Below are 113685 nucleotides of genomic sequence, written 5' to 3'. Positions count from 1 at the left end.
GCGTGCACGACCCCGGCCGCGTGGGCACGTGCGGCGTAGGCGTGGGCAAGCCGTGCGAAATCCCGGCGGCCACGGAGCACGACGAGGTTCTCGTAATAGATGTCGAGAAACGACTGTAGGTCGTCGAACGCGTATCGGGCCCGCAGCGCGTCCGCGTCGCGGTAGGGCAAGCCGATGCCGTTCTCGCGTGCCAGTTCGAGGACGAGCTCGGGTTCGAGGGTTCCCTCGATGTGCAGGTGGAGTTCGACCTTGGGGAGCGAGGTGATTCGGGACATGGTCACAGCAATGTATATGCCTCGCTGAGCACCGAGCGGAGGATCTGTTCGATCTCGTCGAACTCGGTCTGGGCGGCGATCAGCGGCGGTGCGAGCTGCACCACCGGGTCGCCGCGATCGTCGGCGCGGCAGTACAGCCCAGCATCGAACAGGGCGGACGAGAGGAAGCCGCGCAGGATACGTTCGGATTCGTCGCGGGTGAACGTCTCCTTGGTGGCCTTGTCCTTCACCAGCTCGATCCCGTAGAAGAATCCCGCACCCCGGACGTCGCCGACGATCGGCAGGTCGTTGAGGCGCTCCAGTGTGGCGCGGAACGCCGGGGCGTTCTGCTTGACGTGCGCGTTGAGGCTCTCGCGTTCGAAGATCTCGAGATTGGCCAACGCCACTGCGGCCGAGACCGGGTGTCCACCAAAGGTATAGCCGTGCGGGAAGCTCGTCGTGCCGTCGCGGAAGGGTTCGAAGATGCGGTCACTGGCGATCATCGCGCCGATGGGGGAGTACCCCGACGTCATGCCCTTCGCGCAGGTGATGATGTCCGGCACATAGCCGAAGTCGTCGCACGCGAACATCGACCCGATCCGACCGAACGCGCAGATGACCTCATCGGAGACGAGCAGGACGTCATATTCGTCGCAGATATCCCGGACGCGTTCGAAATATTCGGGCGGCGGCGGGAAGCATCCGCCCGCGTTCTGGACCGGCTCGAGGAAGACCGCGGCCACGGTCTCGGGTCCCTCGAACTCGATGGCCTCGGCGATGCGGTCGGCGGCCCAGCGGCCGAACTTCTTCGGATCGGCGGCGAGTTCGTCGTTCGGGGCGCGATAGATGTTGGTGTTGGGCACGCGGAAGCCACCCGGGGTGAGCGGCTCGAACATCTGCTTGAGGGCCGGCACGCCGGTGATGGCGAGCGCGCCCTGTGGGGTCCCGTGGTAGGCGACCGCGCGCGAGATCACCTTGTGCTTCATGGGTTTACCGATGAGCTTGAAGTACTGTTTGGCCAGCTTCCAGGCGCTTTCCACCGCCTCGCCGCCGCCAGTGGTGAAGAAGACCCGGTTGAGGTCGCCGGGGGCATAGGCGGCCAGGCGCTCCGCGAGTTCGATGGCGGGGGGCGTCGCATACGACCAGATGGGAAAGAACGCGAGTTCCTTGGCCTGCTTGGCCGCCGCTTCGGCGAGTTCGACGCGGCCGTGCCCGGCCTGCACCACGAACAGACCGGCGAGACCGTCGAGGTAACTGCGTCCGCGGTCGTCGTAAATCCGCATGCCTTCGCCGCGGGTGATGACCGGCGGCGTGATGTCGTCGCCGTGGCGCGCGAAGTGTCCCCAGAGATGAGCGGCGCTGCGTTCGCCGAGCGAGAGATCGGTGGCGGACTCGTTGACAAGGCTCATCGGGTACCCCAATTGTATTGTTGCTTGGCCAATTTCAGACGGACGAGGGTCTCCGTGCCGGTGACCTCGGGATGCGTCAGAACCTGCTGGTTCAGGATGCGCCAAAGCGATGTCTCCATGTCATCTGGGTCGTGAGTTCGACGTCCGGTCAGGTTCGGCGGCGGACGTGCCAGTGGCGGTCACCCGGCGGGCCGGTGGGTCGCCACCTGGGTCAGCCAACGTCGCATGACGGTGGCGGACAGCGGCGCGGTCACCGCCTCGGCGGCCGCCGCGTCGTCGCCGAAATGATCGACGCCGGCGGTTCCGATCGCAGCTTCCACCTCGTCGCGCGATTCACCCTGCAGCCAGCGCCGGATGAGGGTTCCGCCTGCCTCCAGATGGAACTGGATGCCATAGCTGTCGCCGTACCGAAACAGCTGATTCGGATAGGCCGCCGAGCCGGCCAGCAGTGTGGCCCCATCAGGGAGTGCGAAGGTGTCGAAATGCCATTGGACGGTCTCGAACGAGGCCGACGGGACAGCCTTCCATACCTGGTCCGCCATGCCGTCGGTGTTCAGTCGGACCTCCCGCACGCCGATCTCGGGCTCCTCGCCTCGGAAGACTTCGGCACCCAGCGCCGCGGCCAGGAGCTGCGAACCGAGACAGACGGCCCACACCGGGACATCGTCGGCGACCGCGTGGCGCAGCAGTGCGATCTCCGATGCGATCCACGGGATCGAATCAATGTCTCCGACGCCCATCGGTCCGCCCATCACGATGATGGCGTCATACCCCGCCGTCTTGTCCGGTACGCATTCTCGCCAGACGCGGACGGTCGTGACATCGGCGAGTTCGTCGAGTGCGGTCGAGTACGCACCGGAGGTCTCGACTTCGGCGTGCCGCAGTTCCAGCACGCGGATTCGCGAGACGGCCACCACGGTCACCCCGCTCTGGGTGCCACGATGGCCGGCACGGTGGTCCGGCGCAGTGTCGGGGCGGTGGTGCTCGCATGGAACCCGGCGTGCCCGGTCTGTGTCATGGTGTCTCCCGCTCAGGTGGCGAATGGTGGGACAAGACTACGGTTTCCGCAGAGATTGCGCGGCCCGAGGAGAGTTTTCTCAGCGACAGTAAGTGGTGGCATACCGGGACGACCGGGCGGACTTCTCGCGCACCTTCGTCGTGTTCACCCAGACGGCACACCGGGCGAGACGGCCGTTCGACTGGAAGAGCGTGTCGATCTTCTGGTGGCGCACGCGACTGGTGAACACGAGCGATCCGGTCCACAGGCCGGTGTGCTTGTCGAATCGACGGAGTGGGAGGTCGCTCTGCCGGCGCATCCGGTTGCGCGAGTCATACCAGACCACGGCGCTGTTGAGCTGCCGGTCCGAGGTGAGGACGATCGTGATCCGGTCGCCGTTCCCCGGATACCTCGGGCTCGCGTCGGCGAGTGGCGCTCCGAGGACCGGAGCCAGGACCGGGCCGATGCCGATGGCCAGGATGAGGCCGGCGATGACGAGGTGGGTGCGAGTCATGGTGATTGGACGCATGTCGGCATCGCGCGGTTCCACCATCGCGTCCACACCGACGAAACCGCCCCTCCCGGGCTGTGGGAGGGGCGGTTTCGGGGCTGCAGAGAAGAATATCTGCGGGATCGGCGGGTTCGGACGCTCAGCGCGAGAACATCAGGGCGCGCTTGACCTCTTGGATCGCCTGGGTCACCTGGATGCCACGCGGGCACGCGTCGGTGCAGTTGAACGTGGTCCGGCAGCGCCACACGCCGTCGACATCGTTGAGGATGTCGAGACGTTCGATGGCGGCTTCGTCACGGCTGTCGAAGATGAACCGGTGCGCGTTGACGATCGCGGCGGGCCCGAAGTAGCTGCCCTCGTTCCAGAACACCGGGCAACTCGTGGTGCAGCATGCGCACAGGATGCATTTGGTGGTGTCGTCGAAGCGGGCACGGTCGTGCTGGCTCTGGATGCGCTCACGCGTCGGCTCGTTGCCCGAGGTGATCAGGAACGGCTTGATCGCGCGGTACGCGTCGAAGAACGGTTCCATGTCGACCACGAGATCCTTCTCCACCGGAAGGCCCTTGATGGGCTCGATGGTGATGGTGACCTCTTTGGAGCCGTCTTTCGGCAGCATGTCCTTCATCAGCAGCTTGCAGGCGAGGCGGTTGACCCCGTTGATGCGCATCGCGTCGGACCCACAGACGCCGTGCGCGCAGCTGCGTCGGAACGTGAGGGTGCCGTCGAGGTAGCCCTTCACGTAGAGCAGGAGGTTGAGCAGCCGGTCGGTGGGCAGGGCCGGCACCCGGAAACTCTCGAAGCCCTGTGCGTCGGGGTTCTCCGGGTTGAACCGGAAGATCTTCAACGTCACCATCGTGGCCTCGTCGGGAACCGGGGGCAGTGGTGGCTCGTCGGACGAGGGCGTGGGGTTTTCCATGATTGCTGTCATCAGTACTTACGCTCCATCGGCTCGTAGCGGGTCTGCACCACGGGCTTGTAGTCCAACTCGATGTCCGAGAGAAGGTCGGTGCCCTTCTTGTAGGCCATCGTGTGGCGCATGTAGTTGACGTCGTCCCGGTCGGGGTAATCCTCACGGGCGTGACCGCCGCGCGACTCCTTGCGGTTCAGCGCGCCGACCACCGTCACCTCCGCCATCTCCAGCAGGAAGCCCAGCTCGATCGCTTCGAGGAGATCACTGTTGAAGCGCTTGCCCTTGTCGTGGACGCGGACGTGTGAGTAGCGCTCCTTGAGTGCATGGACGTCGGTGAGTGCCTGCTTCAGGGTCTCTTCGGTGCGGAACACCGAGGCGTTGTTGTCCATCGTCACCTGTAGCTCGGTGCGGATGTCCGCGACGCGCTCGTGGCCGTGGTCCGACAGCATCAGCTCCAGCCAGTTGTCGACCATCTGTGTCGGGCTCTCCGGCAGTTCGACGAAGTCGGCGGACGTCGCGTATTCGGCGGCGGCGATGCCGGCGCGACGCCCGAAGACGTTGATGTCCAGCAGTGAGTTGGTACCCAGGCGGTTGGCGCCGTGCACCGAGACGCACGCGCATTCACCCGCCGCGTACAGGCCGTGCACGACCTCGTCGTTGTTGCGCAGGACCTGGCCCTCGATGTTGGTCGGGATACCGCCCATCACGTAGTGGCAGGTCGGGTACACCGGGACGTACTCGGTGACCGGGTCGACGCCGAGGTAGGTGCGCGCGAACTCGGTGATGTCGGGGAGCTTCTCGTTGAGCACGTCCTCACCGAGGTGGGTCACGTCGATGTAGACGTAGTCCTTGTTCGGTCCGGCGCCACGTCCTTCGAGAACCTCGAGCACCATCGAGCGCGCCACGATGTCTCGTGGGGCGAGGTCCTTGATGGTCGGCGCGTACCGCTCCATGAAGCGCTCGCCGTCGGCGTTGCGCAGGATGCCGCCCTCACCACGGACTGCTTCGGAGATGAGGATGCCGAGGCCGGCCAGGCCGGTCGGATGGAACTGGTGGAACTCCATGTCCTCCAGGGGAAGTCCCTTGCGGAAGACGATGCCCATGCCGTCGCCGGTGAGAGTGTGGGCGTTGGACGTCGTCTTGTACATGCGTCCCGAACCGCCGGTCGCGAACACGATCGACTTGGCGTGGAACACGTGGATCTCGCCGGTCGACAGCTCATAGGCGACGACGCCGGTCGCCACCGATTCGCCGTTCTCGTTCTCGCCGAGGCAGATGTCGAGGGCGTAGAACTCGTTGAAGAACTCGACGTTGTGCTTGACGCAGTTCTGGTACAGGGTCTGCAGGATCATGTGGCCGGTGCGGTCGGCGGCATAGCACGCGCGGCGGACCGGGGACTTGCCGTGGTCGCGGGTGTGGCCGCCGAATCGGCGCTGATCGATCTTGCCCTCGGGGGTCCGGTTGAAGGGGAGCCCCATCTTCTCGAGGTCGAGGACCGCGTCGATGGCCTCCTTGGCCATGATCTCGACCGCGTCCTGGTCGGCGAGGTAGTCGCCGCCCTTGACGGTGTCGAAGGTGTGCCACTCCCAGTTGTCCTCTTCCACGTTCGCCAGTGCGGCGCACATACCGCCCTGGGCGGCGCCGGTGTGGCTGCGGGTGGGGTAGAGCTTGGTCAGAACGGCGGTTCGGGCGCGGGGCGCGGACTCGATGGCGGCGCGCATCCCGGCGCCGCCGGCCCCCACGATGAGCACGTCGTAGCGATGTTCCTGCATAAGTTCGTCAATCTCCTCTAGCCGACGCTGTTCACGTCGAAGGTCAGCAGGGCGTACGTGCCGAGCACGAGCACCAGGATCATCGAGATGCCGAGTAGCACGTTCAGCCAGAATCGGGTGGAGTCCTTGCGCGAGTAGTCCGCGATCACCGTCCGGACGCCGTTGCCGCCGTGCAGCTGGGCGAGCCAGAGCATGGTGAGGTCCCAGACCTGCCAGAACGGCTCACGCCACCGCGCCGCGACGAATGAAGCGTCGATGCGGTGCACGCCGTCGTCCCAGGCGAGCATGATGAACATGTGACCGATGGTCAGGATGATCAGGGCCAGACCCGAGAAGCGCATGAACAGCCACGCGTACTTCTCGAAGTTGCCGCCCTTGCGCATGCGCGGCGACCGCGGGTTGTCCAGACTCGCGGGCCGGTCGTATTCGGTGCCCAGCGTCTTGGCGGCACCCGGAGTGGCTTGCGATGCAGTCATCAGGTGCCTCCTAGAACGAGTGGGTGATCAGGATCTGCAGCAGGCGGATGGCTGCCGCACCGAACACGATGACGAAGATGGTCACAATCGCCCACAGCATCTGACGCTGGAACTTGGGGCCCTTCGACCAGAAGTCGATCAGGATGATGCGGATGCCGTTGAACGCGTGGTACAGCACGCAGGCGACGAGCGCGATCTCCATCAGGCCGATGATCGGCGTCTTGTAGGTCTCGATGACCTCGGAGTACTTGTTCGGATCGATCCGGATGACCGCGGTGTCCAGTACATGGACGAACAAGAAGAAGAAGATGGTGACACCGGTGATCCGGTGCAGCACCCACGACCACATTCCTGGGTCGCCGCGATACAGGGAGCGTTTGCGCACCGGGTCCGGTGCTACCTCGGTCGGGGTGCTCATCGGGAAATTGGCCTCCAACAGCGTCGATGGATGTGCCGAGTCGGCATTATGAGGCTCGGCCGTGGACCCATGCATGAGACTTTAAACCTATGCTGACCCCGCGCATAAATTGCCCGAACCGATTTGGGCGACAACTGATCTCGACTTAGGTTTGCCTTACCAAGCTTCGCGCTGGTAGGTGATGTCACATCCTGATCGTCCGTGCCGATAGTGAGGAGTTCGGTTTGGTTTCCGAAAATGACTGGAATCTGTTGCGGGACAAAGCATCAGTGATGGTCGATCGAGCCTATGCTCCCTACTCCGGGTTTCCGGTCGGCGCGTCGGGCCTCACCGACGATGGACGTCTGGTCTTGGGCTGCAATGTGGAAAATGTCTCATACGGGCTCGGCATCTGCGCCGAGGTCGCACTCTGCGCGCATCTGGTCGCCACCGGCGGGGGGCGGCTGATCGCGGTGTCGGTCTGCGACCCCCGGGGCGAGAGACTCATGCCCTGTGGGCGGTGTCGGCAAGTGCTGCTGGAGCACGGTGGCCCCGAGCTTGCGGTGGACCATTCTCGCGGGTCGACGACTCTGGCCGATCTGCTGCCGGACGCGTTCGGCCCCGATGATCTGGCGGCGGGCAGATGAACGATCAGGAGTCGACCGTGGCGAATCGAAGAGGTGAAGCGGCGGCGGAGATCATCGACGCGATCTCGGTGATCACCACGAAACGTGATGGCGGAGAGCTGACCGACGCTCAGATCGACTGGGTGATCGACCGGTACACGCACGGCGCCGGGAGCGGAGCGGGCGGGCCGGATGTGGGTGGCGCCGGGAGCGGAGCGGGTGGGCGTGTGGTCGACGAGCAGATGTCCGCTCTGTTGATGGCGATCTTCCTCCGCGGGATGAATCGTCGCGAGATCTCGCGGTGGACGCAGGCGATGATCGATTCCGGGCGGCGGATGGATTTTTCCGGCCTACGGCGTGGTGGCCGTGCGATGGTGACCGTCGACAAGCATTCGACGGGCGGTGTCGGGGACAAGATCACCCTGCCGCTGGCCCCGCTGGTGGCCTCGTTCGGGGTGGCCGTTCCCCAGCTGTCCGGTCGCGGGCTGGGTCACACGGGTGGAACTCTGGACAAGCTCGAATCGATCTCCGGCTGGCGCGCCGACATTTCTACTGCCGACATGGGCGAGCAGCTCGAACGGGTCGGTGCGGTGGTGTGCGCCGCCGGAGGCGACCTCGCGCCGGCGGATCGGCGACTCTATGCGCTGCGAGATGTGACCGGGACCGTGGAATCCATACCACTGGTGGCCAGCTCGATCATGAGCAAGAAGATCGCCGAGGGCACGGGGGCCCTGGTCCTCGACGTGAAGTTCGGTAGCGGGGCGTTTCTCAAGTCGGAAGCACAGAGCCGGGAACTCGCCGAGACGATGGTGTGGCTCGGGCATGCGGCGGGCGTGGCGACCACCGCCCTGTTGACGGACATGAACACCCCTCTCGGCCGCACTGCAGGCAATGCGCTGGAGGTGGCCGAGTCGGTGGAGGTGCTCGCCGGCGGGGGCCCCGATGACGTCGTCGAGCTCACGCTTGCGCTGGCACGCGAGATGCTCGACGCAGCGGGCCTCACCGACGCCGATCCTGCGAAACATCTGGCGGACGGGACCGCGATGGACACCTGGCGCGCGATGATCGCCGCGCAGGGCGGTGACCCCGATGCGCCGCTGCCCCGGGCCCGGCATACCGAGACGGTGCGGGCCACCGAGTCGGGCATCGTCACGCGGCTCGATGCGATGGCGGTCGGGGTCGGGGCGTGGCGGCTCGGCGCGGGACGTGCCGTTCCGGGCGAGGCGGTGCAGGCCGAGGCGGGAATCACGTTGCATGCCAAGCCGGGCGATCGGGTGATGGCAGGTGATCGGTTGTTCACGTTGCACACCCGGACCCCGGAGCGCCTCGGCGCGGCGCGGGCCGCGCTGACGACCGCGGTCGGAATCGGAGATTCTGCGGCACAACGCAGGCCGCTGGTCGTCGACCGCGTTACCGTCGATTCATGACGCCTGTCGACCCGACCACGCCGCCGGGGCGGCCGCTGGATCTCCCCAATATCTCCCTGGCCCCCAAGGTGGTGCTCCACGATCACCTCGACGGTGGCCTGCGACCGGCGACGGTCCTCGAACTCGCACGCGAGGTGGACTATCCGGATCTCCCGGCCGACGATGCGCGGTCACTGGCCCGATGGTTTCGCGATGCGGCGGACAGCGGTTCACTCGAGCGCTATCTCGAAACGTTCGCGCATACCGTCGCGGTGATGCAGACCCCGTCTGCGCTGAGACGTGTGGCGCTCGAATGCGTCCGGGATCTGGCTGCCGACGGGGTGGTCTACGCCGAGGTGCGATACGCACCCGAGCAACATCTCGCGCGCGGGATGACGCTCGACGAGGTGGTCGAGGCGGTACTGGCGGGTTTCCGCGAGGGGGAGGCCGAAGCCGAGGCGCAGGGGCATCCGATCGTGGTGCGCTGTCTGGTGACCGCCATGCGTCATGCCGCCCGTTCGCAAGAGATCGCCGAACTGGCGGTGCGATATCGGGACGACGGCGTGGTGGGCTTCGACATCGCGGGTGCCGAGGCGGGGAATCCACCGACCCGCCATCTCGACGCGTTCGAGTTCATGCGGGCAAACAACGCACACTTCACCATTCATGCCGGTGAGGCGTTCGGGTTGCCGTCGATCCATGAGGCGATCGCCTTCTGCGGCACCGACCGCCTCGGGCACGGGGTCCGGGTCATCGACGACATCACGCTGCCGCCGGGAGCGGACCTGGCCGCCGAGTCGTTCGACGGAGCGGAGCTGGGTCAGATCGCGAACATGGTGCGGGACAAGCGCATCCCGCTGGAGCTGTGCCCGAGTTCCAACGTCCAGACGGGTGCGGTCGCCTCCATCGCGGACCATCCGTTCAACGTTCTCGCACGGCTGCGGTTCCGGGTGACGGTCAATACCGACAATCGACTCATGAGCGACACCACCATGAGCAAGGAGTTCTACCGACTGGCCCAGCAGTTCGGCTACGGCTGGGCTGATTTCGAGCGGTTCACGGTCAACGCGATGAAGTCGGCGTTCATTCATTTCGACGAGCGGCTCGCGCTCATCGACGAGGTCATCAAACCCGGGTACGCGGTGCTGATGGGCTGACGTCGGTCGGTTGGTTGGTTGATCGGTCGGTTGGGGTGACCCTTCGTGACGCGTCCTCCGCAGGCTCCGGACGCTCCTCAGGGATCAGGGATCAGGGATCAGGGAGTCGGTCGCGGTGATCTCGATATGGTGCCTCGCTGCGGTTGGTGCGTATTCGATCGGCGGTGGAGAGGGGCGCCTGCGGTCGGGGGGTCAGGACTTCTTGACGAGGCGGTCTTCGAAGTCGTGTACCAGCGCGCGCCAGGCCTCGGACTCGTTGTCGAAGGGCGGACTCGGCGCCATGCGCTTGGGGTCGGGGTTGACCGCGTAATCGACAAACCAGCCCAGCGGCGTGGTCGAGCCGAGGGCTTCGTTGACCGAGTCGTCGTCTGCGTAGTCAGCTGCATCGGTGAGGAGTTCGACCGCGAGGTCGAGCTGATTGCGGTCGATCCGGCGCGGACCGTCGGCGATGTCGTCCACCAGACCCGGCAACACGTACACGTTGTCGTCGATGACGTCGAATTCGAGTGAACCGTCGGTGGCGGAGGTTCGTACCTCGTCGAACGTCGACAATTCGGTGAGGTCGTGGTCGCGCGCGTCGGCGAGGTATCGGCTCAGCGCTCGCGCGGAGGTGAACACGAAGATCTTGCCGTCGGCACCGAGGAATACCGGGTCGTCACCGAGATAGCAACGAAGGGAGAGGTATTCGCCGTCGCCGGTCACGATCCGGATGGGATCGATGCCGACGTTGGCCCAGAAGTCGTCGTCGTCGATCTCGTCGTCTTCGTCGTCCTCATCATCGACGTTGTCGTCCGCTTCGTCGGCCGAATCGTCGGTGTCGCCGTCGACCAGCTCGAGATCGTCGTCATCGGGCTCGTCCTCGTCTTCGGCCGACGCGGCGGCCTCGAGTTCGGCCTCGGCGGTCGAGACGGCTGCTGCGTCCACATCCGGGGTGCTGATCACATCGTCGATCGCATCGATGACGTCGTCCCAGTGCTTCGCGATGAGACGACCGATCCGCACCCACAGGTCGACGCCCTCGCGTCCGACGAAGTTACGGGTCCCGGTGGTGACGGCTCCCAGGATCGGATTGCCGTTGAAGAACTTGGTGATGACGGTCAGTTCGCAGACCTCGCCGAGAATCCGGACGATCTCGAGTGCGTCCTCGAGTTCTGCGATGACCTCTGGACTGGGATCCTCGGCCGCGAGTTCCGGCACCCCGACCAGGTCGTAGCTGTGCTTGTCGTCGGGAACCAGTTCGTCGGCCTGCAATCCGACGACCGTTGACCACGCCGGATGATCGGCGAGATCGTTGTCGTCGCCGGCGCGGATGAACGCGGCCAGCTCCGCGACGCCCGGGAAGCCGTATAGATTCTCGTCGAGTCCGAGGAAGGCCTCCCACTCGTCGTCACCCTCTCGCCACCGGGGTGCCCAGAGGGTGAAGGTGTTTCCGTCGGTGAGTCCGAGCTCGATGGGGACGATGTCTCCGGCCATGAGGACACAGCGTAGCGATCCGACCTGTGAACTCGGGTGGCGCCCCCGCGACCGGTCGGTGAACGCCGGTCGTTTCGCGTGCATCGTCATCGCGGACGGAAGAAGCCTTGGAAGCCCTGACCGGCATTGGTGGTGCGCAACGGCGACACCTGAACCGGATCGCCGGCCTCCACGAGTTGATCGTTGCCCACATACATCGCCACGTGTCCGTCCCAGACTGCGAGATCGCCGGGCTGCAGTTGCGACTGGCTGACTGGTACCCCGGCGGTGTCCTGATCCTGGGCGAGGCGGGGGAGGTCGAGCCCGGCCTGACGGTATGACCACTGGGTCAGCCCGCTGCAGTCGAAACCGTCCGGTGTCGTGCCGCCCCAGACGTAGGGGACGCCGCGTTGGCTCAGGGCCGCGCGGACGGCCTTCGCGGCGCGTTCGTCGGGTGCGTATGCGGTCGAACCGTCGGGCAGCCTGAGCGGGACACCGCCCGCGGTGTGCGTGGTGGACGGATCGCCGACCTCCGCCGGTGCGGTATGGCGCGCGAGAGTCATCATCCGGTTGGTGTCCTGCGCCAGTTCGGACTGTGCGCGTGCCACGATCTGCATGCCACGGCCCACGTGATCGAGGGCGACCGGCAGGATCATCGCCAGCCCCTGCGGGCTGAACAGGGTCGGCCCGAGCGCCGACGCGGCGCGCTGGAAGGAATCGATCAGGGCGTTGAGCTGATCGGCTGCGACCTTGACCTTGAGTCCGGCGTCGTCGATCAGCGCCGCGATCTCGGTGCTGTCGGTGGCGACGTCCGCCATCGTGCGGTGGGTTCGGTCGGCGGCGACGACAGCGCTGTCTGCGCCCGCGCCCTGCCACGATCGCGACGCCTGCTCGGTCGAGGCGGTCGATGCCTGCCGGACCTGCTCGAGTAGCGGGGTGGCGGTCCGGAGTCGCTGGGCGGGATTGTCGGGCGGCAGAATCCCGGTGCCGAGCGCGGTGATCATGATCCGCAGTGGCGCGATGAGGATGTCGATGGTGAGCATCAGAGTCGCAGCTCCCGGTCGGGTCGGGTGGCCGGCGGTGTCATCGCCGCCGTCACGGTCGCCGCATTGCGATCGTCGGTGTCGACGTAGCGGGCCCTGGCCGCCCGGCTGCGCTCGCCCTGGCCCTGATGTCGCGCGGCGACCCCGTCGAGGCTGCGCGCGCGGGAATCCAGGACGTATGCGGTCGCGGCGAGGAACTCGGCACCGATGACGCCGAAGGTCATGGTGAGCTCGCCCACCTCACCGCGTTGGCGGGCCGTGTGCGATCGGATCTCAGCGGCGGCGGACTGTTGCCGGCGCGCATACGCGGTCAGCGAGTCGGGTTGGACGGTTACCTCGGTCATGTTTGATCTGACGTCACGCCGGCCGGTCCGGTTCCACTTAGGGTGTGAGCCATGCAGGTACAGATCGTCGATCACCCGCTGGCGGCAGCACGGCTGACAACCATGCGGGACAAGACCACGGACAATGCCCGGTTCCGTGCCGCGCTGTCGGATCTGACGCAGATGCTGATCTACGAGGCGCTCGCGGGGGCGCCGACCGAGGCGGTGCCGATCGAGACACCGTTGATCGCGTTCACGGGTACGCGGTTGGCCACGCCACCACTTCTCGTGCCGGTGCTGCGGGCGGGGCTCGGGATGGTCGAGCAGGCCCACGCCATGGTGCCGGAATCGCACGTCGGGTTCGTCGGGGTCGCGCGCGACGAGACCACCGCACAACCTGTGCCGTACCTGGAGTCGCTGCCGGACGATCTCGCCGGACTGCCCGTGTTCGTGTTGGATCCGATGCTGGCCACCGGTGGTTCCATGCTGCACACCATCGATCTGCTGGTGGCCCGCCATGCCACCGACATCACCGCTGTCTGTGTCGTCGCGGCACCGGAGGGGGTGGCCGCGTTGGAGAGCTCTGGGCACCCCGTGCGGCTCGTGGTCGCCGCCGTCGACGACGGGCTCGACGACGTGTCGTACATCGTGCCGGGTCTCGGCGACGCGGGGGACCGTCAGTTCGGTCCGCGCTGACCGCTGGGCCCGCGTCAGGCGGCGACGGCCGCCCAGCGGCCGCTCTCGCGGCGGACCACCACATCATGGTCGAAGCATGCGCTGATCGTGGTCGACGTGAGCGCATCGTCGACCGCGCCGGACGCGACCACCTCGCCGTCGCGCAGCAACATCGCGTGACTCGTGCTCGTGGGCAGGTCCTCGAGGTGGTGCGTCACCAGTACGCTCGCCAGATTCGGTACCTCCGAACGTAATTGGTCGATTCCGGTGAGCAGCTTCTCCCGGGCGGCGAGGTCGAGTCCGGTCGCCGGTTCATCGAGGAGCAGCAACGCGGGCCGCGGCATGAGGGCGCGCGCGATCAATGTCCGGCCGCGCTCGCCCTGACTCATCACGGGCCACAACGAGTCGCGACGTGGGGTCATGCCGAGGAGTTCGAGCAGTTCGTCGGCGTGGCGGTGTTCGTCGTCGCTGTAGTCGTGTCGGCGATCGAGTTCCGGCGTATTGGTCAGTCCGGTCAGCACCACTTCGTGGGCGGTGAGCGGGATGTCGATCCGCCAGCGCGGATCGACATGGCCGATATGTGTGCGCAATTCGCGCATGTCCACGCGTCCGAGCCGTTTGCCCAGCACATCCACCGAACCCCTCGTCGGGTGGCCGCGAGCGCCGAGGATCGCCATCAACGTGGACTTGCCGGCGCCGTTGGGGCCGAGCAGGGCCCAGTGTTCCCCGGGTCCCACCCGCAGGCTCACGTCATGGAGCAGCGAACGGCCGCTGCGGATCACGTCGATGTCGGAGGCGTCGAGGACTGGTTCGGTAGCCGTGTGCACGACCATCACCGTAGCCAGTGGGCAAGCATCGGCTCGTCGGCCACCGTCTCCCCGCCCTGGCTGATGACCAGCGACTCGGGTGAGATGACATATGTCACACCGTTGTTGGTGACCGCGAAGGTGTCGCCGGACCGCTGCGGATAGTCCACCTCGACGCTCTGACCGTCGGCGGAACCCTTGTAATACAACCGCCCCGCCTGCGTGCCGACCTGGCAGATGACGATTCGGGAGCGTGTCGTCTCACCTATCATCACGGCCGGGTCGTCGGCTCCGTTGCAGCGCGGGCTGTCCGGGAATCCCTGCCAATCGGTGCCGGGAACGGTGGGGCGGGGACGTTCGGTGGTGATGGTTGCCGTCGAGGTGTCGATGTCGGTGACGGTGCTGGTGACGATCGACGGCGCAGCAGGCGGTGCCGACGAGGCCGACGCGGGCGATTCCTGGGTGCCGTCGTCGAACAGGAGCAGGGCGGCGAGTGCACCCGCGACGACGATCAGCACGCCTGCGGCGATGGCGACGATCACGATCGGTGACGACCAGGGGGAGCGGTCGTGCGGCTGGGGCGTCGGACGGCTCACGGCTCTCCTCCGGGTAGCTCCGCCGCCACCCGGGCGGCGATTTCGTGCAGGTGGCTGGACGTCTGCGCGACGTCTGGTCGACCGGGGGGCGCCACGACCTCGAGGTAGTACTTGAGCTTCGGCTCGGTACCCGACGGCCGGGCGATCACCCGCAGGGAGATGCCGTCGGCGGTGCGCCCGGTCAGTTGCACTGCGTCGGTGCGCAGTTCGTCGTCGCGGGTGGCGTAGTCCTCGACGTCGACCGGAATCCCGGCCGGCGCGCGGGGCGGCGATCGGCGCAGCGTCGACATCAGGTCGGTGATGCGGTCGACGTCGGTGACGCGGATCGATCGTTGGGTGGTGACGTGGACGCCGTGGGCGAGAGCGAGTTCATCGGCGGCGGCGGACAGATCCGACTTCATCGCGAGCCGCTGGTCGGTGAGCAGGGCGGCCACCACGGCGGTGGCGATCCCGTCCTTGTCGCGGACCGCGTCGGGGTCCACGCAGTGTCCGATGGCCTCCTCGTAGGCATAGAGGAGTGGTTCTCCGGCCCGGACAAGCCATTTGAACCCGGTGAGCGTGCGTACGTGGCGGGCGCCGGCGGCCGACGTGACGGCCTGCAGCATGGAACCGGACACGATGGTGCTGGCCACGACGGGTGCCACGAGATCTGTGGTGGCGAGCAGATACGCGCCCAGCAGGGCACCCGTCTCGTCGCCGGTCAGCATGCGCCAGTTGCCGTGGACCCGGGCGCCGACCGCGCAGCGGTCGGCATCGGGATCGAGGGCGATCGCGAGGTCGGCGTCGATGCGTTCGGCCAGGGCGAGTACCCGATCGGACGAACCGGGCTCCTCGGGGTTGGGGAACCGTACGGTGGGAAAGTCGGGATCCGGGGCGAACTGCTCAGCGACGACGTGTACATCGGGAAATCCGGCGCGCCGCAATGCGGCGAGCGCGACGGCGCCGCCGACGCCGTGCATCGCGGTGAGCGCGATCCGTACCGGTGAACGGTGCGCCTGTCCGAAGCGCGCCACGAGTCTGTCGAGGTATCGAGCGGTGTTCGCTCCGGCGCGGTGATCGAGTGAGACCCGTTGTCTGCCTATCTTGTTCGCGTCCGGCGCGGTCGCGATCAGTTGTTCGATTCGGCGGTCGGCCGGGGGTACGAGTTGTGCTCCGCCGGCGAGATAGACCTTGTAGCCGTTGTCGGTCGGCGGGTTGTGAGACGCCGTGACAGCCACCGCCGCAGCGGCATCGAGATCGCGGCACGCGAATGCGACCAGCGGCGTGGGGGTCGGTCCGGGCAGGGCGACGACATCGAATCCCTGCGCGGCAAGGACTTCGGCCGTTGCGGTGGCGAACGCGGGCGAGCCGTGACGAGCATCCCGGCCCACCACGACCGTCGTCCCCGCCTGCCCGTCGTCGAGAAGGGAGCATCCCAGGGCGTGGGTGGCACGGGTGACCACCGCCACGTTCATGCCGGCAGGCCCGGCACGCACCGGACCCCGGAGTCCGGCGGTGCCGAAACGAAGTGTGTCGGCAAAACGTTCGTCGAGTTGATCGGGGCCGAGCGCGGACAACTCGGCCCGGGTCAGGGGATCGGGGTCGGAGGCGATCCAGTCGTGCGGATCGATGGTCGGCATCGTCGCGTCACAATTCGGCGATGATCGAGGCGAGGAGTTCACCCATGCGGGTGGCCGAGGCCTGCCCGACCTCGAGAACCTCCGTGTGACTGAGCGGTTCGCCGGTCATCCCGGCGGCGAGGTTGGTGACCAGCGACATCCCGAGGACCTTCAGGCCCGCGGCGCGGGCCGCGATGGTCTCGTGGACCGTCGACATCCCCACCAGATCGGCGCCGAGTGTGCGCAGCATGCGGATCTCGGCCGGCGTTTCGTAATGCGGGCCGGGCAGCCCGGCGTACACGCCCTCGGCGAGCGACGGGTCGGTGCGGCGGGCGATCTCGCGCAGCTCCGGGGAGTACGCGTCGACGAGGTCGACGAACTGCGCCCCGACCAATGGGGATCGCCCGGTGAGGTTGAGGTGATCGGCAATGAGGACGGGCTGGCCGACCGCCATGTCGTCGCGGAGGCCGCCGGCCGCATTGGTCAGCACGATGGTGTGGGCACCCGTCGCGGCCGCGGTCCGGACCGGGTGGACGACGCGGGCGAGGTGATGTCCCTCATAGGCGTGAATCCGACCAAGCAGGATCAGGACCCGGCGATCGGCGACCTGCACCGAGTGCACGATTCCGCCATGACCTGCGGCCTTCGGTGGGGTGAAACCGGGCAGTGCGGCCATCGGGACGCTGGCGACCGGTGCACCGAATGCCTTTGCCGCCGGCGCCCAGCCTGATCCGAGGACGACGGCGACGTCGTGGGCGGCGCAGTCGGTCTCGGTGGCGATCGTCGCGGCGGCCGCGGCGGCTGCGGCGTCGGCATCGGCAGTGGGGTCCATGGCCCTAACCATAATGCGCGGCGATAAGGTCGCTACATGCCGTTTCTCAGTTCTGCAGGCGATGTCACCGAGCTCTACCTCGGCTCCGAGGGCGTCGAGCTCGACGAGTCGAATCCGGACAATCGGTTCCGGCTCGACTGGCTCGCCTCGGTCGGTGATCTCCTCGACCAGGTCGCCGCGGAGCCGACGAAACCACTCGTGATCACCGCCACCGGCAAGTTCTTCAGCAACGGACTCGACACCGACTACGTCGCGGCCAACGCGAGCGGATTGCCGCGCTACCTCGATCGTGTCCACGAGCTGTACGTCAAGCTCCTCACCCTGCCCGTTCCGACGGTCGCCGCCGTGAACGGGCACGCCTTCGGCGCCGGAGCCATGCTGGCCCTGTGCGCCGACGTCCGGGTGATGCGCACGGAGCGGGGATTCTGGTCGCTGCCCGAGGCGGCGCTCGGGATGCCGTTCACCCGCGGCATGAGTTCGCTGATCCGCACCCGCCTGACCGATGCCGCTGCGACGGAGGCGATGTTGACCTCCAAGCGATATGGCGCCGACGACGCCGTGGCTGCCGGCATCGTCGAGGAGTCGGTCGAGGTCGACAGGCTGGTCGGGAGGGCCGGGGAGCTGGGCGTCGAACGGGCTCCGCTGGCGGGTCCCAATCTCGGATTGATCAAGCGCGGGCTGCGGCAGCCGCTGATCGCCGACCTCGAGACCCCGACACCGTCGACGCTGTTGTGAGGGGCGGGCATGGCCGTGAGTGAGACCGAGGCCCAACCGGTGGCGCCGCGTGACCTGATCGGTGCGTGGTGGGCGGCGCACGGTGAGGATGTGGTGGCGTGGCGCCGGCACATCCATGCGCAGCCCGAGCTCTCGCGGCAGGAGATCAACACCACCGAGCTCGTGATGGCCGAGCTGACCGCGGCAGGTCTGCAGCCGCGTCGGTTGCCGTTGGGAACGGGCGTGGTGTGCGACCTCGGACGTGCCGACCAGCCGCGGGTCGCTTTGCGCGCGGACATGGATGCCCTGCCGATCACCGAACACACGGGACTCGCGTTCAGTTCCACGGTCGAGGGGGTCTCGCACGCGTGCGGCCACGACGCGCACACCGCAATCCTCATGGGGGTGGCCAAATTGCTGGCCTCCGTGGATGCGCTGCCGGTGGGTGTCCGTCTGATCTTCCAGCCGGCCGAGGAGGTCATGCCCGGTGGGGCGCTCGATGCCGTCGCCGCGGGCGTGATGAACGGTGTCAGCCGGATTTTCGCGTTGCACTGTGATCCGAAACTCCCGGTGGGGTCGGTCGGACTGCGGTCGGGCGCACTGACGTCGGCGGCCGACCACATCGATCTACAGCTGCATTCCGCGGGCGGTCACACCTCGCGTCCGCATCTCACCGGTGATCTGGTGTACGCGATGGGCACGGTGATCACCGGTCTGCCGGGCATCCTGTCCCGCCGTATCGATCCGCGGTCCGGAACCGTGATGGTGTGGGGCGCCGCACATGCCGGCAACGCTCCGAATGCGATCCCGCAGGAGGGCCGCCTGCGTGGCACCGTACGTACCGGCGATCACACGACCTGGGCGGAACTCGAGCCCCTGGTCCGCAGTGTGATCGGTGAACTGCTCGCGCCGCTCGGTGTGCGCTATGACCTGTCGTACTTCCGCGGGGTGCCACCGGTGGTGAACGACGAGGTCGCGGTCGAGATGATGCGGACAGCCGTTGCCGCAATCGGGCCCAACGCGGTCGCGGACACTCCGCAGTCGCCGGGCGGTGAAGACTTCTCGTGGTACCTCGAACGCGTGCCGGGCGCGATGGGCCGCCTCGGCGTATGGGACGGGATCGGTCCCCACGGCGACCTTCATCAGCCGGGGTTCGACCTCGATGAGCGCGCCCTGGAGATCGGGGTGCGGACCCTCGCCGGCATCGCGCTGGGCGTCGCCTGACCGGTCGATCCCGCTGCTAGGGCTCGTCGGGTCCCGGCCCGGGCCCGACGTTTCGTGATTCGCGCAATCGAAGATCCTGTACGTACTCGGCGGGTGCGCCGGCGATCTCCGCAGCCTCGGCCATCACGCCGAGGTAACGCGCCGACGGCAGGCCGCCCTCATAGGCGTCGAGCACGTAGAGCCAGGCGAGCACCGGGCCGTCGGCCGTGTGGATGCGTGCGCGGATCTTGACGTGGATACCGAGTTCGGAACCCTCCCAGCGGTCGAGGTTGTCCTCGTCCTCGGAGGTCACGTCGTAGAGGACCACGAAGACCTTGGCGCCGGAATCGTCCCGGTCCTCGGTGACGGTCGCGAGCGAACCCTCCCAGCCGATGTCCTCGCCGCCGAAGGTCAACCGCCAGCCGTGCAGCCACCCGGTTCCCGACATCGGCGAGTGCGGTGCACGCTCGGCCATCTGCTCGGGATGCATGTTGGACCCGTAGGCGGCGTAAATCGGCACGGGCGAAAGCCTAGATGGTCGGCGCGCGCCGCGAAAGCCGACCGGCCCCGATCGCGCGCCGCGAAGTGGGGCGGGGACTAGGTTGGTAGACGACGAACCGGGCGCCGGAACGAGATGTGTGGGCCGAATCACCACCGTCGGCCGAGGATGAGGAGAGGACTCACAGTGACCAAGATCGTGATCATCGGCGGCGGACCCGCGGGTTACGAGGCCGCGCTCGCCGCGGCCGCCTACGGCGCCGACATCACCGTGATCGACTCCGACGGCATCGGCGGGGCATGTGTCCTCTGGGACTGTGTGCCGTCGAAGACCTTCATCGCGTCCACTGGCATCCGGACCGAGGTGCGCCGTGCCGTCGATCTGGGCATCAATATCCGCACCGATGACGCACTGGTGACCGTGACACAGATCCATCAGCGCGTCCGGGATCTGGCGTTCGCCCAGTCCGCCGACATCAGGTCCCGGCTGATCAGCGAGGGCGTCACCCTGGTGTCCGGCCGCGCGCAGCTCGACGAACGGCAGGTGGGCGTGTCCGCGCACGGCGTGATCGCCACTCTCGCCGACGGATCGACGCAGCGGTACGAGGGCGACGTGGTCCTGATCGCGACCGGCGCCTCGCCACGTGTCCTGGCCGACGCCCGGCCCGACGGCGAACGCATCCTCAACTGGCGTCAGCTCTACGACCTGGAAGAACTGCCAGAGCACCTGGTGGTGATCGGTTCGGGTGTGACCGGCGCCGAGTTCGTGCACGCCTATACCGAATTGGGCGTCAAGGTGACCCTCGTGTCCAGTCGCGATCGGGTGTTGCCGGGGGAGGACGAGGATGCTGCCCTGGTCCTGGAGGATGCGCTGGCCGAGCGCGGCGTCGAGCTGATCAAGCACGCTCGTGCGGACAAGGTTGAGCGGCACGGGGATTCGGTGACCGCGCACCTGACCGACGGACGTACGGTGACCGGGTCGCACGTGTTGATGACGGTGGGTTCGGTACCCAACACGAACGATCTCGGGCTCGACCGGGCAGGCGTGGAGATCGACCGGAACGGCTATATCACCGTCGATCGGGTGTCGCGGACATCGGTTCCGGGCGTGTACGCGGCGGGGGACTGCACCGGCCTGCTGCCGCTCGCTTCGGTGGCGGCGATGCAGGGGCGGATCGCCATGTACCACTCACTCGGTGAGGGCGTCAGCCCCATCAAATTGAAAACCGTTGCGTCCGCGATCTTCACGCGTCCCGAGATCGCGGCCGTCGGGGTGTCGCAGACGGCGATCGACGCCGGTGAGTATCCGGCACGGACCGTGATGCTCCCGCTCGCGACCAACCCGCGCGCCAAGATGAGTGGCCTCCGCCGTGGCTTCGTGAAAATCTTCTGCCGCCCCGCCACCGGAGTGGTGATAGGCGGCGTGGTGGTGGCGCCCAACGCATCGGAGCTGATCCTCCCGATCGCGCTCGCGGTGCAGAACAAACTCATGGTCTCCGACCTCGCGCAGACGTTCTCGGTGTACCCGTCGTTGACCGGGTCGGTGACCGAGGCCGCGCGTCAGCTCGTCCGCCACGACGACCTGGACTAGCTTCCGCAGGCCCCGACGAGGATCAGCGGGGAGTGCGGAGCCCGGCGACCAGGAGCGCGACCATGCGCCGCGCGTCGTAGTCCTCGTCCCCGCCGATGCACAGATTGCCGATGCCACGCAGGAATTCGAGCGCGGTGACATCGGAGCGGATCTCCCCGGCGGCCGCGGCCCCGTCGAGCAGCGCGCCGCAAACGGGCACCAGCCGATCCAGGAAGTACGCGTGCAGCGTCTGGAAACGCGCGGTGTCGGAGCGCAGCGCGGCAGCGAGGCCGTGCTTGGTGGTCAGGAAGTCGACGAAGAGCTCGACCCACTCGGCGAGTGCGAGGTACGCAGTGGTGGCGGTGGCCATGAGTTCCGGCCCGGCCTCGGCGCACGCCTCGACCTGGTGCTGATAGACGGCGATGACGAGGTCGGCGCGGGTGGGGAAGTGGCGATAGATGGTGCCCATCCCGACACCGGCGCGATCGGCGATGTCACGTACCGGTGCCTCCACACCGGAGACGACGAAGACTGCCGCGGCCGCGTCGAGCAGGGCCTGCTCGTTGCGCCGCGCATCCGCACGTTTGCGCGGTGATGTCCGCGGTCGTGTACCCGCTGGTCGGTCGCTGCCCTTCGGCACTCGGCCACATCCGTTCCGATCGAGGTCTTGAAAAACGGAACAACGCTCCGTATCGTAATCGGAGCAGGGTTCCGCTTACATGCACATCTTGCCAGAGAGCCCGGCCGAACACCGACGTTCCGATACGCCGACCCGCATCCGACTATCCGCACCCCTTCGAGGAGGCGCCACGATGACTCCCGCCGCACACCCGAGTTTCGGGATCATGACCGCACCCATGCAGGTCAGCTATGAGGACGTCCTGCGCGTATGGCGAGAGGCCGACGAGGTCCACGCCATCGAGCACGCGTGGCTGTTCGACCACCTGATGCCGATCGGTGGTGATCCCGACGGGCCGATTTTCGAGGGGTGGACGCTGCTCTCCGCGCTGGCCGCGCAGACCGAGCGCCTGCGCCTCGGACTCCTGGTGACCAGCAACAGGTTTCGGCCGCCGGCAGTGCTCGCCAAGATCGCGACGACCGTCGACATCGTCTCCGGTGGCCGCCTCGATTTCGGCATCGGCGCCGGATCGCGGCCGAGTCATCCGCTCGCCCGGCGGGAGTACGACGCGCATGGTCTGCCGTATCGCGATGCGGCGCAGGCCGTCGCGGACCTGGCCGAGGCGTGCACGGTGATCCGCCGACTGTGGAGCGAGACCGCGCCGTTCGATTTCGACGGTGAGAACGTGCAGGTGACCGGCGCATTCGGCAACCCCAAACCGATGCAGTCCCCGCACCCGCCGATCGTCATCGGAGGACGGTCCACGCCGACGCTGCGGGTGGTCGCCGAACATGCCGACATCTGGAACATCCCGGGCGGTGACATCGACGATGCCATCCGGCGCAACGCGGTGGTCGATCGATTCTGCGCCGAGATCGGGCGCGATCCGGCGACGATCACCCGATCGATCGCTCTGCCGGTCTCCTACGACCGCCCCGACGGCACCCGTCGCGAGATCGCCGAGGCGCTCGACGCCGGGTTCTCGCACGTCGTCCTGATGTTGCCGTCGCCCTACCCGGATCGGGTGGCGCACTGGGTCGCCGAGGAACTCATCGACACGCCGGCGTGAACTCCGCCCAAGCAGTCAGGCGAGATCGAAGCTGTGGCCGACCGCGCGGTTCCAGCCCTCGTAGAGACGGTTGCGTTCGTCGGCCGCCATCCGGGGTTCCCAGCGCTTGTCCTCGGCCCAGTTCGCGCGGATCTCGTCCTCGGATTCCCAGTAGCCGACGGCGAGACCTGCCGCGTAGGCGGCGCCGAGTGCCGTGGTCTCGTTGACCACCGGTCGCACCACCGGGACGTCGAGGATGTCGGCCTGGAACTGCATGAGCAGATCGTTGACGACCATTCCGCCGTCCACCTTGAGTGTGGACAGCTCGACGCCGGAGTCGGCCTGCATCGCCTCGATCACCTCACGGGTCTGAAAGGCGCTGGCCTCCAGGGCGGCTCGCGCGAGGTGCCCTTTGTTGACGAAGCGCGTCAGGCCGACGATGACCCCGCGGGCATCGGGTCGCCAGCGCGGCGCGAACAGTCCGGAGAACGCCGGGACGAAGTAGGCGCCACCGTTGTCCTCCACCGACGCGGCCAACGATTCGATCTCGCGGGCGTGATCGAAGAGACCGAGGTTGTCGCGCAACCACTGCACCAGCGATCCCGTGACGGCGATCGACCCCTCGAGTGCATAGCGTGCGTCCTGTTCGCCGATCCGGTAGCAGACCGTGGTGAGCAGGCCGTGGTCACTGAACACCGGCTCGGTCCCGGTGTTGAGGAGGAGGAAATTGCCGGTGCCGTAGGTGTTCTTGGCCTCACCCGGATTCAGGCACGCCTGCCCGAAGGTGGCGGCCTGTTGATCGCCCAGGATGCCGGCCAACGGTACGCCGGGGAGTGAGCCGTGCTCGCGCAGCGGCCCGTAGACCTCGGATGAGCTGCGGATCTCGGGAAGCAAGGACATCGGCACGCCCATCTCGGCGCAGATGTCCTCATCCCAGGCCAGGGTGCGTAGGTCCATCAGCATCGTCCGCGACGCGTTGGTGACGTCGGTGATGTGCAACCCGCCGTCGCGTCCACCGGTCATGTTCCAGGTGATCCACGAATCCATTGTGCCGAAACACAGTTCGCCTGCCTCGGCACGTCGGCGAGCACCGTCGACGTGGTCGAGTAGCCACCGGATCTTGGGTCCGGCGAAATACGTCGACAGCGGCAGGCCCGTGCGTTCCCGGTAGCGATCCACCCCGACGTCGCCGGCGAGCGTGCCGCAGAGTTCGTTGGTGCGGGTGTCCTGCCAGACGATGGCGTGGTGGATCGGGTCGCCGGTCTCGCGGTCCCAGATGAGAGTTGTCTCACGTTGGTTGGTGAGTCCGCAGGCGGCGATGTCGCCATGTTTCAGATCGGCGGACGCCAGTGCGGCGGCGGCCACGCGACGGGTGTTGCGCCAGATCTCCGATGCGTCGTGCTCCACCCAGCCTGCCTGCGGGAACACCTGCTCGTGTTCGATCTGCTCGGAACTGACCACGCGGCCGTGCCGGTCGAAGATCATCGCCCGTGTGGACGTGGTGCCCTGGTCGATGGCGGCGACGTATGTGCTTGCACTACCCACGACGGACAGTGTCGCACGCGGTGGCATCGGAGGAGATCAATTAGGCTCGGCAAGCATGAACACCGAGTTCAACCCAGACCGACCAGCGGATATGGGTCCGCTCTACCGAGCCGAGGCGTGGCGCCGGCTGGTCAGTGAGCAGTTCGACCTCGTCGTCATCGGGGGCGGGGTCGTCGGTGTGGGAACTGCGCTCGACGCCGCCACCCGTGGTCTGCGAGTTGCCCTGGTCGAGGCTCGCGACATCGCCTCGGGTACATCGAGCCGGTCGTCGAAGATGTTCCACGGCGGCCTCCGGTATCTCGAGCAACTCGAGTTCGGCCTTGTGCGTGAAGCACTTCGGGAACGGGAACTCTCACTGCGTATCCTCGCGCCACATCTGGTCAAACCGTTGCCGTTCCTCTACCCACTGACCCGCCGGGTGTGGGAGCGACCCTACGTGGGCGCCGGGCTGTTCCTGTATGACCAGATGGGTGGATCGAAATCTGTTCCCGGACAAAGTCATGTCACTCGGTCCGGGGCGCTGCGCGTGGCACCGGCGCTGAAGAGAAATTCGTTGATCGGTGGGATCCGCTACTACGACACCGTGGTCGACGACGCCCGGCACAGCCTCACGGTCGCGCGTACCGCGGCGAACTACGGCGCCGTGATCCGGACGTCCACCCAGGTGGTCGGATTCCTGCGGGAGGCGGATCGGGTCCTCGGCGTTCGGGTACGTGATTCGGAGAGCGGCGAGATCGGGGAGGTGCGCGCCCATTGCGTGATCAACGCCGCCGGCGTATGGACCGACGAGGTCCAGGCGCTCTCGAAACAGCGGGGCCACTTCAAGGTTCGTGCCTCCAAGGGTGTGCACATCGTGGTTCCCCGGGATCGCATCGTGAGTGAGACCGCGATCATCCTCCGTACCGCCAATTCGGTGCTGTTCGTGATCCCGTGGGAGACGCACTGGATCATCGGAACCACCGACACCGACTGGAATCTCGATCTCGCTCATCCGGCCGCCACCCGTGCCGACATCGACTACATCCTCGAGCGCGTCAACGAGGTATTGGTCACCAAGCTCACCCACGGTGACATCGAGGGCGTGTACGCCGGGCTGCGGCCGTTGCTCGCCGGTGAGGACGACGAGACCTCCAAGCTCTCGCGCGAACATGCCGTGGCGACGGTCGCGCCCGGGCTGGTGTCGATCGCGGGCGGGAAGTACACCACGTACCGGGTGATGGCCGCCGATGCCGTGGACGCGTGTACCGACTTCATCCCCACGCGGGTCGCGCCGTCCATCACCGAGCGGGTTCCGCTTCTCGGCGCCGACGGCTACTTCGCGCTCATCAATCAATGCGAGCATCTCGGTCGTCGATTCGGGTTGCATCCCTATCGGATTCGGCGTCTCCTCAACCGCTATGGGTCGTTGATCGACGACGTCCTCTACTACGCCGACGCCGAGCCGTCTTTGCTGCAGCCGCTCGCCGCGGCACCGCAATACCTGCGCGTGGAGGTCGTCTATGCGGCGATCGACGAGGCGGCACTGCATCTGGAGGACGTGCTGGCGCGGCGCACGCGGATCGCGATCGAATATCCGCACCGCGGAGTCGATTGCGCGCAGGAGGTCGCCGACCTGCTCGCACCGATCCTCGGATGGTCGGCGGAGGAGACGGCCTTCGAGGTCGCCACCTACATCGCCCGGGTGGAGGCCGAGGTCGCATCACAGCGCCAGCCTGACGACGATTCCGCCGATGCCCTGCGGGCTGCCGCCCCGGAAGCGCGACCGGAAATCCTGGAGCCGGTACCGGTACCAGACTGAATCGGTGATGTGTGATCGTCGAAAGTCGGGACCTTTGGCACTGTCGGCCCACCTCCTCCGCAGGAAGAATGGGTTATGACAGAAGGACGGATCATGGTCGACAACGTCGTGCAGGTACTCACCGACGACGAGGCCTGGGAACTTCTCGCAACCGTCGCACTCGGACGAATCGCGTTGAGTGTCAACGGTCAGCCGGACATCTTCCCGGTCAATTTCCACGCCGGTGAGGGACGGATCGTCTTCCGCACAGGTGAGGGCACCAAGCTCTCCGAGATCGCGGTCAACGAGAACGTCGCCTTCGAAGCCGACGACCACACCGCACTGAGGGGTTGGAGCATCGTCGCAAAAGGTGCTGCACGCGTGTTGGTTTCGACTCATGACATCGCCGCTGCCGACGAAATGCCCTTGCAACCGTGGACTCCCACGATCAAGTACAACTACGTCGAGATCTCGGTCGACGAGATCAGCGGGCGGCGCTTTCTGTTCGGTCCCGAGCCGGAACGGTATCCGGTCTGAATCGGGGGCGGGTACCGCACGTCACGGGACCACCGTCGCGATCTCGTCAGGTCTGACAGCCTGGGCAGAAGTAGATCACGCGATCATCGCCGATCGAGCCGAGTTGACCTCGCTCGATCGGCGTTCTGCATCGGCGGCACAGTTGCCCTTGTCGGCCGTAGACCCAGAGTCGTGCATTCGCCGCGGTCTGTCCGGTGGTGGTCCGGGCAGTGCGTGATCGGTTGGCCCACAACAGGCGTCTGCTCAAATCGACTGCCGCCGGCACATCCACATCTTGCACCGCCCGCGCGGGCAGCGTCCCGCGCAGAAAGCAGATCTCGCTGCGGTAGACGTTGCCGATGCCGGCCAGGAGATGTTGGTCCAAGAGGGCCGTGCCGATCGGATCGTCAGGACATCCCCTGATGCGGCGGATGGCTTCATCTCGATCCCAGTCGTCGGCGAGCAGGTCGGGTCCCAGGTGGCCGAGCGCCGATTCCGGATCGGCGGACAGCTCGAGGATGCCGAGATCGAATCCCACGGCCTCGGCCTCGTCGGTGCGGAGTACGACCCGCGCCTGGAACCCCGGTCGCCGCCATCTGCGGCCGACCGGGTGCACGTGCCAGGCGCCTTCCATCTTCAGGTGCGAATGGATGCTCACCGCACCGACATCCGGTCGGGTATCGTCCGGGCCCGCGACATCGATCAGCAGATGTTTTCCCCTCGACCGCACCGCGACGACGAGGCGGCCGGACAGATCGGTCGTGGCCAGCCGAGGAACACGGAACTGCGTGTACGACAACTGCCTGCCCGCCAGGGCTGTTCGAAGCCGAGCGGCGGTCGCGAAGACGGCGTCACCCTCAGGCATGCTGCCCGTAGCGCATCCGGAGACCGCGTGGCGTCGTCGCGAAACCTGCGGCCACCAGGATGCGCGCGAAATCGGACCGTAACGCCGGCTGCGAGTCGACCTGGTCGATCATCAAGCGGGACAAGCGCCCTGATCGTACGAGGGCGGCCAGGGCGCCCGCGGCCGACTCCAGCGCGGACGTCGATTCGCTGAAGGTCAGGACGGTCTTGCCGCCGCGCTCGACAAACACGACGAGCGCGCCGTCGACCAGCACCACCAGGGCGCCGGGCTTGCGCCCCGGCCGGTGACCGACGTCCTCGGACGTCGACGGCGGCCATTCCAGCGCGGCACCGAACGGGTTCGCCGGGTCGTTCGATGCCAGTACGACGGCGGAATTCTCGTGGCCGCGATCGATGAGTGCGTGCCGTCGCAGGTCGTCGACCGTGGCCGGAGATGCGAACTGCGCCCCACCGAGTCCGTCGACGTAGTAGCCCCGCCGAACCTGACCGTTGTCCTCGAACACGGTGAGAGCCTTGTAGATGCGGGCGAATCCGCCGGTGACACTCTCACTCACGACACTGCCGCGGGTGATGACTCCGTAACGGGCGAGGAGCTGTTCGCAGACGACCTGAGTGGCCACGGTGGGGTCGGGCTCCTGCCGTTCGAGCGCGAACCACCGGCCACTCGCCGTCGGGGCGACCGCCCGTCCGGTCGGATGCTCCGCGAGATAGCGCGTCGACAGGCGTTGCGCCCGTAGCCGGGGTGCGCGACCGCGTGAGCGGTGTGCGGGTGCCGATCTCGATGCCGACCCGCTGCGCCTCGATTGGGTCATCGCACGGACCGGCGCGAACGAATCGTTGCTGATCCGGCCCGACCAGACGAGGTCCCACAGCACGGTCTCCACCTCGGAAGCCGGTACAGGTGAGTCGGTTTCGGTGCTCACGGCGTCGGCCACCTGAGTGAACCGGAGGGCACCGCCGGGCTCGAGAACCTGCACGACCCGGTCCATCAGTGCGGTGGTGTCGATCTCGTCGGGCGGCGGCAACGTCAGTGGCGCGACGTCGGCGGGGTGCAGGGCGACCCATCCGTCCGAATTGCCGATGCGGCCGTGTCCGGACCAGATCACCTCACCCGAGCTCAGCAGTTCGTCGAGCATGGCGGGCTGGTACCCCCGGATACGCGCCGGCAGGATCAGGGATTCCCAGGCGGACGCCGGAAGTGGATATCCGGCCAACTGGTCGACAACCGTCGCCACGCCGTCGACACCGTCGAGCTGATCGTCGGCGGTGACGTGCTGCCATGAGGCCAGGAACCGTGCCAGCACGTCGGTCTCGACCGGGGCCACCTCGGCTCGGCTCGCTGCCAGGGAGCCACGCCGAATCTGGCCGAGTACGTCGGCGTGACACCACTGCGTGGCCCGCTGTCCCCCCGACGGTTCGGCGTCGGGGAGGAAGTCGCCCTCGACGACCCGCCGGTCGGCGGCGAGCCGGATCAGCGTGTCCCGGACCACTCCCACGGCCATCCCCAAGGTCTGCGCGGCCTCGGCGACGGTGAACGGTCCGTGCGTGCGTGCGTATCTACCGACCAGGTCGCCGACCGGGTCGGGCACGGGCTCGAGGTAGGCGGCCGGGATGCCCATCGGTGCGGGTACCCCGAGGGCGTCGCGAAGCCGTGCGGTGTCGTCGATCGCCGCCCACCGTGGCCGTCCGCCGTGATTGACGGAGATGATCTGCCCGGTCCGATGCAGGGCGGTGAGATGGTCGAGGGCCGGCTCCGCGCCGCGGTAGCGATCAGTGACGTCCTCGGTGCTCAGCGGGCCCAGCCAGCGCAGCAGGTCGATGATGTCTTCGGCGTCGCGGGCCTGCCGGTCGGGGGACAGACGCTGCAGGCGTGCGGTGACCTCCGCGATGACCGCGGGGTCGAGGAGTTCACGGAGATCGACCCGCCCGAGCAGTTGCGCCAGCAGGCTGGTGTCCAGTGAGAGGGCGGCGGCGCGTCGCTCGGCGAGCGGGGCGTCGTCGGCGTACATGAACGCACCCACGTAGCCGAACAACATGGACGCGGCGAAGGGCGACGGACTGGCGGTCTCGGTCTCGACGATCCGGATGCGGCGTTGCCGGATTCGGGTGAGCAGATCGACGAGGGCGGGTAGATCGTAGACGTCCTGCAGGCATTCGCGCACCGCTTCCAGCACGATCGGGAAGTCGGGGAACTTCGATGCGACGGAGAGCAATTGGGCGCTGCGCTGACGTTGCTGCCACAGCGGGGCGCGACGTCCCGGGTCTCGCCGGGGGAGTAGCAGCGCCCGCGCCGCACATTCGCGGAATCGGGAGGCGAACATCGACGAGTCGGCAAGGGCATCGGTGACGAGCTGTTCGATGTCGTCCGGATCGACGACGAAGACACCGGTCCCGGGCGGGTCGTCGTCGGTGTCGGGCAGGCGCACGATGATGCCGTCGTCGGATGCGGTGGTCGCACCCTCGATGCCGAGAGTGTTCTGCAGGCGTGCGGAAATCGCGCTCGCCCACGGGGCGTGGACGCGTAATCCGTAGGGGGAGTGCAGGATGAGACGCCAGTCGCCGAGCTCGTCGCGGAAGCGTTCGACGACGAGCGTGCGGTCGGTGGGGAGGTGACCGGTGGCCTCTTTCTGTTCGCCGATCAGGGCGGCCAGGTTGTCGCGGGCGAAGTCGGTGAGGCCGAGGCGTGCGGCATGCTCGGCGAGGGTGTCGGGATCGGCGACGGCTCCGGTGAACTTGCCGATGGCGGCGCCGAGTTCGGCGGGGCGGCCGACGGTGTCGCCGATCCAGAAGGGGAGGCGACCGGGCTGCCCGTAGGCGGGGGAGACCAGGACCCGGTCGTGCGTGATGTCCTCGATGCGCCAGCTCGTCGCACCGAGGGCGAACACGTCGCCCACCCGTGACTCGTAGACCATCTCCTCGTCTAGTTCACCGACCCTGGTGGACTTCTCGCCGACCATGAAGACGCCGAACAGGCCACGGTCGGGGATTGAGCCGCCCGAGGTGACGGCGAGCCGTTGCGCGCCCCGGCGGCCCGAGAGAGTCCCGGCGTCGCGGTCCCAGATGGCCCGTGGACGCAACTCGGCGAACTCGTCGGAGGGAAATCGTCCGGAGATCAGGTCGAGTGTGGCGTCGAACACCTGCCGACCCAGTTCGCGATACGGCCCTGCACGCCGTACGACGTCGAACCAGTGGTCGACGTCGAGGTCGTCGATCGCGACCGCCGCGATCGTCTGCTGGGCGAGGATGTCGAGCGGGTTCTGTGGGACCCGGAGTTCCTCGATCGCGCCGTCGAGCATCCGCTCGACGGTCACCGTGCAGTGGATGAGGTCGGTGCGGTGCTTCGGGAACAGCACGCCCTGCGAGATCTCGCCGACCTGGTGACCGGCCCGTCCGATCCGCTGCAGACCGTTCGCGACCGACGGTGGGGCCTCCACCTGGATGACGAGGTCGACTGCGCCCATGTCGATGCCGAGCTCCAGCGAACTCGTCGCCACCACACAGGCGAGGCGGCCCGACTTCAGATCGTCCTCGATCTGTGCGCGCTGTTCCTTGCTGACCGAACCGTGGTGGGCACGGGCCAGGACGGGTTCGGCGCCGGAGCTCGCGCCGCTGGCCATGACGAAGGCCGGTGCCCCGCCGGCGACGGTCGGATTGTGGGTGACCGGTGCGGCCGTACCCGTGGTTCGTTCGGCATGGATCTCGTTGAGCCGCGCGGTCAGCCGCTCGGCGAGCCGCCGCGAGTTGGCGAACACGATCGTGGCCCGGTTCTTCTCGATCAGGTCGACGATCGACGATTCGACATACGGCCACAACGAACCGGCGGTCGGCGAGAACGCGTCGTCGAGGTCGTCGCCGGCAGTCGACTCGGGCGGCGGGATGTTGGCCATGTCCTCGACGGGGACGTCGACGCGGAGGTCGAAGGTTTTGGTGGCCGGTGGTCTGACCACCCGGCACGGCGCTGCGCCACCGAGGAAGCGGGCGACCACCTCCGGCGGGCGGACCGTCGCGGACAGTCCGATGCGTTGCGCGGGTCGGTCGAGCAGTTCGTCGAGTCGTTCGAGGGTCAGCGCCAGGTGCGTGCCGCGTTTGGTGGCCGCGACGGCATGCACCTCGTCGACGATCACGGTGTCGACGTCGGTGAGGGTCTCGCGGGCGGCCGACGTCAACATCAGGTAGAGCGATTCGGGCGTGGTGATCAGGATGTCCGGCGGCGTCTTGACCAGCGACCGCCGCTGTGCCGGCGACGTGTCACCGGAGCGCACGCCGACGGTGATGTTCGGTTCGGCCAGGCCCAGTTCCTGGGCTGCCCGCGTGATGCCGGTGAGCGGTGCCCGCAGATTGCGTTCCACGTCGACGGCGAGGGCCTTGAGGGGGGAGATGTACACGACCCGGGTGGCGTGCTTCCGGTCGGGCTCCGCGGCCAGGCGGTCGAGTGCCCACAGGAACGCCGACAGTGTCTTGCCCGAGCCGGTCGGCGCGATGACCAGGGTGTTGTCGCCGTCGGCGATGGATTTCCAGGCCCCGGTCTGCGCCGGGGTCGGCTTGTCGAAGGCGCCGGTGAACCACCGCCCCGTCGGGGCGGTGAATCGATCGAGGACAGAGGCCTTGCGGGGCACATGGCCATCATCCCTCACGTCACCGACAGGCCCGGGTATACAGTCAACCCACACCAGTGCGCGGGAATCCGGTGGGACTCCGGAGCGGTCGCGCCGCTGTGATCCCGTTTGTCGTCGTCAGGATGCCTTTCGGGAGAGTCAGAATACCGCTCTGGTGACCATGTTCGACAACTCGATGGGACGCGAAATCCCAGGGAAAGGAACATCATGGCTTCGACCTCGTCGGCCGTCGCGGGTAAGGCTCGCGCACTCGCGGTGCCGGATCTGTCTGTCGTCAGTGCGGCCCTCTGGCTGACCCTCACCGTCCTCGTGGCGGCGTTGGCCTATTACTTCATCGGCTACGACCAGGGCGCCTGGTCGGTCTTCGGCACCGACACGCACATCCACGAGTTCGTCCACGACTCGCGTCACTTCCTCGGCTTCCCCTGCCACTGAGTCGCCAGGACAGGGAGACAACAGCACATGGAGAAGAAGTTCATCGGCGCGGGCCTGCTGTCGGGCCTGATCGCCGGAATCGTCGCGTATGTATTCGCCCGGCTGTTCATCGAGCCGCAGGTCGCCAAGGCGATCGACTACGAAGAAGGGCGCTCGCACGCCGAAGAGATGCTCGCGGGTGATCACGGTGCACACGAGCACGGAGAGGTCTTCACCCGTTCGATCCAGGAAAACATCGGCGCCGGCGTCGGCACGGTCGTGTTCGCAATCTGCATGGGCGCGTTCTTCGCGGTCGCGTTCACGATCTTGTGGGCCTACCTGGGCCGGCACTACCCGGCGACCGACCCTCGCATGGTGGCGGGCGCACTCGGCGTGATCGGATTTGTGGCCGTCTTCGGGGTGCCGTTCTTCGCCTATCCGGCCAATCCACCGGCCGTCGGCGACGCCGACACGATCGGCGCGCGCAGCGGCGCGTTCCTGACGATCACCCTGCTGTCGCTGGCGTTCGCGATCGCCGCGGTGGTGCTCGCCTTGTGGCTACGACCGAGACTGGGCGGGCTGCTGTCGGGTGTCGCCGCCACCATCGGGTATCTCGTGGCGGTGACGATCACCATCGCGTTGCTGCCCGCGTTCGACGAGGTCCCGGGCCCGGTCGCCAACGATTCGGGACAGATCACGTTCCCTGGCTTCCCGGGCGACGTGATCAGCGATTTCCGGGTCTACACGATCGCCAACCAGGTCATCCTGTGGACCGTGCTGACCGTCGTGTTCGCGGCGATCCTTGGACGTCTCGCCAGACCCGTGGTGACCGCGGATGCGACAACCGGCGACAAAATCGTCGCCGAGCAGGGCTGACAGCGGACATTGCTCATCGTCACCGCCGGCCGCACCGGTCCCAACCGATCGGTGCGGTTCGGCGGTGATCTGTCCCTGGACGAGCGGGGTCGCCGCGACATGGCATCGCTGGCCGCCTCGGCTCGAGACGTCGGTGTGGTGATCGGCGGTCCAGAACGGGCGACTCGTGAGTCGAGTGAGCTGCTGGGTGCCGTCCACTCCGTCGACGACAGGCTGGCGACGTTGGATGTCGGTGACTGGTCGGGGCGGATACCCGAGGAGATCGATCCCGACGACCTGCGGGCGTGGTTCACCGACCCGTCCGCACGACCCCACGGCGGCGAGGCGATCGTCGAGTTCGTCGAACGCATCCACCGGTGGCGCTCCGCCGTCGATCCGACGCCGGGTGCGTGCGTGGTCGCGATGCCGGTGGCCCAGGCGTTGCTGACCGCCGATGCGACCCAATACTTCTCAGTCGAGGTCCGCCCCGCGACGGTCTACGAGGTCGGCCCCGATCGATGAAACAGGATCGCCAGAGTGTCCCTTTACTTCCGCAATGACTCCTGACACAGTGTTCAGCAAGTAACTGAAACATGTTCTGATCTTGGGGAGTGTGCGGCGATGTTCGAGTGGTCCGAAGAAGACCTGATGGTCCGAGATGCGTTGCGAGCGTTCATCGACAAGGAGATCAAGCCGCACATCGACGAGCTCGAGACCGGCCAGCTGCCGCCGTATGACATCACTCGAAAGTTGCTGTCGGCCTTCGGGGTGGACGCGATGGCGAAAGACGGGCTGGAGAAGGAACTGGCCGCCGAGGCCGCCGGCGAGAAGGGCTCCGGTGGCGGTGGCGGCGGCATGGCCAATTCCATGTTCCTCATCCTGAACATGGAGCTCGCGGGCGTCAGCCTGGGTCTGGTGGCGTCCATGGGCGTCAGCATGGGACTCACCGTCTCGACCATCCGGGGCAAGGGCACGCTGGCGCAGAAGAAGCGCTGGCTCCCCGAACTCGTCACCATGGAGAAAGTCGGGGCCTGGGCGATCACCGAGCCCGATTCCGGCTCGGATGCCCTCGGCGGCATGAAGACAAGCGTCAAGCGCGACGGGGACGACTACATCCTCAAAGGGCAGAAGACCTTCATCACCAACGGTCCCTACGCCGACACGATCGTCGTCTTCGCCAAACTCGACGAAGGCAATGACACCCCGATCCGGGATCGTAAGGTTCTCTCGTTCGTCCTGGACAAGGGCATGCCGGGTCTGACCCAGGGCAAGTCGTTCAAGAAGATGGGCATGATGAGCTCGCCGACGGGCGAATTGTTCTTCGACGACGTCCGCGTGGGCAAGGATCGTCTGCTCGGCGAGACCGAGGACACCGGTGCCGACACCCGTGGTTCGGAAGGCGCCAAGGCCGGTTTCACCGCCGAGCGCGTCGGCATCGCGGCCCTGTCGCTGGGCATCATCAACGAGGCCGAGAGGCTGTCCATCGAGTACGCCAAGTCGCGCACGCTATGGGGACAGGACATCGGGCAGTTCCAGCTCATCCAGCTCAAGCTCGCCGAGATGGAGATCGCCCGAATCAATGTGCAGAACATGCTTTTCAGTGCCATCGAACGTGCCAAGGCCGGGAAGCCGCTGAGCCTGGCGGAGGCGTCGGCGATGAAGCTGTATTCATCGCGGGCGGCCACCGAGGTGGCCATGGAGGCCGTCCAGCTGTTCGGCGGCAACGGCTACATGTCCGAATATCGGGTGGAACAGCTTGCCCGCGATGCGAAGTCACTGATGATCTATGCGGGAAGCAACGAGATCCAGGTGACGCATGTGGCCAAGGGGTTGCTGCGTCAGGGTCGTTGAGCGCGCAACGCCCGATCATGTGCCCATGAGGGTGAGCACGATCAGCGCGACGTTGAGAATGACGATCAGGATCGCGGTCACACCCGCTCCGAGGCGCAACGCGCGCGAATCGGCGAACTCGCCCATGATCTCGCGATCGGCGGTGAGGCGGCCGAGTGGGATCACGGCGAACGGGATACCGAAGCTCAGAACCACCTGACTGATGACGAGCGTCCACGTCGGGTCGACCCCGGTGGCGAGAACGAGCAGTGCCGGGACGAGGACGAGGACGCGGCGTAAGAAGATCGGGATGTGGACGCGGAGCAGGCCGGCCATGATCGATGCGCCCGCATAGGACCCGACAGACGTCGACGCCAGGCCTGAGGCCAGCAAGCCCACGGCGAAGACCGTCGCCACCGTCGGACTGATCGAGTCGCTGACTGCTGCGTAGGCGCCCTCGATACTGTCGGTTCCGGGGATGCCGCGCAGGTTCTGGGCCGCCAGCAACAGCAGGCCGATGTTGACCACTCCCGCGATGGACAAGGCCACGATGACGTCCCACCGGGTTATCCGGATCAGCTGACGTCGCCGTTCGGGCGTCGTATCCGTCCCATAACGGTCGATCACGAGCGACGAATGCAGGTAGATGGCGTGGGGCATCACCGTGGCGCCGAGCATGCTTGCCGCGAGCAGCACCGTGTCCGGACCGTCGAGGCGGGGGAGCAGGCCGCCGAGTACATCGGACGCGGGTGGCGGGTCGATGATCAGGCCGACCAGGAACCCGACGACGATGATCGCGAGAAGCGTGACGATCACTGATTCGAAGATCCGCTGTCGTCGGCGGTTCTGTAGCAGCAACATGAGCATCGACACGGTCCCGACGATCAGCCCACCGATCGCCAGTGGCAGGTCGAAGAGCAGCTGCAATGCGATCGCTCCGCCCACCACCTCGGCGAGGTCGGTGGCTGCCGCGACGATCTCGGCCTGCACCCAGAATGCGAGGCGATAGCGCCGGGAAAGGCGGGAGCCGAGCAGCGCGGGCAGGCTCCGCCCGGTCGCGATGCCGAGCTTGGCGGACTGATACTGGATCATCATCGCCATGAGGTTGGCCATCACCAGGACCCAGACCAGCAGGAAGCCATAACGAGCTCCGGCCGTGACATTGGCGGCCACGTTGCCCGGGTCCACGTACGCGATCGCGGCGACGAAGGCAGGCCCGAGCAATGCGACGTTGCGCAGGTGTCGGCGCGATGCCGACGAGGCATCGGAAGCCGAGCGCACGAGCGTCATGATCGAAGCCTGACACAGCCGGGCGCCAGGTTCAAACGGTACGAACAAATAATTTCGGGTACCCGAAAACTAGTCGTGGGAGTAGCGGTTGCACCAGGTGGATGGGTTCCCGTGATTCAGTCGGTGGAACAGACTTGCTGCACCATGCGCCAGACCCGATCACGCGACATCGGTAACTCGTGCGGGCGGACGCCGATCGCGCGCCGGATCGCGTTCGCCAGTGCCGGGGCCACCGGGTTGTAGGGCGATTCGCTCATCGACTTCGCGCCGAACGGCCCGAGGTCGTCGGAGGTCTCGGCGAAGTAGACCTCGGTGGTCGGGATGTCGGCCATCTGTGGCACCCGATAGGTGCGGAAGACCGGGGTGATGACGCGCCCGGCGCCGTCGAGCATGATCTCCTCATAGAGCGACGAACCGATCGCCTGTGCGACACCACCTTCCACCTGACCGAGGCACTGCTGGGGATTCATGACGGTACCCGCGTCGGCGGACTGCACCGACTGCAGGATCACGACGGCACCGGTCTCGGTGTTCACCGCGACCCGAAAGGCGTGCACGTTGAACGCGATCGACCGGAGGTCGCCGTTCTCCACACCGGTCGCGACGATCCGGTCGGCGACGCGTGACTCGCCGTCGACGGCGTCGAACATCTCGCGGAACGAGATCAGGCGTTCGCCGATCATTGCCCCGTCGGGGGTCAGGAGCACGCGATCCGGTTCACTGGCGGCGACCTCGGCGGCTGTCCCGATCAGCTTCTCGCGCAGTGAGATACATGCTGCATGGAGTGCCTTTCCCGCGACGGTGATGCCGGCCGAGGCGAACGCGCCCGTGTCGTAATCGGCGGCGTCGGTGTCACCGTGGCTCAGCCGGATCCGGTCGGGCGTCGTGTCCAGTGCGGTCGCCGCGATCTGGGTGTGCACCGTGGTGGTGCCGTTGCCGAACTCGGATGTGCCGATCCCCACGTAATACTCGCCGTCGGCGTCCACGCCGACCCGGACCCGGGAGATGTGACCGCGTGGGGCCATGGTGGCGATGGCCGCCAACGCCATCCCTTCACCGACACGCCATTGCGGTCCTGCCGGCGCCTCGACGCCGTTGCCGCGGACCAACGCCGACTGGGCGAGGTCGAGACACTGGTCGAGACCGTAACTGCCGTAGAGCAGATCGGGTTCGGGCTCGGGATGGGTGATGAGGAGCGGATCGCCGTCGGCGACGGCGTTGCGGCGGCGCAGCTCGAAGGGATCCACATCGAGGGACACCGCGAGTTCGTCGAGCGCGCTCTCCACCGCGAAGATCACCTGCCCCAGCCCGTAGCCACGGAAGGCGCCCGACGGCGGGTTGTTGGTGTACACGACCTCCGCGTCGACCCGCTTGATCGGGCAGTTGTAGACCGAGATCGACTCGGCGCACGCGTGGAACATGACCCCGACCGCATGGTTTCCGTAGGCGCCCGTGTCGGAGAGGACGTCAATCTTCAGCGCGGTCAGTCGGCCGTCGGTGTCGGCCCCCAGGTCGACGGCCACGCGGAACGGGTGACGGTAGGTGGTGCGGGTCATCTCGTCGGTGCGGCTCATCTCGTAGCCGCAGGGTCGGCCGGTGCGCAGCACGGCGAGCGCGACCAGATCTTCGGTGAGCAGTTCCTGTTTGCCGCCGAACCCCCCGCCGACACGGGCCGTGAAGACACGGATCCGGTCGACGTCGAGATCGAGGAGGTGGGCCAGTTCGGCGCGTACGAGGAACGGGACCTGGCTACTGGTTCGGATCACCAGACGTCCGTCGTCGTCGAGCAGGCCGATACTGCCGTGCGTCTCCAGCTGTGCGTGGGAGACCCGGGCCGTCGACCAGCTGCCGGAGACGGTCACCGTCGACCGGGCCAGGGCAGCATCCACATCGCCCCCGAAACCATGGTGGAAGTCGGCGATGGTGTTCCGGTCCGCGTGGTTGACGCGATCGAGTGCGGTGCGATCCGGATGGATGCGCGGCGCGCCCGGTCGCCTGGCCTCCTCGGGATCGAAGACGGCGGGCAACTCCTCGTAGGTCACATCGATCAACCGGCAGGCCTGCTCTGCGGCGGCCGCGGTGTCGGCGACGACAGCGGCGACCCGCTGTCCCACGAACCGGACCACCGGATCGAGGATCAGTGTGTCGTCGGGGTCGTCCTCGCGGTGTTCGTGTCTCGCCGAGGAGAACCGACGGCCGGGGACGTTCTCGTGGGTGAGGATGAGTGTGACACCGTCGACCCGCTCGGCGGCCGAGGTGTCGATCGACACGATGCGCGCATGGGGGAGAGGCGATCCGAGCACGTGCAGGTAGGTCATCCCGGGAACCGCGACGTCGAAGGTGTATGGCTCGGTACCGGTGACCACGCGTCGGGCCGCCGGCGGGTTGACCGATCGGCCGACGCTCCCGGTCGCGGACACCGGGGTGCTGTGGGCGAGGATCGTGTTGCTGTCGGCGAGATTCAGGTTGCTGTCGGCGGGGGTTTGGTTGCCGTCGCCGAGGACTTCGGTGATGGCGTCGCGGATGGCCCGATAGCCCGTACATCGGCACAGGTTGCCCTTCATCTTCCGGGGCAGGTCGGTGAGGTCGTCGGGGTGCAGTGTGGACGCTGTGACGATCATCCCCGCCGTGCAGAATCCGCACTGGAAGCCGAAGTTGTCGATGAAGGACTGCTGCATCGGATGCAGATCGTCGGGCGTCCCGACTCCGGAAGCCGTGGTGACCGAACGGTTCTCCACCCGCTGGGCCGGATAGATGCAGGAATGGACAGGGGTGTCGTCGACCAGTACCGAGCAGGCTCCGCAGTCACCGGCATCGCAGCCTTTCTTCACCTCGAAATGCGCGGTGTCCCGCAGCAGGGTGCGCAGACACTGGCCCGGACGTGGCTCCGCCTCGTGCCCGGCCCCGTTCACCGAGAACCTCATCGGGTGACCCCGTCCACGAGTTCGATCCGGATCTCTTCTGCCAGAACAGCAGACACCGCTCGTCGCCAGTCGGCCGCGCCGAGTGGATCGGTGTAGTAGCCGTCGACGGCCGAGACGTCCCGGCGCAGTCGGGCCGTCGACGGCGGCGACGGATAACGCAGGACGACCGGTCGAGCCGTGGCCGCGGTGATCCCGACGACCACCGAGTCGTCCTCGTCGAGACGACCGGTGATCACGGCGCCGGACCGTCCGAGTTCGGCCAGGGCGATCTTGCGGAATGCGGTGGCCGCACGCATCGAGCTTCCGGGGATGTCGACGGCGCGGAGTACCTCGCCGTCGGCGAGCAGGGTGGTGCCATTTCCGATGACGAACTCCGCCACCGGGATTCGTCGATCGGTCCCGTCCGGGCGCCAGACCTCGGCGACCCCGTCGAGTCCGGCCGTGAGCGAGACCATCGCAGCCGCCGCGTATGCGCGGCAGATGTTGCCGCCGACGGTGGCCACGTTCCAGATCTTGAACGACGCCAGCAGTGCGTTCGCGCATGCACCGAACAGCGGTTGCGCCCGCCATCCAGGACGCGCGGGCAGCGCAGCGAGTTCGGCGATCGTGCAGGTGGCTCCGATTCGGAGTCCGCCGTCGGTGAGGTATTCCAGTGCAGGCCATTCCATCTCGGACAGGTCCACGATGCCGGAGGCATCCATCTGGGGCTCGGAGAAGAACCACGTGCCCCCGGCCACCAGTCGCTCGCCGGGGGCGAGGTGCAGATCGTCGCGGGTGTGGGCGAGGCGATAGCCGGCGATGGTATTGAGGTCCATCAGGACGCCCTGTCGATCAGACGGCGATGCTCTCGGGCCACCTCGGCGGCGACCGCGTCGGTGTCGGCGGTGAGCATGGTGCCGTCGCCGACGATCCGTCGTCCGTTCACCCAGGTCCCGACGATCGGCGGGATGGCGCCGAGCACCAGCGCAGCCACCGGATCGTCGATACCGCTGTGCGCGACCGACGACAGATCCCACAGCACGAGATCTGCCAGTTTGCCGACCTCGATCGACCCGGTATCGGCGGCCCGGCCGAGCACCCGGGCCCCACCGATCGTCGCGAGTTCGATGGCGGTGCGGGTGGTGAGGGCGGTGGGCCCGCCCCGGGCCCGTGCCATCAGCACGGCCTGATGGGCCTCCTCGAGAAGACGGCACGACTCGTTGGACGCCGCCCCGTCGACGCCGAGGCCGACCGGGACGCCGGCGTCGACGAGGTCGCGGGTGCGGCAGATGCGGTTGCCGAGACGGGCATTGGAGGTGGGGCAGTGCGCAACACCGGTCGCGGTGGCAGCGAGCCGGGCGATCTCGTCGTCGTCGAACTCGACGCCGTGTGCGAACCACACATCGTCGCCCACCCAGCCCACCGACTCCATGTATTGCAGTGGAGTGCAACCGAAGTGCTCGTCGCAGTAAATGTTCTCGTCGAGCGACTCGGCGAGATGGGTGTGCATCCGGACTCCGAGTTCGCGTGCCAGTACCGCAGATTCGCGCAGCAGGTCCGTGGTCACCGAAAATGGTGAGCACGGCGCGAGCGCGATACGCAGCATGGAATCGGCCGACGGGTCACGCCACCGGGACACCGCATCGGCGCTGGCCGCCAGGATGTCGTCGAGGCCCTGCACCACCGAGTCCGGCGGCAGTCCGCCGTCCTTCTCGGATAGGTCCATCGATCCCCGGGTGGGATGGAATCGGAGCCCGATGGTCTGCGCCGCGTCGATCTCGGCGCCGAGCAGGTCTCCGCCCTCGGCTGGGAACACATAGTGATGGTCGGTGGTGGTGGTGCAGCCGGACAGAGCCAGCGAGGTGAGGCCGCCGAGGGCCGCCGTGCGCACCGCGTTCTCATCGATTCCGGCCCAGATCGGGTACAGGGTGGTGAGCCACTGGAACAAGGTGTGGTCAGCGGCGAGACCGCGGGTGATCCACTGATAGAGGTGGTGATGCGTGTTGACCAGCCCCGGCGTGAGAACGTGCCCGCGCCCGTCGATCCGGACGGTGTTGTCGGGCAGCGAGGGTGGAGGTTCGCCGACCGAGACGATGCGCTCGCCGTCGATCAGCACCGACGCCTGCGGGAGTTCGCGACGTGCACCGTCGACGGTGATGACATGCGTGTTCTCGATCAGGGTCATGCGGCGCTCAGAACGAGGAGAGCGAGCCGAGTCGCTGCTGGGGGACACTCGCGACACGCTACGACGCTTGTGTCACAGGCGCATGTCGAGTGAGCCCCATGGTCAGACCTCCTCGACGAACAGCGGGCGGCTGGGCGGGATGGCCAGCGCCAGTGCGGTGGCCAGCCCGCAGGCGCCGAGCGAGATCGCCGACGCCCAGAGATAGCCGCCCTCCGCGGGCACCGTGACGGCGCCGCCGTCCGGACCGGCCACGGTGACCATCGACCACGTCAGGATCATGCCGACCACGGCTGCCGAGGTCGAGGTTCCGACCACGCGCATGAGCGCGTTGACCCCGTTCGCCTCGCCGGTCTGCTCGACGCGGACGGCGCGCATGATCAGGGCGGGCATCGCCGAGTACGCGATCCCGAGACCCGCTCCGATCAGGCAGGCGACAATCAGCATGACCCACCACGCCAGCGCCCACGAACCGGCGATGGCGACGATGAACACGACGTAGCCGACCCCGATGACCGCTCCACCGGTGGCCAGCGAGACCCGCGGGCCGAACGCGCGGGTGAGGTGGGCGCTGACGTGTGAGAACACGAACATCAGCAGGCCGCTGGGCGCCAGCACCAAACTCGCCGTGAGCATGTCGAGCCCGAGGCCATTCGGGCTCGAGGAGGGCGCCATCAACAGCTGGATGGGGATCAGCTGCATCGAATAGAACGCGAACCCCGTCGCCACCGATGCGATGTTCGTCAGCAGCACAGGTCGTTCGATGGCGAGGGACAGGTCGATGAGCGGATTCGCTCGGCGGCGTTCGACGAACCACCAGCCGATGGCCACCAGGACGAATGCGGCGAAGAGCCCGAGGGTGAGCGGATCGGCCCATCCCCATACCGAACCCTTCGACAGCGGGAGGAGGAGACAGCTGAGGATCGTGGCGAGGCCGAGGGCACCGAAGAGATCGAAGCGTCCGCCGGTGCGTGAGCGGGATTGCGGAACGGTCAACGCGATGCCCACACCGCCGGCGACAGCGGCAGCGGCGCACGCCCAGAACAGGGCGTGCCAGCTGACGTGCTGCGCGATGGCCGCGGCGAACGGCAGGCCCAGGGCGCCCCCGATGCCGAGCGAGGCGCTCATGGTGCCTACCGACGATCCGAGATGCCGTGCCGGCACGATGTCGCGCATGACGCTGATGCCCAGGGCGATGGTGCCGAAACCCAGGCCCTGCAGCGCGCGCCCGAGGAGAAAGGGAACCAAGGAGGCAGACAGCGCGCACACGACCGAACCGGCTGCCACGCAGCCCATGCTCACCAGGAGCATGAGGCGTTTCCCGTACATGTCGCCGAGCCGGCCGCCGATCGGCGTGATCACGGCGCCGACGAGCAGCGTGATGGTCAGTGCCCACGAGGTGTCGGATGGGGCGGCGTCCAGCAGGAGCGGCAGCTGGGGGATCAACGGCACGATGATCGTCTGCATCAGGGCGACGACGATCCCGGCCGCACACAGGACGGTCACGGCGAGCCGCGGATGCCCCTCCGGGACGGCGGAAGGCGAGCCGGTCTGCTCATCCAGCGGCCTGCTCATCGCACTCACGCTTCACGCACCTCCGATGGTTACGCTATCGATCCGGGTCCAATCGGAGAAATCGGATATGTCACCCAGTGACAGGGTGGCCGACGTGGCCGAGGTCGGCGCATGAGGTCGCGTGCGAGGCGGGTGTCGTGAGGACGCGTACCTGCGCGTCCGCTCATCGGGCGAAGACCGAGCGATAGTTCGGTGATGTTTCCGAGAACGCACAGGTCAACGCCACTATTGTGAGCAGGCCTCGCTGCGTGGGATTGGCCGCTGTTTCTGTCTCCCGATGCTTCGGGGCCGACGTCGGCCCAGTATTCTTGGGCCACCCAGCTTGTAATGGATGCGGTCAGCGGGTGCGTTCGACAGCAACAATCAACGGGCGTGCTCCGGCGCACTGACGAGAGAGAGCCAAGTGTTCGACAAAGTCCTGGTGGCCAACCGCGGCGAGATCGCGATCCGCGCCTTCCGAGCAACCTATGAACTCGGGGCCAGAACGGTCGCGATCTTCCCCTACGAGGACCGGAATTCGGTTCACCGTCTCAAGGCCGACGAGTCCTACCAGATCGGGGTCCCCGGCCATCCTGTTCGGGCCTACCTGTCGGTCGACGAGATCGTCGGTGCGGCCGTTCGGTGTGGCGCGGATGCCATCTACCCGGGTTATGGATTTCTCTCGGAGAACCAGGGGCTCGCGGCGGCGTGTGCCGAGGCGGGGATCACCTTCGTCGGGCCCTCGGCCGATGTGTTGGAGCTGACGGGCAACAAGGCGACCGCGGTGGCCGCGGCCAAGGCCGCCGGCCTGCCGGTGCTGGCGTCGTCGGAGCCGTCGGCCGATGTCGACGAGTTGTTGCGTGCTGCGGCGGACATGCACTTCCCCGTGTTCGTCAAGGCGGTGGCCGGTGGTGGTGGCCGGGGGATGCGTCGGGTCGCGGAGCCCGACGACCTCGCCGAAGCGATTGCGGCGGCCTCGCGCGAGGCGGATGCGGCGTTCGGGGATCCGACAGTGTTCCTGGAGCAGGCGGTGGTCAATCCTCGCCACATCGAGGTGCAGATCCTGGCCGACACCCATGGCAACGTGATCCATCTGTTCGAACGGGACTGCAGTGTGCAGCGCCGCCACCAGAAGGTGGTGGAGCTGGCTCCGGCGCCGAACCTCGATCCGGCGTTGCGCGAGAAGATCTGCGCGGATGCGGTCGCGTTCGCCACCCACATCGGCTACACCTGTGCCGGCACCGTCGAGTTCCTGCTCGACGAACAGGGCCGGCATGTGTTCATCGAGATGAATCCGCGGATTCAGGTCGAGCACACGGTCACCGAGGAGATCACCGACGTCGATCTGGTCGGTTCGCAGTTGCGGATCGCGGCGGGGGAGTCGTTGCCCGATCTGGGACTGACCCAGGATCAGATCAGCATCCGCGGCGCGGCGATGCAGTGTCGTATCACCACCGAGGACCCGGCCAACGGGTTCCGGCCCGACGTCGGCCGCATCACCGCCTACCGCAGTCCCGGCGGTGCCGGGGTGCGATTGGACGGCGGCGCGGTCCTGGGCGCCGAGGTGAGTGGCCATTTCGATTCAATGCTGGTGAAACTGACTTGTCGCGGAAGGGATTTCGCGACGGCCGCACGCCGGGCGCGACGGGCGGTCGCGGAGTTCCGTATCCGCGGTGTCGCGACCAATATCCCGTTCCTGCAGGCCGTGCTCGACGATCCGGACTTCCGGGAAGGCCGGGTCACGACGTCGTTCATCGAGGAGCGGCCGGCGCTGTTGACATCGCGATCCTCGGCCGACCGTGGCACCAAGATCCTGTCCTATCTGGCCGACGTGACCGTCAACAAGCCGCATGGTGAGCGGCCGACGAAGGCCTACCCGCGCGACAAGCTGCCCACCTTGGATCGGTCCACCCTGGCCTCACCGCCGGACGGGTCCCGTCAGCGTCTGCTGGCACTCGGTCCCGACGGGTTCGCCGCGGATCTGCGTGACTCGAAGCGGCTGGGCGTCACCGACACCACCTTCCGCGACGCCCACCAGTCGTTGTTGGCCACCCGGGTGCGCACCAGCGGACTGATGATGGTGGCGCCGTATGTGGCGGCGTTGACGCCGCAGCTGTTGTCGGTCGAATGCTGGGGCGGCGCGACCTACGACGTCGCGTTGCGGTTCCTCAAGGAAGATCCCTGGGATCGGCTGGCGCAGCTGCGTGAGGCCATCCCCAACATCTGTCTGCAGATGCTGCTGCGCGGGGCGAACACGGTGGGTTACACGCCGTATCCGACCAAGGTGACGACGGCGTTCGTCGCGGAGGCGACCGAGGTCGGGATCGACATCTTCCGGATCTTCGACGCGCTCAACAATGTTGATCAGATGCGTCCGGCGATCGACGCGGTGCGTGAGACCGGCACCGCGGTTGCCGAGGTGGCGATGAGCTACACCGGCGATCTCGCCAACCCCGACGAGAATCTCTACACCCTCGACTATTATCTGCGGTTGGCCGAGCGGATCGTGGAGGCCGGTGCTCATGTGATCGCGATCAAGGACATGGCGGGTCTGCTCCGGGCGCCGGCCGCGGCCACGCTCGTATCGGCGCTGCGCAGCAATTTCGATCTCCCCGTGCACGTGCACACCCACGACACCCCGGGCGGTCAGCTCGCGACCTACCTCGCGGCGTGGCAGGCGGGTGCGAGCGCGGTCGACGGTGCGAGCGCGGCGCTGGCCGGCACGACCAGCCAGCCGGCGTTGTCGGCGATCGTCGCGGCGGCCGCCCACACCGACCGTGACACCGGCATCGACCTCAAGGCGGTGTGCGATCTGGAACCGTATTGGGAGGCGTTGCGAAAGGTGTACGCGCCCTTCGAGTCCGGGATTCCGGCCCCGACCGGCCGGGTGTACACCCACGAGATTCCGGGCGGGCAGCTGTCGAATCTTCGCCAGCAGGCGATCGCGCTCGGGCTGGGCAATCGATTCGAGGCTGTCGAGGAGGCCTATGCGGCTGCCGATCGGATGCTCGGCAGGCTGATCAAGGTGACACCGTCGTCGAAGGTGGTCGGCGACCTCGCCTTGGCGCTGGTCGGACGCGGCATCACCGCCACCGAGTTCGCCTCCGACCCGTCGGCCTATGACATCCCGGATTCGGTGATCGGCTTCCTGCGCGGCGAGCTCGGTGACCCCGCAGGCGGATGGCCGGAGCCGCTGCGCAGTATCGCGCTGCAGGGGCGTGGTGAGGCCCCGCCGCCGGAGACGCTCACCGACGACGATTCCGCGGCGCTCGACGCGCCCGGGCGTAAGCGGCAGGAAACGTTGAACCGCTTGCTGTTCCCGGGACCCACCAAGGAGTTCGAGAAGCACTACGAGGAGTACGGCGACACGTCGCGGCTCTCGGCGAATCAGTTCTTCTACGGTCTGCGCTATGGCGAGGAGCATCGTGTCGAACTCGAACCCGGCGTGGACCTGCTGATCGGGCTCGAAGCGATCAGCGAGCCCGACGAGCGGGGGATGCGCACGGTGATGTGTGTGCTCAACGGCCAGTTGCGTCCGGTGTCGGTGCGCGACGGTTCGGTGGACTCCGCGGTCGAGGCGGCCGAACGGGCCGACCGCTCCAACCCGCACCACATCGGCGCCCCGTTCGCCGGGGTCGTGTCGTTGAGCGTGGACGTCGGCGACGAGATCGCCGCGGGTGCCGCGATCGGCACCATCGAGGCGATGAAGATGGAGGCCACCATCACCGCACCGCTCGGCGGCAAGGTGGCCCGCGTCGCCGTCGGCGCCGTCACCCAGGTCGCGCCGGGGGATCTGCTGATCGAGATCGGCTGATAGAGATCGGCTGGGCGCACCGCGCACCAACACCCGGAACTCCCGGATACACGCAATGTTCCGTGTGTATCCGGGAGCTCTACGCGTGCCGTCGGTCAGACGAAAGGGACGGTGCCGTCGATGACGAGATCCGCGCGATCCCGGGTGCCGGCGACGAGTGCGGCGTTCGGCCCGTCCACGTTCGCGACCCAGTCACGCGCGGCTTCCGGTGATTTGCCCGCGGCGACATGGCGGGGGAGCAACCGTTCGCGGCGTAGGTTCGCGGGCGTATCCACGTAGTACAGCCGGGTGAGCAATCCGGCGACCGGTGACCAGCCTCCGTCGTCGAGGGCGAGGTAGTTCCCCTCGGTGACGAGGAGGGTTGCTGTCGCCGGGAGTACGAGCGCCGCGGCGATCGGCTCGCCCGCGGTGTGGTCGAAGCCCGGGGCGTAGATGTTGCGGTCGGCGCCGATCGCTCGACTCAGCAACGCGACGTAGCCGTCGGCGTCGAAGGTGTCGGGTGCGCCCTTGCGGTCCGACCTGTTCAATTGCGTCAGAACGGTGTTCGACAGATGGAATCCGTCCATGGGCAGGTACCCGACGAAGCCGTCGCCGTGCAGCCGGCGGTAATACTCGGTGAGTGCGCGTGCGAGCGTGGTTTTTCCCGAACCGGGCGGTCCGGTCACGCCGACCACGATGCGCTCGCCGGTACGGGCGGCGAGCGCATCGTCGAGGTCGGCCAGGACGGACACAGGGGAACGATAGCCCGGCAACTCGCGTGGCTCGCGCCCCAGGACACTTCTGGCCGCACCTTCGTGTTCCGGCCAGGAGTCGAAAGTGCGGCCACAATCCGAAGGTGCGGCCAGAACCGGATGGATCCGATCAGGTGAGTGATGCCCGAACGACCTTGGCCGCCGCGACCATGTTCGTCAGTGACGCGACCACCTCGTCGGTACCGCGCGTCTTGAGCCCGCAGTCGGGATTCACCCAGAGGCGTCTGACTTCGACGGCATCCAGCGCCGAGGACAGCGACTTCTCGATCTCACCGGCGTCGGGAACCCGTGGCGAGTGGATGTCGTACACGCCTGGCCCGACACCGTTGGAGAATCCCACGGCGTTGAGGTCGTCGAGGACCTCCATGTGGGAGCGCGCCGCCTCGATCGATGTGACGTCGGCATCGAGCGCGGCGATGGCCCCGATCACCTCACCGAACTCCGAGTAGCAGAGGTGGGTGTGGACCTGGGTGGAGTCGTCGACACCCGCGGTGGCGAGCCGGAAGGCCGTGACCGCCCACTCGAGGTACGCCGGCTTGTCCGCGTTCCGCAGGGGTAGCAGCTCGCGCAGTGCGGGTTCGTCGACCTGGATGATGCCCGCTCCCGCGCGTTCGAGGTCGACGGTCTCGTCGCGGATCGCCAACGCTATCTGGGATGCCGACTCCGAGACTGGCTGATCGTTGCGGACGAACGACCACGCCAGAATCGTGACCGGACCGGTGAGCATGCCCTTGACCGGCTTTTCGGTCAACGACTGTGCGTAGGTGATCCAGTCGACGGTCATCGGCGCGGGCCGGGACACATCGCCGAACAGGATCGGCGGGCGGACGCAACGGGTTCCGTACGACTGCACCCACCCGTTGGCGGTGGCGAAGAACCCGTTGAGCTGCTCGGCGAAATACTGCACCATGTCATTGCGTTCGGGCTCACCGTGCACCAGCACGTCGAGGCCGATCTTCTCCTGCAGGGCAACGACATCCGCGATCTCGGCGCGCATCCGGCGCAGGTACTCGTCCCGGTCGATCGCGCGGGACCGCAGCGCGGCGCGGGCCTTGCGGATCGCCACGGTCTGCGGGTAGGAGCCGATCGTCGTGGTGGGCAGCACGGGCAGACCTAGTCGCAGGTTCTGCTCGGCGATACGGCCCGCCGCGTCGCCGCGGGTCACGTCTGCGTCGGTGACGGCGGCGAGCCGATCACGAACTGCATTGTCTCGTAGCCGGGTGTCGGTGTCCCGCGTCGCAAGTGCTGCCCGACACGCGTCGAAAGCCTCGGTCTCGGCCTCACGGCCACTGCGAAGCGCGCGCGACAACGTCGCGACCTCGCCGAACTTCTCGGAGGCGAAGGCGAGCCAGCCGCGCAGATTCGGATCGAGCGAGTCCTCCTCGGCCAGGCTGTACGGCACATGAAGCGTGGAGCACGAGGTGGAGACCGCGAGATCACCCGCCGAACCCAGCAGCGTGCCGAGAGTCGCCAGCGCACGATCGAGGTCGGTGCGCCAGATGTTGCGTCCGTCGACGACACCGGCGACGAGCAGCTTCTCCGACAACTCGGGGACCGCGGCCACCGTTGCCACGCTGCCCTCGACCAGGTCGACGGCGATGCCCTCGACTTCGGTTCGGGCGAGCGCTGCCAGCGAATGGCCGGGATCGCCGAAGTAGGTGGCGACGAGGATGGCGGGACGCCGGGTCACGCGGCTCAGTCGTGCGTAGACGGAGCCGGCCAGGTCGGGTAGCCCGTCGACGACGTCGGTCACCAGGGCGGGCTCGTCGAACTGCACCCACTCGACCCCGGCGTCGGTGAGGCGGTCCAGTAGTTCGGCATACAGCGGCACGAGATCGTCGATACGGGTGATCGGCACCGGTCCGTCACCCACTGCTTTCGCCAACGCCAGGAACGTGATCGGTCCCACGACAACCGGCCGGGCCACGATGCCGGCACCGTGCGCCTGCGCCACCTCGGCGAGCACCTTGTCCGGGCGAAGGGCGAAGGTGGTCTCGCTCGAGATCTCCGGTACGAGGTAGTGGTAATTGGTGTCGAACCACTTGGTCATCTCCAGCGGCACGATGTCGGCAGTTCCGCGCGCTGCCGCGAAATAGCGGTCCAGCGGGTTGTCGATGAGGGCGACTCGCGGTGGCAGTGCGTCGAGCATCACCGCGGTGTCGAGTATCTGGTCGTAGTAGGAGAACGTGTTGACCGGGATGGAGTCGATTCCGGTGGCGGCGAGCTCTTCCCACGAGCGGCGGCGCAGATCTGCGGCCGCTGTCTCGAGATCGGTGGCGGTGACCCGGTTTGCCCAATAGCCTTCGATGGCGCGCTTGAGTTCGCGATGCGGGCCGATGCGGGCCGTGCCCAGTGTGGTCGCGGTGAACCGCCGAGCGGATTGGTTCGGTGAAGACATGAGAGTTGTACTCCTGCAAACGATACGGAAGGTCCGCCGCCCTGCAGGGGCAGTCGAGCGAGCAAGCGTCGAGGATGCCGGAATCCCGGACATCGCAACCTCACCAGTTCGACCTGCGCCCAGTCCACGAGACGGCGAGCCACCGGACGCGGCGCGTCCGGTACACCTGGCAGGTCTTCGGGCTCATCGGCGGGCCTTGCCCAGCAACTGCTGAGCGGAGGCATTCCTACTGACCGTCGCTTCCCGGACCAGGGTCCAGTGCATCTGACGGCGGTCGTTCCGACTTACCGCTGCGGGACAGCTCCGGATTCTCACCGGATTCCCTCTTCGTCGGTATCCGTCCAGGACGCCGACGTCGACGCCACCCAGTGGTAGGGCTCAACATGTCCCTCGAGTGGCGAACCAACTGCGTCTTCCACCGTAGCGATGACGGTCGTCGGGCCAACACACGGGACGCCGTCAGACGGTTCACCTTCGTCACGGTTATCTCAAACGTCACAAAGTGTGCGATGATGGTCTCGCGAGTGCCACATGGCTCTCGTGTGCAAAATAGAGAGAAGTACCAGCATCATGGCTCAAGGAACCGTCAAGTGGTTCAACAGCGAAAAAGGCTTCGGCTTCATCGCTCCCGACGACAGCACCGATGGTGACGTTTTCGTTCACTACTCGGCCATTCAGGGCGGCGGATACCGCAGCCTCGAAGAGCAGCAGCGCGTCCAGTTCGAGGTCGAGCAGGGCCCCAAGGGCCCGCAGGCGACCACTGTGACCGCCATCTGACCACAGTCTTCAACAACGAACGCCGCTCGGGTTTCCCGGGCGGCGTTCGTTGTTGTGTCACAAAGCATGTGGCACTACTCCGGCGGCACTGACCGGGTCAGCCGACGGGGTTCGAGTCGGTGGCGCCGCACTGCAGCGCGGCGCGTCGGAGGATTCGCTGGGCGTCCCGGTACAGGTGGCTGTGCTCGGAGCCCGGTGAGCTCGTGCACTGACCGGCCTGCCGCAACAACGTGGCGGCCAGCGCTGACTGGGTCCTGGGCGGAATGACGAGCAGGGTCACCTCGGCGTGATCCGCGGTGATCGACATCAGCGGCAACATGTCAGGCGAATTCTCGGAGTCGAATCCGGGATAGCGCGCGAAATTGCGCCAATTCACGTCGATGCGGGTGATGGTCCCGAGCCTGCTGCGGCCGGCCGCCTGCAGGGCGGGAAGCTCCTGCGAGATCTGCGATGTGTAGGGCAGCCATGCCCCGGCGATCGGGAGTGTGAGGTCGGGTGCGAGTTGGAGACGGGTCGGACCGAGTGCGAGTGGCACGGTCTCGCCGCCGCTCAGTCTCGCCCGGCGGAGTAGGGGTTGTCCTGTGCGTCGGAGAACTGGAGCTCAGAGGTGGCCGTGGTCGCCTGCACGGCCGCATGAGTGGTGTCGGTGCAGTGCGAAAAAAGGTTGGAATCGTTGGACATCGGATATCCGTTCGGAGAGGTGATCGGTGGAGTCCGGCTCGAGAGCGTCGATCCACCGCCGACTCGGTCCGCGCGATTGCGTGGACGCGACATGACGTCGGCTTCATTTCGACTCTACCCCCTGCCCTGTGGCGTCCGTCGCATTCGGGGCACCGGTGGCCGGGCCCGCAGGGAGCGGACGCGCCGCCGATGTGCTCGGTCAGCTGCCCCGGTAGGTCGTGTAGGAATACGGACTGAGCAGCACCGGGACGTGGTAATGGCGGGTGGGGTCGTCGACTGCGAAACAGATGTCGATCTCCGGATAGAAGCCATCGATCCCGTGCGTGTCGAACCACTCTCCGGTGTCGAACACGAGGTGATACGTGCCCGGGGTGAGCGGTGCGGTGCTGATCTGACCGATCCGGCCGTCATCATCGGTGAGCCCTGCGGCCAGTTCGGTTCCGGTCGCGTCCCTCAATGAGATCGAGACGCCGCGGGCCGGGGAGCCGGACACCGCGTCGAGTACATGGGTGGACAGGCCCGTCATGTCGTCGCTCCGTCCTCGAGGTAGATGCTCGCGGGGGTCAGCATCCTCGTCACCCTACTGCGGTTGATCTTCGCCAATTCCATTCGCGTCACACGTCGTTCGGTCTCGGCGTCGTTGTGCATCCGTTGCTTGAGGATGTCGAGGAGTTCATCGGCCGGTCGGCCGTTGGCGAACACGAGATACACGTGGCCGAACTTCTCCTCGTATGCAGCGTTGAGTTTCTTGAGGTCGGTCAGCACCGTTGCGTCGGCACCGGCGACCCCCGATTGCTCTCGCTCCGACGACGGGTTGTCGGGACGGTCGCCGATCCGGGGATGTCCGGCCAAGGCCTCGTCGAGGTCGGTGTCGGTGAGTTCGGCCAGGATGAGATCCGCATACTCGAGCAGCGCCTCGTCGTCGGAGAAGGGGCGGGCCTTGGCGACCCGTAGGGCCCAGATCGACGAGCTGCAGCACTCATAGAGCTGATGGATGGCCTGGCGTTCGGAGAGTTCGTTGAAACTGGACAATCCACGCCAATCGACACGCCTCATGCGGCCAGCCTAGGAGAGTTCGGGCTGTCGGCTGAACCGGGCCGACGTGATCGGATTGGCATCGGCCACCAGGTCGTCGAACCGGTAGTTGGCGATTTTCGCGATCTCGATGAGGGCAAAGGACTTCTCACTGGTCTGCGCGTTGTCCATCCGGGCCCAGCCGCTGCGCAGTACCCGGTCGTATCGTTCGGTCTCCTGGGCGCAGATGACCAGCGGGAAGCCGAAGTGCTCCCGGTACGCCGACGCGAGATTGACCACGTTCTCGTGTTCGGTCTCCTCCAGATGCGACAGACCCTTGTGATCGACGGCGATCAGTTCGCCGGTGTCCTCGTCCTCGGCGCCGAGGTCGGGGAAGGCGCGAATCAGGTCCAGTTGCTCGGTGTCACTACCGGTGAGCATCGCCTCCTGGAACGCGCTGCGGAGATCGTGGACATCCTCGAAGGGTTTCTGATCCCAAGCGCGGTCGAGTACCCAGTCGACGTTCTGCACGACGGCGCCGAAGGTCTCGCGGAATTGTTGCTTGCTCATGGTGTCGACCTCGTCGAGGGTGATCGCACCGCCGCCCGCGACGGCTGGGCCGCGGCTGCCGAGGTGGAAGAACAGCAGGTTGAGCAGGATCGCGGTGATCGCGCCCATCGTGATGCCGGTCGAGAATGGGATCTGCAGGAAGATGTTGGGCATTGCCTGATCGACGCCCGGGAGGGCGGGCACGTCGACCTGTTGACCGGACTTGTCGATGACGGTGGTCGGTGTCGCCGACTGCGAGAACTGCACATACAGTGCGACGGCCAGTGAGGTCGCCGAGATGATCAGGTTGCGGTGGTCGGTGAAGTCGACCGAGGTCAGGGTTTGGATTCCGACGATCGCCACCGTGGCGAACATGATCAGGGCCGCGCCGCCCAGCACCGGCGCGGGAATGCACTCGACCACCTTGGCCAGCTTCGGGAACAGGCCGAGGACGATCATGATGCCGCCGGCCGCGGCGACCACCCATCGGCTCTTGACGCCGGTCAGTCGCACCAGGCCGACGTTCTCCGAGAAGGCGGTGTACGGGAACGAGTTGAACGCGCCACCGATGACGGTGGCCAGACCGTCGGCCCGGACCGTCGCGGCGACATCATCCTTCTTGATGCGTTTGCCGACGATCTCTCCGGTCGCGAACACCGAGCCGGTCGACTCGACGGCGACCACCAGCAGCACCACGATCAGCGAGACGATCGCGACGATGTCGAAACGCGGCCAGCCGAAGGCGAACGGCGGGGTGAAGCCGAGCCAGTCGGCCTGTCCCACGGACGCAAAGTTCGCGTCACCGCACAGCCAGGCCACGAAGGTTCCCACGACGAGGCCGAGCAGCACTGCGATCGTGGCCATGAAGCCGCGGAAGAAGCGCTGCATCAGCACGATCAGCAGGATCGTGCCGAGTACGTAGAGGACCCACCGCCAGTTGGCCGAATCGTGCAAATGGGTCGCCGGGTCGCTGACCGCGTCGCCGGCACCGACCGGGATCAGGCAGACCCCGATGATGGTGATCAGTGTGCCGGTGACCACCGGGGGCAGGAAACGGATCAACTTGGCGAAGAACGGAGCGATCAAGAAGGTGAACACGCCGGCCGCGATGACCGCGCCGTACACGGTCTGCAGGCCGACCCGCCCACCGCCGTGATTGTTGGCGATCTGGATCACCGGCGCGAGCGTGGCGAACGTGATGCCCTGCAGCAGTGGCAGGCGGACACCGACCTTCCAGATGCCCACCGACTGCAGTAGCGAGGCGATGCCGCAGGTGAACAGATCCGCGGTGATCAGCATGGTCAGGGCCTCGGAGTCGAGGTTGATCGAGCGTGCGATCAGGAGCGGGACGAGGACCGCACCGGCGTAGAACGCGACCACATGCTGTGCGCCCAGAGTGAGCAGTTTGCCGGTGGGTGGCACCTGGTCGACAGGGGGCACCCTCTTCTTGCGAATGGCTCCGTCGATGGGAGTGGTGGAATCCGTGGACATGCTCGCTCACCTCTATGTCGGCCGTGGACCGCTACATCTTGGACCTCGGTGACCGTTCCTGCTCAGCGGCGGATCGTATATTTCCGCTGCGTAAAACGGACAAAGGGCTTGTGCCGCACTAGTATCGATCGTCGATATGGGTAACGGGCCGAGCATTCCGGATGGGCGGCGCGAACCGGGCCGAGTCGTCGGGGTGGTGCTGGCCGCGGGCGCCGGGAGCCGCTTCGGTGCGCCCAAAATCGGTGCTGACGAAGGTGATTGGCTTCGCCGGTCGGTCGACGCACTGGCTCGCGGTGGCTGCGCCGACGTGTTCGTCGCCATGGGCGCCCGCATCGTCGACCTGCCGGAAGGGGCATCGGCGATCGTCGTGCCCGGCTGGCGGGGCGGGCTGGGGGATACCGTCCGAGTGGCGACAACAGTGGCGCGCGACGCCGATGCGGACGGCATGGTTTTACACGTTGTTGACACGCCGGACGTCGGTCCGGATGTGACCATCCGTCTTCTGGCCGCGGTCGGCCGTCGGCGGGATGGCATCGCCCGGGCGGTCTTCGACGGTCGGCCCGGGCATCCGGTGTACCTCGGTGCCGATCACCTCGACGGTGTGATCGCGACGGTCACGGGTGACGTTGGTGCGCAGCCGTACCTGGCCGCCCACCGCGCCGATCTGCTCCCGGTCGAGTGTGGCGACCTGGCCACCGGACGGGATCGGGACACCCCTGGGTGAGGTCGGGCTCAGCGGCTCAGGCTCGCGACGATCGATTCGAGCGTCTGATCGCGCGACGGCAGCCCGCGGGAATGGCCGACCAGCATCGGCTGCGCATGCCGTAGGAAGACCGATGCGATCAGCAGATGGGCGGTCACGTCTGCGTCCACCGCAGGATCGACCACGCCGGCGTCTTGTGCGGATCGTAGGTACCCGCTGATCGCGATCACGCCACGCTGCGGTCCGTAATCGTTCTCCAGGATCACGCCACCCAATTCCGCACGGAGTTCGCGGTCGGCCTGGGCGGCCATCAGGACGTCGAGTCCGGCCTCGAGGAATTCCTCCAGGCGTGCGGTGAAGACGGTGAGGACCTCGCGCAACTCGGCGATGTCGTGCGGGGCAGGCGGCATCGTCGGCCCGAACTGCCACAGTGGCCGTAGCGACTCCGTGAAAACGGCACCCACCAGGCCTTTTCGATCTCCGAAATGATAGAAGATGCTGCCCTCGGAGATGTCCAGCCGGTCGGCGATCTCGCGCGTGGTCAGGCGGGCGATGCCCCGATCGCGCAGGACCGCCAAGGTGGCCGTGACGATCTCGTCTCGCCCGGTCTTCGGTGGCCGTCCACGTCGTGTCACGTCTGGCACTCTACGCGGGAACAGAAAGTTATTGAGTAACCACTCAGAATGTGTGACGATTAACTGAGTTGAAACTCAAATAAGGAGGGGCGCGATGCCTCGGAAATGGTTGACCCTGGCTGCGGTGTGCACCGGGGTGTTCATGTTGCTGCTCGACGTGACGATCGTGAACGTCGCGCTGCCCGATATCCAGCGGGACCTGGGATCGTCGTTGGCCGGTCTCCAGTGGGTGATCGACGCGTACGCGCTCACCCTCGCGGCGCTGCTGCTGACGGCGGGGACCATCGCCGACATCATCGGCCGCAAGCTGGTGTTCGCGTCCGGGATCGTGGTGTTCACGATCGGTTCGCTGGCATGTGGGCTGGCGCCCACGATTGAATTCCTGGTCACTGCGCGGGCCGTGCAGGGCATCGGTGGGGCGATCATGTTCGCCACGTCGCTCGCGTTGCTGGCGCAGGCCTTTCCGCCGAAGGAGCGAGGTGTCGCGTTCGGTGTGTTCGGCGCGGTCACGGGCGTCTCCGTCGCCGTCGGGCCGGTTCTCGGTGGTGTGCTGACGACGGGACTGTCGTGGCACTGGATCTTCTACGTCAACATCCCGGTGGGTATCGCGGCCCTCGCGGTCACCTACTTCGGAGTCGACGAGTCGAAGGCCCCCGGGACACGGCGCATCGACTGGCTGGGATGCGTGAGTTTCAGTGCGGCCCTGGCATTCCTGGTCTTCGGTCTCATTCGCAGCCACGCCGACGGCTGGGGATCGCCGACGGTCGCCGGCTCGCTCATCGCCTCCGCGGTGCTCCTCGTCGCCTTCCTCGTCGTGGAAAGGAAGGTCGCGGACCCGATGATCGACGGCGCCCTGCTCCGCGTCCCGACCTTCAACGGCGGCCTGATCGCGGCGTGGGCGGTATCGGCGTCGATGTTCTCGGCACTGACCTACCTGGTCATCTACCTGCAGACCATCATGGGCTATTCGGCGCTGGAGGCCGGGTTGCGCTTCCTGCCGTTCTCGGGGGTCGTGTTCGTCGCGGCCGCTGTCGCCGGCCGGCTGTCGGATCTCGTGCCGGTGCGATGGCTCATCGGGCCCGGATTCGTGCTCGTCGCGGCCGGACTCTGGCTGATGCGCGGCACCGATCCGACCGGCAGCTGGACCCAGCTGGTGCCGGGGTTCGTCGTCGCCGGCATCGGCACCGGACTGATCAATCCGCCGCTGGCATCGACGGCCGTCGGCGTGGTCGAGCAGGAGCGGGCGGGCATGGCGTCGGGAATCAACTCCACCTTCCGGCAGATCGGCATCGCCACCGGTGTGGCAGTGCTGGGCAGTGTGCTCGCATCGCACTTCGCCGACACCGTGGCGTCGGCGTTGACCGGCGGGCCGCTGTCGGCACGCGCACAGGAGATCGGCGACGCCGTGGCGGACGGCAACATGGCCGGAGTGATCGGGACGGTGCCGGGGCCACTGCGCGCACAAGTTGCCCGGGTGGCTGCGCAGGGTTATGCCGACGCGCTGGATCGCGTCCTCCTCATCGCTGCGGTGGTGGCGCTGGTTGCGGGCCTGGTCGCGGCGGCTCTGATCCGCAGTAGCGACTTCCACGACCCCGACGCCCCGCCGCCGGACACGGATCCGGCGCGCGCGGGAGCGGACACCGGAGCTGCCGAAGACGTGCCGGTCGTGCCGGTCGACTGAGGCGGCGACATGCTGATCTGCTGACCGCGATCTGGTGAAACGTCCACGCCTCTGCGGATTCGTTGCCTTCTCGTCGCCATTCCGATGCACAGGGACGCCTCGCCGCAGCTTCCGACCTGCCTAGTGTGCAGGTGAGCCGACAGCCCGGGAGCCAATGGGTGAAGAGGTGATCGTCGTGAAGCGAGCACATCGCGGACCTGTTGCGGCGCTGGCGGCGGCCGGCTTCGCGATGGTGATGATCTGTGGCTGCGGAGGGAGCCCGGCGGTGATGGGCGAGTCGGCGCCCCGCGCGGACGAACACGTACCGGCCGACCTCGACATCACCTTCCGCTGGTTGCCCGGTCCGGTGTTCGACCTGTTCGGTTCCGAGGGCACCTTCGTCCGGGCCTACATCGAATCGTTCGAATTGGCCGATGCCGGCCGGTCGACGATGTGGGGTTACCACGGCTTCGTCGGGGCGTCGCCGTCGAACATCGACAGCATGATCGCCGCCTACCCGCCCGACGTGTCGTCGGATCAGCCCGGTGTCGGCACCGCACTCTTCACCGGTCTGCGGCGCGTCGACGAAGGGGACTGGACACGGATCGTGCTGTGCCGACACGGATTTCGATCCGTTCGCGATGGTGCGGGAAATGCTTCGTCGTGGTCGTCGCGCACCGATGCGCCGCGGCCCGTCGAGATCGACTTCCGCAGAGTCGGCGCCGGACCGCCCAACGTCAAGAGCGGCACCCAGCGCACACCCGACGGCGCGGTGTTCGGCGACTGGCGTGCCACCAGGGTCGACTTCGCCGCCATCTACCCGATGCCGACCGCCGATCAGAACGCCTGCGCGGCGATGGCGTCGTCGGGCATGCCGCAGCGCGCACCCGCCCATGGCCGGCAACCGTGGCCGAGCATGGCACCCAGTCCGGGGTGGTCGGCGACCTCGCTGCTGTGAGCGCGGAGGTCAGGCGCCCGGGGGCGTGTCGACCGAGCCGACCGTGAGTCCGAGCGCGCCTTCGGCAAAACGTGTCACGGGCGCCACCGCTGCCTCCAGGGCCTCGTCGTGGCCGACCTGGGCACGCCCCCAGAGCTGACCGTCGTCGCCGTCGCGCCGGACTCCGATCAGCGCGATGAGTTCGCCGGTGGTGGGAATGCAGACGGCCCAGACGTAGCCCGTCTCGTCCGACCAGGCGGCGTTCGTGGCGGCGACGTATGCACGCGGATCGTCGATGCCCAGATCGGACAACGCCGGGACGTCGGTGATCCGCTCGTCAGCGCGCAGCGCTCGCAGATACCACGTCCCGGCGTTGATCTCGACCGGATTCATGAATGCGGTGGGTGTCCTACTTCAACTCGAGGAGCATGGTGCCCTGGGTGACCGCGGCACCCGCCTCGACGGCCAGGCCGGTGACCACGCCGTCCTTGTGCGCGGTGACCGGGTTCTCCATCTTCATCGCCTCGAGGACCACGACGAGCTCACCTGCGGAGACCTCCTGGCCCTCCTCGACGGCGACCTTGACGACGGTGCCCTGCATCGGGGCCTGCACGGCGTCGCCGGATGCGGCCGCGCCGCCGCCCTTCTTGCGTGCACGGGCCTTCGGCTTCTTGCGGACCACGCCGTTGGCGCTGCCGCCACCGCCGCCGAGTGCGAGGTCGCCGGGCAGGGAGACCTCGACGCGACGGCCGCCGACCTCGACCACCACGTTCTGGCGCGGCAGTGACTCGTCTTCTTCGATGGGCTCACCGCCGGTGAACGGCTCGATGGGGTTCTCCCAATCGGTCTCGATCCACTTGGTGTAGATGTCGAACTTCTCGTCGCCGTTCTCGTCCACGTGACCGTGGAAGGCCGGGTTCTCGACGATGTGCCGGTGGAACGGGATGACCGTCGCGAGCCCCTCGACCTGGAACTCGGCGAGAGCGCGACGCGAACGCTCGAGCGCCTGCTCGCGGTTCTCGCCGGTGACGATCAACTTGGCGAGCATCGAGTCGAACTGGCCACCGATGACGTCGCCGGCGACGACACCGGAGTCGACGCGGACGCCGGGGCCGGTCGGCTCCTTGTAGACCGTGACCGGGCCGGGGGCGGGCAGGAAGTTGCGGCCGGCGTCCTCGCCGTTGATGCGGAACTCGAAAGAATGTCCGCGAGGTGTCGGGTCCTCGGAGATCTCCAGTTTGTCGCCGTTGGCGATCCGAAACTGCTGGCGGACCAGGTCGATGCCCGCGGTCTCTTCGGTGACCGGGTGCTCGACCTGGAGTCGGGTGTTGACCTCGAGGAAGGAGACGAGCCCGTCGGCGCCGACGAGGAACTCGACCGTGCCCGCGCCGTAGTATCCGGCCTCCCGGCAGATGGCCTTGGCGGAGGAGTGGATGCGCTCGCGCTGCTCGGTGGTCAGGAAGGGGGCGGGGGCCTCCTCGACCAGCTTCTGGAAACGACGCTGCAGCGAGCAGTCGCGGGTGCCGGCGACGATGACGTTGCCGTGCTGGTCGGCGATGACCTGCGCCTCGACGTGGCGGGCCTTGTCGAGGTAACGCTCGACGAAGCACTCGCCGCGGCCGAAGGCGGAGACCGCCTCGCGGGTGGCCGACTCGAACAGGTGGGGGATCTCCTCGATGGTGTACGCGACCTTCATGCCGCGACCACCGCCGCCGAACGCCGCCTTGATCGCGACGGGCACGCCGTGCTCCTCGGCGAAGGCGACGACCTCGTCGGCGTTCTTCACCGGATCCTTGGTGCCGGGGGCCATCGGGGCGTTGGCCTTGAGGGCGATGTGGCGGGCGGTGACCTTGTCACCGAGGTCGCGGATCGACTGCGGAGACGGTCCGATCCAGATCAGTCCCGCGTCGATGACGGCCTGGGCGAAGTCGCCGTTCTCGGAGAGGAACCCGTATCCGGGGTGGATCGCGTCGGCGCCCGACTTGGCCGCGGCGTCGAGGATCTTGTCGAACACCAGGTAGGACTCGGCGGAGGTCTGACCACCCAGGGCGAACGCCTCGTCGGCGAGTTTCACGAACAGTGCGTCGGCGTCCGGCTCGGCGTACACCGCGACGCTGGGGAGGCCGGCGTCGCGGGCTGCGCGGATCACGCGGACGGCGATCTCACCGCGATTGGCGATGAGCACCTTGGAAATGGTCGAGCTGTTCGCAGAGGGACTAGGCACTTGTTCTCCTGGGCGTCGTGTCGTCGTTGGGCGACACCGGCTGGTGGTCGGGCATCACACTCGTTCTGAGTTCACCCCGTGACGGACATGGTGGCGGCCGACCAGGGTGACGCATGACACTTGGAGTCTAGGTGCCACGCGCTCAGGGCAACACACTAGCTCACCGATCAATTGCTCGGTTGGGCACCGGGTGCGTTCGCGGCGCCGAAGGTGCTGCTGTCGCCGATGGCCCGGACGAGCTCGGTGAAACGGCCCAGGTAGGCGCGTACGGAGCCGGGGGTGTCGGCGTCGGCGGCTTCGTCGATGACGGTCGAGGTGAGATTGTTCACTTCTGTCGTCGAGTCAACAGTGGGGCCGACGGTGGCGGTCGTCCTGGCGGGGAATCGTGCCGAAACGCGCATTCCGGACGGCGTTCGGTTGATCCAGATGAAGACCTCGTCGGTGGCGTAGCTGTGACTGCGCAGCACCTTGGCACGGCCGGCGTCGGCCGCGGCGGCGCCGGGCGCGTACCGGGTGTCGATGAACGAGATGACGAAGTGGGGCTCGCCCTGGTAGTCGATGAGGTCGGCGACACGCAAGAACGGGAGAGAAGCGCCCTGCCGGGACCGCTTCAGCTCGGCGGTGGCCCGCGTGACGGCCTGGTCGAAGGTGGGGGAGTCGGAGACGTCGAGGCAGAACGGCGCGACGGCGACGAACCAGCCGAGCGCGGTGAGCCATCGCGTGTGGTCGCGAGTGTGGCGCGGCAGGACGCAACGGAACTCGGGGTCACCGGTGCGTTCGTGATAGACGATGGCGAACGCGGCGAGCACCCCGGCGGTCAGCGTTCCGCCTGCCTGCGAGCAGACCGCGGTGAACCGGTTGGCCGCGTCGTCGTCGAGGATGACGCCGGTGATCGAATCCTGTGGAACGGAACCGTCGTCGGCCTCGGCCGGTATGAGCTCGTCGGTGCCGGTGCCGGAATCCGTGTCAGCGCCGCCGTGTCGGTAGTCGAAGCCGGGCAGGCTGCCGCGGCCGCTGCGCAGGAACGACGACCACGTGGCCACCGCGGGATGGTCGGCACCGGTCTGATCGGCCTGCCGCCGTTCCTCGGCGCTGAAATCGACGTAACTGCCGACCGTCGGCAGATCGGGCTCGGTGTGATCGCGCGCCGACCGGTAGAGCGTCACCAGTTCCTGCTGGGCCATGATCAGCGAGTATCCGTCCACCAGTGAGTGATCGGCGGCGAAAAGCAACGTGAAGGAGTCCTCGCGGCCGACGGTGGCGAACATGTACGCGGGCCAGTGCAGGGGTGCGGTCGCCCGGTCGAATGCGCCGGCGATCTGCTCGACGAGGGGGCCGGACTGCGTGTACCAGCCGATCCGGCCCATCTTGAGCTTGACCGTGCCCTCGTCGGTGCTCAGTCGCTGGAGGCCGTCGCCCTTGATGACGACGTGGCTGCGAAGGACCTCATGCCGGTCGATCCATGTCATCAGGGTGCTGCGGATCGCGGGGATCGACAGCGGCTCGTCGAACTCGATCGACAGACCGAGCCACGATTCCCGGCCACCCTCCCGGCGGGTGCGCAGGCGATATTCGAAGGCCGACCGCAGATGCTGTTCGTGATTGTGAGAGGTCAACCGGGAGTCGTGACTCCAGCTGCCGAGCCCACCCGGGACGTAGGGCATCCACTCGACGAGACCGCCGGGCTCGATCGGCTCCTCGAGGATCTGGATGAACTTCATGGCGCGGTTGGCGGCCCGCCTGACCCGGCCGTCTGCGCACGGACCTGACCCTTGATACGGGCGAGCATCCCCGCCATGCCGCGCAGGCGCAGCGGGCTCACCGCCGAACCGAGACCGAGATCGTGATAGAAGTCGGCCGGTACCGCGAGGATGTCGTCAGCGGATGCGCCGTCGAGGCCCTGGTGCAGGATCGATGCGAACCCACGGGTGGTCGGTGCCTCGGGCGGGGCGCTGAAATGTAGTCGCACCGAGGCCGGATCGGACGCGTCCACCGACAGGAACACCGGGGACTGACATTCCGGCACCGGCTCCATCGCGTCCTCCAGCAAGTGCTCGGGAAGGTCCGGCAGTTCCCGGGAGAACTCCAGCAGCAGCGTCACCTTGTCGGAATCGCCCAGTGCGCCAAAATCATCGACGATCTCGGCGAGGGCGGCCGGGAGGCTCATGCCGTGGCGGGCGCCGAGCCGGGCTCGGTGCCGACGGCGATCGGTACCCGCACCGCGTTGCCCCACTCGGTCCACGAGCCGTCGTAGTTGCGCACATGGCCGAAGCCCAGCAGGTGGGTCAGCACGAACCAGGTGTGGCTCGAGCGCTCGCCGATCCGGCAGTAGGCGATGGTCGGTGTCGACGCATCGAGGTCGCCGTAGATCTCGTCGAGTTCGGCCTTGGCCCGGAACCGGCCGTCGGGTGCGGCGGCCTTGGCCCACGGGATGGAGATCGCGGTGGGGATGTGTCCACCCCGCAACGCGCCCTCCTCCGGGTAGTCGGGCATGTGGGTGCGTTCTCCGCTGTACTCCTGCGGCGATCGGACGTCGACGAGCGGTTCGGAGCCGAGCGCACCGAGCACCTCGGGTGCGAACGCACGGATCAGCGTGTCGTCGCGCTCGACGACCGGGTAGTCCGAACGGGGGTACTCGGGCACGTCGAAGGAGGTCTCCCGGTCTTCGGACATCCAGGCATCCCGGCCGCCGTCGAGTAGCCGGACGTCCTCGTGGCCGAAGAGGGTGAACACCCAGAGCGCGTATGCCGCCCACCAATTGCTCTTGTCGCCATAGATGACGATCGTGTCGTCGCGCTCGATGCCTTTGCTGCGCATGAGTTCGGCGAACTGCTCGCCGTCGATGTAGTCGCGGGTCACCGGGTCGTTCAGGTGCAGGTGCCAATCCACCTTCTGGGCCGTCGGGATGTGGCCGATGTCGAAGAGGAGCACGTCCTCGTCGGACTCGATGATCTTGAGCCCCTTGGCACCGAGATGCGCCGAGAGCCACTGCGTCGTGACGAGGCGCTCCGGGTGGGCGTAGTCGGCGAACGCCGGATTCGGATCGGTCTCAACGCTCAACTGCGGTCCCTTCGTGATTGTCGTCGGTCCGTGGCCGACTGGCTGTCGCACGGACCCACCGACGTGCGGTATCTCGCACTGAGCCTACTCACTGTTCATGCTGCACGGTGGGCGGCGTACCGCGGCGTGGATCCGGCTGGTCGGCGTGCGCGGTTCGCCGAGCGCGCCGGTCACGTGCACGCGTTCACCCGGCCCGATGGCGCAACCCGCCCGACCAGACATCGCGAAGCCGGTCGTCCACCGCGTCGAGGACGCCGGTCATCGTGCGGTGGGCGAGTTCGGTGTCCGGGTACCGGGCGCGTAGATGGACACCATCTGCGTCACGCCAGAACCAGAACTGGGCGGTGTCGGTCCGGCGTGAGCTCGAGATCTGCCGGGTGGTCACCGACGCCGGCAGGCCGAGCTTGCGGTAATCGACATAGGACACCATGAAGACGTCGCTGCGGTTGGTCCGGATCAGGTCGCCGTAGGTCATGTACACCGGCGTGAGGCCGATCCGGGCGAGCGGAAGGGCCTCGCCGAGCCGCGCGGTGTTGGCACGCAGGGTGGTTCCGCGATCACCTCGGGCACTCAACCGGATGGGGGCGTTACCGACCAGCCAGCCGACCGCCTTGCGGTCGGCGGCGTCGTAGCGGGTGTGGACCGGCAGGATGGCCGGCAGCTCGGCAGGTCCGCCGACATCGTGAACCGCATCGGCGAACGCCGTCAGCAGCGCCGGGTACGTGCGAGCGTTCAGGGCGTGGACGGTCTGCTCGAAGCGGCGCGCGGACTCGGCGCACATCAGGGTGCGCACCTCGGTGCACACCGGTGCGGTGTCGCCGGGCGCCAGACCGAGGTCGAGCGGGAATTCGGGGACCGTCCAGTGGTTGGCGGCGAGGAACTCGCCCCAGCCGCGAAGGCGCGGATCGTCGGGGGCCACCGTCGGCGCGGCGTCTTCGACCGTCCGGATGTCCAGAAAGCTCATCGGCTGCGCGACTTTCGTGCCGGAGAGGTCGTCAACGAGTTCGGATGCGATGACGGCGAGCGAATAGGCATCGACGTAGCAGTGGTCGAATGCGAGGATCACGGTCGTCGACGACGGCCGCTGCACGGCGGCGAGGTAGTGCTGTAGCGGCGCGAACGGCGAACAGACCGTTGCGATGTCGTCGACCAGGCGGTCGGCCAGCGGGGAATCCCCGGTGCCAGGGTCGGTGGTGCCCGGATCCGTGGTGCCCTCCGGACCCGGGCCGTCCGGGACGACGACTCCGGGCACGGGTCGCACGGTGAGGTCGCCGACCGGCAGCCGATGGCGGACATGCTCGTCGTCGGAGGAGACGAAATGGCACCGCAGCACTTCGTGCCGGTCCACCAGCTTCCGGAGGCTGCGGGTGATGTCGTCGACGGCCACGGCCTCGGCGAATTCGACGGTCAGCGCGAGCCAACCGGCGGTGCCGTTGCGGCGAACCGCGTCGAGGTGGAACTTCTCGTTCTCCGACGGCGGCACATCGACCGGGAGGGAGTCGGCTGTCGCGGCCAACTCCCAGCGGATGACTGCGCCGGGCTCGATCTCGATCGCATCGTCGCCGCAGAGCTTCACGATCGCACCTCCGTTGCGGAATGCGCGCCGACGACAGGATCGGCACCTGCCGAATAGTCGGTCAGCCATCGACCGACCGCATCAACGTAGACACCGAAAGCGCCGCGTGCCGTGGGATTGTCGGGAATGTGGGCGAGCAGCGTCAGCGCGTGCTCATAACGGGTGAACCACATGTTGGCATTGCGGGTCCGGCCCACCGCCGGAAAGCAGGTCGCCGACGCCACGGCAGGGTCGTCACTGCCGGGAATCCTGCGGAAGTCGATGTAGGACACCATCTGTGGCGAACCGGAGTCGGGAAGGTAGGTGCCCTCGGCAGCCAGCACGGCAAGGGCGGCATGGACGGGCAGGGTGGCGAGGTCGCGCGCGACGGCCACCGCATCGGTGGCGATGTGCACCAGCTCGGTGAGGCGCGTTCCCGGCGGCACCGGAAAGGTGACCGGCGCGAAATTGCACAACCAGCCCTGGGTGGTCGCGTGATCGGCGGTGCGGGTCGAGAGCACTGTGGATGTGAAATAGCTCTCGGTGCCCAGCAGTTCGTGTTGCGCCGCGGCCAGCGCTGCGTAGATCAGTCCGACGAGAGAACTGTGATCGTCGCGGCGCTGCGCGCACGCTTCGAGTTGCCCGGCGGTCAGCATGGTGCGTTGGACGGGAAGCGCGGGACCGAGCTCTCCGTCGGCAAGGCCGAGGTCGAAGGGGAAGCGGGGGACCCGACCATCGTTCGCGGACAAGATCTCTCGCCAGGTCGTGATCCGTGGGTCGCCGGGAGTCACGGACGCGGTGAGCGACTTCTCGGACGATATGTAATCGGTGAACCGTCCCGTGCTCTCCGGCTGCGGGATCTCACCGTCGCGATGGGCCCGGTAGAGACGGGCGATCTCGTGGAGGCCGATGTACTGCGAGAACCCGTCTGTGTGCGAGTGATCCGACCCGATGTAGAAGGTGAAGCCGTCGCCGTGGTCGAACGCGCCGTAGACGACTCCGGGCATCCGGTCGAAGACCGCCTCGGATTCGATGCGGCCGACTATGTGACCGATCACGTCGTCGGTGGCGACCTGGGCCCCGGACCCGCTGGTGCGGAACTCGATGCTTTCCGCCGGTGCCACCAGGCGTATCGGACCGGTGTCGTCGAGTCGGTAGACGGCACGCAGTTCGTCGTGCCTGCGGACGAAGGTGGTCAGCGCGGCCGCCATGGCCGCGCGGTCGAGGGGGCCGTCGAAGACGGTGATGGTGCCGGCCGTCCCGGTGTGGGGCCCACCGTCGGCCCGTTTGGCCGCAGCGGCGGCGACATGGTCGGTCTGCAGGAAGGTCAGTCCGTCGGCCGTCCGTTCGGCGGCGGCGAGTGTGCGGGCGGGATCGGCCGGCCGCCACTCGACGCTCGCGCCACCGACGGGGCGCGAGCGCAGGGGAGGAGAGTGGCTCATCGGGTCCTAGGACGCATTCGTCGCGTCGAGCACGCCATGGTCGTAGGCGAGGTCGCCGTCGGCGATCACGGTCGTCAGGATCTGTTGGAACGTCGAGATGAACCGATGGACCATGTCGGCCCGCGGACCCGTCGGGAACCTCGACGAGATGTTGGTCCCGGCGGGTACCCGGTTGATCCAGAAGTAGACCTCGTCGGCGTTCCGGGTGGAGCTGCGCAGCACGCGGGCGCGCCGCGCATCCCACAGGTCCGCACCGTCGGCGTGCCGCAGGTCGATGTAGGAGACCACCAGGCCGGGTGGCGTGGTGTCGCCGCCGATCAGATCTGCGATCGGGGCGAAGGGTGCGGCGCCGACCCCCTTGTAATCCGAGGCGCTCGTCGCGACCGACGTAATTGCCTGGCGGAAGGTCGTTGCGTCCTGCGGCCGCAGATGCACCGGGATGATGCCGACGAACCATCCCGCAGCCTCACCCCACTTCATCTCGGTGCGGGTGTGCACGGGATTGATGAATCGCAACTCGCCGGACCCACTCAGCTTGGCCGCCGCCATCGACAATGCCGTGTAGATGCCGGCCTGCATGTTCGCGCCGGCGTCCTTGCACAGGGCGTTGAACGCTGCGGTTTGATCCGCGTCGAGCAGCCACGACGACAGGGTCGCCTGGAATCCACGGTCGGGTGTGCGCTCGGCGATGATCGTCGGCGCGGCGTCGGACTCGCACGACCGCACGACCGGGAAGGTGGGCATCGGCGCCGGCTGCGGGGAATCGGGGTCGGCATCGGCGAAGAATCGGCTCCAGCCGGCGACGGCATCGTCGGTGTCGCGGATCCGGTCGCCGATCGCCCGCTCGGCATCGGAGAAGTCGACGTAGCTCCCGAACTCGGCGAGGCCGTCCGGGGTGCCGGTGACCACGGAATCGTAGAGGGCGGTCAGCTCTTTGATCGCGAAGACCTGCGTATACGCGTCCATCACCGTGTGGTCGGCGGCGAAGACGACCAGGAACGCGTCGTCGCGGTCGTCGAGCTCGACGGTCACTGCGATGCAGTGCGGCCAGCTCAACGGGCTGACGGCGGTGTTGAAGTACTCGTTCACCCGCTCGAAGACCTCGGTGCTGCTGAGGTGATCACCCATCGGGCGTCGACCGATCGAGATCGACTCCATCGGAAGCGTGATGCGTTGGGGGGCATCGGTCTCACCGTCGGTCACCGAGGTGCGGAACGCCTCGTGACGGGCGTACCAGCGGTTCATGGTCTCGCTCATGGCGTCACCGTCGAGGGGGCGCTCGATGAGGAATGCGGTTCCGATCCACTGGCTGTACCAGTCGTCGCCCTCGGCCGCCGCACGATTGGCGTGCTCGACGTGCATGTAGGACAGCCGGCGTGGATCGAGGGACCACGCATCCGGCGCGGCCTCGGGAACCCACGCCGTCAGCGTGCCTCCCGGCAACGGGTAGTCGGCCAACTCGGTGTATTCCATGAAACCTCCTTCGTCGGTACTGCGGTCTTCTCCGGCCGGCCGTCAGGCCGTGTGCCGATGCGGCGTCAGACGCCGAGTCCGGCGGCGATGAACGGCCAGCTCCGGTGCAGCTGATCGACCCAGTAGGGCCAGGAGTGGGTGCCGGGGTCGACGTAGTGGAAGGACGCGGGGATGCGCTGTGCGGCCAGTTGTGCCTGCAGATTCCGGGTGCACCACATGGAGCCCATCTCGATCGCCCCGCCGACGACCTGGCGGTTCGCCGGATCGTCGTTGCCCGGGTATCCCGGCGCGTCGTATCGGCCGGCGCGGCCGGTACCGGTGGACACGTAGATCGCGCTGCCGCGCAGCCCCGCCGAATGGCGAAGGACGTCGTGTGCCGACCAGGCCGGGTCACCCGGCGGACCCCACATGTTGTCGGCGTCGCCACCGAACGCGGACACGATGCCGCGCGGATATGCCTCACCGGCGGGACCGGTGGTGGTGTAACACCCGCTGTAGGCGGCGACGGCACGGTAGAAGCCGGGATTGCGGGCGGCCAGCATGAGGCTCGATCCGGCGCCCATCGAGAGGCCGCCGATCCCGCGGCGCCCGTTGCCGTCGAACCTGGCGTCGAGCAGCGGTGGGAGTTCCTTCTTGAGGAAGGTCTCCCACTTGTAGCGGCCAAGTGTGGGATCGTCGTGCTGCCAGTCGGTGTAGAAGCTGCCATTGCCCGCCAGCGGCAGTGCAACGGTGACGTTCTTGTCGGCGAAGAACTTCACCGCATCCGACTTGATCAGCCAGATACTGTTCTGCGGGTCCTCTTCGCCGAGACCGCTCAGCATGTAGAGCGTCGGCCGCGGGCCGCTCTGGGTCCGGGGGACGAGCACCTGGACCTTGATGGTCTTACGCATGGCCGCCGAGTGGACGTACACGCCGTACTGAGTCGGTCCCTCGCGGACCACACGCTCGATTGACGGTGCGGACGGCGCCGCGGTCGCCACCGAGGTGGTGCCGGCCAGGGAGGCCACCGCGGCGCACACCATGGCCACGGCGGCTGCCGTGCGCGCCAGACGGCGTCGGGGGCGACCGGCGCCGGGAGGTCGGGCGGCCAGCGTCCGCAAAGTCGTCATCGAGCGTGGTTCTCCTCGTCGTCCGCAGCCCGCGCACGGGCTGCTGCTCCTGGAGGTCAGGTAAACCAAAACCAAGAACATTTGCAAGCGAAAATAATGATTTGGGGCTCAGATCGCCCCGAGGGTGAGATGTCTCACCATGGAATGGTGGTCAGCCCCCACCGGGCACATTCTTTTTGGACGCTCGCGCACAGCTCGGCAGAGGTCGGGAAAGCGGCCGGGTCGAGCCCGGAGACGGCGAGCGTCGTGGTCTCTCCGGTGTCATGAAACCATGCCGCGAGCCCACCGCGAAGTCGAACGAGTCGCTCACGGCTGACGCCTTGGGTCGTCGCACGCGAGGCAAAGGTGTCGATCCGGGACGGATCACCGAGCCCGGCGAACAGCGGATCGACCACACCGCCGTTGGAGGCAAGGGCGAGCGGAGTGGCGGCGTTCTTGCTGAGGGCGGCCACTGCGGCGTCCGGTAGCGCCTGGATGAGGGGCTGTAGGCGCGGCGGTCGACCCGCGCCCGTGCCGGCACGCCGATACGTTTCCTTGGCCGCCTGCCGGATCGCCCCGAGATCTCGTGAGCGGCTCCACTCGGCAGGCACATCCAGTGTGAGTCCGGTGGTCGAGTTCGCACGGGTGTCCTCCCCCGGGCGCACCGACATCGGGATCGACACCCGGACCGTGTCCTCCCAGGAAGCGCGGTCGGCGCCGACGATGAGCCCGGTGACGATCGCGAGGAAGAGGGCGTTGCTGGTGCCACCCGATGCCGCGAAGGTCGATCGCCAGTCGTCGCCGGGGATGGAGACGATGGCGAGCGGGGTCCGGATCGTCGTCTCGCGGGCGACCTCGTCGGCGGTCGGCGCGGGTGGCGGGGGAGTCGACTGCGACGTCACCGGTCGCTTCTCGGACGACTTCTCCGTCGAGACTGCGGCGCCCCGGGCCGACCAGGTGTCCCGCAGGAGTCCGATGAGACCGGCGCCGACCGTCCTCAGCTGGGTGGCGGACTCGCGGATCTGACCGGGCAGCGACGGTGTGGCCGGTGCGTAATGCGCGTCGGTGGAGTCGTCGTGACCGGTCGCGTGCAGGATTGCCCGCCCGCCCAACCAGCCGTCGCCCACGGCATGCGAGGAGCAGAGGGTGACGATGCCCCCACCGGATGCCAGGGGGGCCGCCCGGAGATCCCAGACGGGACCGTGCGCGAGGTCGAACCGGATGTCGGCCGCGCGTTCGATCCAGTCGAGGATCTCGTCGTCGCCGAGTTCCGGATCGAGGTGGGTCCGACCGGCGGTGTCGGCCGCGGCGGTCCAGTGATCGCGGACGAAGGGCATCCGGCTTCGATGGAGGCGACGGCTGATCGGGGTGTCGAGCAGCCGGCGACCGATCCGACCGAGTTCTTCGGCTGTCAGCGGTTCGGTGAGGCGCCAGATCGCCTGGCTCAACACCGGGACACCGAATGCGCGGTCCATGCGGATGAACAGATCGTCGTCGTGTGTGGTGCGCTCGACGTGGGAGGTCATTACGCCGACCCTAGACATCTCGATTGGATCTCGCTTGTGCAACGGGTTAATAGCTGATGAAGGGGCGTGGCGCAGCGTCAGTGCCATCCGGTCAGCGCCACTCGGTCTTCACGACGGTGTCATCGCCACAGACTCGTGACGTCGACTCCGACGTCGGCGAGGAGTCCGCGAACAGTCGGGAGACCGATCCCGATCACCGAGGACGGATCGCCGTCGATGGCCTCCACGAACCAGCCGCCGAGGCCGTCGAGGGTGAATGCACCGGCGACCGCGAGGGGCTCGCCGGTGGCGGCGTACGCGTCCACGGTCGCGTCGTCGATGTCGGCGAAGTGGATCGTCGTGGCCGCGGATGCCTCCGCCGTTCCGACGATCCGGGAATCCCGGATGCGTGAGACCCAATGCCCGGTGAGCAGTTCCGCCGACCGTCCGCGCATCCTGCGCCACTGCGCACACGCGGCGTCGACGGTGTGCGGTTTCCCGCTGAGCGCACCCTCGAAGAGCAGCATCGAGTCGCAGGTCAGCACCACGGTGTCGGTTGTGTGGTGGGCGCCGTTGAGGATCGTGGCCACCACGGCGTCGGCCTTCGCCCCGGCGAGGCGTACCACCACCTCCGCCGGAGGTGCGCCGTGGAGCGTGCGGAGTACCGCATCCTCGTCGACGTCGGAGACGATCACCCGGGGGTCGAGCCCGGCGGCCCGCAGGACCCGCAGCCGGGCAGGCGATGCGGATCCGAGGACCACCGAGACGGTGGTCACGCCCTCAAGTTGGTGAAACTGGTCGGCGCTCCCCAGACGGGACGGAGCCGGTCCTCGGGTCGACCCCAGTCGTCGCGGGGGCCGGTCTCGACCGGACCGCTGTTCGACGAACCGGCGGCCGCGGCGACCAGGGAAGTGAGGACCGCGACCTCTTCGTCACTGGGGTTGCCGCGGACGATCCGCAGCAACGGGGCGGCGGTCGGGGTCTCGTTCGTGGTGTCGGACGTGTCGCTCATAGCGGGATGTTCCCATGCTTCTTCGGCGGCAGGGTGACCATCTTGCGCTCGAGCAGTCGCAAGGCGGTGGCGACCTGTCCACGGGTATGGCTGGGCGGGATGACGGCATCGACGTAACCGCGCTCGGCGGCCACGTACGGGTTCACCAGGGTGTCCTCGTACTCCTGCTGCAACTGGAGTCGCAATGCGTCGACGTCGTCGCCGTTGGCCTGCGCCTCCTTGAGCTGACCGCGGTAGACGAAGCCCACCGCGCCCGACGCTCCCATGACCGCGATCTGGGCGGTGGGCCACGCGAGGTTCACGTCGGCACCCATGTGCTTGGAACCCATGACGTCGTACGCACCGCCGTACGCCTTGCGGGTGATGATGGTGATCTTGCCTACCGTGGCCTCGCCGTACGCGTAGAGCAGCTTGGCGCCGCGCCGGATGATCCCGTTGTATTCCTGTTCGGTACCGGGCAGGAACCCGGGGACGTCGACCAGGGTGACGATCGGGATGTTGAAGGCGTCGCAGGTGCGGACGAACCGGGCGGCCTTCTCCGAGCCCTTGATGTCGAGGCAGCCGGCGAACTGTGTCGGCTGGTTGGCGACGATGCCGACGCTGCGGCCGTCGACGTGACCGAAGCCGACGACCACATTGGTCGCGTACTCGGCCTGGACCTCGAGGAACTCGTCGTCGTCGAGGATGCGGCGGATCACCTCGTGCATGTCGTACGGCTGGTTGGGCGAGTCCGGGATCAGGGTGTCGAGTTCGAGATCCTCGTCGGTGAGGGTGTCCTCGATCGATCCGGCGGCGGGGTCGGCAACCGGCAGTCGGGGCGCCTCGGCGCGGTTGTTGCTGGGGAGGTAGCCCAGCAGATCCTTGACGTATTCGAGTGCGTCCTCTTCGTCCTGCGCGACGTAGTGGGCGGTGCCGGACTTCGACATATGGGTGTGGGCACCGCCGAGGTCCTCCATGGTGACGTCCTCGCCGGTGACCGTCTTGATGACGTCGGGGCCGGTGATGAACATCTGGCTGGTCTGGTCGACCATCACCACGAAGTCGGTGAGTGCCGGCGAGTAGACGTGTCCGCCTGCGGCGGCACCCATGATCAGCGAGATCTGCGGGATCACGCCCGAGGCCCGGACGTTGCGGTGGAAGATCTCGCCGTACAGGCCGAGTGAGACGACGCCTTCCTGGATGCGAGCGCCTGCGCCGTCGTTGATGCCGATCAGCGGGCGGCCGGTCTTGATGGCCAGGTCCATCACCTTCACGATCTTCTCGCCATAGACCTCACCCAGGCTGCCGCCGAACACGGTCGCGTCCTGGGAGAAGATGCACACCTCGCGACCGTCGATGGTGCCGTAACCGGTGACGACGCCGTCGCCGAGCGGCCGGCGCTCGGCCAGTCCGAAGTTGGTGCTGCGGTGACGCGCAAGAGCGTCGAGTTCGACGAACGACCCCTCGTCGAGCAAGTGCGTGATGCGCTCGCGCGCGGTCAGCTTGCCCTTGTCGTGGATCTTGTCGACCGCGGCCTCGCCCACCGGGTGCTTGGTCTCTTCGAGGCGATTACGCAGATCGGCGAGCTTTCCCGCCGTCGTGTGGATGTCGGGAGCGGCGCCGTCATCGCGCGAAGCAGTCGTCATGAACAACGATGCTAACTACCCGACTGTGAGCCACGTCAACCGGATCAACGTGAGATCGCCTCATGTTCCCGAGCGATCGGTCGGCAGTGGCGCGTGTGCGTGCGCAGGGGGCCATCCCGCCGCACGTCTGTGCTCGTCCCCGCGACGATGGTCGGCGCAGTAGCGTCTGGGGTATGACCCTGGATGGCGCTGAGCTCCTCGAGACCCTCGCTGACACCTGCTGGCACACGATCGAGGTCGTCGAGTCGACGGGTTCGACCAATGCCGACCTGATCGCCCGGGCGGCGACCGAGGAGATCGGCGGGACGGTCCGCATCACGGCCGACCAGACGTCCGGTCGGGGTCGTCATACCCGCGTCTGGTCGGCGCCGGCCGGTGGACAACTCGCGATGTCGTCGGCGGTGGCGGTCGGCGACGACCCCGAGCACGTGGGCTGGTTGTCGCTGATCGCAGGGCTGGCGGTGGCCCGGGCCGTGGAGGCCGTCGTGGGCGAACGGCCGACTCTCAAGTGGCCCAACGACGTGCTGATCGACGACCGGAAGATCGCCGGCATCCTGTCCGAGTACACGCACACGCCCAGCGGCGGGGTGGCTGTCATCGGGGTCGGGCTCAACACGGCGATGACCGAGGAACAGCTGCCCGTGCCCACCGCGACCTCACTGCTGATCGTCACCGGTGATGAGGTCCCGCCGGAAGATCTCGCACGGCAGTTCCTGCGCGGCCTCTCCGAGTTGCTCGCGCTGTGGCCGACCGACATCGACCAGCTGGCGGCGATGTACCGCGACCGTAGCGACACGCTGGGCCGACGGGTCCGATTGGTGTTGCCAGGTGACAAGGAGTTGGTGGGTACCGCGGTCGGGATCGATCGGACGGGGCGGATCGTCATCGATGTCGACGGCCGTGAAGTGGTGGCGGCCGCAGGCGACGTCACTCACCTGCGGCCGATCGACTGATCGGACGATCCGGGCGCTCGCGGGCCCGGATCGTCCGATGGTCAGCCCTGCTGGATGCTCTTGTGCCCCATGGCCGGGACCAGGGTCAGGATCGGTAATCCGATGATCAGATGGACTACCGCCGTGGCGATCCCCACGGACAGCTCCGACGACAGGACCAGCGGGATGATCACCGCACCGGCGATGAGGAGACCCACGATCCAGCGGAAGAACTGATTCGGCGAGGGTGTGACCATCTGCAGGACGTACCACAGCGCACCCGCCGCCAGGGCGCACAGGAAGCCGACCACGGCGAACCAGATCTCGTCGCGGGCCAGGGGATTCCATACCCCGAATTTGCCGGCCTCGTTGACCCTCTCGACGATCGCGCGGATCACCCACGCCGCCAGCCACGCGGCGAGTCCGGTGACGACGCCGGTCATCACCACGCCACCGATGAACATGGTCGGGTTCACGTTGGGACCCAGGCGGGGTTTCTGGCGTGGTGCAGCCGGCGGATAGGCCTCGGAGTACTCGGCCGGACCGGGTTGTGCGTGCGGGTCCGACCGGCTGTACGCCTGTGTCTCGGGCGGATATCCGCCCTCGTACCTGGCGGTTCGCGGGTCGTACGGGTCACGCGGGTCGCGATAACTCATGGTTTCTCCTTGACCTTCTCGGCGGTCGGCCCGGTACGCGTCTGTTCGCAGTGTACTTGTGTTCACCAGCAGTCTCCGGCGGCATGCCGGTGCCACGATCGCACGATGGTCGTGATCGCGGTCGTGGATGGGTCGAGCCACGCTGCGGTGTGGGGGCTGCGGATTAAGCTGGCTGCCATGTCCTACCCACGCGAGAACCTCGCCCCCGGCGAGGAGATCGTCCTGCACCGGCATCCGCATTGGAAATGCCTGCTCGGGCCGTTCCTGGTGTTCCTTCTGATGACTGCTGTCGCGGGGGTGCTCGCGGGGATGGTCAGCGGGTCCGCCCTGGACTCGACGGTCTCGACCGTGCTGCTGATCGTCATCGGTGTGTTGTGGCTGCTCGGATTCGTGTGGTATTTCGTCCGGCCGCTGATCTCTTGGAAGACGACGCATTTCGTCCTCACCGATCGCCGGGTGATCTATCGCAACGGCATCCTGACTCGATCCGGGATCGACATCCCGATCCGTCGGATCAACACCGTCGAGTTCCGGCACGGGCCGATCGACCGGATGCTCCGAACCGGCACGCTGATCATCGAGTCGGCGTCCGACGAGCCGTTGTCGTTCGACGACATCCCCCACGTGGAACGGGTGCACGCAATGCTCTATCACGAGGTCCTCGACACGCACGAGGACGCCGCGCCCGACGAGGTCGGGCTGACGGACGACGATCGGTCCGATCGTCGTCACGACGAGGGGGTCGGACGGTGACCGATGTACTGCTGGCCGAGGACGACATCGCCATCGCGGAGCCGCTGGCGCGCGCACTGACCCGTGAGGGGTATGGCTGCGAGGTGGTCACCGATGGCGCCGAGGCGCTCGACCAGGCGCTGGACACCCGGTTCGAACTGCTCATCCTGGACCTCGGGCTACCCGAGATCGACGGCCTGGAGGTGTGCCGTCGAATCCGGACCGCGCGACCACAGCTCGCCGTGCTGATGCTCACCGCGCGCACCGACGAGGTGGACTTCGTGGTCGGTCTCGATGCCGGCGCCGACGATTACGTCGGCAAGCCGTTCCGGCTGGCCGAGCTGCTGGCACGGGTGCGGGCGCTGCTCCGCCGCCAGCAGAGCGCCGACGTGGTCCTCGACGGCGGCGACATCCAGCTCGACACCCGCGGCCGACGGGTGCTGGTGGACGGTGCCGATCTGGTGCTGGCCAACCGGGAGTTCGATCTGCTGCGGTTCCTGATGGAACGGCCGGGGCAGGTGGTGAGCCGGGACGAGATCCTCACCGAGGTGTGGGGATCGGCAGACCTGCGCTCGTCGAAGACACTCGACATGCACATCTCGTGGCTGCGCCGGAAGATCGGCGACGATCAGGCCGACCGCCCCCGGCACATCGTCACCGTGCGCGGCGTCGGATTCCGATTCGATCCCTGATCGGCTGATCGGGGAGACCGCATGCGGCGCCGGATTCTGAACACGATGATCGCCATGATCGTGGCGGTCGGTCTTCTGCTGGGCATCCCGTTGAGCGTGATCGCATGGTGGTGGGTGTCGGACAATGCGCACCAGAACCTGGACTCGCGGCTCAAGCTGATCTCGGCGCAGCTGATCCGTCAGGAGGGCGCCGAAGGGCGCGTGTCCGCGGGCTCTCTCGACACCGAGGCTTTCCGGCTGCTGTTGCCCGAGGACGGCCGGCTGACCGTCCGCTACCCGGTGGGCGACGACGCCGAGGCCGAGACGGTGATCGGCGAGCCGATCGACGGCGCGACCATGACCGACTCGATCGCTCTGGGTAATGCTGGGTCGCTGCTCCTCGAGATCCCCCTCACCCAGGTGCGCGACGACCAGCTCGCCGCCATCGGGATCGTGGCGCTCGTGGTCGCGAGCTCGATCGCCGCGGGCACGACCGTGGCCGCGGTGACCGCGGGTCGCGTTGCGGATCCACTGATCGACCTGGCCGGCCGGGCCGCCGCGATGGCGAAGGGGGACTTCCGTTCCGAGTGGAAGTCGTACGGGATCAGCGAGCTGGACCGGGTGTCGCGGGCGCTCGGGGACGCGAACTCGGAGATCGCCCTGCGGCTCGAGCGGGAGGGCGAGATCGTCGGCGACGTGTCACACCAGCTGCGCAGTCGGTTGACCGCGATCCAACTACGCCTCGACGAGCTGTCGCTGCACGAGGATCCGGCCGTCGTCGGGGAGGCCGAGGCGGCACTCGAGCAGGTGGAACGACTCTCCCGAGAGCTCGACGAGATGGTGGCGGCATCGCGGAACGATCCCGCGGTGCCGAACCAGATCGACGTCGAGGAGATGGTCCGAACGCTGATCGGCGACTTCCGTGCGGCGTTCGGCGCGGCGGGGCGATCGATCTCGGCGACGTTCAACGGCCAGACCACGGCGGTCAGTGCCCGGCCGGGACGGCTACGTGAGGCATTGAGTGTGCTCGTGGACAACGCGCTGCAGCACGGCGCCGGAACGTGCCGGATTCACGTCGACGATCTGCCGTCGGCCGACATGCTCCGGATGACCGTCGCCGACGAGGGGGCCGGCATCGACGACGATCTCGTCGGGTTGATATTCCGCCGAGGATTCTCGGCCGGCCGCGGCAACGGGGTCGGCCTGTCGCTGGCACGTGCACTCGTCGAGGCCGACGGCGGCCGTCTCGAACTGACGATGCGGCGGCCGGCAGTGTTCTCGATCGTGGTGCCCTCGGCACACACCGGTGATCCCGACGACGGGGACGACACGGACGGCGACCACCCCGACGGAGATGACCGCGGCGGTGATTCCGTCCGCGGCAGGCCGTCACCGGTTACGCGTGACCGAGTTCCTCATCGTTGAGTTCCTCGGCGGTGGGATGCAGGTCGGTGGAACCGGCATCGCCCCCGCGGAGCAGATCTTCGGGAAACGCGAACTTGCGCAGCGCCCAGAACCGGAAGGCCATCTGCAGCAGATTGCCGATGAGGAACCCGAGGACGAAGTCGACGATGACCAGCTCGGTGACACTCAGGTTGCTGCGGAGGTCGAAGACGTTGTTGGCGACCCACAGCGGCGCGGCGGCCAGGATCACGCCGACACCGCTGATCACAAAGAAGATCAACGCCTCGTGGTGGCGTTCGCGGCCACCCCGATTCTTGAACGCCCACTCCCGGTTGAGGATGTAGTTGAGGATCGTCGCCAGCGTGCCGGAGATGATGCGCGCGACGACCGGTTTCGGTTCCAGGACGGTGAACGTCAGCAGGTAGAAAATGGCCAGGTCGAAGACGAATGTGGTGCCGCCGACGAGGGCGAACTTGATGAGTTCGTGGTGGCGCATCGCGACCTGTTGAACCGGCGCGGGTAGTCGAGCGACCAGCTCGTCGATAAAGGGCACAAGATCCGAGTCTACGAAATGGAACCGAACAGTAACTTCGCCGGGCAATAATGCGAAGGTCGTAGCCCTCGTGCCACGATGTTTCGCGTGACTTCCAGTGCCGGTGATCCAGCGAGGCCCGACAGCGCCATGACCAGGTCGGAGACCGGCATGCCAACCCGGTCGGAGACCGGCATGCCAACCGTGACGATGATCGGCGGCGGGCAGCTCGCCCGGATGACTCATCAGGCGGCGATCGCGCTCGGTCAATGTCTTCGTGTGCTGGCCGTGAGCAGCAGTGATCCGGCCGCCCAGGTGAGTGCGGACGTGGTGCTCGGTTCCCACGACGAGCTGGCGGACCTCCGAGAGGCCGCGCGGGGGGCGGTCGCGCTGACCTTCGACCACGAGGGTGTGCCGTTGGCGCACCTGCAGGCGTTGGAGGCCGACGGTGTAGCGGTGCGCCCGCCGTCGGCGGCCTTGCATTTCGCCCAGGACAAGCTCGCTATGCGGGTCCGGCTCGGCGAACTCGGACTCCCGATTCCCGACTTCGCCGATCTGACCGGCGACCGCGACGTGGCGCGCGCCCGCTTCGTGGATTTCGGTGACCGACACGACTGGTCGGTGGTCCTCAAGGCGATCCGCGGCGGTTATGACGGCCGCGGGGTGTGGCTGGTCGACGACCGCGACGAGGCACTCACGTTGTTCGACGAACAATTCGACGCGGGGGTCGACCTCATCGCCGAGCAGAAAGTGTCGATGCGTCGCGAGCTCTCCGCGATGGTCGCGCGTTCGCCCTTCGGGCAGGGCGGCGTGTGGCCCGTGGTGGAGACGGTCCAGCGGAAGGGGCAGTGTGCGGTGGTGCTCGCTCCCGCGCCGGAGCTGGCGGAGGACGTTGCGGCCCGGGCACAGCAGATGTCGTTGCGGCTCGCCGCCGAGCTCGGTGTGGTCGGTGTGATGGCCATGGAGTTGTTCGAGACCACCGATGGCGAACTCCTGGTGAACGAGTTGGCGATGCGGCCGCACAACAGCGGGCACTGGACGATGGATGGCGCTGTCACCTCGCAATTCGAGCAGCATCTACGGGCGGTGCTCGACTATCCGCTCGGCGATACCGCCCCTCGGGCGGCGATCACGGTGATGGCGAACATCCTGGGCGCCGAGGATGCGCCGTCGATGTCGATGGATGAACGCCTGCATCACCTGATGGCCCGCATGCCTGATGCCAAGGTGCATCTGTACGGTAAGGGCGAGCGTCCCGATCGAAAGATCGGTCACGTCAACATTGTTGGTACCGACAGCGATTCGGTGGCCGAGGTCCGGGAGCGCGCCGAGCGTGCCGCGCACTGGATGTCGACTGCCGAATGGACCGATGGATGGGATGTGCACGCATGACCGACAACGCCGGGACGGACAACACTGGGTCGGGCAGCACCGAGACGGGCGATACGGGGACGGGCGATACGGGGACGGGCGATACGGGGACGGGCGATACGGGGACGGGTCGGCCGGAAATGGACACCGTCGAAGCGGAGACAGCCGACACGGAACTCGCCGGGACGGACCCTGCCGACGCCGATATTGCCGACGCTGCCGACTCCGACGCTGGCGGTGACGTCATCACCGATCCCACCATCACCGATCCCACCGCCACCGATCCCACCGCCACCGATCCCACCGCCACCGATCCCACCCGTCCGCGCGTCGGCCTGATCATGGGTAGCGATTCCGACTGGCCGACGATGGAGGCGGCGGCGGAGGCGTTGGCTGAGTTCGGCGTGCCGTTCGAGGTCGGAGTGGTCTCGGCGCACCGCACCCCCCAGCGCATGCTCGACTATGCGGCCGGGGCGGCGGCGCGCGGCATCTCGGTGATCATCGCCGGCGCCGGGGGAGCCGCCCACCTGCCCGGCATGGTCGCGTCGGCGACGCCACTGCCGGTGATCGGAGTCCCCGTCCAGCTGCGGACCCTCGACGGTTTGGACTCGTTGCTGTCGATCGTGCAGATGCCCGCGGGCGTCCCGGTGGCGACGGTGTCGATCGGTGGTGCTCGCAACGCGGGTCTCCTGGCGATTCGGATCCTCGGGTCTGCGGATGCCGGGTTGCGTTCTCGCATGGAGGATTTCCAGAAGGGTCTGGAAACCATGGTGCTCGAGAAGGATCAGGCATTGCGCGACAAACTGCTCGGGGAGGGCTGAGCCCGCCTCCCGCTACCGATCTGACGGGGATTGGGGCCAGTCGGCGGGGTAGTGGTGCGCCCCCTCGTCGAACATGCGATGGAGTCGCTTGCGCGCTCGCGTGGCGAGCCGGTCGCCGAACACCATTCCGTCGATGTGATCGGTTTCGTGCTGCAGGCAGCGGCCCAGCGTTCCGCCCGCGGCGACGACGATCGGATCGCCATACTGGTCCTGTCCCGTGCACGTGGCGACGTCGGGTCGGTCGACGTCGGCGTACGCACCCGGGAGCGACAGACACCCCTCTCCATAGGACACGAGTCGTCGGGAACGCCCTTCGGGAAGCGTGAGTGCCGGATTGCACAGGACACCTGTGCGCCGAGTGCCGGTTTCGTCGGTGCAGTCGTAGATGAAGACGGCGAGGTCGACGCCGAGCTGCGGTGCGGCCAGACCGGCGCCGTGCGCGGCGTCGTTGGTGGCGAACATGTCGGCCAGCAGCTCTTGCAGTTCCGTCCCGAAATCCGTGACCGCTCGAGCGGGTGTGTGCAGCACGGGATCACCCCACCGGACGATGGGGTGGGGTGTTCCCAGTCTCAGTAGCTCGGCGACGGGCATGTGCTCGGACCTCTCTGTGCAGACCGCATCATTCCGATGTGGTCACCAGCTTCTCGACAAAGAAATCGAGTACCTTCTCCCGGGTGTCGTGGGTCGGCTGTCCCGGTTCGTTGATCAGATCTTCGGTCAACACGGAATGTGGCTTCGGCAGCATCGAATCGGGGTTCGCTGCCGAATCCGGCAGTTCGACGGCGAGGAATGCGTCGCCGAGTTGTTCACGGAGGAAATCGAATCGGCCGCGCGGAGACAGCTGGTCGCCGTCGAAACGGAGTCCCATCACCTGAAGTCCGGCGGCGCAGCGCGATTTCACCCGGGCGAGGTCGGCATCGCTGATGTCGATCGAACGATTCCGCGCCGGGATGACGCCGAAGGGGAGCGACGGCTGGGACAGGACTGGCGCGAGCAGTCGGTCGTCGGTGGCCATGGCGAGGGCGAATCCGCCGGTGAAACACATGCCGACAGCGCCCACGCCGGGACCGCCGCAGCGTTCGTGCTCCTCTGCTGCGAGACCGCGTAGCCAGTCGGCGACCGGTGAGGTCTTGCCCGTGGCCAGCACGGTGAACTCACGGCTGATGCACGCGCGCATCATCGTGCCGAACATGTTCTGTGCCGCGCCGAGCCTGCCGAGGTTCGCCGGCTTCGGGTCGCGGCCGTCCACCCCGAACAGCGACGGCATCACCGCGGTCAGCCCTCTGCCCGCGACTTTCCGCGCGAAATCGGCGACCTTCGGGCTGATTCCGGGCATCTCGGCGATGACGATCACCGCCGGACCGGCACCTTGTGCGTACACGCGATGGGTCGTGCTCCCGACGGTGACGTCGCGAGCGGTGAAGTCCTCGAGCGAATCGTCGGCCATCGGTCCCTCAGCCGTCGACGATCGTGCCGGTCAGGACGGAGTCGAAGTACCGGGCGAACAGACGTGCCCCGCGCGCGACGTCGGGCGAGTCCGAGGGGATGATCCTCGGCCTGACGACCTTGTGGTGCTCCGACTTCCGGGTGATCCCGAACTCGCCCGCGGCCTGCACGTTGCGCACCCAATCGGTGTGGCGGCCATAGGTCAGCACGATGGACACCCGGTCGTCGTCCACCCACGCCAGCACCGGAATCGTGTACTCGGTACCGGACTTGCGTCCGACATGTCCGATCATCGCCCACGGCGCCAGTCGTGGCGCCCACTGGCGCTGGATCGGATTGGTGACCACCTTGTTGAAACGAGCTACCGCACTGGGGATCTTCATGGGTACGAGCATGCCGTAACCGGCGTCGTCTCGAAAGGCTGCGTGCCGATCAGCTCGACCCGAAGGACCCGCTGCCGGAGCCGACGGGGGGAGCGCCGTTGGTGTATCCCGAGATCACCCCGGCAACCGGGATCGAGCCGTTGACCGCCGTCCGGAAATTGAGCATCGCGCGCTTCACATGGCTCGGGCTGCTGACCACCACCGCCCCGGTTGCCCGGCCGGCGGCCAGAATCCGCGCCGTGTAGCGGGCATTCTCCACCGTCGTGCGCGATCGGTTCTCGGTGGCGATCCGGGCGGTCGGCACGCCATGAGCGATCAGCCACGCCCGCATCGCCTGGGCCTCGGTCCGTCCGCCCCTCGGGAGACCACCGGTGGTGATGATGCCGGCCGGCGGGAAGCCCCGTGCCAGCGACAGTCCCGCTTGCAGGCGTGTGACCAGCACGGGTTTCATGGAACCGTCGCGATTCAATCCGGCGCCGAGGATCACGATGCGGGTCCCGAACGGGTTGAGCTGGAGCATCATCGGCACCTCCGGCGTGAGGCGCTCGGTGTCGGTGCACCACTTGATCAGGTCGGGGACCGGCGTCTGACAGCCACCGACAGTCGACATGATCCCGTTGAACATCGTCGTCGGTGACGCCGCCGCGGGTGCGGCGGTCATCGGCGCCGTCCCGGCAATTGCGACACACAGGACACTTGCGCCCAACAAGTGGGCAACCCTCCCTTTGATACGCATGAGTAACACGGTAATTCTCGGAAGTGTATTTCCGTTGCGATTCTGCACAACCCGCCGACTCCGTCCCGAAGTCGACGGGTTCAGCGAAGGGTGAGTTCGGCGCGCTCGGTGTCGACGAGCCCGCCGAGGCGTGACTCGTCGGCGTGGGAGACCGAGACCAGCGAGGCACCGACGACCAGGGGCGCCAGGAGATTTCCGACGACCTGGTCCCCGGTGTGCCAGGGCCGCACGGTGAGGACCCGCGTCCCCGCGACGATCCCGTCGGTCCCGGCCGCAGCGCGGGCCGCGGCGAGCACGCCGTCGGTCGGGGCGCCGTCGAGGGCGGGCCCGGTGACCCGGTTGTACACGGAGTACTGGTCACCGTGCACGCGAACGGCGCTCGCGAAATCGGTGACGCCGATCGGGAGGTCGCGAACACCCATCGCGAACGGATCCAGCGAGGCGACGAGGACCTCGTCGGCGTCGTCGTACCTGCTGAGCCGATCGGCGGACGTCACCACCGCACCGAGGGCCGACCCGTCGACGTCGCTGCCGGGCAGCCGGACATGCGTGCCCGCCCACCAGGCACCGAGCAGGATGGCCGCGGTCTGCCAGTGCTCTGGTAGATCGACGAGGATCTCGTCGTCGGGGCCGAGTCCCAGTTCGTCGACGAAGAAGTTGGCCGACTTGGCGGCCCAGTTGCCGAGGGTTGCCCCGGACAACTCGGTGCGCTCGCCGCTCGCATGGTCGTAGTAGGTCAGCAGCGGCTGCGACCAGTCGGTGACCGCGTCGAAGACGGCGGAGGTGATCGTCGGTGCGCTCATCAGTTCACACACGTCGGGCCGTCGGAACCGGCCGTGATCGGCGGACGGTTGTTGCCGACCCGTTCGCTGGCCGGCACGTTGTCGGTCTGAGCGCCGGTGTCGCCGATGGACCCCGGGCCCTCGTAGGTATTGGTCAAGACCGCCTTCATCTGCTTGTCGGGCATCGAGGAGTCGACTCGGACCTCGGCACCACCGAGATCCTTGGCGAGCTGCTTGGCACCGGCGTCGTCGGAGTGCGCATACACCACCGAGTCCTTGTCGTTCGACGCGCCGGTGCCGGTCTTGCCTGCCTGGAATCCTTTGGTCGTCAGGATGTTCGACACGTTGGAGGCCAGGCCGTCGATGGTTCCTGCATTGACGACGTCGACCGTGTAGTCGGCACGGTCGGGTGCGTCCTCGTTCTTTTTGCTGTTGAGCAGATTGTCGGTGAAGCCGTGGACCTGCTTGGGGTCCACCTGCACCACACTCTGCTGTCCGTCGTCGCTCCACCCCTGCTCGGTGACGACGGGGATGGTCGCGAACTTTACCCGGCCGCCGGTGAGATCCTTCAACTGCTCCGCGAACTTCAGGATGTCCCAGTTGTTGTCGATCACCACCGATCGCGACACGGCCCGCTGGAGTTCGTCGAGCTTGCCGGGATCGGTGAGCAGGTGGGCGGACAGCATCTTCTGGGTCAGCGACGCCATGAAGACCTGCTGTCGAGTGATCCGGTCGAGGTCGCCGCGGGGGAGGCCGTGGCGCTGGCGGACGAAACTGAGGGCCTTGGGTCCGTTCAGGGTCTGCTCGCCCGCCGAGAATCGAGCACCCGAGAACGGCTCGCGGACCGCCTCGTTCAGACAGACGTCGACCCCGCCGACCGCGTTCGTCAGCAGGACGAAGCCGAGCAGCCCGACCTCTGCATAGTGATCGACCTTGACGCCGGTGAGGTTCGCGACCGTGTCGATCAAGGCCTTGCGGCCGGCCTGGGTGCCCTCCTTCTCGGCCGCCGCCTCGCTCTCGCCTGCCTCGACCGCGCGTCCCCGCACCCCTTCCTTGGTGGTGCCGTAGGCCGCGTTGATCTTGGACATGCCGATACCGGGCACGTCGACGTAGGAGTCGCGTGGGATCGAGATCGCCGTCGCGGACGATCCATCGTTCGGGATTCTGATGAGCAGGATCGTGTCGGTGTTGGTCGCAACATCCTCGCCGGAGCGCAGCATCTTGAGCTCCGACGGTGACAGCGGGTTGCCCTTGGCGTCGGTCCGCGAGTCGGTACCCACCAGCAGGATGTCCACCGCGCCGTCGTCGGCGCCACCGAGTCCGAGGCCGGCCAGCTGGGTGATGTTCGAGTTCAGGTTGCTGACGCTGTTCCACGCATAGCCGGTGCACAACAGCACCGCCACCGACAGCAACGCCACCAGCCCGCGGCCGAGACCTTTGCGTGTGGTCCGGGATCGCCACGAGAACTGCTCTTTGACGCGTGCGGCCGCCGGCATCGCGGCGGACTCGGACGCGGGCCCGGGCGGAGGCTTCGGGCCGGACGGGCGTCGCGCGGCGGCTGCCGCGCGTGGGGCCTCGCCGGTCGGTCTGCCATCACCGGGAGCAGCCGCAGGGCGGCGACGTCGGGGTTGTCCGGGGCCACCGGCACGTTCGTCGGTTCGGGGAGGACGTGGCCTGCCCTGTCCGCGATCTCGTCCGGCCGCCGGGGCCTGTGTCTCGCCGGGACGGGGTCGACGTCGGGGAGCGGCCTCGTCGGGACGTCGCGGCCGCCGCCGTGGTCCGTCGGCCGCGACACCCTCGCTGGTGTGGATCTCGCCCGACGTGCGACGGCCCTGCTCGTCCACGGCACCAGGTGGCCGCCGTCGGCGAGGCCGATCCGGACGGGCCTGGTCGGTCGGTGTGCGGCGCTCGGCTCGCGGGTCGCCGGGGTCGGGCCGGCGCCGCCGACGCGGCGGCGGATCGGATGGTTGCCCCTGCGCCGGATGTTGAGTGCGTCGTGCACGCCCCTCGGCGGGGCCGCGGGATGCAGCGGTGGGCTCGTCGGGACGTGCGCGACCACCGGAATGTCGGCGTGCGCCATCGGGTCGAGAGTCCACGGGCGGGTCAGTCCCTTTCGTCGTCGGCGAACGCGGCGACATCCGCTCGGGACGTGTTACGCAAGTGCGTGCCGTTGTTCGTGATGTTGACGTTTCGGATGGTGCTGTGCTGACGTCAGGCTACTGAAGTGAAGTGAGAATTCGAGGGTGCAACGCCGAGCGCTCGCGTCGAGACCCACATCACCGATCGACGTACGCGTGCTCGCGATCTCCGTACGGCACCATGTGTTCCATGAGTGCGACCATCTATCTCGTCGGCGCCGGCGGACAGCTCGGCAAGGCGCTGCGGGCGTCCGACAAGGCCTCCGCGCGGGTGCGTGCACTCACCTCGGCCGACATCGACATCACCGACGAGGCATCGGTGGCGAACGCGCTCGCAGGCCTCGGCGCCGGAGACGTGATCCTCAACTGTGCCGCCTACACCGACGTCGACGGTGCGGAGTCGGACGTCGGGCGTGCCTTCGCGGTCAATCGCGACGGGCCGGGCCATCTCGCACGCATGTCCGCCGGGTCGGGCGCGCGGCTCATCCATGTGTCCACCGACTACGTCTTCGCCGGCGCGGCCGCCACCGACGACGCGCCGCCCCGTACGGTCCCGTACGAACCCGCAGACGTGACAGGTGAGCCGGAGACCGTCTACGGCGCATCGAAGCTGGCCGGTGAGCGGATCGTGTTCGACACCGACCCGACGGCGACCGTCGTCCGGACGGCATGGGTGTACACCGGCGCTCCGACCAGCTCCGACTTCGTCGGCACGATGCGGCGTCTGGAATCCGCCCGTCCCGACATCACGGTCGTCAATGATCAGACCGGATCGCCGACCTACGCCCCCGATCTCGCCGATGGCCTGTGGGAGCTGGTCTCGACCGATCGCGACGGACCGGCCGCGGGCGTCGTGTTGCACGCCACAAACGCGGGCAGTGTCAGTTGGTATGAAGTGGCGCGCGCAGTCTTCGAGGAGCTGGGCGCCGACCCTGAGCGGGTGCGGCCCTGCACCACCGACGAGTTCCCGCGTCCGGCGCCCCGACCTGCCTATTCGGTGCTGTCGGGGGCATCGTGGACCACCGCGGGCCTGACCCCGCTGCGCGACTGGCGGGCGGCCCTGCACGCTGCGGTGACCGGCGACCGCACCGGGCGCGGCTGACCACATGGGGCCCAAGGGTGATCGGGGCCCACCGGAGGTTGGTTACCCTGACCCGGTGACTGCTGAGCTTGCCGTCGTGACGGTGACCTATTCGTCGGGGGATTACCTCGCGGCATTCCTGCGAAGCCTCGAGAAGGCCACCGCCTCGTCGGTGCCCCGGGTCGTCATCGCCGACAACGGGTCGACCGACGGCGCGCCCGAGGCTGCGGAGCAGGATTTCGACAACGTGACGCTCGTGCGGACCGGCGGCAACATCGGCTACGGCGGCGGCATCAACCGTGCGGTCGCCGAGGTGGACCCCGCGGTGGAGTTCATCGCGGTGGCCAACCCGGATGTCGAGTGGGCCCCGGGTTCGCTCGACGCACTCCTCGCCGCGGCCCGACGCTGGCCGCGCGCCGGGTCGCTGGGGCCGTTGATCCATGAGCCGGACGGCTCGATCTACCCGTCCGCGCGCCGGGTCCCGGATCTGGTCTCGGGTGCCGGACACGCGTTGTTCGGGTCGATCTGGAAGACCAATCCCTGGACTGCCGCCTACCGGGCCGACGACGCCGCACCCAGCGAACGGCCGGTCGGGTGGTTGTCGGGATCGTGTCTGCTCGTGCGCCGTGCCGCATTCGACTCCATCGACGGCTTCGACTCCCGATACTTCATGTACATGGAGGACGTCGATCTCGGCGATCGCCTGGGCAAGGCGGGCTGGCTCAACGTGTACGTACCGGACGCGGAGATCGTCCACACCAAAGGTCATGCGGCCGGGCGCAATCCGGAGAAGATGTTGCCCGCCCATCACCGCAGCGCATATCGGTTCCAGGCGGACCGCCATCCGGGCGTGTGGCAGGCACCGCTGCGCCTGGCGCTCCGGGTCGGTCTGGCCGCACGTTCCCGGGTCGCGGTCCTCGCGGCCGGCCGGTCCGTCGAACGAAACAGAGGAGAAACCGGTGACCAGTGAGAGCCACGTCGATGCGGCGTCCGATCCGGACGTGACATCGTCGGTGCAGGCCGTGGTGCTCGTGGGCGGGAAGGGCACCCGGCTGCGGCCGCTGACCCTGTCGGCCCCCAAGCCGATGCTGCCGACCGCCGGTGTCCCGTTCCTCACGCACCTGTTGTCCCGGATTCAGGCGGCGGGTATCGAGGACGTGGTGCTCGGCACCTCGTTCCAGGCCCATGTCTTCTCCGAGTACTACGGCGACGGCTCCAAACTGGGAGTGCGACTGCAGTACGTCACCGAGACCGAACCCCTCGGAACCGGCGGTGGCATCCGCAACGTCCTCGACGACCTCACCGCCGACAACATCCTCGTGTTCAACGGAGATGTGTTGGGTGGCACGGACGTCCGCGAGATCCTGACCACCCATCGGAACAGCGGCGCGGACGTCACGATGCACCTCGTGCCGGTCAGTGATCCGCGAGCCTTCGGCTGCGTGCCGACCGACGAGACCGGGCGGGTCACCGACTTCCTCGAGAAGACCCAGGATCCGCCGACCGACCAGATCAATGCCGGCACCTACGTCTTCCGGCGTTCGGTGATCGAGGAGATCCCAGCCGGTCGGCCGGTGTCGGTCGAGCGCGAGGTCTTCCCCAAACTGCTCTCCGAGGGCCGACACATCCAGGCCCACGTCGACCACGCCTATTGGCGGGACATGGGCACGCCGGAGGACTTCGTGCGCGGGTCGGCGGATCTGGTCCGCGGCATCGCGCCATCGCCTGCGCTCGGCGACCGGCGTGGCGAATCGATGGTCCACGACGGTGCAGGCGTGGCGCCCGGGGCAGTGCTCATCGGCGGGACCGTGGTGGGCCGTGGTGCCGAGATCGGCCCACGGGCACGGCTCGACGGTGCTGTCGTCTTCGACGGCGCGGTCATCGAGGCCGGTGCCGTGGTGGAGCGGAGCATCGTGGGATTCGGCGCCCGCATCGGACCTCGTGCCTTGATCCGCGACACCGTGATCGGTGACGGCGCCGACGTCGGGGCGCGCTGTGAACTCCTGCGCGGTGCACGGGTGTGGCCCGGCGTCCAGATCCCCGACGGCGGACTCCGCTTCTCCACGGACGTCTGACCGGGGGAGCGGCTCAGCGGGCCTTGGCGGCCGCGAGCACCCCCGCGCCCAGCGGGATCACCACCGGCAGCAGTCGCTCGTCGTCGGCGATCAGCAGGGCCGCCTCCCGGGCGGCCGCGGCTGGTGGGTCGGTGCGCGTCGGGTCCGCGACCGCGCCGTCGGCGGTGGCGTTGTGGACCACCACCACGCCACCGGGGCGCAGAATCCGCACCGCCTCCACGACGTGCCGTGGGTGATCGATGAGCGGACCGTCGACGAACACCAGGTCGTAGGACTCATCGGCGAGGCGGGGCAACACCTCGGTGGGCGTGCCGTTGATCAGGCGGGTCCGCCCCGACACGATGTCGGCACCCGCGAACGACTGCCGCGCTGCGCGATGATGTTCGGGTTCGGGATCGATGGTGGTCAGTACGCCGTCGGGGGCCATGCCGTTGAGCAGCCAGAGACCACTGACACCGGCACCGGTGCCGATCTCGACGACCGCGTGGGCGTCGCAGGAGCGGGCCAGCAATGCCAGCAACGCACCGACGGCGGGCGCGACCGCGGATGCCCCGAGTTCGTCGGCCCGGGTGCGGGCCGACGCCAGGGCGTCGTCCTCGACGATCGCCGATTCCGCGTAGTCGATGAGGGCGCTCGTGGACACCGAGCCCGCCGGTTCGGAGCCCCCTGATGAATCGGTCACCCCCTGAGGTTAAGTCGCGTCGTCGCGATTCCGTCGGCGGCGCGCCAACCTCTGCCGAAGTCGGAGGTCAGAGGTTTTTCGGGCCGTTGCCGAAACCGCCCGCCACTTCCTCAGCGAAACCTCAGCACTCTCATACGGCGACCACACCACGATGGGAGAGGGTTCTACTAGCGCATCCGATGCGCCCGCAGCCGACGATCCACCGAGGTTCGGACCGAGGAATAGAACGTCGGCAGATGTGGTTTACCATCGTGAACATCCGTCATCCGACGTGATGTCCGGGGAAGGGAACTGGCCACCAAACATGACTGATCCCCTGGGGTCTGCAGACGTCGTCCCGACTGGGACCGCTGGATTCGACGCCACCGGCGACGACACCTTGATGCCGTCGTGGGACGAGCTGGTTCGCGAGCACGCGGATCGGGTGTACCGCCTGGCCTACCGCCTGTCCGGCAACCAGCACGACGCCGAGGACCTCACGCAGGAGACGTTCATCCGGGTCTTCCGTTCGCTGTCGAACTATCGGCCCGGCACCTTCGAGGGGTGGCTGCACCGCATCACCACCAATCTGTTCCTCGACATGGTCCGGCGTCGGAGCAAGATCCGCATGGAGGCATTGCCCGACGAATACGACCGGGTGCCGTCGGACACCCCCGATCCCGAGCAGATCTTCCACGACGCGAACCTCGACCCGGATCTGCAGGAGGCGCTCGACGCACTGCCGCCGGACTTCCGTGCCGCAGTCGTCCTATGCGACATCGAGGGTCTGTCCTATGAAGAGATCTCGGCGACCCTCGGAGTCAAGCTCGGCACCGTGCGCAGTCGCATTCATCGCGGTCGGCAGACGATCCGTGATCACCTCACCGCCCGAGGACACACCGGCAGCAGGTCGGTGGCCATCGGCGCGGTGCACTGACCATCCACTCCACAGCCTCGATCGACCGTCACCCGAATCGGATCGGGATTCCGGGAACCACGGTCGATCCGTCACCGTTGTCCTCTTCGGATAGGGTGGGTTGCCGCGCCCGAGGACCGGTGTGGCGGCACACTCGCCGACAGCGCAGTAGCGTGGAACGAACTGGACACGACGGCGGACTGGCCCGCAGCGGTGGAAGAGGTGAACGTCAGATGGAGATGAACCGAGGTCGATCCACCTCGGGGCAGCAGGACGAGAGCCCGCTACCCATGCAGAATCTCCGTCGTCGGCGTCGTTCCGCATGGAACCCGTCGACCTGGTCGCCGGTCACCGCGTCGTTCGCCCCCAACCGCACTTACCGGGCACCCGGCACACCCGGTGGACGCCGGTTCGCCCCGACCGAACATCTCGCCGCGGAGGCGGTCGCCGCCTACGTCGACGGTGAGTTGGGGATGACGGCCCACCTGCGGGCCACCCAGCACGTCGCGCAATGTACGGAGTGCATGTCGGCCGTCGACGCACAGGTCTCGGCTCGCTCCCGGCTGCGGTCGGCCGGCGACGTGTCGCTGCCCGCCGGACTCCTCGGCCAGCTCAGCCAGATCCCCACCCGTGAGATCGACATCACCGGGGTCTCCGGCGACGCCCGGACCGATCGTCACAGCCAGACCGATCGTCACAGCCAGACCGATCGCCACAGCCCGTTGTCCCCGTGGGGGCAGGATCGGCCGGCGGCGAGCCCGATGGCCGCCCCGGGCTTCCCGGTCACGGAGGCACCGCGTGGCCCGATACCCAACTCTGCCTCCGCCGACCGCCGTGGCCGCCCCGGCGAGGGCACTCGTGCCCGGATGAGCCGCTGGCGAGGCCGCTGACACGTGGACATCAGAGGGGAAAGCGAGCTCGACGGGTCGACCGAGTCCGCCGGGGAGGCAGCGGGCCCGGACAGCGCGGGCCCGGAATACATCAATTCAGACGTAGACGGTCCGGAAACGGCAGGCGTGGAGACGGCTGCCGGTCAGACGTCGGACGACCGGTCACGGCACAAGGCGGTCTCCCCGCAGACCGCGGCGGTGTTCGGGCGTCCGGACGGCGTGCAGGGGTCCTTCGCACAGTCCGAGGACGCCAGCGCCAACCCCGAACCGCAGATCGCCCCGCCGGACCCGGTGCTGGCCGAGGCATTCGGCCGCCCGACGGGCGTGACCGACACCCTTCAGCGGGACCCGTTGGCCACCTACGGCGCTCCCGAGACACCGCAGGCACCCGCCGACCCCTGGCGCGACCCGGAGAGCGTCGCCGGTCTGGATCGGCCGGCGCTCGGTGTCCCGACCGCCCCCGAACCCACCGACCCGGGTCCGAAGCTGGGCGTCCAGGACGTCCTGTTCGGCAAGCGGATCAGCTGGCACGCGCTGGCGACCCTCGCCGTGCTCGCAGTGGTTGTCGGCCTCGTCGGTGGGCTGATCGGCCGCTGGACCGCCGAGGTGGTCTCGCCGCTCAACTCCGATTCGGTCCAGCTGTCCACGGGCGATGCCGACAACGGCGCCGCTCCTCGTTCGCCGGTCGCCAATGTGGCTCGCGCCGTGGAGAAATCGGTGGTCGCCCTCGATGTGCGCACCAGCAGCGCAGTCGGCACCGGGTCGGGCTTCATCATCGACAAGAGCGGTTACATCGTCACCAACAACCACGTCATCGCGATGGCGGCGAACGACCGCAACGCCAAGCTGGAGGCGGTATTCTTCGACCGCAAGCGGGTTCCCGCGCGGATCGTCGGTCGCGACACCAAGACCGACCTGGCGGTCGTCAAGGTCGACAACGTCGACAATCTCACCGTCTCGAAGCTGGGCAACTCCGACGATCTCCAGATCGGCGAAGAGGTGGTCGCCTTCGGGTCGCCGCTCGGCCTGGACCGGACTGTCACGAGTGGCATCGTCAGTGCCCTGCACCGTCCGGTGCCGTTGCGGCCGGACGCCGAATCCGACACCGACGCGGTGATCGACGCGATCCAGACCGACGCGGCGATCAACCCCGGCAACTCGGGTGGACCGCTGGTCAGCGATAAGGCCGAGGTGGTCGGCATCAACACCGCCGGTCTCGTCCCGGGCGGCGGTTCGATCGGCCTCGGATTCGCGATCCCGATCGATCAGGTCATCCCGATCGCCCAGACGCTGATCCGTCAGGGCTCGGTGAATCACCCGCAGATCGGGGTCAACGCGAGTTCGGTCCGCAACGACCGGGTGCTCGGCGCGCAGGTCCGCAATGTGGTCGCCGGCGGTCCGGCAGACCAGGCCGGCGTCCGCGAGAACGACGTGATCACCTCGTTCAACGGTCGTACCATCGAGAGCGCCGACGAATTGACGGTCGCGGTACGGACGGCGAAGATCGATCAGAAGGTCCCGTTCAGCTACTGGCGTGACGGCCGGACGTTCAACGGCACGATCACGCCGGCCAGCGACTGAGCGCAGACCGGGCTCGAGCAAATGGGGATGACGGATGTTCAGCAGTATCGGTTGGGGTGAGATCCTCGTCCTGTTGGCCGCGGGTCTGATCATTCTGGGACCCGACCGCCTCCCCGGTGCGGTCTCGTGGACCATGAAGTCCATCCGTCAGGTTCGCGACTATGCGACCGGCGCGACCGATCAGCTCAAGGACGAACTCGGGCCGGAGTTCGACGAACTCCGCAAGCCACTTTCCGAACTCAACGAGTTGCGTGGGATGACACCGCGCGCGATTGTCACGAAACATCTGCTCGACGGCGACGACTCCGTGTTCAAGCTCGGTCTCGGTCCGACCACCTTCGACCGGGACACCACGGATTCCCCGGACATCAAGCCACTGTCGGCGCCGATGCCGAATCCGCCCGCCGCCGATCCGGCGAAGCCGAACGCGCAGGGCCCGACGATCGCGGGCTCCCGATCACCGTCGGTCAGCGACTGGGACGCCACCTAGTCCGACCAGGTAGGCCCGATCAGGTAGGCCCGATCAGGAGTCCCGATCAGGCCACGGCTGACGCGGGTTCACTCGTGACGCGTGGTGTCGATCCCCAGGCTCATCCCGGCCAGCCCGCGCCGTCGCACGGCCAATTTGTCGGCGATCGCACGTAGCGCGGAGCCGGAGGCCGAATCGGGTGCGGAGGTGACCACCGGTACACCGCTGTCGCCACCTTCACGCAGAGTCGTCTCCAACGGGACCTGACCGAGGAGTTCGACTGGTGCACCGACCGCTCTGCTCAGTCGCTCGGCAACCTTCTGGCCGCCGCCCGAGCCGAAGGGCTCCATCCGGGTCCCGTCCGGGAGTTCCATCCACGACATGTTCTCGACGACACCGAGGATCTTCTGACGTGTCTGCAGCGCGATGGCACCGGCCCGCTCGGCGACCTCGGCGGCGGCCTGCTGCGGCGTGGTGACGACGAGGATCTCGGCGCCGGGGATGAGCTGGGCGACGGAGATCGCCACATCGCCCGTCCCGGGCGGCAGGTCGAGCAGCAGCACGTCGAGATCGCCCCAGTAGACGTCGGCGAGGAACTGTTGGAGGGCCCGGTGCAGCATGGGCCCGCGCCACGTGACCGGTGTGTTCCCGTCGGTGAACTGCCCGATCGAGATGAATTTCACGCCGTGGCTCATCGGCGGCATGATCATGCGTTCGACCTGGGTGGGCTTGGCGTCGCTGCCGAGCATCCGCGGCACCGAATGTCCGTAGATGTCGGCGTCGAGGACGCCGACGGTGAGGCCCCGCTCGGCCAGCGCCGTCGCGAGGTTCACGGTGACACTCGACTTGCCGACGCCGCCCTTGCCGGACGCGACCGCGTAGACGCGGGTCAGTGAGCCGGGCTGGGCGAACGGGATCACCGGGTCGGCCTTGTCGCCGCGCAGCTTCTTGCGCAGTTCGGTTCGTTGCTCGTCGTCCATCACGTCGAGCTCCACCCGGACCGCACCCACTCCGGGCACATCGGCCGCGGCGTTCTCCACCCGGCCGGAGATCTCGGTACGCATGGGACAACCCGACGTGGTCAGGTATATGACGACGTCCACGCTGGCGTCGTCGTTGACGTCGATCGACTTGACCATCCCCAGATCGGTGATGGGTTTGCCGATCTCGGGATCGTTGACCTTGCTCAGGGCAGCGCGAACCGCGGATTCGGTGGGTACAACTCCGGTAGTCATCAACGCCAGCTTAACCGTCCGGCGGAGAGCGCCGGTCGCACGGGAGACCTCAGCGCCCCGCGCGGCATCGCGAGCCGCCGGGTGAGTCAGCGTGCCGCGGGCGGTGGCGTGGTGGTCGTGGCTCCGCCCGTGCGCGCGTTCGGCGCGCGTTGCGGCGATGCCGAGGTCGGCGGCTTCTTCTTTGGGACCGTCTGCTTGGGCAGCGGCTTCGGCGGCGGCAGCAATTGCGTCGGGACCAGGTCGGGAGGCAGGCACAGCGCGCCGATGCAGGTCGGCAGCGGCGGTGGCGGCGTCGTCGTGCTCTCCGAGGTCGAGGGCGGCGAGGAACTCTGACCGGGCGTGGAGGGTTTCGGCGGCTTGCTCGTCGACGATTTGCGCGCCTTGCGCTTGGGTTCGGGGATCGGATTCGTCGGCATCACACCGGTCGCGTAGGCCGCAGCCCAGCTCAGCACGTTTGCCGCGTACTCCATCGAGTGGTTGTAGCGCATCACCGCCGCGACCTTGTTCTTGGCGGCCATGATGTCGGAGACCCCGGAACACAGATAGCGGCCGGCCGAGTAGGTGGCATCGAAGACGTTGTTCGGATCGGCCTTCCCGTCACCGTTCGCGTCGGTTCCCCAGGCGGCCCAGGTGCTCGGGATGAATTGCATGGGTCCCATTGCGCGGTCATGCGAGGAGTCGCCGTCGATCCGGCCGCCGTCGGTGTCGCGGATCACCGCGTTTCCGGCCAGCGTGCCGTTCAGCACCGGTCCGGCGATCGGGTTGATGGTGGTGCCGTACTGGTCGACCGAGCCGTTCGACGCGTGGTTGGACTCGATGCGTCCGATCCCGGCCAGCAGGAACCACGGCAGTTTGCACTGCGGGGTGTCCGACGCGACGCGGTTGGCTGCCAGCTTGTAGGCCTGCAGTACCACCCCTGGAATTCCCAGCGGGCCGGTCGGCAGGGAGCCGGTGATCCGGAACTGGGGTGGCACGGCGGCGTCGGGTTCGACGCGTTTGGGAGGCGGCGCGAATCCGAGCAACGTGACCGGCCCGCCGGGCGCGATCTCCACCGCCGAGGACGGTACCGAGGTGGCGTCCTCGGCGACGGCGGAGGAGACGGTGCCACCGGCGGCACTGGACGTCGCGGCGGCGAGCATCATCGCTCCGACCAGGACGCCGCCTGTCCCGACCGCCAGTGCTCGTCGCGGCAGATGTGACCGGCGCGGACCCTGGGCGCGGCGGAACACGGCGGGACTCATCGGGCCGTCCTTGCCCGCGGCCCGGCGATGACCGGTCCTCGCACCGTCGGCTGCCTGTCCACACTGACTCCGTTGCTCTCACACACGTGCATGCCCGCCCCTGAAGGTCTTGCGGATGGTCGGACCCGCCGTGTCTGAGCTCCCCGGGCGTCCGACGTGTGACCCACCATACATATGGGTCTAATGGCCCAGTACAGGAACCCGACAATTCTTCACCACACGCAATTGATCGTTTGGTGAACCCACATGTTGTGGTTGAGGGCGGCTACCGACCCATATGGGGAGTGGGGCCGACCGCGTCGGCCCCAGGTCACCGCGAAGGTGTGGAGTCCCCGCCGCCCCGGGCGCGTCGGGAATCGCCTCCGCCGTCGTCGGGCGTCGAGAGGTCGCGCGGGCCGTTGCCCAGGCGTTCGGTGAGTTCGTCGAGTAGGTCGTCGAGTTCCTTGCGGAGATAGTCGCGGGTCACGGTGTCGCCGACGGCGAGGCGCACTGCGGCGAGTTCGCGGGCCAGGAATTCGGTGTCCGCCTTGGTCTGCGCCGACCGGATCCGGTCCTCGTCGAGGGCGACCTTGTCGCGGTTCTCCTGTCGATTCTGTGCCAGGAGGATCAGGGGTGCGGCGTAGGCCGCCTGCGTGGAGAACGCCAGATTGAGCAGGATGAACGGATACGGGTCCCACCGCCACGACACCGCGACCAGATTCAGCGCCACCCACACGATCACGATGACGGTCTGGATGGCGAGATAACGTCCGGTCCCGAGGAAGCGTGCGACGCGCTCGGCGTAGACGCCGATGACGTCGGAATCGAGATTGAACGACAACCGACGGTTCTGGCGGGGCGTGTCGAGGCGACGGCCGGGTTGCTCCGTGCTCACGCACCCGCTCCTGCGGGCTTGATACCGGACAGATCGCGGATCTGCCCGGTGTCCTCGGGCTCGGTCTCACGCCAGTCCCGGGGCAGGAGTTGGTCGAGGAGGTCGTCGACGCTGATCGCGCCCAATAGGTGCCCCTCCTCGTCGACCACCGGACCGCAGACGAGGTTGTAGGTCGCGAAGTACCGCGTGACGGCCTCCAATGAGTCCTCGGGCTGCATGTGTGCGAGATCGCTGTCGAGGATGCCGCCCACGATGTTGGCCGGCGGTTCCCGCAGCAGCGCTTGCAGATGCGCGCAGCCGAGATACTTCCCGGTCGGCGTCGCGGTCGGTGGGCGCACCACGAACACGAGACTCGCGGCCGCCGGGGTCACATCTGGGTTGCGCACGCGCGCAAGCGTTTCCGCGACGGTGGTGGACGCGGTGACGATGATCGGCTCGGAGGTCATCAGGCCGCCCGCGGTGTCGGGGGAGTGGGTCAGCAGGCGCCGCACCGGCTCGGACTCCTCCGGGTCCATGCGTTCGAGCAACGACTCGGCCTCCGCGTCGGGGAGTTCGCCGAGGAGGTCGGCGGCGTCGTCGGGGTCCATCGCCTCGAGCACGTCCACCGCCCTGCCGAGTTCGAGATGGGCGAGCAGGTCGGTCTGATCGTCGGGTGGCAACTCCTGGAGCACGTCGGCCAGACGCTCGTCGTCGAGTGCGGCCGCGATCTCGTCGCGTCGCTTGGCCGGGAGCTCCCGCAGTGCGTTGGCCACGTCGGCCGCTCGCATCCCCTCGAACTGCATGAGCGCCTGTGCGACACCCTGTCCCGGCAGGTTGAGCTCGGTCTGGGTGAGTCCGTGGACGTGATGCCATTCGACGACATGTGTCACGCTGCGGCGCCGGAATCCCTTGCGTCCGGGCCGGACGGCCACCCGCGACACCACCCAGTCCCGGGTGCGGGTTCGTTCGATGCCCAGGTCGACGACGTTCACATCCACCCCGGCGAGGTCGGACAGATCGGGATCGTCCACGCGCACGCGGGAATCGAGGATCTGGCCGATCGCGAGCGCCTCGCCGGGCCGCAGATGCAGCCGGCGCAGACTCACGGTGCCGGTGTTGAGGGTCACGGCCTGGGGCTCGATCGCGGTCACACGCAGCATCGGGACAAAGATCCGTCGGCGGGTGGTGAGCTCCACGGCCAGACCGAGGACGCGTGGTTGCTGGCCCGTCATACGGATCGCGACGACCACGTCCCGGACCCGGCCGATCGACTCGCCGTCGGGTCCGAGCACGGCCAAGCCCACCAATCTGGCCACAAAGACCTTGCTCACGGACGCCATGCGAGTAAGGGTAGTGGTTACACGACCCGGCGCCGCGCACATCCGGGCGGTGCCGCCACGCCCGACCGCGTGCGCCGGCGCCGATCACTGTGCATTCTGGAATGCGAGGCCAAGTCACCCGCCACCGCCCGCTGCGGCGACCGGACGGTGCCCTCGGCGTGAGACGACACTCGAGAGAGGATCCGAGATGACCAACCCGATGCGCCAGGGTCGCGAGACCCCCGGCCTGCCGACGCCGCCGAAAGGGTGGCCGATCGGGTCATACGGCACCTACGCCGAGGCGCAGCACGCTGTCGACTACCTGGCCGACCAGGAATTCACCGTCCAGGACGTGACCATCGTCGGTGTGGACCTGATGCAGGTGGAGCGCGTGATCGGCCGCCTCACATGGGGGAAGGTGGTCGGCGGCGGGATCGTGTCGGGAGCGTGGCTCGGATTGTTCTTCGGATTTCTCGTGACGCTGGTGGTCAGCGGTGCGGGTCTGGCGCCGTTGCTGTTCGGGCTCGTGGGCGGCATCGTCTTCGGGCTCATCTCGGCGACCATTCCGTACGCCGCGACGCGCGGGCAGCGGGACTTCGCCTCGACGATGCAGTTGGTGGCGGGTCGCTACGACGTGTTGTGCGACCCTCGGAGCGCCGAGAAGGCGCGCGACATGTTGAGCCGCCTGACCTCCTGACCTCCGGACATCGTCGGCGATTCACAAAGGTGAAATTCCGTTGCAGGTCGGCGGAGATCACGATTCCCGCATGTTCTGGCACGCCCATGCCGAATGTGTTGCATGTCACGAACCGCGACATATACCGTTACGCAGCAGACGCTGATCGGTGCAGCCTCGTTGTCTTGCACCGCGAACGACAACAAGGAGGCTGCGTGCGGTTCCGGGCTGGCAGTTCCGAATCCGGTCGACATCGCGTGGGTGGGCATCTCGGCCACGGATCGCGAAGCGGGGTAAGGCGAAAACTGGTGGTGGGCGCGGCAGTGCTGGTCGCCGCCCTGCCGATCGTGACGGCCTGTGGGTCGGGTTACACACCCAAGGTCCTCAACATCTATCCGCCTGCCGACGGCGCGTCGTTCATCGACGAGGTCGGTCAGAAGTGCTCCGCCGACTCCGGCGGCGCGTACAAGATCGTCACCACGCCCCTGCCGAAGTCGGCCGACGACCAGCGACTGCAGCTGGCCCGGCGCCTGGCCGGCAACGATCCCGGGCTGGACCTCATGGGGATGGACGTGGTGTGGACCGCGGAGTTCGCCGACGCCGGCTGGATCGAGCCGGTGCCGCAAGCCCTGGCCGCCAAGGTTGCCGCGACCAACCTGGGTGGACCGCGCGAGACGGCCATGTGGAAGACCGACGAGGACGCCCAGAAGCGTCTGTACGCGATCCCGACCTGGACCAACACCCAATTGCTCTGGTATCGGCCGGATCTGCTGCGCAAGTACCTCAACAAGTCCAAGGCGCCGAGTACCTGGGACGAGATGCTCGTCGATACCGAGGCGATCCGCCGCAAGGGAGGACCGAGCTATATCATGGTGCAGGGCAAGCAGTATGAGGGTCTGATGGTCTGGTTCAACTCGGTGCTTGCTAGTGCCGGCGGTTCGGTGGTCAGCCCCGACGACCCGAACCTGGTGACGCTCAACGACACCCCCGCCCACCGCGCGGCGACCGTCAAGGCCTTGCGGGTCCTCAAGGCGATCGCGACGGCTCCCGGACACGATCCCTCACTGACCAACGCCGACGAGTCGTCGGCGCGACTGGGCATGGAGAACGGCAGTGCGGCCTTCGAGGTCAACTGGCCGTTCGTGTTCTCCTCGATGCGATCCAACGCCGCGGCCGGCGACGTCCCGTTCTTCCCGGAGATGCAGCAGTACTCGGGCATGCTCGCCGAGGACGCCGAGAACCCGCCGACCGATGCGCAGCTGGGCCCGGTGAACAACGTGGTCCGTACGAAGTTCAACTTCGCGAGGTATCCGGGCGTGAGTCGGGATCTGCCGGCCCGGTCCACTCTCGGTGGCGTCAACATCGCAGTGGCCAGCACCTCACAGCAGAAGGACCTGGCCTTCAAGGCGGCCGACTGCCTGACGAACGAAGCGGCACAGAAGGTCTATTCGGTGGACGGTGGCACCCCGCCGACCATCGCGTCGATCTACGACGACCCGGACTTCAAGGCCGCATACCCGATGGGGGATGACATCAGGACCCAGCTCGAGAGCCGGAATGCCGCGCTGCGGCCGGCTTCGCCGGTCTACCAGGCGATCTCGACACTGGTGACCGCGAAGTTGAGTCCGGTCGGCGCATGGAATCCCGAGACGATGGTCGACGAGCTCGCCGACCAGGTCCGCAAGGCGATCGACGGGGAGGGCCTGATCCCATGACAACCGGCGACAATGGCGAGAACCGGTCGCGACCGGGCCGCCACAGCCTTCCGGAGAACGACACCCCGGCACGGGAACCGTCGGTGCGGCCACCGTCGACCGGTGACACCGGCGCACAACCGGTGTACTCCGACGCATGGACCCCTCCCGCAGGAGATGCTGCCCCCGAGGCGGGCGGCGCCGCTGCGGCAGCCCGGCCGCCGGCCGGGGGAGTGGCCGTCGCCGAGCGCCCCGCCGCGGCTCCCGCGAAGGGCGGCAAGAAGAAGCTGAGCGAGGGCAAGGCCGCGGAGCGGCGGCTCGCGCTCTGGCTCGTGGCACCCGCGGCGATCATGATGGCGCTCGTCACCGGTTATCCGATCGTGTACGCGATCTGGCTGTCGTTGAACAAGTCGAGCCTCTCGGCTCCGGGCGAGCGCAGCTTCGTCTGGTTCGACAACTACGCCACCGTGCTCACCGACAACTACTGGTGGACGGCGTTCTCGGTAACCCTCGGGATCACCGTGGTGTCCGTGGCGATCGAGCTGGTGCTCGGCATGGCGATCGCACTTGTCATGCACCGCACCATCTTCGGCAGGGGAACCATCCGCACGGTGGTGCTGATCCCGTACGGCATCGTGACCGTGGCGGCCGCGTTCTCGTGGTATTACGCGTGGACGCCGGAGACCGGCTACCTGGCCAACCTGCTGCCCGATGGCAGCGCACCGCTCACCTCGCAGTGGCCGTCGCTGGCGATCATCGTGCTCGCCGAGGTCTGGAAGACCACACCGTTCATGGCCCTGTTGCTACTCGCAGGTCTGGCGCTCGTTCCCGACGACCTGCTCAAGGCGGCGCAGGTGGACGGCGCCGGTGCGTGGACACGCCTGTGGCGCATCATCATCCCGCTGATGAAGCCGGCCATCCTGGTCGCGCTCCTGTTCCGCACCCTGGATGCGTTCCGCGTCTTCGACAACATCTACGTCTTGACCAAGGGCTCCAACAACACCTATTCGGTGTCGATGCTGGGTTACGACAACCTCTTCAAGGCATTCAACCTCGGTGTCGGGTCGGCGATCAGCATCCTGATCTTCATCTGTGTCGCGATCATCGCGTTCATCTTCATCAAGGGCTTCGGTACCGCGGCGCCCGGTTCCGAGAACGAGGGGAGGTAGGCCGCGTGCGATCCGGTATCGGAAACAAGGCCTGGTGGTCGATCGCCAACATCCTGGTGATCCTCTATGCGATCATCCCGCTGCTGTGGATCATCAGCCTGTCGTTCAAGCCCCCGGGCAGCGTCAAGGACGGCAGCTTCATCCCCAAGGAATGGACTTGGGAGAACTACACCGGAATCTTCGAGACCAGCGCCTTCACCAGCGCGCTGCGCAACTCGATCGGCATCGGGCTGATCACCACGGTCATCGCGGTGATCCTGGGCACGATGGCCGCGTATGCCGTGGCGCGCCTGGACTTCCCGGGTAAGAAGCTGCTGATCGGTGCCGCCCTGCTGATCGCGATGTTCCCGCAGATCTCGCTCGTCACACCGTTGTTCAACATCGAGCGAAACCTGGGGCTGTTCGACACCTGGCCCGGTCTGATCCTGCCTTACATCACTTTCGCACTGCCGCTGGCGATCTACACGCTCTCAGCCTTCTTCCGGGAGATCCCGTGGGAGTTGGAGAAGGCGGCCAAGATGGACGGTGCGACCCCGTGGCAGGCCTTCCGCAAGGTGATCGCGCCGCTCGCGGCCCCCGGCGTCGTGACCGCGGCCATCCTGGTGTTCATCTTCGCCTGGAACGACCTGCTGCTCGCCCTGTCGCTGACCTCCACCGAGCGAGCCATCACCGCACCGGTGGCGATCGCCAACTTCACCGGTGACAGTCAGTTCGAGGAGCCCACCGGTTCGATCGCGGCGGCCGCCGTGGTCATCACCATTCCGATCATCATCTTCGTGCTCTTCTTCCAACGTCGAATCGTGGCCGGGCTGACCTCCGGCGCGGTGAAGGGATAACCCATGGCCGACATCGTTCTGGACAACGTCACCAAGCAATACCCGGACGGGTCGACCGCGGTCCACGGGGTCGACGTCGAGATCGCCGACGGGGAGTTCATCATCCTGGTCGGCCCGTCGGGGTGTGGGAAGTCGACCACCCTCAACATGATCGCCGGACTCGAGGACATCTCCTCCGGCGAGCTCCGGATCGGCGGGGAACGGGTGAACGACCGCGCACCCAAGGACCGCGACATCGCGATGGTGTTCCAGAGTTATGCGCTGTACCCGCACATGTCGGTGCGCGAGAACATCGCCTTTCCGTTGACGCTGGCGAAGCTGTCGAAAGCGGAGGTCACCGCGAAGGTCGACGAGGCGGCCAAGATCCTCGACCTCGGGCCGTACATGGACCGCAAGCCGGCGAACCTGTCCGGTGGTCAGCGGCAGCGTGTCGCGATGGGACGCGCGATCGTGCGCTCGCCCAAGGCCTTCCTGATGGACGAGCCGCTGTCGAATCTGGACGCCAAACTGCGTGTGCAGATGCGGACCGAGATCTCCCGCCTGCAGAACCGGTTGGGCACCACCACCGTCTACGTCACCCACGATCAGACCGAGGCGATGACCCTCGGTGACCGGGTCGTGGTGCTGCGCAGCGGATACGTCCAGCAGATCGGAACCCCGCAGGAGCTCTACAACAACCCGGCCAATCTGTTCGTGGCCGGGTTCATCGGCTCGCCCGCGATGAACTTCCTGCCGGGGCGCCTGGGCAGCGACGGCATCGACACGCCGATCGGCCGGGTCGCCATACCCGATCATCAGCAGATCGTCACCAACGCGCAGCGCGCCAAGAGCAACGGCGATGTGCTGGTCGGCGTCCGTCCCGAACATCTCGAGGACGCGGCCCTCGTCGATCCGGCGGCCCGGTCCACCGGGTCGACGCTGACGGCCAGCGTCGACGTCATCGAATCGATGGGATCGGACAATTACGTCTACTTCACAGTCGACTCGCCGGCCGCGTCCAGCGATGCCCTCGACGAGCTCGCCGCGGATTCCGGTGCGGAGATCGGTGGCGGACAGATGATCGCACGCGTCTCGCCGGAGTCCCGGATCAGCCGGGGCGGCACCGCCGAACTGTTCTACGACAGCTCGAAGGTCGCCGTGTTCGATCAGTCGTCCGGGGTCAACCTGCGTCTCGGATGACGCGGGCGTGATGTAGGTCGCGCAGGGTCTCGGTGAACTCGTCGACGGGTCCGTCGACCACCACACCCGGCGCGACCTGTTGGATCGGCAACGCCGCGACCGGTGCGGGCGCTGCGTCCCACTCGACGAGCCACGCGGCGAGTTGTGCGCCCGACCCGGCGTACACGATGCGGCCGAGGCCGACCCACGCGTGCGCCGCCGAGCACATCGGGCAGTGCTCACCGGACGTGTACACCGTGCACGACCCACGTTGGGCCGGTGACAGATTGGTGGCGGCCCAGCGGGCGATCGCGAACTCCGGGTGCTGGGTGGCATCGCCGCCGGACACCTGGTTGCGGTCGGCGAACAGTTCGGTCCCGTCCGCGGCGACCAGCGTCGAACCGAACGGCTCGTCACCGGCGTCGAGCGCCGTGCGTGCCAGATCGACACAGCGGCGCAGATGTTCGACGTCTGTGGGGGTGATGGACATGCTCGTGTGCTCCCTCGTCGTGCGGTACCGGTGCGACGGCTCGGAGGCGCCGGTCAGCGACGGCGCCGACGGCCCTGGTCGTGTAGTTCCCGCAGGATGTCGTCATCCCAGATGTGCTTGCGTACCAAGCGATAACGCTCACACGCCAGCCAGAGATAGAGCTCGGCGTCACTCGTCAGGTCGGGCCTGATGTCGGCGCGCCGGGCCATCCGCACCACCGGCAGGAACTCCTCGCCGAACCATCGGCGGGCCACCTCCGGGCGGCTGAGGAACTCGCCTATCTCCTGTCCGAGCCGAAATCCCCAGGCTTCCACGTTCTCCGACAGCTCGGCGTAGTCGAAGGGATCGGAGAATCGGATGGCACCCGCCTGCGCGCCGGCCAGCGGGACCCGCGACAGGAAGAGTCGCCGGTGATCCTTCATGATCAGGTCAGACGCCGCGTTGATGCCCTCCGGCGAGATGCGCGTGTGGATCTCGGTGACGTAGGCGTCGATGGTGTGCAGGTGGCGGGCGATCGCGATCGACACCCGGTGGTGGCCGTCGAGCACGAAATGCATAGAGCCGATGCGGTAGAGCCGTACCGGCGGCACCGATTCGCCGCGGCGCTGCGCGGCCGCCAGGCGTTGCCACCGCTCCCGGATGCGGGATGAGGTAGGCCGGAAGTACCGGTCGAAATCCTTGGTGCGGTCGACACTTCCGACGATGGACTCCACCTCTACCTGCTGCAGCCCGAGGTAGGTGTCGCCGATCCGGCCGAGTGCGGCGACGACCTCGTCGAACGGCAGGACGGTGTTGACGTCGGCGGGCTGCCGGGTGAACCACGCCATGAGACGCGACATCTCGGCGTGCCGACGCATCCGGGTGAAGTCGTTCTCCGCGTCCGCATCCGGGAATCCGGTGTCACGAGCCATGACGTCGCCTCACGATCTGGAATTCGCGGGTACCGGGATCGATGTCGAACTGGCAGTAACCCACCACGTTCATCGAGATCGTCGCGTCGCCGATCATCTTGTCGGCCGGCCGTGCCCCGAAGGGATGGACGTGACCATGGACGAGCAACGTGGGCTGCAGCGACCGCACCAGTCCGTGGTAGCAGTCGAAGCCACGATGGGGCACGTCGTCGCCGTCACCGATCCCGCGTGCCGGGCTGTGGGTCAGCAGGATGTCGGGGGTGGCGCGGGTGCAACTCAGGCGCCACGAGCGGATGCGCTGCTGCATATCCGAATACTGGTTGGGACCGTCGTTGTAGCGTCGGCACCCGCCGAGCCCGCTGATCCGCAGTCCGGCCACCGTCACGGTCCGCCGATCGGCGTTGATCGCGCCGCGCGGTCCCGGATCCGCCGATGGCAGGCCGGCCCGGATCCATCCGGCGCGGCCGTGTCGGTAACCGGTCAGGTCTCGGTCATGATTACCGGGGACGTAGACGCATGGCGCGTCACAGAGGGTGGAGAGCACCTCGAGATACTCGAACGGCAGGTCACCGGCACCGAGGATGATGTCGGGACGCCCTTCGATGCCGACCCCGAAGGTCAGGGAATCGATGACCTCATCGGCCACCGCGAGGACACGTACCACGCCTTCAGGCTAGGCCATCGGGCCTACTACGGTGGATGCGTGAGCGATGCTGTCACCGACCGGATCAATGAGTACCTCGCCGAGCGACTCGATGCGCGACCGCAGCGTGCGTCGGTGACCTTCCTCGGCGTGGAACCGATCGACGTCGCGCGCTTCGTGACCGGCGACGACCTCGTATACGTCACCGTGGGGTGCGCCCGTCATCCGATGTCGGAGCCGACCGACATCCACGCGGACCCGGTGCGCGGCCCGCGAGCCGAGCTGGTGGTGCGGATGCACGCAGGAGCGCCGCTGCCAGGACTGCACCGGCGGATGGCGACCCTGGCGGCGGCGCCGGCCGTCGAAGGTCTGATCATCGGGGAGGACGCCCTGATCGACCTCTCCGAGCCGGTCTGGGATGGTGCGGCGTGCACCGCCGTCCTGCTGGAGGCCGACGAGCTCGGCGAACTGGCCCTCGACGAACCCATGGATCCGGTGCGATTTCTGCGGGCCGTCCCGATCACCGCCAACGAAGCGGCGTGGGTGCGTCTCAAAGGTGCGACGGCCCTGCGGGAGGCCTGGGCCGAGGCCGGGATCGACGTGCGCTCATCGGATCGGGCGGCCGCGAAACTCTAGCGGGTGGATGCTCTGACGGGTGATCACAGCCAGTTGTGACGGCGGAAGACCACCCATAGTCCGGTGCACGCGACGATCAGCAGCACGATGACGGTGGGATAGGCCCAATGCTGGTGCAGTTCGGGCATGTAGTCGAAATTCATGCCGTAGATCCCCGCCACCATGGTGGGGACCGCGGCGATCGCGACCCACGACGAGATCTTGCGCATGTCGGTGTTCTGCTGGATCCCCACCTTTGCGGCCGCGGTGCCGATCAATGACGACAGCACCTCGTCGTACTCGACGATCCGGTCGATGACTGTGGTCAGGTGATCGGCGACATCACGGAAGTGCCGTCGGATCTCCTTGGGCACCAACGGGTTCTGTCCGGTAAGACGGGCCAGCGGTCCGGTCAGCGGGGTCACCGCCCGCCGGAGTTCGAGGACTTCGCGCTTGAGTAGATAGACGGGATCGATGTTCAGTGACCGTCGCGGACCGAAGACGGATTCCTCGATGGCGAGGATGTCGCTCTCCATCTCGTCGGTGACCGCGAGATAGCTGTCGACGACGAGGTCGGCGATCGCGTGCAGGACGGCGGTCGGGCCCAGGACGAGACGCTCCGGTCGTGCCTCGAGTCGTCGGCGCAGACCGGAGAGGTGGGTGTGGTCGCCGTGCCGCACCGTGATCACGAAGTCCGACCCGACGAAGATCATGATCTCGCCGGTCTCGACCACCTCGCTGGCTTTCTCCATCGACTCGTGCTCGACGTATTTCACCGTCCGCAGCACCAGGAACTGGGTCTCGTCGTAGACCTCGAGCTTCGGGCGCTGGTGGGCATGTACCGCGTCCTCGACCACGAGTTCGTGCAGGCCGAACACCTCGGCGACACCCTGCATCTGTGCGTCGTCGGGGGAGTGCAGGCCGAGCCAGACAAAACCCTCGCCCGTCGAGCGCACCTGATCGAGTGCGTCGGTGTAGGAGATGCGCCCCGGCCTGCGATGCCCGTCGACGTAGACCGCGCAGTCCACGACAGCACGGGCCACCGGCACCGGGATTCGGGGCAGCGGCCTCTTCTCCCGACGCGGGGGGACGAGTCCACCGGGGCGCAGGTGTGGCATCGAGGGCACGACTCGGATGCTACTCGTAAGATCACCGCGTGCCCGTCGACCTGACGGTCACACGAACACCCTGATCACGCTGGTCGTGAACATCAGCGTCCACCTCATCGTGATGATCGCGCTCCGCTATTCCACCGTCCTCATCCGGGTGCTGGGCCTCGGCGGGTCACCCTGCTGGCAAAGATCGCCGGTCTCCTGCTCGCCGCCATCGCGGTTCAGCTCATCGCCGACTCCATTGCGGGCTTCATCGTGGCGTCCGGCTAACGTGGGTGCGTGATCAAGCGTGCCGCGACAGCGATCCTGATGGTTCTCGCCCTCGCCGCAGTGGCCGGGTGCTCGGAGGCCGATTCCCATGACGGCGATCTGGTGATGGGAGCGCCGAATTCTCCGTCGATGCAGGTGATGGCACAGATCTATGCGGGCGCGTTGCGGCATGCCGGCAGTCCGGTCTCGATGACCGTGCCGCGCGGGGATTATCGTTCCCTGCTCGACGACATGGATGCCACCACCGTCGACCTCTTCCCGGCGTTCAGCGGGCGGCTGCTGTCCGAGCTGGCTCCGCAATCAGCCCCGCCCACCGCCGATCAGGTCTACTCCGAGCTGAATCGGTCACTCCCGCAAGGTGTTTCAGTCGGCGATGCGACCACGGTCTCGGCGACGCCGCAGATCTTCGTGGCGGCCTCGGTCGCCGACCACGAGGTCACCGATCTGGCGCACTGTTCGCGACTGGCGCCGGGACTGCCGCTGGTGGTGGTCGGCGACCCGGATGGACCGACGATCGATGCGCTCAGCGCCGCGGGCTGCCGATTCGGCCCGGTCGAATCGGTGCCGTCGTCGTCCGCGGTGGTCCGACGGGTCGCAGGCGGCGGCGCGGTCGGGCTCCTGACCCCGCTCGACGTCGCAGGCGACGATGCCGAGGGTTCGTCCGGGGACATCCGGGCGCTGACCGTGCCGAAGTCGGCGACGGAGACAGGTGCTGGTGCGACCGCGGACAAGGCCACGACTGCGGAGTCGCCTTCCGAGGATGCGCCGGGTGGCCGGGCGGTGGTCGCGACGGGACCGCGCGCCGAGCAGCTGGTGCCGGTGTACCGGACGGCGGCGCTGTCCCGTGATCAGGTGAAGACGATCAACAAGGTGGCCGGCGAGATGACCACCGCGGACCTCGCGACACTGACGCGACGGGCCGTCGCCGGGGCGGCTCCCGCCGACCTCGCCAACGGGTGGCTGGCCGAACACGGTCTGTAGTCCGGCCGGCCACCCGCGGACGCGCGACGATCACTTCGCCTTGCTGAGTGCCCATCCCGTGACCCGTGCCGTGATGCCCTGGTAGCCGGACGCGACGAGACGCACCCAGAGGTCGAGGAGTTTCGCGTCCGCGCCCACCAATACCCTGGCCCGGTTCTTCTGCACACCGTTGATGATCACGTCGGCGGCATCCTCGGAGGTCATCCGGGCGAGATAGCGGTCGAAGAATTCCGCGGACTTCTTCTGATCGTGGTCGCCGGATGAGGTGGCGTTGCGCGCGATCGCCGTCTTGATGCCACCGGGGTGCACGCATGTGACCTTGACCGGGTACTTGGCCAGGATCATCTCCTGGTTGAGCGACTCGGTGAAGCCGCGAACGGCGAACTTCGCCGAGTTGTACGCGGCCTGGCCGGGTTCGGAGAGCAGACCGAACAGCGACGACGTGTTGACGATGTGGCCGTCGCCGGACGCGATGATGTGTGGCAGGAACGCCTTGGTGCCGTTCACCACACCCCAGTAGTCGACGTCCATGACGCGCTCGATGTCCTTGAACTCGGTCCGCTCGATCTCGCCGTGATGTGCGATCCCGGCATTGTTGAAGATCACGTTGACCTTGCCGTAGTGCGCCACGACGGTTTCCGCGTAGTCGAGAACGGCCTCACGCTCGGCGACGTTCAGGATCTGGGCGTGGACCGGCGCACCGGTCTCGGCGACCAGTTTCTCGGTGCCCGCCAGGCCGTCGGGGTTCATGTCCGAGATGGCGAGCTTGGCGCCCTTGCGTGCGAGCTTGACCGCCAGGTCACGGCCCATGCCCGATCCCGCGCCGGTGACGACGACGACCTTGTCGCGAAAGTCCTTCATGTGTACTCCTCGGTTCGGTGTGGGTTGCGGCGGTCAGGCGTTGGCCGGTGACGGCTGTGTGTCGGCGGATTCGGCCGGGAGCGGGCGCGCCCCACGGCGTTCCACATCGTAGGCGGCGATGTCGAACTGCCGGGTGATACGACGGAAGTTGAAGGTGAATCCCGGCCACAGCGTGGTGATGTTGCCGTGGTGGTCCTTGTACCACGACGCGCATCCGCCGTTGACCCACACGCTGTTGCGCAGATCGTGCTGGACCTCCGCGTTGTAGCGCTGCTGGGCCGCCAATGTGACGTCGGTGCGCGTGATGCCCTGTGCGCGAACCGTCTTCAGATAGTCGACGAGGTAGTTCAACTGGGATTCGATCATGTACACCATCGAGGTGTGGCCGAGGCCCGTCGACGGTCCGACCATCAGCATCATGTTCGGGAAGCCGTTGACGAATGCGCCCTTGTAGCCCTGCATGCCGATCTCGTCCCACACATTGGCAAGGCTGCGCCCGGCGGCGCCGACGATCTTGTCGAAGACGGGGGAGTCGGTGACGTGGAAACCGGTGGCCACCACGATCACGTCGACCTCTCGAACGGTGCCGTTCTTATCGGCGATCCCGTTCTCGGTGATCGAGGCGATGCCGTCGGTGACGAGGTCGACGTTGGGACGCGCGATGGCGGGATACCACTCGTTGGAGCGCAGGATGCGCTTGCAGCCGACCTGGAACGTCGGGGTCGCCTTCGTCCGGAGTTCCGGGTCGCGGATCGATCGGGCGATGTTGGCGCGGCACACCAGTTCCACCGGCTTGAGCGACCTGGGCGAATAGGTGAGACCGAATGCGGTGACCTCGTTCATCGCATAGATCGCGCCGCGGACGGCCGACTGGTACCCGGGAACCTTGGCGAAGGCCCACTTCTCGGTTGCCGAGTAGGCGCGTTCGGTGCGCGGCACGATCCAGGGTGCGGTGCGCTGGTAGACGTCGAGCCGGCCGGCGACCTTGGCGAGTTCGGGGACCAACTGGATGGCCGAGGCGCCCGTGCCGATCACCGCGACACGCTTGCCGGTGAAGTCGACGTCGTCGTCCCAGCGGGCCGAGTGCACGATCGTGCCCTGGAACCCGTCGAAGCCGTCGATGTCGGGGAGGTTGGGCTCACAGAGAGGGCCGATCGCACCGATCATGATCTGCGCGCGAACCTGTTCGCGCTGCCCGTCGCGCAGCACGTCGAGGATCCAGCGACGCTCGTCCTCGTGCCACTCGGCGTGTTCCACCTCGGTCTGGAAGCGGGTGTGGGAGCGCACGGCGTGGCGGTCGGCGACATCGTTGATGTAGCGATGGATCTCTGGCTGATGGGAGTACGAGCGTGACCACTCCGGATTGTGGGCGAAGGAATACGAGTAGAGGTGCGATGGCACGTCGCAGGCCGCGCCCGGATAGGTGTTGTCGCGCCAGGTGCCGCCGAAATCCGAACCGCGGTCGATGACCATGAAGTCGTCGAAGCCGTTCTGCTTGAGCTTGATGGCTGCGCCCAGGCCGGAGAACCCCGCTCCGATGATGGCGATCTGTACATCGATCATTGTCATGGTCCCACCATAAAGGTCTACTGAACAGCCGTCAATAGCTTATTGAATCTTGATCAATAAAGGCCTACGGTGGACCTACCAGCATCGACGGCGAACGAGAGGACATTCAGACCATGGCGGTGACCTCGGGTTCTGTGCCGGCGGCCAAGCGTACGCGGATGAGTCCGGAAGCCCGGCGCGACCAGCTTGTCGAGCTCGGACTCGACATGGTGCGTGACCGCCCGCTCGAGCAGGTGTCGATCGACGCGATCGCAGAGGCCGCGGGGGTGTCACGGGCCCTGCTGTTCCACTACTTCGAGTCGAAGCAGGACTTCCACGTCTCCATCGCCCGGGCGCAGGCAGACGAGATGCTCGAACGCACCGAGCCCGATCCGGGGTTCGGTGATCCACTCCTGATGCTCTCGGCCTCGATGTCGGCGTTCATCGACTACGTCACCGACAATCGCGAGGCGTATATGGCCTTCATGCGCGGGTCGTCGAGCGCCGATCCGGCGATGCGTGAGGTATTCGACCAGACGCGCGCCGTCATGGCGGCCCGCGTTCTCGACCACGCGCCCGCGCTGGGTATCGCGGTGACGCCGGTCGTCGAGATGACCGTGCAAGGCTGGATCTCGTTCGTCGAGGACACCACGATCAGGTGGCTCACCGATCCGGTGATCGATCGTGATCAGCTGCTGGCCTTGATCAGCGCCGCGCTTCCGGCTCTCGCCGGCGTCGTCCCGCAGGACTGACTCCCCGCCGACAGCAACCGAAATCCCGCCGACAGCAACCTGTTTCGCGTCGACAGCAACCGAGATCCCGTCGACAGCAACCGAGATCCTACGCGAGAGCAACCGAGATCGTGCCGACAGCAACCGAGATCGTGCCGACAGCAACCGAGATCGTGCCGACAGCAACCGAGATCCTACGCGAGAGCAACTGGGATCGGGTCGAGAGCATCCACAGACACCGGACGGTGACGGCGCGACGACGGTCTGTCCACAGGCCGACGAACTGCGCGGGTCCCTTCCCCTGCCCGGCGCGTCCAATGATGATGAAACCCACTCCGGAATCCGACAGACGCGCCATCCGACGGAAGCAGGCACTCGAGCGCTCCGACATGACGGGCGAGGTGTTCGACGCCGCCTTCACCCGGTTGCACGGGAATCTGTATGTCGAGCGGACGGCGATTCTCCCGCCGCGAGAGCGGATTGCCGTGACGGCTCGTTGCGCCCCCGACGACGTGGTCGTCGGGGGGATCGCGGCGAAGATCATGCACGGGGGTCTCTGGCACGACGGCGATTTCACCATCGAGCTCCTTCGTGGTCCCGACGCGGGAAACCGGCCCGGGCGCGGACGCACGGTGGCGCGACGGACCGGACTCACCCCCGACGACGTCGTCGAGATCGATGGAATTGCCGTGACGTCGGTGGTCCGTACGGCTTTCGACCTGGGGCGGGTGGGTCCACCATGGCGTGCGCTCGGTCACCTCGACGATCTTGCGCGGGCCACGGGCTTCGGGCTCGACGAGGTGCGACGTCACGCCGAACGGTTCGCCGGGCACCGAGGGGTCCGGCAGCTGCGCGAGTTGATTCCGCTGGTGGACGGCGATGCGGAGTCGCCACCCGAGAGCTGGGTGCGTCTGCTGATGCACCGATCGGAATTACCCACCCCGGAACTTCAGATCGAGGTCGCCGACGACGACGGGCAGATCTTCGCCCGTATCGACCTCGGGTACGTCGGGCCGATGATCGCGATCGAGTTCGACGGTGCGGATTTCCACACGTCGCCGGCGCAGCGGGCGCGGGACGGGGCTCGCGATGCGCGACTCCGCGAACTCGGCTGGATCATCATCCGCATCGACGCCGACCGTCTCCGGACCGATCCGTGGGGAGTGGTGATGGAGATCGAGCGAGCCCTGCGCTCCCGTGGTGGGTATTTCTGAGGTGCGTGGGTTGCTGTCGGCGCAAAGCCTGTTGCTGTCGGCGGCCAGGACGTTGCTGTCGGCGGAACCGACGTTGCTGTCGGCGGCCAGGACGTTGCTGTCGGCGGAACCGACGTTGCTGTCGGCGGACATGGGCGGGAGGGCCGACACAGACAAGTGTGGCGGGGGGCGGGGGCCCCCCCCCACAACAAAAATAAAAAAAACCCAACACCCACACA

106 protein-coding genes, 2 pseudogenes and 2 riboswitches (1 of these 110 cut by a window edge) are annotated in these 113685 nt (G+C 67.3%); of the genes and pseudogenes, 42 read left to right on the top strand and 66 right to left on the bottom strand.

Annotation, left to right across the window (positions count from 1 at the left end; translation table 11 throughout):
* The 9 genes and pseudogenes from ACPXCG_RS00765 to sdhC all read right to left on the bottom strand — a co-directional run.
* On the bottom strand, positions 1 to 275 hold the 5' end (the start) of the coding sequence (locus ACPXCG_RS00765) for an adenosine deaminase (protein ID WP_425788169.1). The gene continues 748 nt to the left of window position 1, outside the view; the window shows 275 of its 1023 coding nt (coding positions 1–275); the start codon lies at positions 273 to 275; the stop codon falls past the left edge of the window.
* Between the two features lie 2 nt (positions 276 to 277).
* Positions 278 to 1663: an aspartate aminotransferase family protein gene (locus ACPXCG_RS00760; RefSeq protein ID WP_425788167.1), complete on the bottom strand. Its 1386-nt coding sequence runs from the start codon at positions 1661 to 1663 to the stop codon at positions 278 to 280.
* Positions 1660 to 1794 (bottom strand): annotated as a pseudogene (locus ACPXCG_RS00755) (AsnC family transcriptional regulator); the annotation flags it as partial. The gene ACPXCG_RS00760 and the pseudogene ACPXCG_RS00755, both read right to left, overlap by 4 nt.
* A gap of 48 nt (positions 1795 to 1842) precedes the next feature.
* Entirely contained in the window at positions 1843 to 2577 is a 735-nt protein-coding gene (locus ACPXCG_RS00750) for a type 1 glutamine amidotransferase (RefSeq protein WP_425788165.1), read from the bottom strand.
* 183 nt (positions 2578 to 2760) lie between these two features.
* Positions 2761 to 3189: a hypothetical protein gene (locus ACPXCG_RS00745; protein WP_425788163.1), complete on the bottom strand. Its 429-nt coding sequence runs from the start codon at positions 3187 to 3189 to the stop codon at positions 2761 to 2763.
* Positions 3190 to 3310: 121 nt separating this feature from the next.
* Positions 3311 to 4099: a succinate dehydrogenase iron-sulfur subunit gene (locus ACPXCG_RS00740; RefSeq protein ID WP_425788161.1), complete on the bottom strand. Its 789-nt coding sequence runs from the start codon at positions 4097 to 4099 to the stop codon at positions 3311 to 3313.
* A complete protein-coding gene (gene sdhA, locus ACPXCG_RS00735) occupies positions 4099 to 5853 on the bottom strand; it encodes a succinate dehydrogenase flavoprotein subunit (protein ID WP_425788159.1) in 1755 nt (584 codons plus the stop codon). The genes ACPXCG_RS00740 and sdhA overlap by 1 nt, the downstream gene beginning before the upstream one ends.
* Positions 5854 to 5870: 17 nt before the next feature.
* Positions 5871 to 6329, bottom strand: a complete 459-nt coding sequence (locus tag ACPXCG_RS00730; RefSeq protein ID WP_425788157.1) for a succinate dehydrogenase hydrophobic membrane anchor subunit — start codon at positions 6327 to 6329, stop codon at positions 5871 to 5873.
* Between the two features lie 10 nt (positions 6330 to 6339).
* Positions 6340 to 6747 carry a succinate dehydrogenase, cytochrome b556 subunit gene (gene sdhC, locus ACPXCG_RS00725; RefSeq protein WP_425788155.1) on the bottom strand — a complete coding sequence of 136 codons (408 nt, stop codon included), beginning with the start codon at positions 6745 to 6747 and terminating at the stop codon, positions 6340 to 6342.
* A gap of 224 nt (positions 6748 to 6971) precedes the next feature.
* Between sdhC and ACPXCG_RS00720 the strand changes: the two genes are divergently transcribed.
* From ACPXCG_RS00720 to ACPXCG_RS00710, 3 genes are read left to right on the top strand one after another with little or no spacing between them, the layout of a single operon-like run.
* Positions 6972 to 7373 (top strand): cytidine deaminase, encoded by a 402-nt coding sequence (locus ACPXCG_RS00720; RefSeq protein ID WP_425788153.1) that lies wholly within the window; start codon positions 6972 to 6974, stop codon positions 7371 to 7373.
* Positions 7374 to 7390: 17 nt separating this feature from the next.
* A complete protein-coding gene (locus ACPXCG_RS00715) occupies positions 7391 to 8779 on the top strand; it encodes a thymidine phosphorylase (protein ID WP_425788151.1) in 1389 nt (462 codons plus the stop codon).
* Positions 8776 to 9915, top strand: coding sequence for an adenosine deaminase (locus ACPXCG_RS00710; RefSeq protein ID WP_425788149.1), 1140 nt, complete (start codon positions 8776 to 8778; stop codon positions 9913 to 9915). Before ACPXCG_RS00715 ends, ACPXCG_RS00710 begins: the two co-directional genes overlap by 4 nt.
* Positions 9916 to 10107: 192 nt before the next feature.
* Here ACPXCG_RS00710 and ACPXCG_RS00705 read toward each other — a convergent pair whose 3' ends face one another.
* The 3 genes from ACPXCG_RS00705 to ACPXCG_RS00695 all read right to left on the bottom strand — a co-directional run bounded on the left by ACPXCG_RS00705 (position 10108) and on the right by ACPXCG_RS00695 (position 12754).
* Positions 10108 to 11388: a primosomal protein gene (locus tag ACPXCG_RS00705; RefSeq protein WP_425788148.1), complete on the bottom strand. Its 1281-nt coding sequence runs from the start codon at positions 11386 to 11388 to the stop codon at positions 10108 to 10110.
* An 86-nt stretch (positions 11389 to 11474) separates the two neighbouring features.
* Entirely contained in the window at positions 11475 to 12410 is a 936-nt protein-coding gene (locus ACPXCG_RS00700; RefSeq protein ID WP_425788146.1) for a C40 family peptidase, read from the bottom strand.
* Positions 12410 to 12754 (bottom strand): type VII secretion target, encoded by a 345-nt coding sequence (locus ACPXCG_RS00695; RefSeq protein WP_425788144.1) that lies wholly within the window; start codon positions 12752 to 12754, stop codon positions 12410 to 12412. Before ACPXCG_RS00695 ends, ACPXCG_RS00700 begins: the two co-directional genes overlap by 1 nt.
* A gap of 51 nt (positions 12755 to 12805) precedes the next feature.
* Between ACPXCG_RS00695 and upp the strand changes: the two genes are divergently transcribed.
* On the top strand, positions 12806 to 13429 hold the full coding sequence (gene upp / locus ACPXCG_RS00690) for a uracil phosphoribosyltransferase (protein ID WP_425788142.1): 624 nt from the start codon (positions 12806 to 12808) through the stop codon (positions 13427 to 13429).
* Between the two features lie 14 nt (positions 13430 to 13443).
* On the opposite strand, the gene ACPXCG_RS00685 is transcribed toward upp, so the two are convergent.
* Genes ACPXCG_RS00685 through ACPXCG_RS00670 form a run of 4 tightly spaced genes read right to left on the bottom strand, consistent with a single transcriptional unit; the run spans position 13444 to position 17240 of the window.
* The gene (locus ACPXCG_RS00685) at positions 13444 to 14235 is read right to left on the bottom strand and encodes an ABC transporter ATP-binding protein (RefSeq protein WP_425788140.1); all 792 of its coding nucleotides are present in this window, start codon (positions 14233 to 14235) and stop codon (positions 13444 to 13446) included.
* 5 nt (positions 14236 to 14240) lie between these two features.
* Positions 14241 to 14810, bottom strand: a complete 570-nt coding sequence (locus ACPXCG_RS00680; protein ID WP_425788138.1) for a hypothetical protein — start codon at positions 14808 to 14810, stop codon at positions 14241 to 14243.
* Positions 14807 to 16429 carry a phospho-sugar mutase gene (locus ACPXCG_RS00675; protein WP_425788137.1) on the bottom strand — a complete coding sequence of 541 codons (1623 nt, stop codon included), beginning with the start codon at positions 16427 to 16429 and terminating at the stop codon, positions 14807 to 14809. The genes ACPXCG_RS00680 and ACPXCG_RS00675 overlap by 4 nt, the downstream gene beginning before the upstream one ends.
* 7 nt (positions 16430 to 16436) lie before the next feature.
* Positions 16437 to 17240 carry a purine-nucleoside phosphorylase gene (locus ACPXCG_RS00670; RefSeq protein ID WP_425788135.1) on the bottom strand — a complete coding sequence of 268 codons (804 nt, stop codon included), beginning with the start codon at positions 17238 to 17240 and terminating at the stop codon, positions 16437 to 16439.
* A 36-nt stretch (positions 17241 to 17276) separates the two neighbouring features.
* On the opposite strand from ACPXCG_RS00670, the gene ACPXCG_RS00665 reads away from it, so the two are divergent.
* Together ACPXCG_RS00665 and ACPXCG_RS00660 are read left to right on the top strand one after the other, a co-directional pair.
* Positions 17277 to 17975, top strand: coding sequence for an enoyl-CoA hydratase/isomerase family protein (locus ACPXCG_RS00665; RefSeq protein WP_425788133.1), 699 nt, complete (start codon positions 17277 to 17279; stop codon positions 17973 to 17975).
* Between the two features lie 9 nt (positions 17976 to 17984).
* A complete protein-coding gene (locus tag ACPXCG_RS00660) occupies positions 17985 to 19178 on the top strand; it encodes an amidohydrolase (protein WP_425788131.1) in 1194 nt (397 codons plus the stop codon).
* A 16-nt stretch (positions 19179 to 19194) separates the two neighbouring features.
* On the opposite strand, the gene ACPXCG_RS00655 is transcribed toward ACPXCG_RS00660, so the two are convergent.
* A complete protein-coding gene (locus tag ACPXCG_RS00655; RefSeq protein WP_425788129.1) occupies positions 19195 to 19677 on the bottom strand; it encodes a gamma-glutamylcyclotransferase in 483 nt (160 codons plus the stop codon).
* A 165-nt stretch (positions 19678 to 19842) separates the two neighbouring features.
* Between ACPXCG_RS00655 and ACPXCG_RS00650 the strand changes: the two genes are divergently transcribed.
* The gene (locus tag ACPXCG_RS00650; protein WP_425788127.1) at positions 19843 to 21246 is read left to right on the top strand and encodes an NAD(P)H-quinone dehydrogenase; all 1404 of its coding nucleotides are present in this window, start codon (positions 19843 to 19845) and stop codon (positions 21244 to 21246) included.
* A 22-nt stretch (positions 21247 to 21268) separates the two neighbouring features.
* On the opposite strand, the gene ACPXCG_RS00645 is transcribed toward ACPXCG_RS00650, so the two are convergent.
* A complete protein-coding gene (locus ACPXCG_RS00645) occupies positions 21269 to 21865 on the bottom strand; it encodes a TetR/AcrR family transcriptional regulator (protein ID WP_425788125.1) in 597 nt (198 codons plus the stop codon).
* Between the two features lie 172 nt (positions 21866 to 22037).
* Here ACPXCG_RS00645 and ACPXCG_RS00640 point away from each other — a divergent pair, with 172 nt between their 5' ends.
* Positions 22038 to 22913: an LLM class flavin-dependent oxidoreductase gene (locus ACPXCG_RS00640; RefSeq protein WP_425788123.1), complete on the top strand. Its 876-nt coding sequence runs from the start codon at positions 22038 to 22040 to the stop codon at positions 22911 to 22913.
* 15 nt (positions 22914 to 22928) lie between these two features.
* Here ACPXCG_RS00640 and glpK read toward each other — a convergent pair whose 3' ends face one another.
* On the bottom strand, positions 22929 to 24464 hold the full coding sequence (gene glpK, locus ACPXCG_RS00635; RefSeq protein WP_425788121.1) for a glycerol kinase GlpK: 1536 nt from the start codon (positions 24462 to 24464) through the stop codon (positions 22929 to 22931).
* Between the two features lie 28 nt (positions 24465 to 24492).
* Between glpK and glpD the strand changes: the two genes are divergently transcribed.
* Together glpD and ACPXCG_RS00625 are read left to right on the top strand one after the other, a co-directional pair.
* A complete protein-coding gene (gene glpD, locus ACPXCG_RS00630; protein ID WP_425788119.1) occupies positions 24493 to 26235 on the top strand; it encodes a glycerol-3-phosphate dehydrogenase in 1743 nt (580 codons plus the stop codon).
* A gap of 93 nt (positions 26236 to 26328) precedes the next feature.
* Complete coding sequence (locus ACPXCG_RS00625) at positions 26329 to 26751, top strand: pyridoxamine 5'-phosphate oxidase family protein (RefSeq protein ID WP_425788117.1); 423 nt, start codon at positions 26329 to 26331, stop codon at positions 26749 to 26751.
* A 46-nt stretch (positions 26752 to 26797) separates the two neighbouring features.
* Here ACPXCG_RS00625 and ACPXCG_RS00620 read toward each other — a convergent pair whose 3' ends face one another.
* Positions 26798 to 27595 (bottom strand): DNA-formamidopyrimidine glycosylase family protein, encoded by a 798-nt coding sequence (locus ACPXCG_RS00620; RefSeq protein ID WP_425788115.1) that lies wholly within the window; start codon positions 27593 to 27595, stop codon positions 26798 to 26800.
* Positions 27588 to 32210 (bottom strand): ATP-dependent helicase, encoded by a 4623-nt coding sequence (locus ACPXCG_RS00615; protein ID WP_425788113.1) that lies wholly within the window; start codon positions 32208 to 32210, stop codon positions 27588 to 27590. The genes ACPXCG_RS00620 and ACPXCG_RS00615 overlap by 8 nt, the downstream gene beginning before the upstream one ends.
* 38 nt (positions 32211 to 32248) lie before the next feature.
* Positions 32249 to 32379: riboswitch (cobalamin riboswitch) on the top strand.
* 38 nt (positions 32380 to 32417) lie between these two features.
* Between ACPXCG_RS00615 and ACPXCG_RS00610 the strand changes: the two genes are divergently transcribed.
* From ACPXCG_RS00610 to ACPXCG_RS00595, 4 genes are all read left to right on the top strand, one after another.
* Positions 32418 to 32645, top strand: a complete 228-nt coding sequence (locus tag ACPXCG_RS00610; RefSeq protein WP_425788111.1) for a CbtB domain-containing protein — start codon at positions 32418 to 32420, stop codon at positions 32643 to 32645.
* A 27-nt stretch (positions 32646 to 32672) separates the two neighbouring features.
* On the top strand, positions 32673 to 33500 hold the full coding sequence (locus ACPXCG_RS00605; RefSeq protein ID WP_425788109.1) for a CbtA family protein: 828 nt from the start codon (positions 32673 to 32675) through the stop codon (positions 33498 to 33500).
* A 9-nt stretch (positions 33501 to 33509) separates the two neighbouring features.
* Positions 33510 to 34001: a histidine phosphatase family protein gene (locus tag ACPXCG_RS00600; protein ID WP_425788107.1), complete on the top strand. Its 492-nt coding sequence runs from the start codon at positions 33510 to 33512 to the stop codon at positions 33999 to 34001.
* A gap of 99 nt (positions 34002 to 34100) precedes the next feature.
* Complete coding sequence (locus tag ACPXCG_RS00595; protein WP_425788105.1) at positions 34101 to 35330, top strand: acyl-CoA dehydrogenase family protein; 1230 nt, start codon at positions 34101 to 34103, stop codon at positions 35328 to 35330.
* A gap of 15 nt (positions 35331 to 35345) precedes the next feature.
* Here the strand turns inward: ACPXCG_RS00595 and ACPXCG_RS00590 are convergent, their stop codons facing one another.
* From ACPXCG_RS00590 to ACPXCG_RS00570, 5 genes are all read right to left on the bottom strand, one after another.
* Positions 35346 to 36599, bottom strand: a complete 1254-nt coding sequence (locus ACPXCG_RS00590) for an Nramp family divalent metal transporter (RefSeq protein ID WP_425788104.1) — start codon at positions 36597 to 36599, stop codon at positions 35346 to 35348.
* A gap of 116 nt (positions 36600 to 36715) precedes the next feature.
* Positions 36716 to 39523, bottom strand: coding sequence for a molybdopterin-dependent oxidoreductase (locus ACPXCG_RS00585; RefSeq protein ID WP_425788102.1), 2808 nt, complete (start codon positions 39521 to 39523; stop codon positions 36716 to 36718).
* Positions 39520 to 40338, bottom strand: a complete 819-nt coding sequence (locus ACPXCG_RS00580) for an FAD binding domain-containing protein (RefSeq protein ID WP_425788100.1) — start codon at positions 40336 to 40338, stop codon at positions 39520 to 39522. The genes ACPXCG_RS00585 and ACPXCG_RS00580 overlap by 4 nt, the downstream gene beginning before the upstream one ends.
* Positions 40338 to 41687 (bottom strand): 8-oxoguanine deaminase, encoded by a 1350-nt coding sequence (locus tag ACPXCG_RS00575; RefSeq protein ID WP_425788098.1) that lies wholly within the window; start codon positions 41685 to 41687, stop codon positions 40338 to 40340. Before ACPXCG_RS00575 ends, ACPXCG_RS00580 begins: the two co-directional genes overlap by 1 nt.
* 102 nt (positions 41688 to 41789) lie before the next feature.
* Positions 41790 to 43259: an MFS transporter gene (locus ACPXCG_RS00570; RefSeq protein WP_425788096.1), complete on the bottom strand. Its 1470-nt coding sequence runs from the start codon at positions 43257 to 43259 to the stop codon at positions 41790 to 41792.
* 403 nt (positions 43260 to 43662) lie between these two features.
* On the opposite strand from ACPXCG_RS00570, the gene ACPXCG_RS00565 reads away from it, so the two are divergent.
* Positions 43663 to 47052, top strand: coding sequence for a pyruvate carboxylase (locus tag ACPXCG_RS00565; RefSeq protein ID WP_425788094.1), 3390 nt, complete (start codon positions 43663 to 43665; stop codon positions 47050 to 47052).
* 95 nt (positions 47053 to 47147) lie between these two features.
* Here the strand turns inward: ACPXCG_RS00565 and ACPXCG_RS00560 are convergent, their stop codons facing one another.
* Complete coding sequence (locus ACPXCG_RS00560) at positions 47148 to 47783, bottom strand: nucleoside/nucleotide kinase family protein (RefSeq protein WP_425788092.1); 636 nt, start codon at positions 47781 to 47783, stop codon at positions 47148 to 47150.
* Positions 47784 to 47913: 130 nt separating this feature from the next.
* A complete protein-coding gene (gene metE / locus ACPXCG_RS00555) occupies positions 47914 to 50202 on the bottom strand; it encodes a 5-methyltetrahydropteroyltriglutamate--homocysteine S-methyltransferase (protein ID WP_425788090.1) in 2289 nt (762 codons plus the stop codon).
* A gap of 151 nt (positions 50203 to 50353) precedes the next feature.
* Positions 50354 to 50563: riboswitch (cobalamin riboswitch) on the bottom strand.
* A gap of 209 nt (positions 50564 to 50772) precedes the next feature.
* On the opposite strand from metE, the gene ACPXCG_RS00550 reads away from it, so the two are divergent.
* Complete coding sequence (locus ACPXCG_RS00550) at positions 50773 to 50979, top strand: cold-shock protein (RefSeq protein ID WP_161059604.1); 207 nt, start codon at positions 50773 to 50775, stop codon at positions 50977 to 50979.
* 97 nt (positions 50980 to 51076) lie between these two features.
* On the opposite strand, the gene ACPXCG_RS00545 is transcribed toward ACPXCG_RS00550, so the two are convergent.
* The 5 genes from ACPXCG_RS00545 to ACPXCG_RS00525 all read right to left on the bottom strand — a co-directional run bounded on the left by ACPXCG_RS00545 (position 51077) and on the right by ACPXCG_RS00525 (position 54714).
* Positions 51077 to 51514 carry a DUF5994 family protein gene (locus tag ACPXCG_RS00545; protein ID WP_425788088.1) on the bottom strand — a complete coding sequence of 146 codons (438 nt, stop codon included), beginning with the start codon at positions 51512 to 51514 and terminating at the stop codon, positions 51077 to 51079.
* Between the two features lie 14 nt (positions 51515 to 51528).
* On the bottom strand, positions 51529 to 51660 hold the full coding sequence (locus ACPXCG_RS00540; protein ID WP_267628251.1) for a hypothetical protein: 132 nt from the start codon (positions 51658 to 51660) through the stop codon (positions 51529 to 51531).
* Between the two features lie 199 nt (positions 51661 to 51859).
* The gene (gene uraH, locus ACPXCG_RS00535) at positions 51860 to 52186 is read right to left on the bottom strand and encodes a hydroxyisourate hydrolase (RefSeq protein ID WP_425788085.1); all 327 of its coding nucleotides are present in this window, start codon (positions 52184 to 52186) and stop codon (positions 51860 to 51862) included.
* Complete coding sequence (uraD, locus tag ACPXCG_RS00530; RefSeq protein ID WP_425788083.1) at positions 52183 to 52716, bottom strand: 2-oxo-4-hydroxy-4-carboxy-5-ureidoimidazoline decarboxylase; 534 nt, start codon at positions 52714 to 52716, stop codon at positions 52183 to 52185. The genes uraH and uraD overlap by 4 nt, the downstream gene beginning before the upstream one ends.
* A 9-nt stretch (positions 52717 to 52725) precedes the next feature.
* Positions 52726 to 54714 carry a solute carrier family 23 protein gene (locus ACPXCG_RS00525; RefSeq protein WP_425788081.1) on the bottom strand — a complete coding sequence of 663 codons (1989 nt, stop codon included), beginning with the start codon at positions 54712 to 54714 and terminating at the stop codon, positions 52726 to 52728.
* Positions 54715 to 54850: 136 nt separating this feature from the next.
* Between ACPXCG_RS00525 and ACPXCG_RS00520 the strand changes: the two genes are divergently transcribed.
* Positions 54851 to 55438, top strand: coding sequence for a nucleotidyltransferase family protein (locus tag ACPXCG_RS00520; RefSeq protein WP_425788079.1), 588 nt, complete (start codon positions 54851 to 54853; stop codon positions 55436 to 55438).
* Between the two features lie 8 nt (positions 55439 to 55446).
* Here ACPXCG_RS00520 and ACPXCG_RS00515 read toward each other — a convergent pair whose 3' ends face one another.
* Positions 55447 to 56052, bottom strand: a complete 606-nt coding sequence (locus tag ACPXCG_RS00515; protein ID WP_425788077.1) for a TetR/AcrR family transcriptional regulator — start codon at positions 56050 to 56052, stop codon at positions 55447 to 55449.
* 94 nt (positions 56053 to 56146) lie between these two features.
* Between ACPXCG_RS00515 and ACPXCG_RS00510 the strand changes: the two genes are divergently transcribed.
* A complete protein-coding gene (locus tag ACPXCG_RS00510) occupies positions 56147 to 57733 on the top strand; it encodes an MFS transporter (RefSeq protein ID WP_425788075.1) in 1587 nt (528 codons plus the stop codon).
* Positions 57734 to 57908: 175 nt separating this feature from the next.
* A complete protein-coding gene (locus tag ACPXCG_RS00505) occupies positions 57909 to 58670 on the top strand; it encodes a hypothetical protein (RefSeq protein ID WP_425788073.1) in 762 nt (253 codons plus the stop codon).
* Between the two features lie 9 nt (positions 58671 to 58679).
* Here the strand turns inward: ACPXCG_RS00505 and ACPXCG_RS00500 are convergent, their stop codons facing one another.
* The 13 genes from ACPXCG_RS00500 to ACPXCG_RS00440 form a co-directional block, all read right to left on the bottom strand.
* Positions 58680 to 59042 carry a GNAT family N-acetyltransferase gene (locus tag ACPXCG_RS00500; RefSeq protein ID WP_425788071.1) on the bottom strand — a complete coding sequence of 121 codons (363 nt, stop codon included), beginning with the start codon at positions 59040 to 59042 and terminating at the stop codon, positions 58680 to 58682.
* A 16-nt stretch (positions 59043 to 59058) separates the two neighbouring features.
* A complete protein-coding gene (locus ACPXCG_RS00495; protein WP_425788069.1) occupies positions 59059 to 60873 on the bottom strand; it encodes an acetyl/propionyl/methylcrotonyl-CoA carboxylase subunit alpha in 1815 nt (604 codons plus the stop codon).
* A gap of 167 nt (positions 60874 to 61040) precedes the next feature.
* The gene (locus ACPXCG_RS00490) at positions 61041 to 62594 is read right to left on the bottom strand and encodes a condensation domain-containing protein (RefSeq protein WP_425788067.1); all 1554 of its coding nucleotides are present in this window, start codon (positions 62592 to 62594) and stop codon (positions 61041 to 61043) included.
* Complete coding sequence (locus ACPXCG_RS00485) at positions 62591 to 63040, bottom strand: SufE family protein (protein ID WP_425788065.1); 450 nt, start codon at positions 63038 to 63040, stop codon at positions 62591 to 62593. The genes ACPXCG_RS00490 and ACPXCG_RS00485 overlap by 4 nt, the downstream gene beginning before the upstream one ends.
* Positions 63037 to 63933, bottom strand: a complete 897-nt coding sequence (locus ACPXCG_RS00480; protein ID WP_425788063.1) for a sulfurtransferase — start codon at positions 63931 to 63933, stop codon at positions 63037 to 63039. Before ACPXCG_RS00480 ends, ACPXCG_RS00485 begins: the two co-directional genes overlap by 4 nt.
* Positions 63934 to 64117: 184 nt before the next feature.
* Complete coding sequence (locus ACPXCG_RS00475) at positions 64118 to 65509, bottom strand: condensation protein (protein ID WP_425788062.1); 1392 nt, start codon at positions 65507 to 65509, stop codon at positions 64118 to 64120.
* Positions 65506 to 66930: a condensation domain-containing protein gene (locus tag ACPXCG_RS00470; protein ID WP_425788060.1), complete on the bottom strand. Its 1425-nt coding sequence runs from the start codon at positions 66928 to 66930 to the stop codon at positions 65506 to 65508. Before ACPXCG_RS00470 ends, ACPXCG_RS00475 begins: the two co-directional genes overlap by 4 nt.
* Before the next feature lie 6 nt (positions 66931 to 66936).
* Complete coding sequence (locus ACPXCG_RS00465) at positions 66937 to 68403, bottom strand: condensation domain-containing protein (RefSeq protein WP_425788058.1); 1467 nt, start codon at positions 68401 to 68403, stop codon at positions 66937 to 66939.
* 65 nt (positions 68404 to 68468) lie between these two features.
* Positions 68469 to 69425, bottom strand: a complete 957-nt coding sequence (locus ACPXCG_RS00460) for an alpha/beta hydrolase (RefSeq protein ID WP_425790408.1) — start codon at positions 69423 to 69425, stop codon at positions 68469 to 68471.
* A gap of 221 nt (positions 69426 to 69646) precedes the next feature.
* Complete coding sequence (locus ACPXCG_RS00455) at positions 69647 to 71017, bottom strand: hypothetical protein (RefSeq protein ID WP_425788057.1); 1371 nt, start codon at positions 71015 to 71017, stop codon at positions 69647 to 69649.
* 119 nt (positions 71018 to 71136) lie between these two features.
* Positions 71137 to 71772 (bottom strand): Maf family protein, encoded by a 636-nt coding sequence (locus tag ACPXCG_RS00450; RefSeq protein ID WP_425788055.1) that lies wholly within the window; start codon positions 71770 to 71772, stop codon positions 71137 to 71139.
* A complete protein-coding gene (locus ACPXCG_RS00445; RefSeq protein ID WP_425788053.1) occupies positions 71769 to 72008 on the bottom strand; it encodes an acyl-CoA carboxylase subunit epsilon in 240 nt (79 codons plus the stop codon). Before ACPXCG_RS00445 ends, ACPXCG_RS00450 begins: the two co-directional genes overlap by 4 nt.
* Positions 72005 to 73633 (bottom strand): acyl-CoA carboxylase subunit beta, encoded by a 1629-nt coding sequence (locus tag ACPXCG_RS00440; RefSeq protein WP_425788051.1) that lies wholly within the window; start codon positions 73631 to 73633, stop codon positions 72005 to 72007. The genes ACPXCG_RS00445 and ACPXCG_RS00440 overlap by 4 nt, the downstream gene beginning before the upstream one ends.
* 173 nt (positions 73634 to 73806) lie before the next feature.
* Here ACPXCG_RS00440 and ACPXCG_RS00435 point away from each other — a divergent pair, with 173 nt between their 5' ends.
* Complete coding sequence (locus tag ACPXCG_RS00435; RefSeq protein ID WP_425788049.1) at positions 73807 to 74586, top strand: biotin--[acetyl-CoA-carboxylase] ligase; 780 nt, start codon at positions 73807 to 73809, stop codon at positions 74584 to 74586.
* Positions 74587 to 74627: 41 nt separating this feature from the next.
* Here the strand turns inward: ACPXCG_RS00435 and ACPXCG_RS00430 are convergent, their stop codons facing one another.
* A complete protein-coding gene (locus tag ACPXCG_RS00430; RefSeq protein WP_425788047.1) occupies positions 74628 to 75221 on the bottom strand; it encodes a hypothetical protein in 594 nt (197 codons plus the stop codon).
* 177 nt (positions 75222 to 75398) lie between these two features.
* On the opposite strand from ACPXCG_RS00430, the gene ACPXCG_RS00425 reads away from it, so the two are divergent.
* Genes ACPXCG_RS00425 through ACPXCG_RS00415 form a run of 3 tightly spaced genes read left to right on the top strand, consistent with a single transcriptional unit; the run spans position 75399 to position 78049 of the window.
* Entirely contained in the window at positions 75399 to 75974 is a 576-nt protein-coding gene (locus ACPXCG_RS00425; RefSeq protein ID WP_425788045.1) for a PH domain-containing protein, read from the top strand.
* Positions 75971 to 76645, top strand: coding sequence for a response regulator transcription factor (locus ACPXCG_RS00420; protein ID WP_425788043.1), 675 nt, complete (start codon positions 75971 to 75973; stop codon positions 76643 to 76645). Before ACPXCG_RS00425 ends, ACPXCG_RS00420 begins: the two co-directional genes overlap by 4 nt.
* A gap of 21 nt (positions 76646 to 76666) precedes the next feature.
* Positions 76667 to 78049, top strand: coding sequence for a sensor histidine kinase (locus ACPXCG_RS00415; protein ID WP_425788041.1), 1383 nt, complete (start codon positions 76667 to 76669; stop codon positions 78047 to 78049).
* Here ACPXCG_RS00415 and ACPXCG_RS00410 read toward each other — a convergent pair.
* Complete coding sequence (locus ACPXCG_RS00410; RefSeq protein WP_425788039.1) at positions 78021 to 78581, bottom strand: GtrA family protein; 561 nt, start codon at positions 78579 to 78581, stop codon at positions 78021 to 78023. The genes ACPXCG_RS00415 and ACPXCG_RS00410 overlap by 29 nt on opposite strands.
* Before the next feature lie 129 nt (positions 78582 to 78710).
* Between ACPXCG_RS00410 and ACPXCG_RS00405 the strand changes: the two genes are divergently transcribed.
* Both ACPXCG_RS00405 and purE read left to right on the top strand, forming a co-directional pair.
* The gene (locus ACPXCG_RS00405; RefSeq protein ID WP_425790406.1) at positions 78711 to 79952 is read left to right on the top strand and encodes a 5-(carboxyamino)imidazole ribonucleotide synthase; all 1242 of its coding nucleotides are present in this window, start codon (positions 78711 to 78713) and stop codon (positions 79950 to 79952) included.
* A gap of 314 nt (positions 79953 to 80266) precedes the next feature.
* Complete coding sequence (gene purE / locus ACPXCG_RS00400; protein WP_425790404.1) at positions 80267 to 80752, top strand: 5-(carboxyamino)imidazole ribonucleotide mutase; 486 nt, start codon at positions 80267 to 80269, stop codon at positions 80750 to 80752.
* A 12-nt stretch (positions 80753 to 80764) separates the two neighbouring features.
* Here purE and def read toward each other — a convergent pair whose 3' ends face one another.
* From def to ACPXCG_RS00370, 6 genes are all read right to left on the bottom strand, one after another.
* Entirely contained in the window at positions 80765 to 81343 is a 579-nt protein-coding gene (def, locus tag ACPXCG_RS00395; protein WP_425788037.1) for a peptide deformylase, read from the bottom strand.
* Between the two features lie 28 nt (positions 81344 to 81371).
* Complete coding sequence (locus tag ACPXCG_RS00390) at positions 81372 to 82199, bottom strand: dienelactone hydrolase family protein (protein WP_425788036.1); 828 nt, start codon at positions 82197 to 82199, stop codon at positions 81372 to 81374.
* 7 nt (positions 82200 to 82206) lie between these two features.
* A complete protein-coding gene (locus tag ACPXCG_RS00385; RefSeq protein WP_425788034.1) occupies positions 82207 to 82581 on the bottom strand; it encodes a nitroreductase family deazaflavin-dependent oxidoreductase in 375 nt (124 codons plus the stop codon).
* Positions 82582 to 82630: 49 nt separating this feature from the next.
* The gene (locus ACPXCG_RS00380) at positions 82631 to 83317 is read right to left on the bottom strand and encodes a YdcF family protein (protein ID WP_425788032.1); all 687 of its coding nucleotides are present in this window, start codon (positions 83315 to 83317) and stop codon (positions 82631 to 82633) included.
* 80 nt (positions 83318 to 83397) lie between these two features.
* Positions 83398 to 84120 (bottom strand): TIGR03089 family protein, encoded by a 723-nt coding sequence (locus ACPXCG_RS00375; RefSeq protein WP_425788030.1) that lies wholly within the window; start codon positions 84118 to 84120, stop codon positions 83398 to 83400.
* Positions 84120 to 86237: an LCP family protein gene (locus tag ACPXCG_RS00370; RefSeq protein WP_425788028.1), complete on the bottom strand. Its 2118-nt coding sequence runs from the start codon at positions 86235 to 86237 to the stop codon at positions 84120 to 84122. Before ACPXCG_RS00370 ends, ACPXCG_RS00375 begins: the two co-directional genes overlap by 1 nt.
* A 190-nt stretch (positions 86238 to 86427) precedes the next feature.
* On the opposite strand from ACPXCG_RS00370, the gene rfbD reads away from it, so the two are divergent.
* The 3 genes from rfbD to ACPXCG_RS00355 are packed head-to-tail and all read left to right on the top strand — an operon-like array spanning position 86428 to position 89393.
* Positions 86428 to 87339 carry a dTDP-4-dehydrorhamnose reductase gene (gene rfbD / locus ACPXCG_RS00365; RefSeq protein ID WP_425788026.1) on the top strand — a complete coding sequence of 304 codons (912 nt, stop codon included), beginning with the start codon at positions 86428 to 86430 and terminating at the stop codon, positions 87337 to 87339.
* Positions 87340 to 87394: 55 nt separating this feature from the next.
* A complete protein-coding gene (locus ACPXCG_RS00360) occupies positions 87395 to 88288 on the top strand; it encodes a glycosyltransferase family 2 protein (protein ID WP_425788024.1) in 894 nt (297 codons plus the stop codon).
* Positions 88278 to 89393: a sugar phosphate nucleotidyltransferase gene (locus ACPXCG_RS00355; RefSeq protein ID WP_425788022.1), complete on the top strand. Its 1116-nt coding sequence runs from the start codon at positions 88278 to 88280 to the stop codon at positions 89391 to 89393. The genes ACPXCG_RS00360 and ACPXCG_RS00355 overlap by 11 nt, the downstream gene beginning before the upstream one ends.
* 13 nt (positions 89394 to 89406) lie before the next feature.
* Here ACPXCG_RS00355 and ACPXCG_RS00350 read toward each other — a convergent pair whose 3' ends face one another.
* Complete coding sequence (locus ACPXCG_RS00350) at positions 89407 to 90075, bottom strand: O-methyltransferase (RefSeq protein ID WP_425788020.1); 669 nt, start codon at positions 90073 to 90075, stop codon at positions 89407 to 89409.
* A 304-nt stretch (positions 90076 to 90379) separates the two neighbouring features.
* On the opposite strand from ACPXCG_RS00350, the gene sigE reads away from it, so the two are divergent.
* From sigE to tatB, 4 genes are all read left to right on the top strand, one after another.
* Positions 90380 to 90991, top strand: a complete 612-nt coding sequence (gene sigE / locus ACPXCG_RS00345) for an RNA polymerase sigma factor SigE (protein WP_425788018.1) — start codon at positions 90380 to 90382, stop codon at positions 90989 to 90991.
* Between the two features lie 212 nt (positions 90992 to 91203).
* Entirely contained in the window at positions 91204 to 91860 is a 657-nt protein-coding gene (locus ACPXCG_RS00340) for a hypothetical protein (protein ID WP_425788016.1), read from the top strand.
* A gap of 126 nt (positions 91861 to 91986) precedes the next feature.
* On the top strand, positions 91987 to 93441 hold the full coding sequence (locus ACPXCG_RS00335) for a S1C family serine protease (protein WP_425790402.1): 1455 nt from the start codon (positions 91987 to 91989) through the stop codon (positions 93439 to 93441).
* A gap of 34 nt (positions 93442 to 93475) precedes the next feature.
* The gene (tatB, locus tag ACPXCG_RS00330) at positions 93476 to 93931 is read left to right on the top strand and encodes a Sec-independent protein translocase protein TatB (protein WP_425788014.1); all 456 of its coding nucleotides are present in this window, start codon (positions 93476 to 93478) and stop codon (positions 93929 to 93931) included.
* 68 nt (positions 93932 to 93999) lie between these two features.
* Here the strand turns inward: tatB and ACPXCG_RS00325 are convergent, their stop codons facing one another.
* From ACPXCG_RS00325 to ACPXCG_RS00310, 4 genes are all read right to left on the bottom strand, one after another.
* Positions 94000 to 95145, bottom strand: a complete 1146-nt coding sequence (locus ACPXCG_RS00325) for an Mrp/NBP35 family ATP-binding protein (protein WP_425788013.1) — start codon at positions 95143 to 95145, stop codon at positions 94000 to 94002.
* Positions 95146 to 95231: 86 nt separating this feature from the next.
* The gene (locus ACPXCG_RS00320; protein ID WP_425788011.1) at positions 95232 to 96386 is read right to left on the bottom strand and encodes a lytic transglycosylase domain-containing protein; all 1155 of its coding nucleotides are present in this window, start codon (positions 96384 to 96386) and stop codon (positions 95232 to 95234) included.
* A gap of 310 nt (positions 96387 to 96696) precedes the next feature.
* Complete coding sequence (locus ACPXCG_RS00315) at positions 96697 to 97260, bottom strand: DUF1003 domain-containing protein (RefSeq protein WP_425788009.1); 564 nt, start codon at positions 97258 to 97260, stop codon at positions 96697 to 96699.
* A complete protein-coding gene (locus ACPXCG_RS00310; RefSeq protein ID WP_425788007.1) occupies positions 97257 to 98579 on the bottom strand; it encodes a magnesium transporter MgtE N-terminal domain-containing protein in 1323 nt (440 codons plus the stop codon). The genes ACPXCG_RS00315 and ACPXCG_RS00310 overlap by 4 nt, the downstream gene beginning before the upstream one ends.
* A gap of 187 nt (positions 98580 to 98766) precedes the next feature.
* Here ACPXCG_RS00310 and ACPXCG_RS00305 point away from each other — a divergent pair, with 187 nt between their 5' ends.
* The 5 genes from ACPXCG_RS00305 (at position 98767) to ACPXCG_RS00285 (ending at position 104112) form a co-directional block, all read left to right on the top strand.
* Positions 98767 to 99255, top strand: a complete 489-nt coding sequence (locus tag ACPXCG_RS00305) for a general stress protein (RefSeq protein WP_425788005.1) — start codon at positions 98767 to 98769, stop codon at positions 99253 to 99255.
* A 287-nt stretch (positions 99256 to 99542) separates the two neighbouring features.
* Positions 99543 to 100949, top strand: coding sequence for an extracellular solute-binding protein (locus ACPXCG_RS00300; RefSeq protein WP_425788003.1), 1407 nt, complete (start codon positions 99543 to 99545; stop codon positions 100947 to 100949).
* Positions 100946 to 102097, top strand: a complete 1152-nt coding sequence (locus tag ACPXCG_RS00295) for a carbohydrate ABC transporter permease (protein ID WP_425788001.1) — start codon at positions 100946 to 100948, stop codon at positions 102095 to 102097. The genes ACPXCG_RS00300 and ACPXCG_RS00295 overlap by 4 nt, the downstream gene beginning before the upstream one ends.
* A 5-nt stretch (positions 102098 to 102102) precedes the next feature.
* Positions 102103 to 102933 carry a carbohydrate ABC transporter permease gene (locus ACPXCG_RS00290; protein WP_425787999.1) on the top strand — a complete coding sequence of 277 codons (831 nt, stop codon included), beginning with the start codon at positions 102103 to 102105 and terminating at the stop codon, positions 102931 to 102933.
* A gap of 3 nt (positions 102934 to 102936) precedes the next feature.
* Complete coding sequence (locus ACPXCG_RS00285; protein ID WP_425787997.1) at positions 102937 to 104112, top strand: ABC transporter ATP-binding protein; 1176 nt, start codon at positions 102937 to 102939, stop codon at positions 104110 to 104112.
* Here the strand turns inward: ACPXCG_RS00285 and ACPXCG_RS00280 are convergent.
* Genes ACPXCG_RS00280 through ACPXCG_RS00270 form a run of 3 tightly spaced genes read right to left on the bottom strand, consistent with a single transcriptional unit; the run spans position 104093 to position 106156 of the window.
* Positions 104093 to 104581: a nucleoside deaminase gene (locus ACPXCG_RS00280; RefSeq protein WP_425787995.1), complete on the bottom strand. Its 489-nt coding sequence runs from the start codon at positions 104579 to 104581 to the stop codon at positions 104093 to 104095. The genes ACPXCG_RS00285 and ACPXCG_RS00280 overlap by 20 nt on opposite strands.
* A 53-nt stretch (positions 104582 to 104634) precedes the next feature.
* On the bottom strand, positions 104635 to 105492 hold the full coding sequence (locus tag ACPXCG_RS00275; RefSeq protein ID WP_425787993.1) for a chromosome partitioning protein ParB: 858 nt from the start codon (positions 105490 to 105492) through the stop codon (positions 104635 to 104637).
* Positions 105482 to 106156 (bottom strand): metallophosphoesterase family protein, encoded by a 675-nt coding sequence (locus tag ACPXCG_RS00270; RefSeq protein ID WP_425787991.1) that lies wholly within the window; start codon positions 106154 to 106156, stop codon positions 105482 to 105484. Before ACPXCG_RS00270 ends, ACPXCG_RS00275 begins: the two co-directional genes overlap by 11 nt.
* A 39-nt stretch (positions 106157 to 106195) precedes the next feature.
* On the opposite strand from ACPXCG_RS00270, the gene ACPXCG_RS00265 reads away from it, so the two are divergent.
* Positions 106196 to 106771 carry a suppressor of fused domain protein gene (locus ACPXCG_RS00265; protein ID WP_425787989.1) on the top strand — a complete coding sequence of 192 codons (576 nt, stop codon included), beginning with the start codon at positions 106196 to 106198 and terminating at the stop codon, positions 106769 to 106771.
* A 23-nt stretch (positions 106772 to 106794) separates the two neighbouring features.
* Here the strand turns inward: ACPXCG_RS00265 and ACPXCG_RS00260 are convergent, their stop codons facing one another.
* Positions 106795 to 107868 carry a magnesium and cobalt transport protein CorA gene (locus ACPXCG_RS00260; RefSeq protein ID WP_425790400.1) on the bottom strand — a complete coding sequence of 358 codons (1074 nt, stop codon included), beginning with the start codon at positions 107866 to 107868 and terminating at the stop codon, positions 106795 to 106797.
* A gap of 91 nt (positions 107869 to 107959) precedes the next feature.
* Between ACPXCG_RS00260 and ACPXCG_RS00255 the strand changes: the two are divergent.
* Both ACPXCG_RS00255 and ACPXCG_RS00250 read left to right on the top strand, forming a co-directional pair.
* Positions 107960 to 108132, top strand: a pseudogene (locus ACPXCG_RS00255) (MarC family protein); the annotation flags it as partial.
* 9 nt (positions 108133 to 108141) lie between these two features.
* Positions 108142 to 109113 (top strand): glycine/betaine ABC transporter substrate-binding protein, encoded by a 972-nt coding sequence (locus ACPXCG_RS00250; protein ID WP_425787987.1) that lies wholly within the window; start codon positions 108142 to 108144, stop codon positions 109111 to 109113.
* Positions 109114 to 109143: 30 nt separating this feature from the next.
* On the opposite strand, the gene ACPXCG_RS00245 is transcribed toward ACPXCG_RS00250, so the two are convergent.
* Positions 109144 to 109974, bottom strand: coding sequence for an SDR family NAD(P)-dependent oxidoreductase (locus ACPXCG_RS00245; protein WP_425787985.1), 831 nt, complete (start codon positions 109972 to 109974; stop codon positions 109144 to 109146).
* Between the two features lie 33 nt (positions 109975 to 110007).
* The gene (locus ACPXCG_RS00240; RefSeq protein WP_425787983.1) at positions 110008 to 111543 is read right to left on the bottom strand and encodes a flavin-containing monooxygenase; all 1536 of its coding nucleotides are present in this window, start codon (positions 111541 to 111543) and stop codon (positions 110008 to 110010) included.
* A 158-nt stretch (positions 111544 to 111701) separates the two neighbouring features.
* Between ACPXCG_RS00240 and ACPXCG_RS00235 the strand changes: the two genes are divergently transcribed.
* Together ACPXCG_RS00235 and ACPXCG_RS00230 are read left to right on the top strand one after the other, a co-directional pair.
* Positions 111702 to 112274, top strand: coding sequence for a TetR/AcrR family transcriptional regulator (locus ACPXCG_RS00235; protein ID WP_425787981.1), 573 nt, complete (start codon positions 111702 to 111704; stop codon positions 112272 to 112274).
* Between the two features lie 299 nt (positions 112275 to 112573).
* Entirely contained in the window at positions 112574 to 113467 is an 894-nt protein-coding gene (locus ACPXCG_RS00230; RefSeq protein ID WP_425787979.1) for an endonuclease domain-containing protein, read from the top strand.
* Positions 113468 to 113685 lie beyond the last annotated feature (218 nt).

The organism is Gordonia sp. DT218, assembly GCF_049847105.1.
Lineage (GTDB): Bacteria > Actinomycetota > Actinomycetes > Mycobacteriales > Mycobacteriaceae > Gordonia.
The sequence above is the reverse complement of the archived record's forward strand: the minus strand, read 5'-3'. Positions and strand labels throughout refer to the sequence as shown.

What these genes read in the sequence shown, in the direction of transcription:
- ACPXCG_RS00470 (WP_425788060.1), bottom strand. Translation starts at nt 66,930, where the DNA reads ATGAGCCACTCTCCTCCCCTGCGCTCGCGCCCCGTCGGTGGCGCGAGC.
- upp (WP_425788142.1), top strand. Translation starts at nt 12,806, where the DNA reads ATGCAGGTACAGATCGTCGATCACCCGCTGGCGGCAGCACGGCTGACA.
- ACPXCG_RS00570 (WP_425788096.1), bottom strand. Translation starts at nt 43,259, where the DNA reads ATGAGCAGGCCGCTGGATGAGCAGACCGGCTCGCCTTCCGCCGTCCCG.
- ACPXCG_RS00525 (WP_425788081.1), bottom strand. Translation starts at nt 54,714, where the DNA reads ATGTCCACGGATTCCACCACTCCCATCGACGGAGCCATTCGCAAGAAG.
- ACPXCG_RS00640 (WP_425788123.1), top strand. Translation starts at nt 22,038, where the DNA reads ATGACTCCCGCCGCACACCCGAGTTTCGGGATCATGACCGCACCCATG.
- ACPXCG_RS00675 (WP_425788137.1), bottom strand. Translation starts at nt 16,429, where the DNA reads ATGCCGACCATCGATCCGCACGACTGGATCGCCTCCGACCCCGATCCC.
- glpD (WP_425788119.1), top strand. Translation starts at nt 24,493, where the DNA reads ATGAACACCGAGTTCAACCCAGACCGACCAGCGGATATGGGTCCGCTC.
- ACPXCG_RS00425 (WP_425788045.1), top strand. Translation starts at nt 75,399, where the DNA reads ATGTCCTACCCACGCGAGAACCTCGCCCCCGGCGAGGAGATCGTCCTG.
- uraH (WP_425788085.1), bottom strand. Translation starts at nt 52,186, where the DNA reads ATGACGGGCCTGTCCACCCATGTACTCGACGCGGTGTCCGGCTCCCCG.
- ACPXCG_RS00405 (WP_425790406.1), top strand. Translation starts at nt 78,711, where the DNA reads ATGACCAGGTCGGAGACCGGCATGCCAACCCGGTCGGAGACCGGCATG.
- ACPXCG_RS00370 (WP_425788028.1), bottom strand. Translation starts at nt 86,237, where the DNA reads ATGTCGCCGCGTTCGCCGACGACGAAAGGGACTGACCCGCCCGTGGAC.
- glpK (WP_425788121.1), bottom strand. Translation starts at nt 24,464, where the DNA reads ATGCCACCGCGTGCGACACTGTCCGTCGTGGGTAGTGCAAGCACATAC.
- ACPXCG_RS00310 (WP_425788007.1), bottom strand. Translation starts at nt 98,579, where the DNA reads ATGGCGTCCGTGAGCAAGGTCTTTGTGGCCAGATTGGTGGGCTTGGCC.
- ACPXCG_RS00465 (WP_425788058.1), bottom strand. Translation starts at nt 68,403, where the DNA reads ATGGAATACACCGAGTTGGCCGACTACCCGTTGCCGGGAGGCACGCTG.
- ACPXCG_RS00745 (WP_425788163.1), bottom strand. Translation starts at nt 3,189, where the DNA reads ATGCGTCCAATCACCATGACTCGCACCCACCTCGTCATCGCCGGCCTC.
- ACPXCG_RS00620 (WP_425788115.1), bottom strand. Translation starts at nt 27,595, where the DNA reads ATGCCTGAGGGTGACGCCGTCTTCGCGACCGCCGCTCGGCTTCGAACA.
- ACPXCG_RS00540 (WP_267628251.1), bottom strand. Translation starts at nt 51,660, where the DNA reads ATGTCCAACGATTCCAACCTTTTTTCGCACTGCACCGACACCACTCAT.
- ACPXCG_RS00605 (WP_425788109.1), top strand. Translation starts at nt 32,673, where the DNA reads ATGGAGAAGAAGTTCATCGGCGCGGGCCTGCTGTCGGGCCTGATCGCC.
- ACPXCG_RS00490 (WP_425788067.1), bottom strand. Translation starts at nt 62,594, where the DNA reads ATGAAGTTCATCCAGATCCTCGAGGAGCCGATCGAGCCCGGCGGTCTC.
- ACPXCG_RS00260 (WP_425790400.1), bottom strand. Translation starts at nt 107,868, where the DNA reads ATGCCACACCTGCGCCCCGGTGGACTCGTCCCCCCGCGTCGGGAGAAG.
- ACPXCG_RS00575 (WP_425788098.1), bottom strand. Translation starts at nt 41,687, where the DNA reads ATGACCCTGATCGAGAACACGCATGTCATCACCGTCGACGGTGCACGT.
- ACPXCG_RS00670 (WP_425788135.1), bottom strand. Translation starts at nt 17,240, where the DNA reads ATGGACCCCACTGCCGATGCCGACGCCGCAGCCGCCGCGGCCGCCGCG.
- ACPXCG_RS00710 (WP_425788149.1), top strand. Translation starts at nt 8,776, where the DNA reads ATGACGCCTGTCGACCCGACCACGCCGCCGGGGCGGCCGCTGGATCTC.
- ACPXCG_RS00580 (WP_425788100.1), bottom strand. Translation starts at nt 40,338, where the DNA reads ATGGACCTCAATACCATCGCCGGCTATCGCCTCGCCCACACCCGCGAC.
- ACPXCG_RS00305 (WP_425788005.1), top strand. Translation starts at nt 98,767, where the DNA reads ATGACCAACCCGATGCGCCAGGGTCGCGAGACCCCCGGCCTGCCGACG.
- ACPXCG_RS00245 (WP_425787985.1), bottom strand. Translation starts at nt 109,974, where the DNA reads ATGAAGGACTTTCGCGACAAGGTCGTCGTCGTCACCGGCGCGGGATCG.
- ACPXCG_RS00700 (WP_425788146.1), bottom strand. Translation starts at nt 12,410, where the DNA reads ATGCTCACCATCGACATCCTCATCGCGCCACTGCGGATCATGATCACC.
- ACPXCG_RS00445 (WP_425788053.1), bottom strand. Translation starts at nt 72,008, where the DNA reads ATGAGCGACACGTCCGACACCACGAACGAGACCCCGACCGCCGCCCCG.
- ACPXCG_RS00380 (WP_425788032.1), bottom strand. Translation starts at nt 83,317, where the DNA reads ATGCGTATCAAAGGGAGGGTTGCCCACTTGTTGGGCGCAAGTGTCCTG.
- sdhC (WP_425788155.1), bottom strand. Translation starts at nt 6,747, where the DNA reads ATGAGCACCCCGACCGAGGTAGCACCGGACCCGGTGCGCAAACGCTCC.
- def (WP_425788037.1), bottom strand. Translation starts at nt 81,343, where the DNA reads ATGCCCGTCGCCGAGCTACTGAGACTGGGAACACCCCACCCCATCGTC.
- uraD (WP_425788083.1), bottom strand. Translation starts at nt 52,716, where the DNA reads ATGAGGCGTGTCGATTGGCGTGGATTGTCCAGTTTCAACGAACTCTCC.
- ACPXCG_RS00590 (WP_425788104.1), bottom strand. Translation starts at nt 36,599, where the DNA reads ATGACGCTCGTGCGCTCGGCTTCCGATGCCTCGTCGGCATCGCGCCGA.
- metE (WP_425788090.1), bottom strand. Translation starts at nt 50,202, where the DNA reads ATGTCTTCACCGAACCAATCCGCTCGGCGGTTCACCGCGACCACACTG.
- ACPXCG_RS00665 (WP_425788133.1), top strand. Translation starts at nt 17,277, where the DNA reads ATGCCGTTTCTCAGTTCTGCAGGCGATGTCACCGAGCTCTACCTCGGC.
- ACPXCG_RS00295 (WP_425788001.1), top strand. Translation starts at nt 100,946, where the DNA reads ATGACAACCGGCGACAATGGCGAGAACCGGTCGCGACCGGGCCGCCAC.
- ACPXCG_RS00325 (WP_425788013.1), bottom strand. Translation starts at nt 95,145, where the DNA reads ATGACTACCGGAGTTGTACCCACCGAATCCGCGGTTCGCGCTGCCCTG.
- ACPXCG_RS00500 (WP_425788071.1), bottom strand. Translation starts at nt 59,042, where the DNA reads ATGAATCCGGTCGAGATCAACGCCGGGACGTGGTATCTGCGAGCGCTG.
- ACPXCG_RS00760 (WP_425788167.1), bottom strand. Translation starts at nt 1,663, where the DNA reads ATGAGCCTTGTCAACGAGTCCGCCACCGATCTCTCGCTCGGCGAACGC.
- tatB (WP_425788014.1), top strand. Translation starts at nt 93,476, where the DNA reads ATGTTCAGCAGTATCGGTTGGGGTGAGATCCTCGTCCTGTTGGCCGCG.
- ACPXCG_RS00625 (WP_425788117.1), top strand. Translation starts at nt 26,329, where the DNA reads ATGGTCGACAACGTCGTGCAGGTACTCACCGACGACGAGGCCTGGGAA.
- ACPXCG_RS00455 (WP_425788057.1), bottom strand. Translation starts at nt 71,017, where the DNA reads ATGACCTCCCACGTCGAGCGCACCACACACGACGACGATCTGTTCATC.
- ACPXCG_RS00740 (WP_425788161.1), bottom strand. Translation starts at nt 4,099, where the DNA reads ATGACAGCAATCATGGAAAACCCCACGCCCTCGTCCGACGAGCCACCA.
- ACPXCG_RS00430 (WP_425788047.1), bottom strand. Translation starts at nt 75,221, where the DNA reads ATGAGTTATCGCGACCCGCGTGACCCGTACGACCCGCGAACCGCCAGG.
- sdhA (WP_425788159.1), bottom strand. Translation starts at nt 5,853, where the DNA reads ATGCAGGAACATCGCTACGACGTGCTCATCGTGGGGGCCGGCGGCGCC.
- rfbD (WP_425788026.1), top strand. Translation starts at nt 86,428, where the DNA reads ATGAGTGCGACCATCTATCTCGTCGGCGCCGGCGGACAGCTCGGCAAG.
- ACPXCG_RS00520 (WP_425788079.1), top strand. Translation starts at nt 54,851, where the DNA reads ATGGGTAACGGGCCGAGCATTCCGGATGGGCGGCGCGAACCGGGCCGA.
- sigE (WP_425788018.1), top strand. Translation starts at nt 90,380, where the DNA reads ATGACTGATCCCCTGGGGTCTGCAGACGTCGTCCCGACTGGGACCGCT.
- ACPXCG_RS00280 (WP_425787995.1), bottom strand. Translation starts at nt 104,581, where the DNA reads ATGTCCATCACCCCCACAGACGTCGAACATCTGCGCCGCTGTGTCGAT.
- ACPXCG_RS00610 (WP_425788111.1), top strand. Translation starts at nt 32,418, where the DNA reads ATGGCTTCGACCTCGTCGGCCGTCGCGGGTAAGGCTCGCGCACTCGCG.
- ACPXCG_RS00730 (WP_425788157.1), bottom strand. Translation starts at nt 6,329, where the DNA reads ATGACTGCATCGCAAGCCACTCCGGGTGCCGCCAAGACGCTGGGCACC.
- ACPXCG_RS00320 (WP_425788011.1), bottom strand. Translation starts at nt 96,386, where the DNA reads ATGAGTCCCGCCGTGTTCCGCCGCGCCCAGGGTCCGCGCCGGTCACAT.
- ACPXCG_RS00390 (WP_425788036.1), bottom strand. Translation starts at nt 82,199, where the DNA reads ATGGCCGACGATTCGCTCGAGGACTTCACCGCTCGCGACGTCACCGTC.
- ACPXCG_RS00705 (WP_425788148.1), bottom strand. Translation starts at nt 11,388, where the DNA reads ATGGCCGGAGACATCGTCCCCATCGAGCTCGGACTCACCGACGGAAAC.
- ACPXCG_RS00485 (WP_425788065.1), bottom strand. Translation starts at nt 63,040, where the DNA reads ATGAGCCTCCCGGCCGCCCTCGCCGAGATCGTCGATGATTTTGGCGCA.
- ACPXCG_RS00460 (WP_425790408.1), bottom strand. Translation starts at nt 69,425, where the DNA reads ATGGTGTGCGCCGCGGTGGCCTCCCTGGCCGGCACCACCTCGGTGGCG.
- ACPXCG_RS00550 (WP_161059604.1), top strand. Translation starts at nt 50,773, where the DNA reads ATGGCTCAAGGAACCGTCAAGTGGTTCAACAGCGAAAAAGGCTTCGGC.
- ACPXCG_RS00695 (WP_425788144.1), bottom strand. Translation starts at nt 12,754, where the DNA reads ATGACCGAGGTAACCGTCCAACCCGACTCGCTGACCGCGTATGCGCGC.
- ACPXCG_RS00435 (WP_425788049.1), top strand. Translation starts at nt 73,807, where the DNA reads ATGACCCTGGATGGCGCTGAGCTCCTCGAGACCCTCGCTGACACCTGC.
- ACPXCG_RS00340 (WP_425788016.1), top strand. Translation starts at nt 91,204, where the DNA reads ATGGAGATGAACCGAGGTCGATCCACCTCGGGGCAGCAGGACGAGAGC.
- ACPXCG_RS00275 (WP_425787993.1), bottom strand. Translation starts at nt 105,492, where the DNA reads ATGGCTCGTGACACCGGATTCCCGGATGCGGACGCGGAGAACGACTTC.
- ACPXCG_RS00285 (WP_425787997.1), top strand. Translation starts at nt 102,937, where the DNA reads ATGGCCGACATCGTTCTGGACAACGTCACCAAGCAATACCCGGACGGG.
- ACPXCG_RS00415 (WP_425788041.1), top strand. Translation starts at nt 76,667, where the DNA reads ATGCGGCGCCGGATTCTGAACACGATGATCGCCATGATCGTGGCGGTC.
- ACPXCG_RS00230 (WP_425787979.1), top strand. Translation starts at nt 112,574, where the DNA reads ATGATGAAACCCACTCCGGAATCCGACAGACGCGCCATCCGACGGAAG.
- ACPXCG_RS00385 (WP_425788034.1), bottom strand. Translation starts at nt 82,581, where the DNA reads ATGAAGATCCCCAGTGCGGTAGCTCGTTTCAACAAGGTGGTCACCAAT.
- ACPXCG_RS00440 (WP_425788051.1), bottom strand. Translation starts at nt 73,633, where the DNA reads ATGACGACTGCTTCGCGCGATGACGGCGCCGCTCCCGACATCCACACG.
- ACPXCG_RS00585 (WP_425788102.1), bottom strand. Translation starts at nt 39,523, where the DNA reads ATGAGGTTCTCGGTGAACGGGGCCGGGCACGAGGCGGAGCCACGTCCG.
- ACPXCG_RS00595 (WP_425788105.1), top strand. Translation starts at nt 34,101, where the DNA reads ATGTTCGAGTGGTCCGAAGAAGACCTGATGGTCCGAGATGCGTTGCGA.
- ACPXCG_RS00235 (WP_425787981.1), top strand. Translation starts at nt 111,702, where the DNA reads ATGAGTCCGGAAGCCCGGCGCGACCAGCTTGTCGAGCTCGGACTCGAC.
- ACPXCG_RS00240 (WP_425787983.1), bottom strand. Translation starts at nt 111,543, where the DNA reads ATGACAATGATCGATGTACAGATCGCCATCATCGGAGCGGGGTTCTCC.
- ACPXCG_RS00375 (WP_425788030.1), bottom strand. Translation starts at nt 84,120, where the DNA reads ATGAGCGCACCGACGATCACCTCCGCCGTCTTCGACGCGGTCACCGAC.
- ACPXCG_RS00510 (WP_425788075.1), top strand. Translation starts at nt 56,147, where the DNA reads ATGCCTCGGAAATGGTTGACCCTGGCTGCGGTGTGCACCGGGGTGTTC.
- ACPXCG_RS00660 (WP_425788131.1), top strand. Translation starts at nt 17,985, where the DNA reads ATGGCCGTGAGTGAGACCGAGGCCCAACCGGTGGCGCCGCGTGACCTG.